Raw genomic sequence first — 115,343 nt, 5'->3', positions numbered from 1 at the left:
CGGGATCACCCCACTGGCAAAGCGCCCGCGAATACAGCGATGCTGTAACAGTTCACCTGGATGCTGTGGGCGGCCGTAGGTGTTGAGATAGTCGGGGGAGGCGGCGACGGCAAAACGCTGTTTTCGAGCGCCAATCGGTAGGGCGATCACGTCCTGCTCCAGGCATTCGTCATAGCGGATACCGGCATCGCAGCCTTCGCGGAAGACATCCTGAACGTTACTTTCGGCAACGATTTCCAGCTGAATATCAGGATAACGTTTTAGAAAGGCAGGAACTATTGACGGCAATACCAGCCGCGCGGCGCTGACGGGAACATTGAGCCGAAGAGTGCCTGAAGGCGTATCGCGAAAGCGATTGACCACGTCGAGCGCCGCGTCTACCTCGTTCATTGCAGGCATCAGGCGCTCCATTAATGCCCGTCCGACCTCGGTAAGCGCCACGGTTCTTGTTGTACGATTAAATAACCTGACTCCCAGCTGCTGCTCAGCGCGGCGCACCGCATCGCTGAGGCGAGAAGGGTTACTGCCGGTGATGCGCGCCGCCTCGCGAAAACCACCCGCTTTTGCCACCGCGACTACAGCATGCAGTAATGCAATATCCAGAGCCATTGTTCGTTATCCCGTACAGTTTGTCGTCATTTACCCAGATAGTTGCACAGTCGGGATGGCTATACAATCAGCAGGTCACTCACTCAGGAGATGTTCCATGTCCCAATTGACTCAAAGTTACCGTTTAGGCGATCGTTCTGTTCCACGTATCGGTTTTGGCGCGATGCAATTGGCCGGACCCGGTGTTTTCGGACCACCGGCCGATGAGGCTCGCGCCATTCAGGTGCTGCACGATGCACTCCAGGCTGGCGTTCGTCATATTGATACCAGTGATTTTTACGGCCCGCACGTTACAAATCAGTTAATCAAAAAGGCGCTTCATCCTTATAAAGACGATCTGGTTATTGTCACCAAAGTAGGCGCATTTCGTGACAGTAAAGGCGGATGGTTACCGGCTTTCAGTGCCGAACAGTTAGAGCGTGCGGTTGAAGATAACTTGCGCAATCTCGGGCTGGATGTGTTGGACGTGGTTAACTTGCGCAGCATGTTTAGCGTGCATGAGCCTGCCGAGGGATCGCTGGAAGCACCGCTTGAAGCTTTAATCAAGTTGAAGGACAGGGGGCTAATTCGTCACATTGGCCTTAGCAACGTTACCGCCAGGCAAATCAGCGATGGCCAAAAAATGACCCCGATAGCCTGTGTGCAAAACCTCTATAATCTGGCGAATCGTCAGGGGGACGAGCTGATTGATAAGTTGGCCGAACAGGAGATTGCCTGGGTGCCGTTCTTCCCGCTGGGCGGTTTTACACCGCTGCAAAATACTCAGCTTACTGAAGTCGCCGCGTCTTTGGAGGCTACGCCGATGCAGGTTGCTCTGGCTTGGTTGCTGCAACGGTCGCCCAATATTTTGCTTATCCCCGGCACCTCATCGCCACAGCATTTGCAGGAAAATCTGGCCGCCGCGCAGTTAACGCTTCCGGCAGATGCGCTGCAAAAACTCAATCAGATAGCCAAAAGCTAGCAGGAGTTTACCCATCCTGACGCTCTTGCCTTCTGGCTCCGAGGGCAAGGCGTTTGATGCCAATAACACGTTATGTTGCTTTACCGCTACTGTGATTTGCTAGGTTAACTACTGTTTATTGAGGTAATCCATTCAGGAAGCCGCCGCAGCAACAGGAGAAAGCAAGTGAAATACAGTTGGCAACATGAAGGCCTGACCGCCGATCAGAAAGCAGAAATTGTACTCAACGAGATGACCGAAGAGGAAAAGTTCTCCTGGCTTTCCGCGCCGATGGCGATCCCGATGGGCGATGAACCGCTGCCCGAGGGCGCGATTGGTTCTGCCGCCTATTATCCCGCCATTCCTCGACTGGGCATTCCGGCTATGCAGCAGAGCGATGCCAGTCTTGGGGTCTCCGCTTTGGGCAATGTTCGCCCCGGAGATAACGCCACCGCGCTGGCTTCAAGCCTGTTACTGGCCTCGACTTTCAACCCGCAAATGGCGCAATTAACCGGTGAATTAGTCGGACGCGAAGCTTTCGCCAAAGGATTCAATGTCCAACTGGCCGGCGGCGCTAATCTCATTCGTGAGCCGAGAGGCGGGCGAAATTTCGAATATCTTTCCGAAGACCCCTTACTGACTGGTGTGATGGCTGGGCATTCGGTGCGCGGTATTCAGTCGCAGCACGTGGTTTCGACCATCAAACATTTTGCTGTCAACGCTCAGGAAACCGGCCGCGTGGTGGTCAGTTCCGATCTGGACGAAGCTGCAATGCGCGAGTCGGATTTACTGGCCTTTGAAATCGCCAATGAGATAGGTCAACCGGGAGCGGTAATGCCCGGCTATAACCTGATTAACGGTGAGTGGGCGTCCGAGAATGATTTTTTGCTCAACAAAGTGCTTAAGGGCGACTGGCAGTATCCCGGCTGGGTGATGTCCGATTGGGGCGCGACTCATTCTGCTGCCAAAGCCGCGCTGGCCGGGCTTGATGTGCAGTCTGGCAGCAATCTTGACTCGCAAGTTTGGTTTGATCAACCGCTGCGCAAGGCGGTTGCCCGCGGTGAGGTTTCACAGGGTCGTATTGATGAAATGGTGCGACGCATTTTGCGCAGTCTGTTCGCGGTGGGTGCAGTCGAGCATCCGGCAACGCCGTTTGGGCCTATTGATTATATGGCCCATCGTTTGACTGCGCAGCGCGAGGCAGAGCAGGGCATTGTGTTATTGAAGAATGAAAATCACAGCCTACCGTTGAAAAAAGGTGCTAAAAAACTGCTGGTAGTCGGTGGCCACGCTGACCACGGCGTGCTGGCCGGTGGCGGCTCGTCGGCGGTCACTCCGGTGGGTAGCCTGCGCTTGCCGGGCATCAATTTTATGGGCATCGAAACTGAAAAAGTATTCCAGCCATCCTCACCGCTGTGGGCAATTCGCGCAGAATCCAACGCAGCGGAGGTGCTTTTTGCCCACGGAAACGATGTTGCCGAAGCCGTGCGTTTAGCTCGTGAAGCCGATGCGGTCATTGTTTTTGCCGATGAATGGCGTTCCGAGGCGTTGGATGCACAGGGGCTTGAATTAGACGCCGAGAAAAATCATCTTATTTCGCGCCTTGCCGCTGAAAATTCGCTTACCATCGTGGTGCTGGAGACCGGTGGTCCCGTTACTCTGCCGTGGCTCGATAAAGTGCCTGCGGTGCTTGAGGCCTGGTATCCCGGATCGGGCGGCGGCGAGGCGATCGCCGGGGTGCTATTTGGCCGCGTTAATCCGTCCGGTAAATTGCCGGTGACTTTCCCGGCCAGCGAGCAACAGTTGCCGCATCCTGAACAGGTTGATCCTACCACCACGACCTCATTACCCGGCAGTCCGGTGAAGGGCGGCATAATTCATGTCGATTATAATGTCGAAGGCTCGGACGTTGGTTATCGCTGGCATGCTCGTACTGGGCAAGCGCCGTTATTTCCCTTCGGTTTTGGGCTGTCTTATACCGAATTTACCTATAACGACCTTCAGGTGCGCGCCGACGGCGAGAGTGTTTATGTCACGTTGACGGTGCAAAACATCGGCGATCGCGCTGGCGCAGAAATTCCTCAGATCTACCTTCATCCGGCCAGCAAAAGCTATGTGCCACGGCTGGCGGCTTTTGAACGGGTCGATTTGCAAGCCGGGGAAAGTAAAACCCTGACATTAAGGCTTGAGCCAAGGGTCATTGCCAACTGGGATAGCGACGAAGGATTGTGGCGGATTGAGGGCGGAAATTATGTGGTTATCGCCGCCAAAAATGCCTGCGCACCGATATTGCAGTCAAATATTGCTATCAAACCACGGCGATTTGGCTATTAGCTTATATTAGATTAGATCGTAAATTATTAAACAATGACACACCCGGCGATGGCCGGGTTTTTATTGTGCGATATTGGTTATCGGTATTCACTTTCACTGCGGATGGACTCCCGCCATCATCAATCAAAGCAACGTTTCTGCACACTATTAAGGTGCACAGATTGAGCATGGATTTTACTCAATCCATATTCTCTGCCGTCATCACCTTGAATTCGACCTTGCCGTCGGAATAAATGTCCGGCTGAAAGTTATCCTCCAGCGCTCTTAACATTAGGCTAAGAGCCAAACGGGCATGCTGGCGCGCGTTTTGATCCAAGGTAAATGACAGGATGTCGCTCTCAAGCAATTTCCGGGTAAGGTCGTAAAGTTCATGGGTGATGTAATGACATTTCCCCTGTAACTTGTGCCTTGCCAGTGCCTCGCTGACCTCGGTATTCACGTCACCGGTGTTATAAATACCAATGATGTTTCGCGACTGTGCCAGATTTTGTTCAAGCAGGCGGCGCAGCGTTTCGCGGTGATCTTCTCCCGCCAACACTTCTCTTAGCTTGATATCAGGGGATTTCTGCTGCAAAACCTGCTTGAATCCCTCGACTCGATGCTGGTGGGCGATAAAGTCAAAACGCCCGCTGACCACCAGTACCTCTCCGGGTTGACGCAACATTTTGGCCATTAACAATCCGGCAGTGCGGCCTGCCTGAAGCTGATTAATGCCTACGTGACACAGGCGTTTAACATCCGGAAGATCAGTGACTAGCGTGATCACCGGCACGCCATTTTTTTTACACCGTGCCAGGGCGTCATAAATAGCCGGATGATTTTGCGCAAATACAATAATGCCATCACGTTGGCCACTGCATTTAATAATATGTTGCGCCAGCTTTTCTGGCTGAGATTCAGAAATTAGCGTGCGATGTAACGTTAAACGCCGATAGCCTAACGAGCTGGCAACCTCGCTGAAATCCACCGCCAGTTTTTGGAAAAAATAAGTATCGTTCGAGCTGAGGATGACCTCAACCTGCCACGGGCTTTTACGTTCCTCGGGCAAGGTACGATTTAACCCTGCTTCTTTTGCCGCCCGTAAGACTTTGCGGGTTGTTTCCGGAGACACACCACCGCGTTCGTTCAACACTCTATCCACTGTGGCTACACCCACTCCGGCCATTTTGGCCAGCGTATCGAGGGTCAGCTTTTTCATCCGAATTCCTTGCGAAGATATGACGATAACACCGCCAGTTTAATCAGCGCTTTGGGTTTGGCAATCATCTTGTGGGTAAAACCGCTTGTTTTTTTATCTTGTCGGTTTAGTGAACAGGGTTGTTAACTTTTGTTGTAATTATGTTGGTATTTGAGGGGAAACCATCAAACCAGCAGTACCAGCACCAATTGAATGGGTTTATCATTCCTTCGTTTTCATTCATGGAAAAAATAATTAAAACAATACGAAACGTTTAATTTAGACCTTCGGAAATTGTTTATTAATCAAAAAACATCGTCGCCCGACTGTGTTATTTAAATATCTAATTCTAATTACTCTCTGGTTATTTGCAGTAAACATATAATTTAAAGCAGGGGACATTTATGAAGCGCAGAGAATTTTTATCCTCTATCGCTGTGCTGGGTGTATCGACGACGATCCCGTTGGCGAAAGCTCAGGAAGTGAAAGGTGGACAGCCGTGGGAACCGGGCAAAGTGGATACCCGTCCTCTTGCCCAGCCACGCCAGGGTGGCCTGCAATACCTGACTCAGCATGAATTCGACACCGTTGGGGCCATAGCAGAACGTTTTATTCCTGCTGACGAGTTGAGTGTCAGTGGTAAAGAAGCAGGTTGTGCCACTTTCGTCGATCGCCAGTTGGCTGGGGATTTTGGTAAGGCATCAAGCACTTATCGTCTTGGTCGCTTTGTTAAAGGCACCGCTGAGCAGGGGCCTCAGGAAGCACAGACTCCAGCAGAGCGCTACCGCGTAGGTTTGGCCGCGCTCGACGCCAGCACGCAAAAACAGTTCAGCAAGAATTTCGCCGAATTAAGTGGCGATCAGCAGGATCAGGTGTTGCACGCCATGGAAGCGGGCAAGTTTGATTTAGGGCCGAATGTTGAAACTAAAGTTTTCTTCGAGCTGTTATTACAGAACGTCCGTGAAGGCTTTTTATCCGACCCAATTTATGGCGGAAATAAAGATATGGCCAGCTGGAAAATGATCGGTTTCCCGGGTGCTCGCTATGACTTCCGCGATCTGATCCCTAAAAAAGGCCAGAAGCTAAATATTATTCCAACCAGCCTGATTGATAACTCACTTTAAGCTGAAATTCTGATTCGATTGAGCAAGAGTCCTTATATGAAAAATGTCCGTCCTAAAGCTGACGTTGTCATCGTTGGTCTGGGCTGGTGTGGGTCTTTAATAGCCGAAGAGCTGACCCGTGCCGGTCTGAATGTGGTTGCCGTCGAGCGCGGCCCGTGGTTTGAAACCGCCACTGATTTTCCACCTTCCATTGATACCGATGAGCTGCGCTGGGATACCCGTCGCAGCATGCTGCTCCCGCCCGCAGTTGAAACCACCACTTTCCGCAATAATATCACCCAGAAAGCGCTGCCATCCCGTGACTGGAACCTTAACGAAATGGGTTACAACGTGGGCGGTTCTGGCACCCACTGGGCGGGCATGGCCTGGCGTTTCACGCCGTTCGACCTGCAACCTTATACTCAAACCGTCGCCCGTTACGGCAAAGAGCAGATTGTAAAAGGGTTGATCCTGCAGGACTGGGGCGTCACCTATGACGAGTTGGAACCTTTCTACGATCGTTTCGAAAAAATCGCCGGTGTTTCTGGTAAAGCCGGCAAGCTGAATGGTCAGGTTGTAGAAGACGGTAACCCGTTTGAAGGCAATCGCAGCAGCGAATATCCGTTGCCACCGCTGGAAGGTATGCGTTTGACTGACCTGTTCCGCGATGCCGCAAAATCTCTGGGCCAGCATCCGTTTATGGTCCCGGCGGGTCAGGCTTCCAAGGCCTATGTTAACCCGCTGGGCGTGCGCATGGGGCCTTGTACCTATTGCGGTTACTGCCTGTATTACGGCTGCGGCAACTTCTCGAAATCCAGCCCGAATGCCTGCGTTATCCCTGCACTGATGCAGCGTGAGAACTTTACCGTTCTGACAGAATCTGCAGTAACGCGCATCAATAAAGCTGAAGATGGCAAAACCGTGACTGGCGTGACCTATATTGACCGTAACGGTCAGGAATGGGAACAACCTGCCGGTATAGTGGTGCTTTCTGCTTTCCAAATGCAGAACGTGCGCATGCTGCTGCTATCGAAAATCGGCAAACCTTACGATCCGGTGAGCAAGACTGGCGTAGTGGGCCGTGCTTACAGCTTCCAGACCGTTTCGGGCGCCACTTTGTTCTTCGAAGACGAATACCTGAACCAGTTTATCGGCGCAGGCGCACTTTCCCAGCAGGTTGATGACTGGAACGGCGATAACTTTGACCACACCGGTAAAGGTTTTATCGGCGGGGCAGGCATTCTGGTGGTCGCGCGCGGTGCTCGTCCAATTGGTAATGCCGATGCGCTGCCGCCGAACACTCCGCGCTGGGGCAAAGACTGGAAAAAAGCCTATACCCACGCTTTCCAGAATGGCACCTTTATCTTTGGTCAGGGCACCAGCTATTCCCACGAAGATTACTACCTCGATCTGGACCCGGAATACAAAGACAGCAATGGCAATCCGCTGCTGCGCGTGACCTACGATTACAACGAAAATGACCGTCGCTCTGCCAAGTTTGTTGAAGACAGAAGCGTCGAGATTGGTAAAGCGATGGGCGCGAAACTGGTTCTGGGGACCAACGCAACCACGACCTCTTACTCGCCTTACAGCTTTGCCAGTGACCACACCATCGGTGGTGCCGTCATGGGTGAAGACCCGAAAACCAGCGTGCTTAACCGTTATCAACAAAGCTGGGATGCCCATAACCTGTTCGTTTTGGGCGCATCGTCATTCCCTAATAATGCCGGGTATAACCCGACCGGAACGATAGGTGCACTGAGTCTGTGGACGGCGAAAGCCATTCTTGAACAGTATCTGAAGAATCCTGGCCCATTGGTAAAGGTATGATATGAAAAAGTTAAAAGTTGTTGGTGGCGTCGTAATTGTTGCCGCCGTTGTAGCAGGCGTTTTACTTTATCAGAATGGCAATACATCAGCGGATGATGTTGCCGACAACTCCACGCAAATGAAGCAGCCGTTGACCGCTGCCGATGCCGATGCGATTACGCGTGGTAAATATGTGGCGATTGCCGGTGACTGTGTGGCTTGTCACACGGCACCGGGAAGCAAAGAGGCTTACTCGGGCGGTTATTCAATCAGCACGCCATTTGGCGGTATTGTAGCCAGCAATATTACCCCGGATGCAGATACCGGTATTGGTAACTGGACCGAACGCCAATTCTTTAACGCGGTCAGACACGGCAAGGGCATTGAGGGTCAAAATCTTTATCCAGCAATGCCTTACAACGATTACGTTAAAGTCAGCGATAAAGATATGCACGACCTGTGGATGTACATGCGTTCGGTAAAACCGGTGAACAATAAAGTCGCCGAAACCAATTTACCGTTCCCGTATAACATCCGTATGGCGATGATGGGTTGGAACCTGCTGTTCTTCAAAAACGAAGGTTTCAAGCCGGATATGGCCAAGTCAGCCGAATACAATCGCGGCGCTTATCTGGTTGAAGGTCTTGAGCACTGTGCAGCCTGTCATACGCCGAAAAATATCATCGGCGGCGACACCAGCGCGTATCTGCAGGGTAGCAATCTTGGTGATTGGTACGCGCCTGAGATTACCAGCAACACTTATACCGGCATCGGTAACTGGTCGGAAGATCAAGTGGTGCAATATCTCAAGCTGGGCAGCAACCACGTAGCCGTTGCATCTGGTCCGATGGCTGAAGCGGTGACTAACTCGACGCAGTATCTGACCGATGCCGATCTGCACGCGATTGCCAGCTATCTGAAGGCACAACCGGGTTCGAACAACAAGAAACCGGCAGCGATTGCTACAGACGATGCACAAATGAAAATGGGTGCCGCGGTTTATGAAGCCAACTGTTCGGCCTGTCATAACAGCAATGGTCAAGGGATCCCGCATCTGGCGGCCAGCCTGGCGGACAACCCGGCAATCATGTCTCCTGATGCTTCATCTATCCTGACGACGGTATTGCAGGGTGGTCGTGGTGCAGTGACTGTCGGCAATCCAACCAGCGGCGCGATGCCAAGCTTTGCCTGGAAACTGTCGGATCAACAGACAGCCGCCGTGGCGACTTATATTCGCAACTCTTGGGGCAACGCGGCGTCTGCCGTGCCAGCGGAAGATGTCACCAAAGCGCGTAAGCTGGTGAAAGCTCAGGCGCAGATCCAACCGCAGTAAGTTTTAAGCCGATAAAAACAAAGCAGGTTGCACCGAATGGGGCAACCTGCTTTTTTTATGAGGCCCTGATAATTTCCTGAGGAACATCTGATACGTTTCTTATTGCCTTAACATCAGGCAATAATTTGTCCGTAACCTTGCTGCTAAATTCAGCCGATATACTTTTCCATATTTTCGCGGCATTCAATGGCAATATCGTAGAGATCAGACTCCCAGCGGTTAGGGCTAAACAGCTCGGCTGACCACAGTCCATCATAACCGGTGGCTTTTACCGCGTCTGACCAAGCCTGAATATCAATTTCACCTTCACCCGGCATGTAATTACGCAGCACTAACTGGTCCCAGGCTTCTCCCGGTTTTGGCAAACGGCCATCGCAGAAATGCACGCCGTAAATCAGGTTTTTGTCCAGTCGGGCAATGTCTTCAGGTTTTGATCCTGAGGCATACAGATGCCAGAAATCGATCACCATGCCGACGTTGTCTTTGCCGACCCGACGAATGACTTCCAGCCCCTGCTCAAGCGTGCGGAATTTGGTGAAAGCAATCACCTCAATCTGGTAACGAACGCCGTAGTCCTGACCGATTTTGGCAATCGCATCAACGTTCTCGGTGATGATGTCCATCACCTGTTCCTCCGGCTTATCGTCGATACCGTCAAGAGCCAGAATTTGCACTGTAGGACAACCCAGTTCCGCCGCCGCCTGAGTTAAACGGGTGGCCTCTTTCAGCATGGTTTTCTTGGCATCGCCCTGATAACGCTCGATTTCCAGCAGAGCATTAACGCAGCCCACGGATAATCCATAACCGTCTGAGGTTTGTTTGAGCTTTTTGGTGGTGCCACCGTTATCCAGATAACGCACCAGTTTACTGCTCAACAGTTCCAGGCTTTCGTAGCCGGTTTCTTTGGCGATTCTGGCATCGGTGAGGATATTGCAATAATTGGTCGATATTCCGTGTAGGGCCTTTTGCATCGGGTACTCCTTGTTTATTTATCTTTTTTATTAAAATCGGGCAAAACGTAGGTAGATAAAGGCTATGCTTTTAAAATAAAAGTTTCAATTAATACAAAATGAAATTTTTGATTGTTTTACATCAAGCCATCATTCGCATGCCGCGCCGATTTTTACTATCGTCATGATACGTATACCCATACCCGTAAGATTAAGGAGCAACAATGAAATTTCATTACACCCTTCCCGAAGCCCGCACGCCTGTAGGTTCAGCCGCACCGGCCCTGCGTTGGGGAGTCATTGGACCTGGTTGGGTTGCTGAACGTTTTGTTGCCGCAGTGCAAAAGAACACTCGCCAGATTTTTCAGGCAGTTGCCGGCAGCTCGTTAGACAAGGCTGAAAGTTTTGGTCGCCGTTTTGCAATCCCCAGCGCCTATGGCTCGGTTGAAGAGCTGGTTGCCGACTCGCAAGTTGACGTGGTTTACATTTCTACACCCCATCCGACCCATTACGCCTGTGCGTTAAAGGCTATTCGCGCCGGGAAACACGTGCTGGTCGAGAAACCGCTGGCGATTAATGCCGAACAGGTTCGCGGCCTGCAAGAGGCCGCGCGGGAGCATCGGGTATTCCTGATGGAGGCAATGTGGACGGCGTTTTTACCAAAATTTGACGTGATTCGCCAAGTTATAGAGCAGGGGACTATCGGCGAAGTACGCACTATTATTGCCGACCATGGAGAGTTTTTCGAGCAGGATCACCGCATCATGCGCCCTGAGCTGGCGGGCGGCACGCTTATGGATCTCGGGTCTTATCCGGTAGCGCTGGCGACCAAGCTATTAGGCAAACCCGAGCAAGTGTTGGCCTCCGGGCAGACTGCGCCAACGGGGGTTAATGGTCAGGCCTCCATTGTTCTTAAGCACTCCGGCGGTAATCAGTCTTCGTTGCACACTACGCTGTTTAGCCACACGCCCGGCACTGCGGTTATCGCCGGTAGTGAAGGTTATATCTTTATTGACGGCATGTTCTACGCGCCGGGCAACTTCCACGTTTACAACAATGACAAGCAGAAAATCACTTACGAACAGCCGAAATATTCCTACGACAGCCTGCATTATCAGGCGGCACATCTGGCAATCTGTGTTGCCGACGGCCTGCTTGAGTCGCCAATTCGCCCGATTGCCGACTCTTTGCTGACAATGGAAACTCTCGACCAAGTGCGCCGAGAGCTTGGCATCGTTTTTAACGACCTTTAACCAAAGGTAAAGGCGTAGGCGTCGACACCGTCATCAAGGAACTGAATTGAGAGCGTGTGTTCGCCGCTTGCGTCCGGCAGGCGAATCAATTGATATAACCGCTGGTCGGAAACTGTGCCTTCGCCATCGGCAGACACGTCGGAACCATGCATATCGCCCGGTGCTTTATCATCTACAGTGACTTTGAAGCGGATCTTTTTACCGGCCTGATGGGGTCCTAGAACCAGATGCAGGTCACGGGCATGGAATCGATAAGTGATGCGGCCACCGCTCTTGTTAAGCGTGATTTTCTCGTCATTAATGGTCCAGTTGCCTGCAAGACCCCAATCATCGAGCGCCAGCTTATCTGGCAGGGAAAAATCTGCTGGCGCGTCGGTGGTTTTGATCTCTGAATCGAAATTTTGCGAGCGCATATAACCGAGATAGGTTTCCGGCGAAATATCGCCCTCGTTTCCAGCCGCCTGTTCAACACCTTTCGCCTGTACCTGGCTAATCGACGTATTAACATTTTTGGCCCCGGCCTCTTTGAGTAACTCCTGAATTACTCGTTCGGACTGCGGATATTCGCCCTCGCCAAAGTGCTCGTAGCGCATCTCTCCTTTGGCATCGATAAAGTAATGCGCGGGCCAATACTGATTATTAAAAGCGCGCCAAATGGTGTAGTTGTTATCAATAGCTATCGGATAATCGACACCCAACTTTTTGGCCTCGCTGGTCACGTTATTGATATCTCGCTCGAAGGCAAACTCTGGCGCATGCACGCCAATCACCACTAATCCCTGACTACGATATTTATCGGCCCAGGCTTTAACGTAAGGCAGCGCGCGCAGGCAGTTGATGCAGGAATAGGTCCAGAAATCGACCAGTACTACTTTTTTGCCTTTTAGCGATTCGGCAGTGAGCGGCGGGGAGTTTAACCATTGCACCGCGCCATTTAACGAAGGCATCGGGCCGAGGTCGGCCAGTGCGGGCAGGCCAGTTTCATCAGATTGTGGAGCCGCTTGGTTTGCTGTTCGACTCAGGCCAAATTTATTGACTAATGTTTGCTCGAAACCGCTGGTGGTTTGGTTGGATAAGCGGGTCAAAATCCCGGTATCCAGGCCCAGCGCGATGGCGACAACGCCGACCAGCATCAGTGCGCCAATCCCTCTGCGGACCCATTCACCGGCTCCAAGCGAGCGTTTCATGGCGGTAAATACTTTGCCGCCGATAAGCAGAGCGAGCATCAAAGAGGTAACGGCACCGGCAGCGTAGGCCAGCAGCAGTAACGAGGACCCGACGTTGGCCCCCTGCAGTGCAGCACCGGTGAGAACCAGACCCAGAATCGGACCGGCACAGGGTGCCCAGAGTAACCCGGTCGCAATGCCGAGCAGGAAAGAGGTGCCCACCTGAGATTTTTGACCACGAGTCGCAGCTTCGCTCATTTTATTACCGGCCGAGACCAGCGGGTGCATCACCCGATCGCCAAAATGCGGAAAGAGCAGCGTGAGGCCGAAAAAGGCCATCAGTACCAGTGCAATCCAGCGGCCATACTGGTTAGCCTGCACGACCCACCCGCCGCCAACGGATGCAAGCGTTGCGACCAGGGTAAATGTTAACGCCATTCCTGCCAGTAAAGGCAGGCCAGAACGCAAAAAAGATTGGTCCGAGCGAGCAAATACGAAAGGCAGAACGGGAAGAATGCACGGGCTGGCAATCGTCAGAATGCCGCCCAGGTAAGCGAGTATCAGGATCAACATGGCAAAACCTCAAAAGAGAAATCGGCTTATTCGTTGTATATAAATATATATAACGATGATCAGACTAGTTCCTTTCGGTCATAAATGCATGAGTTATGACGATTGTTTAAGGTTATAACAATTCTGTTATTTTTTGCCTGCGGCTAACCGAGTCATAAAGGTCGATAACACAATGGCGGCTCTTAAGGCGCGAGCAATCAGGCGCAATATATTGTGCCTTGGCGGTTATTCCTCATCTGCATATTTTCAGTGCGCTACTGCAAAAACTGTAGAGGTTTGGAGTAATGAAGGATTTTTTAGAATAAAAAACCCGCCGCGTGAAGGTTAACGCGGCGGGCTGGATAGCTACTCAATCGAAATTAAACGGCCAAACGTTTGATAATCGCGTCGGTGAATTCTTTAGTCGATGCAGAACCTTTCAGGTCACCGGTACGGACGTTATCTTCGTTCAATACGTCATAAATCGCGGTACGCAGACGAGTGGCTTTATCTTGCAGGCCAACGTGATCCAGCATCATGGCCGCGGCCAACAGCAGGGAAATCGGGTTAGCCAGACCTTTACCGGCGATATCCGGCGCTGTGCCGTGAACCGCTTCGAAGATGGCGACATCTTTACCGATATTCGCGCCTGGAGCCATGCCCAGACCGCCTACCAGACCGGCGATCTGATCCGACAGAATGTCACCAAACAGGTTGGTACACAGCAGCATGTCGAAGCGCCATGGATTCAGAACCAGCTGCATTGCACAGGCATCAACAATCATGTCGTCAACTTCAACGCGACCTTCGTACTCTTTGGCCACTTCACGAGCCGCTTCCAGGAAAATACCGGTCAGGGCTTTCAGAATATTGGCTTTGTGAACGATGGTGATTTTCTTGCGGCCATTCTTGATGGCGTATTCGAAGGCGTAACGTGCGATGCGCTTGCTGCCTTCGCGGGTGTTCATACCGGTAGAAACGGCAACCGCTTTAGGGTCATCGCCTACCGGAATGTAATATTCGTGGGAGACATAGAAACCGCCCAGATTTTCGCGGAACAGCACCAGATCGATATCTTCAAAACGACCCGGAACCAAAGTACGTGCAGGGCGAACGTTGGCATACAGCTCGAACTCTTCGCGCAGACGGACGTTTGAAGAGCGGAAACCACCGCCAATTGGCGTAGCTAAAGGACCTTTCAATGCCAAACGATTTTTGCGGATGCTTTCCAACGTAGCCTGCGGCAGCGGATCACCAGAAGCTTCAACGCCAGCCACGCCAGCCTGCTGCACGTCCCACTCAAACGGCTGACCCAGAGCGTCGAGGATTTTAACTGTAGCTTCAACGACTTCCGGTCCAATGCCATCACCTGGAATGAGCGTGGCGGGAATTTTCTTGTCTTGTTGGGTCATAGTAACTTTCTCTTTTCTGGTAAAGGGGAAACTCTTCAAACAGGGCCAGGTTAGGGCGACTTACCACCTGAATGGATTCAGTGGGCTGCGCTATGCGTTTGCCTTCCAACATATCCGTCTGTCGTCGTGTGAAAACTACCTGGAACCTAAAAAAGCTATTCTAGTCGCTTTTGGCCTTGGATTTCTACCATGTTGTTAATTTGTTAATTTTAAGTTTGCGGATGATGAAATTCTGCCCATTCAAGTTTTTATTCAATCAGATGCTAGGCTTAAGTTAAGTAGAAGGACTTTTTGGGTTTGCTTCAACTTACAGTTTGATACTTAAATTCTTGTCTGAGGGAAAACAGCGTGACCAATCAAAACTATCCGAGTGAACCCCGTGACAGTGGCGGGTTCTGCAGTCTCGGCGATTATGCCGCTGTTGGCGAAGGCCGCACCGTTTCAATGCTGGCACCCGACGGCTCCGCAGACTGGTGGTGTGTGCCCCACCTTGATTCACCGCCATTGTTTGACCGATTGCTGGATGCAGAAAAAGGGGGGTATTTTCAAATAGTCCCCGATAAACCTTATCGTATGTCGCGCCAATATCGTGAGAACAGCAATGTGCTGGAAACAATTTATGAAACCGCCAATGGTCGAATTAGAGTAACTGAATCGATTAACAGCACCTTGGCGGGGCGACTGCCGTGGAACGAATTCGCCCGCCGTATCGAGGGGCTTGAAGGTTCGGTTTCTGTGGCCCTGCATCTGCGAATTGGGACTGCTGCCGACACGCGAACTCCCTGGAGGCTTGACACTTCGCAGGGAAATACCTGGCACGTGGGCAAGCTGATGTTAATGCTGCGTGTGCGCGATGAGGTCGAATTCTCTTCATGTCGTGATGATGGGGCCGATGCCAGCTTTATTGTTAAGGCAGGTGAACGTCATCTGGCCGCTTTACTGGTAACTGAAAACAAACCGCTGGCAGTGCCCTCGCTGGAACGTATCGACAAACATATCGAAACCAGCGATATCGCCTGGAAAGACTGGGTTGATAATCTGCACTATGAAGGCAAATACAAGTCACACGTATTGCGTTCGGCGCTGGCGCTAAAATTTTTGTGGTACTCACCTTCTGGCGCACTTGCCGCGGCGGCAACCAGCAGCCTGCCGGAAGGTATTGGCAGCGGTAAAAATTACGACTACCGGTTTGCCTGGGTGCGCGATGCCTGCATGATCATTAAATCTTTCCTTTACATCGGAGCACTGGATGACTGTCAGGCTGCTTTTTCCTGGTTGGCTGACGCATTAAACGCCAACGGTGGCGAAATGCGCACCTGCTTTAAACTCGATGGAGGAACCGTTCCTGACGAGAAAATGATCCCGGTACAAGGATATCGCGGAGAGCAGCCGGTCAGATTGGGCAACAATGCCGCCACCCAACTTCAACTCAGCAATTACGGTGATTTGCTCGATACTGCCGTGCTGTTTATCGAGGCAGGCCACGTGTTGGATCTTGAAACCTCGCGCCTGCTTGGTCAGTTAGCCAACCACTGCGCCGACAGTTGGCGTCAGGTGGATTCGGGTATCTGGGAACTTCCGGAATCCCAACATTATACGCAGTCTAAGATGGGTTGCTGGCTGGCATTGAATCAGGCCGTAAAGCTGACCAATGGCAAACATATCGAACCCACGTGGGTTGGACGCTGGGAGCGCGAACGAGACCGGATCCGCGACTGGATCGAAACTTACTGCTGGTCCGAAGAACGCCAAAGTTATACTTTCTGGGCCGGTTCTGCGGGTCTTGATGCCTCCGTGGCGCTGATGCATCAGTACGGCAAAGAAGTATCGCCGCAAAGAATGCTCAGTACCCTGCGGGCGATTCAGAAAGAGTTGGGCACCGACAGCAAAATGATTTACCGCTATTCCGGGGTTGATAAAGAGGAAAATACTTTTATCGCCTGTGCTTTCTGGATGGCCTCTGCACTGGCCACCCTGGGTGAACAAGATGAGGCAGAAACGACGCTGGAAACGTTGCTCGAAACGTTAAGTGGTGGCAAAAGCGCCGGGATTATGGGCGAGATGTATAACGTACACACCAAGAAGTGTGTCGGTAACATGCCGCAAGGGCTTAGCCATTTAACGGTGATTTGCGCCGCCCATTTAGTCTCTCAATTACCTTTGCCTGATTAACTAAAATTCCACGTTAAGCTTTAACCAACCTACACGACCCGGCTCATTAATCGGCGTGTTTGATGAATAACCAAAGCTGCTGTTACCGGCAAGATTAAGGTGCTCGCTGTAGGTTCGGTTAAAGATATTATCGATGCCGGCGCTGAATTTTATTTGCCTATCAAACTCGTATGCGCCGTTGATTGAAAAAATTGCAAACCCTGTACTCGATCTAAAATCTTTGCCCACCACATTGCCCTGATTAACCGAGATACGGTGCTGGGGGCTGACCATTCTGATCAGTCCGCTGGTGCTCCATGCACCTTGCTGCCAGACCAGTCCTAACCGTGCATCCAGAGGTGGCATTTGCGGCAGCGCCCTGTGCGTGGATCTGTTTTCTCCCCAGGCATACGCGACGCTAACCTCGGTTGAGAGGTTTTCTGTAAAGCTATAGCGAGCGCCGACCTCACCCCCGGCGATGGCCGCATTAACGTTTTCCGCCTGGCTAACTCGCAGGTTCTTTAGGTCATAGTTAAACAGAATAAAGTCATTAACCTGCCCAACATAGGCTGATATCCAGCCCTCAACCTGCTTGCCCGAAAACATTACCCCAATATCCAGCTGAGTCGTTTTCTCGGTTTTAACGGAATCGAAGGCGCTGGAATGGTCGTTTGCACCATAGGTCGGCGAAAACAGCTCCCAGTAATCGGGGAAACGTTCGGTATAACCGACACCGGCATAGACCATTAATGGCAGCGCTGGCAGCCGATGCTCAAGGCGTATAAAGCCAGCGGGTAATGCCGATTGCCTCCTTGGCTGGCCTTTAGGCGAATGATTGTCTGCCGTCGCGCGATCGTATCTCGCTCCGCTGATGAGCTGGCTTTGCGACGTTGCTGTCCAGGTGAGTTCGCTGAACAGGCCATAGTCATAGAATTTGGCATCAGTCACCCAGCCGGTTTTCTGCTTGCTACGATGAGTGCTGATTTGCGCATCGGCACCGTCCTCAAGTTTGAAATCAGACCATTGCCAGGTTGCCATTCCTCGGCCACCAAGGGTTCGACGATCCAGCTGCATTTTCATTGGCATGTTCATTTTGGGTGACATGGAATGTGGCATAGGGTGGGGCATTGGATGATTAACGGCGGGAGGTGCGGGCCTGCGCAGGCTGTAGTTGTCCATAATGTGATCGGCATAATTTGAGTAAATGCTGGCCTCAAAACGCTGAAAAACTTTGCCGATATTGGTTTTCTCAAAGCGCGCCGAGAGGCTCTCTCGCTTGAACTGCGAGCCATCCATGCCACGGCCAGCGTAACGCGCCTGACCATTGCCTCTGCCTGCCGCTATTTCTAAAAGGGTGTCGCTGTTCGGCGTCCAGCCCACGGTGACATCAGCATTCCATTTGTTCCAGCGCGAGGGAACTCACTCGCCGCTGCCGTCTTTATAATCATTTGAACGTGAAGTGTTGCCGGTCAAGCGTAGATAGCCGCTCTCATTGCCCAGACTAATGTCGGCATTTTTGTCGCTGCGATGAGCTGTACCTGCCAGCACGCTGGCGTTACCCTGAATACCCGCGTTTGAAAACTGCGGCGTTTCTCGTTCGAATCTTAGCGTTCCGGCGGAGTTTCCTGGTCCCCACAGCACGGTTTGCGGCCCCTTTATTAGCTTTAACAGATCAAAATTTTCTGGTGCTATGTAAGAAGTAGGAGCATCCATGCGCGACGGGCAAGCACCAGGCATTTCACTGTCGTTGGTGATAATCCTCAATCGTGAGCCAAACATGCCTCGAAATACCGGATCGCCATTAGTGCCACCATTACGAATTTGAGCGAATCCGGGCACCGTTTTTAAATAGTCGGATCCGTCACTGGCCGGAACTGGCTGGCGTGGCGTCTTGGTTGAGGTGATGATTTTTAATGGAGAGACTAACGGTGACACTACGGTAATTACCTGTTCATCATTATCAATGTCGCGCTCTTTATCCGGCAAATTAATAGCAGCCAAAGACTGAGGTGATAATATCACTGCCGTGCTTATTAATGATAATTTAAATAAATAACTTTTCATTGTTCATCCCTTTTTAAAATGAAAAGAGTCAGCCTTGGTTTTTTTGATAGCAGACAAAAAAAGATCACACCTCTAAAAAGCGTTAGTAACTGATTGATTAATTATCAGAGTGTTAAATCTTTGGGGGCTGGTGCGGATTGTAGCGATAGGCTGTCAGTGGTGCCAACGGTTATTATTTATTATTTGCTATTTTGTACTGTAGATCTCACTTGGCTGAAAATAAATATTATTATTTTACAGGTGTTAAGATTGGAGTATTTATGAGCGTTATAGATATGCAACTCACTCGGTTTAATTAATTTTGGTTAAGAGAGCTGTAAATGATTTTTATAAAATTGATTGGGTTCTGTATTGCGCTATATAAAGGAGGATAAGGTAAACAATCTGGAAGGGCGGCGGTACAAGCTTCCACCGCCGCAAGTTTTAATTTTTGATTCACCGTCGATCTTGAATATCAGAAATTTAAAGCAACGCAAGCTTGGCTACTTTTAAGCCTCATACTTTGCAATATCTTAATACTCCTATCGACTTCGATTTCAAGCAGAGACTAATGCTGCGAGAGCAACGGCGTCGGCACCGGCCGGGATTCGCATAGGGGCAGAGTCGTCGTTGGCCGCTCGCCAAATTGCCTCGGCGACATCAACGGCATGAGTTATTACCTCGGTTTTAAGCATGCTGGCGAAGATATTTTGCGCGTATTCAGCATAATCACCCGGGAAAACATCCTGCATTCGCGATTGCGCATTTTCACCGAATGCGGTTTGCGGGGCCATGCCTGGCAGCACCAGATTAACCCGTACATTAAACGGGGCGAGTTCCAGTGCTAAAGACTCGGTGAAGGCATTTACGGCCGCTTTGCTGGCGGTGTAGACCGAAAGTAACGGCAAAGATTTTAGCGTTACGGTTGAGGTAACATTAATCACCACGCCGGATTTTCGCTGTGTAAATTGGGGAATAAATGCCCGTGTTAGCGCAATGGTGCCAAAGGTATTGGTGTTGAAAATATCAAACACGACATCCATTGACGTACCTTCTAATGCGCTCAAAATCCCTATCCCGGCATTGTTCACCAAAACATCAATCTCACCCGCTTCTTTAACAACATTTTCAATGCTTTGCGCATTAGTTACATCCAGCGGCAAGATACGCAGATTGTCTGAAGAAGGCAGCAAATCTTCACGCGGTGTTCGCATGGTGGCAATGACTTTCCAATCGCGTTCGAGGAAGTAACGTGCTGTTTCCAATCCAAATCCTGATGAACATCCGGTAATTAATACAGTTTTCATAATCACTCCTGGAAAGTAAGTAAGGAGATAACTATAGTCTTCTCAATCTGTACTTAATATAATGCTAAGTCCGGTTATCATTAGCAGGAGTCCAGTTATGAGCGATCCTTTAGCCGAAGTTGTCACCCTCCTTCAACGGCAGGCTTCTTTTTCAAAGCAGGTCAGCGCGGCGGGAACTTGGCGTGCGCATCGTACAGAAACCGGCAGGCCGTTTTACTGTGTGATACTCGAAGGCAGCTGCTGTCTGGAGGTCCTAAACCAACCTTCGCTGATCTTGCAGAAAGGCGATTTCGTGCTGATTCCCGATGCCTGGGATTTCAGTATGTCGAGCTTGCCGCCTTCTGAGTCTATTCATTTCAATACTTTACCAGTAATGATCTCCGAAGGCGTTTTCAGGCTGGGCAGGCAGGAGGGCAAAGCTGAAGTTGAAGTGTTGCTCGGGCACATTCATTTTGCTTCGCCCGACGCCGCGCTACTGGTCTCGCTTTTACCGCAGCTGCTGCTTGCTCGAGGAGAAAACAGGCTGTCTACGCTGGTGCAACTGATTGTGGACGAGACACGCGACAAACGCCCGGCGCGAGAAGTTATTTTGCCGCGACTGCTTGAAGTTATGCTTATCGAGGCGCTGAGATCTTCTAGCGCCATCGCCACGTCTGCAGGATTATTGCGCGGGCTTGCTGATGAGCGTCTTGCCGCCGCCATCAGGCAAATCCATAAAGCTCCAGCAAAAAAATGGACCGTGGAGTTGTTGGCTAAAGAGGCGGCTCTGTCTCGTTCAACCTTCTTCGAGAGATTTAGGATGGCCACCGGGGTAGCGCCGATAGAATACCTTTTGGCCTGGCGAATGGCGCTCGCCAAAAAAATGTTGCAGTACAAAGAGGGCAACGTCGCCGAGGTTGCCGAGCGCGTCGGTTATGGTTCAGCCAGCGCATTCAGCGTGGCGTTTACTCGCTACGTGGGCATTCCTCCGGCCCATTACGCGCAAAGTATTAATCTCTAGCGCCAAACGTAGCGATAGAACAATCCCTCTGTGCGCCTGCTGACATTGGGCATTGAATCATAAAGTCTCAAAGCCTTTTTGTTATTGCTCAGACATGACCACGCAAGATTGAGATTTTGTCTTTCGGCGCTGCTCTTAAGATTGAGCATCAATGCCCTGGCCAGTCCTTTACCCTGAAATTCTTCAAATAAAATAATTAGATAAAGATACATTTCGGTGGGTTTTTGCTGAACACATATCAAGCCGGCCTGTTGTCCATTGACATAAACCCAGCGAAACCATTCTGGTTTTAGTTTCGAGCTAAACTCTTCTTTCTGAAAATCCTCATCCCAACCTACTGAATTTTCGATTATCCCGCGCATGTATTTTTCGAATATAGGAAAGAGTTGGGCCATTTGTTCAGGATTTATTTTCCGATAATCAATTTCCATATCAATTCCTTAATTTGCTGAAGGGCAGTCAGACTGGCATGTTTGCATTATGTCGATAGGCGTCAATAAGTTCTCATTGATAAGCCCTTGATGATGCTTCGATTAGCCTGCCTTATCAATATGTCCATTTAGAGACAATGAAAGTCGAATTCTCGACATAAAGCCAATTGTTTAATCATTAATCTAGACGCATTCTCACTAGCGAGTGCTTTTCATGTCTAACAACACAAGGCTACTGGCAGCCTTAATCCCTTTAATATCTTCTAGTTGTAGCGTAGGCCCTGACCAGCCGCCGCAGGCAACGGTCACACTCAATGCCCTCAGGCCGCCGGTATCTGCCTTGGCGGATCGATGGTGGCAGCTGTATCAAGACTCCAATTTAAATCTGGCGGTAGAGCAGGCTTTAAGCAACAACCGCAGTCTGCGCGTGGCTGCCGCAAAATTGCTTGAGGCTCGCGCAGTGCTTAATGAGACAGATGCTGAGCGATTGCCCGGCACGACGTTTTTTGCCAACGCGGGCTACGGCAGCACAATCAATGACCAAATCGCAGCGGCCCGGCAGCAGAGCGGCATTCGCACCGGCTCGCGTTACGGAATCGGGATTGACCTGCAGTGGGAAGTCGATCTTTTCGGTCGTCTGCACTCCCTGAGCCGGGCCGCCGAGGCGGACGCACAGTCGGCGCAGGCGGCAGAGGATGGCCTCCGCGTGGTGGTGGCTGCCGAGACCTCGCGGGCCTGGCTAGATGCGTGTAGCTACGCGCAGCAAATCGGCATAGCGCAGAGTTCGCTGGAAATGGCCGAGCACGGGCAGCAAATCGCTGAAAGGCTGCGTCAGTCCGGGGCCGGTGTCACCCTCGACGTGGTGCGAGCTCAGGCACAGGTTGAGCAAACCCGAGCCAGTTTGCCGCTTTTGCAGGCTGCGCGACGCAATACGCTGGCGGAGCTGGCAGTGTTAATGGGGCGTTTGCCCGACGATCCCCCACAGGCAGCCACAGACTGTCAATCGCCACCGGAGTTGGCTCACTCTGCGGTGCAGGCAACCAATGGTATGGCGATGTTAAGCCGACGGCCTGACGTCTTACAGGCTCAGCAGCAGCTGATTGCCGCTACAGCAAGAATTGGCGTTGCGACGGCCGACCTTTATCCGCGTATCTCGTTGGGTAGCAGCGTGTTGAGTTCCGCTCCTCAGCCCGATGGTTGGGATAAAAGCGGTGCTTCTGTTTGGAGCATCGGGCCGCTGGTCTCGTGGTCGTTTCCTAATATCAGCCAGGCCAGGGCGCGCATTGCTCAGGCTGGCGCGCGGGAAAGCGCAGCGCTGGCCAACTTCGACGGCACGATGCTTGGCGCTTTAAAAGAGGTGCAGCAGAATCTCTCGAATTACGACGCAATTCAGCAACAGCAGCAGGCGCTAACTCAAGCCGATAAAAACAGTCAGCAGACATTGCAGCTTGCCCAATATTCATGGCAAGCCGGGGCGACCACGGCTTTGGACTATCTAGACGCGCAGCGTAGCGATATCGCCGTGCAAAGCCAGCTGGCGCAGGTTAATGCGCAGGTCATTGATGCTCAGATATCGCTGTTCAAAGCCCTCGGCGGTGGCTGGCAACAGGCTCCTGCCGTGGTATTGCCAATACCGCAACGCGCTAATCCCCAGTTTCCCCTTATTGCCAAACGAGAAAATCTTTGATGACCGTACAACCAACCCCTGTTCAGCAACGGGCCATTTCCCCTTATCGCGCTAATCCGCGCCCTCGAACCATTATCGCCATTGTGTTACTTGCGCTGATTGTGCTGGCGTGGGGCATTTATTGGTGGACCACTGGGCGATGGCTCATCGATACCGATGATGCCTACGTGCGCGCCGATATTGTGACTTTGGCACCGCGTATTTCCGGTTATCTGACTGAAGTTAATGTTGAGGACAATCAGCAGGTAAGGCCCGGTGAAGTGTTGGCACAAATTGATACTCGCGACTATCAGGCCAAGGTCTGTCAGGCCGCCGCCGCTGTCAGGGCCGCAGCAGCAGAACTTAGCGTGCAGCAGGCGCGGATATTCAGCCTTCAGGCTCGTCAAATTCAGCAAAAAAGTCGTATTGACGATGCTCGGGCAGCCGTGCGGGCGGCTGGCGCAGAGTCTGAACGTTCGGCATTGGAAGAGCGTCGCCAAGTACGGCTGATGAGCCAGAATGTCAGTAGTATGCAGCAGCTGGAATCAGCAAAGGCGGAGATGAATAAAACCGCGGCCAATCTTGCTCGGGCGCAGGCACAGGTATTGATGAGCAAACAGGCCCTGATGGTGCTGGCAAGCGACAGGCAGGCGGCGGAGGCCGAGTTGGTTAAAGCCGATGCTTTGCAATCGCAGGCGCAGGCGATGCTGAATCTTGCGCGCATCAATTTAGGCAGTACACAGATTAAGAGCCCGATCGCGGGCACTGCCGGGGAACGAACTTTGCGCGTGGGCCAATATGTAGAAGTCGGCTCGCCGTTGCTGGCCGTGGTGCCTGACAGTGTCTATGTGATTGCTAATTTCAAGGAAACGCAGATTGACCTTATGCGCATCGGGCAAACGGCTGAAGTGACTGTAGATGCTTATGATGGCCAACGTTTCAATGGGACGGTTGAAAGCTTTGCGCCCGCCTCTGGCGCGCAGTTTGCGCTACTTCCTCCAGACAACGCCACCGGCAATTTTACCAAAATAGTCCAACGAATGCCGGTGCGTATTCGATTGAACAAGGGGCAGGCGCGGCTCGGCGAAATTCGCCCCGGCATGTCAGTGATTGTCACGGTGGATACTCACCATGGCTAGGCAAATAGCGGCACCGGCAATTTCATTACGTACCTGGGTGGCGGTTCTGGGTAGCGTAGTTGGCTGCTTTATGGCGGGCATGAACGTACACGTGACCAATGCCTCGCTGCCCAACGTGCGTGGTTCGCTAGGGGCAACGTTTGAAGAAGGGTCGTGGATCACCACCGCCTATCTGGTTGCAGAAATTATCATTATTCCAGTCACCGGCTGGCTGGTTTCAATATTTTCCATGCGTCGGGTACTGATGGTTGGCACTGCCGGATTTGTGTTTTTTTCGATTGCCTGCTCGCTGGCGCCCAACATTCAGAGCATGATTTTTGCTCGCGCATTGCAGGGAGCGTTTGGTGGAGTACTGATCCCGCTGTCGTTCCAGCTGATTGTCGGGGAGCTGCCGAGCAACAAGCATGCACTTGGCATGGCGCTGTTTGCCGTGGCTGATAACGTTGCGCAGGCGGCGGGGCCGTCACTTGGCGGCTGGCTCACCGACGCCTATTCGTGGCGCTGGATTTTCTATTTACAGGTGCCGCCCGGCCTGCTGCTGCTGGCTGCCATTGGCTGGTCGGTTAAACCGCAACCGGTACAACTGGAAAAGCTAAGGCAGGGCGACTGGTGGGGAATTATCACCATGGCGATAGGCCTTTCGGCGCTGCAAATCATGCTGGAAGAGGGAGGGCGCAATGACTGGTTTTCGTCATCATTTATTGTCAACTGTACGCTGCTGGCGGTGCTGGGGCTGGCGGGTTTCGCCTATGTCGAGCTGAAGAGCAAAACGCCATTTATCAATCTGCGGCTGCTTGGTCGCTATAATTTTGGCCTTGCCAGCCTGATGCAGTTTTGTTTTGGTGCCGTGGTGTTTGGTGTGGTTTTTCTGGTGCCAAATTATTTTGCCGAGGTTCACGGCTATAACGCCAGTCAGATTGGCGCGATGATGATCCCTTACGGCATTGTGCAATTTATTATGTCGTTTGCGACCCCACGCCTGATGCGCTGGACCAGCGCGCGCACGGCGATCATTGCCGGATTCGCCATCACCGGCCTCGGCTGTCTGATGAACATTCATCTCAACCCGAACGCGGCCTACAACGTGATTGTGCCTTCGCTGGTGGTGCGCGGTATTGGTCAATCTTTGGTGGTGGTCGCACTCGGCGTGATGGCGATTCAGGGGCTGGAAAAAGAACAGCTGGGTTCTGCCTCAGGCCTGTTTTCGATGGTGCGTAATGTCGGCGGGGCTATCGGCATCGCGCTGTCCAGCCAGATAGTCGTCGAGCGCGAAAAATGGCACGCGCAACGCATTGGCGAATCGGTAACGCTGTTTGCTCAGGCGACGCAACAGCGGCTGGTGGAGTGGGTTAATCTGTTGGCGCATCGCCATCTGGATTACGCCAGCGCATTGTATGGCGCAGGTGCAGGGCAATTGCGACAGCAGGCGTTGGGTTTAATAAATAACACGGTGCGCCGCGATGCGCTGCTGCAGTCATACAGCGACGCTTTTTATATCGCCGGGCTGGCAATGCTGGTCTGCATGCTGGCCGGATTTATTCTCAGGAAAAACGCGGATTAAAGATAAAATTCGGAAGGAGGGAGGCCGAACTGGCGTTTAAAGGCGGCGGCAAAGGCGCTTTGGCTTTCATAGCCGTGCTGCAAGGCAACCTGAACAATAGGCATGCCCTGCGCCAGTGACTCAAGAGACATTAGAAGACGCGCCTGCTGTCGCCAGCGACCAAAAGTTATGCCGGTTTGTCGTTGAAACTGACGATGAAAGGTTTTGTCGCTCATCGCCAGCATGGCGGCCCAGTCACTTGCCGCACGGCCATCGGCAGGTTCCTCGGCCAGCGCCTGGCAAACTCTGATAATCTTTGCATCCTGTGGCCATGGAAGATTAAAGGGCAGTATCGGCAGCGAGCAGAGCTCATCGAGGATAAAGCGCATCAGGCGGCCATCGCGACTTTCCGCCTGATAGTCAGTTTCAACTTTGGTCGCGGCAAGAATAAGCTCGCGCAGCAGGGGCGAAACATCGATAACACAGTCGCTGTCGGGTAATCCCGGGATGGCATCGGGATTAACAAAGATGCTGCGCATCCGAGCCGCGCAGCGCATGCGAACCGTGTGGCTGATACCGGCTTTCAGCCATACGCCACGGCTGGGTGGAACGACCCAGCGGCCGAGCTCGGTTTCAATGACCAGCACGCCTTCAATAGCGTAAAGCAGCTGCGCGCGCTGGTGTGAGTGGGCAGGAATAATATGACCGCTGGCGTAATCGGCGGCGACCCCGATAACCGGAATCGCGGTGGAATCATTTTTAAAAGACAGTGCCACTGTTGTTCATCCTTGAAGCGAAAAATATGACCATCAAGCTGCAATAATATGCTAATTATCGCTATTTAAACACCTTGCGTGCCGCGAAATTCACGCAATAAATCGATAAATACCCGCAGGTTGGCAGGCATATGACGGTTCTGCGGAAAATAAAGGCACAGGCCGGGAATGGGTGGAGACCAGTCCTCCAACACGGCTGTCAGGCGGCCGTGCTGCAGGTCTTCTCGCATATAACTGTCTGGCAAATAGGCAATACCCAGCCCGTCAATTGCCGCTTCGAGCATCAGCTGAATATTATCGAGTGTCAACATGCCCGGAACGTCGAGGGCGATTTCCTGACCCTCTTTGGAAAACTCCCACCGATAGCGCTTGCCGCTGGGCAGCCGCTGACGAATGCAACGATGCTGTGTAAGCTCTTCTGGCACCCTGGGCGTGCCGTGGCTGGTGAGATAATCAGGCGAAGCTACGGCAAGAAAACGCACCTCGCGCTCAAGGCGCACCGCCACCATGTCTTTAGGCACTGCCTCGGCCAGTCTTATGCCCGCATCAAACCCCTGTTCAACCACGTCGACCAGTGATCCTTCCGCCACCAGATCCAGCTCAATGGCCGGGTAGCGGCGCATAAACTCAGGGACGATTGTGCGCAGCAGAAAACGGACTCCCCCCTCGTTGCCATTAATACGCAGCCGCCCCATCAGGTGACCCGGCGTACCGGCCACATTCTCGAATGCGGCATCTAGCCCACTTATTACCGGCTCAAGGTTTTTAAGAAACCGTTCGCCCGCCTCGGTGAGAGAGACACTGCGAGTGGTGCGATGCAGCAGACGTGCGCCCAGTGTGGTCTCAAGGGTTCTTATTACGTGACTTAACGAGGAACGCGTTACGCCCAGCAAGTCGGCCGCGCGGCGAAAACTGAGATGTTCCGCCACACAAATAAAGGCCCGCAGCTCATTCAAAGTCGGTTTATTGATTGGTGACATTCTTTCACCTATTAATCCAATTTATAGGTCATTAACGTAACAGTAAACAGCGGGTAGGCTCTATTACTTAACGATGATTTATTTACGTCATAACCTCCAATAGGTGAAAAAGATGAGCAAAACCTGGTTTATAAGCGGAACCTCTACCGGCCTTGGCCGCCTTCTTACCGAGAGTTTACTTAAGCGCGGCGACCGCGTGGTAGCGACATTGCGCAAGCCGAACATGCTGAATAATTTGCGCGAAACGTTTGGCGATCGACTGCACATCCTCAAACTTGACGTGACCGATACCTCTGCAATCCGGGAAAGTGTCGCAGAGGCGTTTAACCATTTTGGCCGTATTGATCTGGTGGTTAGCAATGCAGGTTACGGGCTTTTTGGCGCGGCGTAAGAGGTGAGTGATGATCAACTTGAACGGCAGATTGCCACCAATCTCACCGGTTCAATTCAGCTTATCCGCGCAGTGCTCCCTTACCTGCGTCAGCAGGGAGGAGGCCGTGTGGTGCAAGTTTCTTCCGAGGGCGGGCAAATCGCTTACCCCAATTTCAGCCTTTACCATGCGACAAAATGGGGAATTGAAGGCTTCGTCGAGTCGGTGGCTCAGGAGGTTGCGCCGTGGGGGATCGATTTTATGCTGGTTGAGCCTGGCCCGACCGGAACAAATTTTGCCGAAGGATTAGATCGCGCTCAAACCCTGCGTTGCTACGACGAAACTCCGGCTGGAGAGGTTAGAAGAGCGGTGGATAATGGCGACTTTATTATTAGCGGTGACGCGGTAAAGGCCGTCGCCGCGATGATAGCGGCGGCTGATGCGCCCGTTATGCCTTTCCGACTGGCATTGGGCAGCACAAGCTATACCTCGATTCATGAAGCGTTAAGTCGGCGATTACAACAACTGGAAGCACATAAGGCGGTGACGTTGTCTACTGATAAATAGTTTATTGAGTCAAAGCATCAACCTAAAGTAATTTTTACTATTATGTATCCTTTAAGTTGCCGGCAAAAAGAATACATTAATATATTTAACTTGAGATATTTACTATATGTCTTAACATCAAAAAGCTGCTATCAAACGAGTATTATTATTCATCGCGCTCAACCTGATATTACTAGGGGGGTTAATTTTTGCTGTTTTTACGGCTAACAGGTGATGAACTATGCACATGAAATCTAATGCATTACATGATAACTGTTTTGATGTGCTCAGGCATTTAGCTGCTTTGATGGTTATTTTTGACCACCACCATTCTTTGAGTGGAGGAGTTGAGCCGGAGTTTTTCGGTTTAACTTCATTAGGCTCTATTGCGGTATATATGTTCTTTTCAATCTCTGGGTATCTTATTACTCAAAGTTTTGAACGGAGAAAGTCTAATATTGAATATGCCAAGAAAAGGTTTTTTAGGATTTATCCCGGCTTAGTGATTTGCCTGATTTTCACTGTTTATATATGTTGTGGCATGTTTGGCCGACTAGGGTTTAGCGATTGGGCAACCTCCTTAGAACCGGTTAAGACCTTCTTTAAGGTTTTATGCATTACAGGCTACGGGACTGTTTATCTAAGCTCTCACGGCATGAACTACTTCACCACAGATTATATTTTTAAAGACACCATGAATGGCAGTCTCTGGACACTGTTTTTTGAAATTTTGGAATATATTATGATTGCCTTGTTTTTGTCGGTATTTCGTAATAAAAGTCTGGCTATTGCTATACCATTGTTCCTCGCGATCGCGCTTTTGATTTACTGCAATGCAGTAAGCGTCGCACACATGAAGTTAATAAGTCTGGGGTTTTTAACGATTCCATTTTGCATGGGTGCGCTTTTATATCTAAACAGGGACAAATGGCTTAGCAGTCGATCTATGAAATTAATGATGTTCATCTTCCCCTGGATAATGTTTTATCTGTCTAGCTTTTCTCCTTTGTTCAGCGATGCCCTTATATCGATGGCGGTTTGTTTGCTGACCATCGTTATTGGGTTAACTTTTAAAGATCCTCTGATCAAAGGGCGTTTTGACTTTTCCTACGGTATCTATATTTATGCATTTCCGGTTCAACAAATTGTTATTAATGAACTGGGGATGGGGTTTTATACCTCAATGTTATTATCCATATCAATCACTTTTGTCCTCGCTGTTATATCCTGGTTTTTTATTGAAAAACCGGCGATTGAGTGGTCGCGACGTGTAATAAAACGGCCCGAAAGCGTGATACCAGCAGACCGCACTTTGGATTAATGAGCTACAGACGCCGGCAGTTTCTGGCGAGCGTCTGTCTGTTTCTTTGGTCATAAGCCCGCATTTCGCTATGAAAGTTATAGGGCCACATTGAACGTCAAATGTTGACAAAATAAACCTTTCACCACGATCTCATGGGTAAAACAGCGTTTTTATTCGCAATATTTAAGCTTATTAATTCAATGTTGAGATTATGTTAATTCTTGCACTCGGGTGCAAATAATAAAAAAGGGTGTTTCAGAGAAAATTTAAACCATGCATCAAAACGGGATGGGAATTTTATTAGCGCTCAACCCGCGGCAGGTTAAGCGCCTGAAGATGCCGACTGAAGGGAGATTAACGTTTGGCTTTGTCGTGACGCGGTCTGACACTGACGTCAGTAATCTGGGTATCTTCAGTGGCGTTCACCACCAGTCGCACCGCGCTGGCAACTGATTCTGGCGTGCTGTACTCCAGCGGATTAATGGCCTCAAAGTTCCCGGCGCGTTCGCGGCTTTTTCTGTTCATCGGCGTATCGGTAGGGCCGGGCGAGACGGTAGAAACGCGAACGCCGTTGTCACTTTCTTCACCACGCAGAGCATGGGCAAGGGCATTGAGGGCAAATTTGCTGGCGGAGTAAACGGTATGTCCCGGCAATGCCAGCGTGCCTGATCCCGAGTTGATAAACACAATCTGACCGCGTTGTTCGCGCAGAGTAGGCAGTGCAAGGCGGGTCAGTTCTGCGGGGGCAAAAACGTTAACCGAAAACTGCTTTTGCCAGATATCCGGCGTGGCTTTCTCAACGGTGGTTTGCTCGGAGATCGCAGCCGCGTGAACCAGCACGTCAATTTTTGCCAGAGAGGCAACCAGCTTTTGCTGGGCAGTGAAATCGAGCAGGTCAATTTCTACTGCCTCAACATTTTGCAGCAGCCGTAACGCCACCAGGCTGTCTTTATTGCGGCCCAATGCATAGACGTGGTGATCTTTTGCCAAGTCATGGACGATTGCCAAACCAATACCGCTAGTGCCTCCGGTGACCACTGCCACCGGTAAAGCCGATGTATGACTCATGGGTTATCTCCATATATTAATATCTTGCCAAATTATCAGCGGGCAGAACGAATGACGACGACAATTTAATTCTAAGCTTAGATAACTCATGCAAAACACCTCTTCTCATCTCTCTACGTTATGCATTTTACTGAGATCCTAAACATTTTTTCTTGGTAGTGCCCTTAATGGGCTTATGCAATGCTCAGCGCTGGCGTATTTTGCCGACCGATCCGACCGACCAAGGGTCCTCACGCAAGGCGGGGACCCATGGTCAGGCCGTAATCACGCTGGCGAGCAACGACTGAGTATAAGGGTGCTTCGGCGAGCCGATAATCTCTTCGGTGGTGCCGGTTTCTATAATCTTGCCGTCTTTCATTACTGCAATCCGATGACTCATGTGTTCCACCACGCCTAAATCATGTGAGATAAACAGCATCGCCAATCCGAGCTTGCGTTGTAGGGCGGTGAGCAAATCGAGGACTTGCGCTTGAGTAGTGACATCCAGCGCGGAAACCGGCTCATCGCAAACCAGAATTTCAGGCTCCGACGCCAACGCCTGGGCAATCGAAACACGCTGCCGTTGACCACCCGACAAAGCCTGCGGGCGGCGTTTTAATAGTTCAGGATTTAATCCAACCCCTTTTACCAGCTCCAGCGTTCGAGCTCGCAATGCCGAGGAAGACAGCTTGCCGCGCAGCTTCAACGGCTGCTGGATAATCTGCTCTACGGTGTACTGGGGGTCAAACGAGCCTAGCGGATCTTGGGTAATGGTCTGAATACGCCCGCGTGAAGGTCGTCGTTCAGATTCGCGCAACCGACTCCAGGGTTTGCCAGCCAGCCAGACTTCACCGCGCTGAGCAGTCTGTAAGGCCAGCACCACTTTGCCGAGGGTGGTTTTGCCCGAGCCGGACTCACCCACCAGGCCTAGCGTTTCGCCCCATGCCAACTGAAGAGAAACCTCGCTGACCGCGTTGTGCCTGACGCCGTCAGGGCGGCTAAAATCTACCGATACTTCACGTACGTCCAGCGCGGCAACGTTTTTATCGCGGCGTTGCTGATTGGCATTTTGTTGGGCAGAAAGCGGCGCATCGGGCAACGGAGGTTCGCCGCCGAGCCAGCGACCGCGAGTTTTGGCACCAGGAATCGCTGCCAGCAAACGTTGGGTATAAGGATGAGACGGGGCCGCCAGCACTTGCGCCGCCGGACCGCTTTCTACCCCTTCGCCGTGCTGCATGACCACCACGCGGTCGGCAACTTGAGCAACCACCGACAGATCATGCGTGATGAGCAACACGCCATGACCGGCCTCGGCCAGCTTCTTGAATACTTCTAAAACACGCTGTTGCACGGTGACGTCGAGGGCGGTGGTCGGTTCATCGGCAATTAACAGCTGCGGCCCTCCCGCCAGCGCAGAGGCAATTAGCGCGCGCTGGCGCAATCCGCCGGACAGTTCGTGCGGATATTGATTAATCCGGTGATGCGGATCGGGAATACCCACCTGTAGCAGCAGCGACGCTACCTGAGCGGAAACTTTGCTACGTGGAAGAAGGCGGTGAATCAATATCGGCTCTGCGACTTCGCGGCCAATGGTGCGCAACGGGTCGAGAGAAACCAGCGCATCCTGCAACACAAAACCTATCTCGCGGCCGCGAATCTTCTGCCATTCGGCTGCGCTTTGTTGCAGCAGATTGATCGATTTGCCGTCGTGCCCACACAATGACAGCGTCTTGGCCTGCACGCGGGCGTTGGATCCGGCCAGGCCGACCAGCGTGCGGGCGGTGACTGATTTACCCGAACCCGATTCGCCCACCAGCGCAACAATTTCACCGGGATTGACCTGAAAAGAGATATTTTTAACCGCCTCCACGCTGCCATCGACCTGCATGAAATCGACCTTGAGATTTTTGACTGTCAGCAGCGGAGTCGGGACAGTATTTTCATTAACAGTCATCGCTTTAGGCCCCTTTGGCCAGAATGGTTTGCAAACGACGGCCCAGCAGGGTAATCGCAATGACTGACACCGCCACCACCGTAGCCGGAAGCAGGCTTATCCAGGGCGCAACATCGAGATAGTCGCGACCATCTGCCAGTAGCGCGCCCCATTCGGCGGTCGGTGGCACCACGCCAAGCCCGAGGAAGCTTAGCGAAGAGGCGGTCAGCACTGACTGACCCACACCGATAGTGGCGAGGATCAGCAATGGGCGCAGCGTATTCGGCAGAATATGGCGAAAGATAATACTTGGCGGCGCTTCACCCAGCGCCACCGCGTGCTCAACGTAGCCAGAAAGTTTAACCTGCAACACTTGCGAACGCAGCAGGCGGGCATAGCTGGCAATGCCGGATAAACCTACCGCAATCAGCGTGTTGGTCGGTCCACGACCTAAAACGGCGATCACCAGCAGCGCCAGCAGCAGCTCCGGGAAGGCCAGCAGGATATCCAGGATCCGCACCAGCACGCGGCGAAGTGCCACCGGTGCCAGCGCCGAGAGCAGGCCCAGTGCCATTCCGCCCGCGCAGGCAATCAGTGTTGCCCCAACGCCAATACTTAGCGACAGCGCCGAACCGTAAATGACGCGGGAAAACACGTCGCGACCCAGTGAATCGGTCCCAAACAAGTGATGCAAGGTCGGCGTAGCAAGAACCGCATCCATATCCATGTCATCGGGCTTTAACGGTGTAAACCATTGCGGAGCAATAACAGTAATAATCAGCAGCAGTACAAAGGCAGCCGGGATCAGGGTTTTGGATAATAACCACGGATTGCCGCTGCGGGACCTGCGAGGCTGGTCAGAGGTTACCAGCAAAGGATTACTGCTCATGATTAAGACGTCCTTTTGCGCAAGCGAGGATCAACCACCAGATATGCGGCGTCGACCAGTAGATTGATAATGACGAACAGCAAGGCGGAAAGCATGACAATGCCCAGCACTAATGGCATATCACGGCTGGCTATGGCTTGTAGGGTAATTTTGCCGATACCGGCACGACCAAACACGGTTTCAGTCAATATTGAGCCGCTGAGTACATTGGCCAGCATGGTGCCAGTCAAGGTTGAAGCAGCCAGCGAAGCATGACGCAGTGCGTGACGCACCCGCAGACGCGTTTCACCGGCTCCGCGACTGCGCACAGTCAGCGCGAAAGGCTGCGACAGCGCCTCTTCCAGGCCATCGCGTAAAATTTGGCTGAGGATCGCCGCCAGCGGCAGGCTGAGAGTGATTACCGGCAATACCAACGAGCGCCAGCCGTCATTACCCATTACCGGGAACCAGTGCATCTGGAAGCTGAAAACGCTAAGCAGAATGATACCTAACCAGTAAACCGGGGTACTCAGCAGGCAAAGTTCGAAGCCTGCAAAGAAAGCTCTCAGATAGCGCCAGCGGCCTGCGGTCGCTAATGCATTGAGAACAGCCAGTGCCAAAGCCAGCACTAAAGCGCTAACCGCTAAAACCAGCGTTTGTTTTAAAGCATCGACGATAACGTCTACCACGGGTTGGCGGTACTGATAACTCTGCCCGAAATTACCCACCAAAGCATGACCAATGTAGTGCAAATATTGCAGCCACAACGGTTGGTCCAAGCCAAATTCATGGAGCAGCTGGGCGCGAAAAGCATCGTCCACCACGTTGGCACCGCCACTCAAAATTGATACCGGATCGCCCGGTATCAGTTTGAGCGCAATAAACGTGAGGGTGGCCGCGCCCCAAAGCACGGCCAAAATGGTCAACAGACGTTTTATTGCGGTGTAAACCATATTAATGACTCAGCCAGGCATCATAGAAATTAGGCTTGGCGTTGGTTGCCCAACTGACGCCGTGAAGCTGTTTGGTGATCCCCAGCTGATAGGCGGGTACGTACAGCGGCACGACGTAAGCCTGACTGATAAGCTGATGTTGAATCTCGGAATAAAGCTGCTTGCGCTGCGCGTCCGGAGCCCCCTGAGCCTGAATCAGCTTGTCATCCAGAGAGCTGACGTGGCTGTAATCAGCGCCTTTGGGTGGTGTATAGCTTGAATGGAACACAGTGCGCAGAATGTCTGGCTCGGCGCGAACATAGTAGTTCGAAACGGCATCGTACTGATTGTTATTGGTACGATCGGTAAAGCCGCCTGAGTCAACCGGGTCCAGCTTGAAGTCAATCCCGGCTTTCTTGACCTGAAACTGGATTGCCTGAAACAGAGTCACGTCGGCGGTTTCCAGCGTGCTCGGGTCATAAACGAAATCTACCGTCAACGGCTTGCCGTCTTTGGTACGCACTCCATCGGCGTTCTTGCTGGTCCAACCGGCCTCATCCAGCAATGTATTCGCCTTGGCGAGGTCATAACCCAGCAGTTTGGCCACGGACGGATCGTAATACTGCGTTTGCGGACCCAACACATTGTTAGCCGCTTTCAGCGTGCCAAAGAAGGCGACTTTAACCGCCGAGGCCGGGTCAGTGGCGCTGAGGAAGGCCTGACGCACTTTCAGGTCGCTAAATATCCCCCTGGAAGTGTTCAAATACACGACGCGCACAATCCCCGGATTCTCTTTGGTTTTTACTTCCAGCGCCGGATTGCTTTTCACCGATTTGGCGTTGACTGGTGGAACCGCGTCAATCGCCTGGATCTGGCCGCTGGTCAGCGCACCCAAACGCACGGAAGATTCCGGCAGATATTTGAAGTTAATCTCTGACAAATACGCCGGACCTTGGTGGGTAGCGTAGCCCGGCCCCCAGTTGTAGTCGGCACGACGGGTCAGCTGGCTGCCGCTGCCTTTAACGAAGGATTTGAGAATAAACGGCCCGGACCCTACGACGGTGTTGTTGGTATTTTGCGTTTTCTTTAAATAGGTTGGCGACTGAATGCCTAAATACGGCAGGCTCAGCCCGGAAAGCAGCGGGGCGAACGGCGTATCGTAATGAATTGCCACCGTGTAGTCATCTGGGGTGGTAATGGTTTTAATCGGCCCCAACAGTGATTTGGAATAGCTGGAGGTGGTTTTGGGATCGAGAATGCGGTCCAGATTATATTTCACCGCGGCGGCGTCGAGTTTGGTGCCATCGCTGAACGTTACGTCTTTGCGCAGATGGAAAACGTAGTCAGTGTGCTTGTCGTTCACTTCCCAGCTTGAGGCCAGCCAAGGGGTGAAGCGATTGTCTTCTGCCTGGCCAACCAGTGAGTCGACCACGTTGCGGTCAATCAGCGCGGTGATTGACTGGCCAGTAATTGATGGGTCAATCGTTGGCGTATCACTGCCTAGCCCGACGTTGAGTGTTCCACCCTGAATCGGCGTTTGCGCGGCGTTAGCCAAAAACGGTTGCCCCGCGGCCATCACCAGCAATGATGCCGACACGGCATTGGCAACATTCTTGATCTTCACGCGCAGCCTGTTGTGGTTCAAATTGTTTGTATTCATCTAATACGCCCTAAATAATGGAAAATTCTGTTTTTTTTATGATCGATAAGACGTTAAAACGCATTGTTACTGCTCGAACGGCTCGCCCAGCGTCAGCATCAAACGGTTGGCCCAGGCAAAGAAGGCGGTAGACTGCACCAGATCCAGCAGTTCGAGGTCGCTGAGACCTAGCTCGCGCAGGCCACTGATTTGTTGCTGATTGGCCGTTGGCGGAGTGGCAGACAGCGATGCGGAAAAATCGATCTCTGCCTGCCATCTTGGTTCTTGACCAAGGCTCAAAATGTCGCCTGCAGGAGTATCGAGTAAGCGCTGCACGGCTTCAGGCTGTTTGGATAGTTGTGCCGCCTTGCGTGCGTGAACGGAGGCGCAGTAAATGCAGCCGTTGATTTTGCTGGCTACCGCGGCTGCCAGTTCACGCTCTTTACGCGGCAGGCCGCCCGAGGTGAAGAAGATGCCTTTGTCGGTTAGCGTGCGCTGCTCGAGCACGGTCAGGTTACGGCCAAGCAGTCGGAAATAATCGGAATCGCTATGGCCAAAACGGGCCAGCGTTTCCTGCTGCTGCGGATCAAAATCCTTCAATGGTTTAGAGGCGATCCAAGGCTCCCAGCCCAGCTCGTCCTGAGTGAAGGCTACCGGCGCATTTTTACCTGTATGCGTTGCAGCTTGGCTGTTCCAGAACGCGGCACCAACCGAAGCGCTGCCATTGTCCTCCACAGATTTACCGCTGATCAGGCGGTATCCGCGCAGTAGGCGACTCTGGAAACTGACGAAAGCGACTAATTGTGACAGTGTCACTATGGCGTCGGCAGACCAACCCGCGTCTTGCAACTCGGCAAGGTGTTCGGCCGTGGCGTTGGCCGGTTTAAAGCTTAAGCGTTCGGCGTGGGCCAACGCAGTTTGATATTTTTGCTTTGAGGTCGAAGTATCATCGCTCAAAGCCTTCAGGCGTTCGGCATAGTGGGCGCCAAGCTGGACGTCGTTGTGCCAGCGGGCAACTTGCTGAGCCAGCGCCAAACGGTCGGCCAGGGGGAATTCAGCCAGATTTTCATTGCTGTTAAACAATGCATCGTAGCTGCCCTGAGTGTGCAGCGTGGCTGCATCACGGGTTTCTCGTGCCTGAGCCAACGTCGAACCCGGCTCAATTTCTGCCAGTGTTGCCAGTAAATCGGTGGCTTGCTGTTGTGCAACGGTCATAGGGTTTCCTTAGAAAGTTCTAAATGCAAAGGTTGAGGTTTAGCAATGTTTTTTGGCGTTTGGCGAACCCAGCCCAGCGCCGGTGCGACTTTTTTGGCGATCAGTTCAATCGAGCGCAGGATGTAAGGGTGTGGCGGGTCGATCGAGTGCACCTGGAAGGCTAAATCAGTCACGCGTGCCAGTGCGGTATCGCGCTGCAACGATTTAATGACCTGCTCTGCGGTGCCAATGTGTGCGTCGAAGGCAGCGATATGTTGGTCGAGCGTAGTGCCAGTATGAAGATGCCCGGCCGCGCGAGCGCTATCCGCCTGTCGCTTGAGACCCATGCTGGCCAGTCGTCTTGCCTCGTCGCCGTCGTCGCTGACAAAAGCGGTTCGCGATCCCAAAATACGTGGCTCGACGCCCGCTGGCAGAGCCTCGAGATAGGCATCGATAATCCTGTTTTGGAGCACATCCAGCGGCAAATCCGGCTGTCCTTGCGGGCGAGGCTGGGTGCGTGACAGCATCAGTCCATCGCCTGCTGCACCGGCTCTGGTACCGCCTTCAGGGGAAAATGTCGCCTGCCATAAACGTTGATTTAGCTGCGGAGCGGGCGGATAAAGCGTATTACCCTCACCCCCCAGCGCTTGACCTCGCCAGGCGCGACGCAGGGTTTCGAGATTATGGGCAAACGCCTCGCCGCGAGTTTCGAGCGTTAGGCCGAACGGAACAAACGATGACGCGGTACCGCCGGAACCGAGACCCATTTCCAGCCGACCACCGGACAGTAAGTCCAATACAGAAGCGTCTTCCGCCACGCGCAGCGCGTTTTCCATCGCCAGTGTGATAACCCCGGTGCCGAGACGAATGTGGCGGGTATTGGCGGCAACATAGGCCAGAAATACCAGCGGCGCAGGCAGGCCCCCTTCGTCGCGATGGAAATGGTGCTGCGCTATCCACGCCGAATCAAATCCCAATTGTTCGGCGTGAGCGATTTGTTCCGCTGCCAGGCGATAGCGCTCCTGAGGGCTGGTATCGTCCAGAAGACGGGTAAAAAAGCCGAGTCGTTTAGGACTGCTATAAAAGGCCGCTTGGCTCATACAAACTCCTTGATTGCCGTCAATGGCGGAATAGATAAAGGCGAAATACCGGGGATCGCACTGAGTAATTCCTGGGTATAAGAGCTGGTTGGTCGGGAGAACAGAGACTCAACGTCGCCGTTATCAACCTGTTTGCCCTGATTCAGCACCGAGACGCTGTGCGATATCTGGCGCACTGTGGCCAGGTCATGCGAAATAAACAGGTAGGTCAGCCCCAACTCTTGCTGAAGTTGCACCAGCAAACGCAAAATCTGTGCTTGCACCGTGACGTCCAGCGCGGAAGTGGCCTCGTCCAGCACCAACACTTGCGGTTCGAGGATCAGCGCGCGGGCCAGAGCTACGCGCTGGCGTTGCCCACCGGAAAGCTCGTGCGGTTTGCGCTGCAACAAATTCAGCGGCAGTGCGACGCGCTCGGCAATCTCGAAAACGCGGGACTGGCGCTGTTCGCGGCTGAGCTTATAAAAGTTTAGCAGCGGTTCTTCGATCACCTTAAATAGCGTCTGCGAGGGGTCCAGAGAGGCAAAGGGGTTTTGGTAAACCAGCTGAATTTTCTTGCGTGCCTGACGCAGCGCCTCACCGGATAACCGGGCGATATCCACGCCGTCGATAAACAGCTGCCCGCTGTCAGGCTGTTGGAAACCCAGCAGCAGGCGCGCCAGTGTAGTTTTACCTGAACCTGATTCGCCTACCAGAGAGTGAGTCGTGCCACGCGCGACTTCAAACGATATGTCGTCCAATGCCTTGAAAGTTCGCTCATTTTTACCACCGAGTGAAAATTGCTTCGACACATTGCGCACTTCAATCGCATTGCCGCGAGGGTGCGCTGCCTGCGAAATCGCAGACCGCGCACGGGGCGTCAGGGCTGGAGCATCGCTAAACAGTTGGCGGGTATAGTCGTTTTTTGGCGCGCGCAGCACCTCGGCGGTAATGCCTTGCTCCTGAACCTGACCTTTGCGAAACACCAGCAGGCGATCGGCGCGTGCCGCAGCCAGCGCCAAATCGTGAGTGACAAACAGCACCGCGGTGCCAAATTCCTGTCGCAACTCGTCAATCAAATCGAGGATGCGTTTCTGCACTCGCACGTCCAATGCGCTGGTGGGTTCATCGGCAATAATTAAAGCCGGTTGCAGCGCAATGGCGATAGCAATCAGCACCCGCTGTTTCATCCCCCCGGAAAGCTGGTGCGGGAACTGTTTGGCGCGCTGTTGCGGATGGCTCAGACCCACGCGGGTCAGCAGTTCGACCACGCGGGCATCGCGTGCTTTTCGCGGCATCTTTCTACGATGAATTTGCAGTACTTCGGCTACCTGATCGCCTATGGCTTTCACTGGATTCAGCGAGCTGGTTGGGTCTTGAGGGATCAAACTGATGCTGGAACCGCGCAGGCTATCGAGGCGGCGAGCGGACCAGCGGCTGATATCAGTACCATTGAGCAAAATACTGCCGGATTCGATATGACCGTTTTCCGCCAGCAGGCCAATAATCGACTGCGCGGTGGTGGTTTTACCGGAACCCGACTCGCCAACCAGCGCGACCACTTCGCCGGGCAATATCGAGAATGAAACCTGCTCCACGACACGGATGGACTGATGCCCGCTGCGGTAAGCAATAGAAACGTCTTTAAGCTCCAGCACCGGTTTTACTCGTTCATCAAAGTTAGGCTGGTTCATTAGCGTTTTCTCCGCAATGACTGGCTGATGCGGTTAGCAGACAAAACGGTCAGGATCACCACGAAGCCAGGGAAAGTGGTTAGCCACCAGGCGGTCGAAATATAGTTACGGCCTTCGGCAATCAGCAGGCCCCATTCAGGCGTCGGCGGTGGGGTGCCGTAACCGAGAAAGCTCAGGGTGGAAATCGACAGGATCGCGTTACCGAATTGCAACGCGGAAAAAGCCATTACCGAGGTCAGTGAGTTCGGCACAATATGACGCCACAGCACCGAGAAGAAAGTGCCGCCACTGCCGTAGGCCGCCTCTACGTAATCGCTTTGACGCACTAATACTGCTTCGGAGCGCGCCAAACGCGCAAAGTTGGCAACAGAGGTTACGCCGACGGCGATTGCCGCATGCACGGTGCCAAATCCCAGCAGAATAATCACACTCAGCGACAGCAACAGGCTTGGAATTGAGAGCAGCACATCAACGATACGCATGATCACGGTATCGGTAATACCACCAACCGATGCGGCCGCGAGGCCCAGCGCGCTGCCAAACAGCAGGCCGAGAAACACCGCCACCAGCGCACCGGACAGCGAGTGCGATGCGCCATAAACGATGCGGGCATAAAGGTCTCGACCCAGCTGATCGGTACCCAGCCAGTGCCCCGGCCCCGGAGCCAGACGCTGCGCCCCGGCAATCCCCTCGGTTCCGCTGTATTGAGTAAACAGCTGCGGAGCGATGGCCCAGAGGATAACCACCAGCATGACCACCCAGGCCAGGATCAGCGTCGGTTGCAGGCGCGAAAAGCGTTTGGATGCAGCGGGGGGAAACGTCGCAAGCTGGGCATTTTCGGCGCTGTTGTTTTTACTTAAGGGCAAGCTGCTCATGAGCGGACTCCCACAGACGGTTTGAGGCGCGGGTCAAGCAAGGGATAAATCAAATCCACCAGCAGATTGATGGCCACGTAGGCCGCAGCTGAAATCACCACGATGGCCTGTAGCACGGATAAATCCTGATTATTTACGGCCTGCTGCGTCAGTTGACCAATACCATTGAGGCCAAATACCGTCTCAGTGACCAGTGCGCCGGCAATCAACTCTCCCAACAGCAGACCGGCGATGGTCAGCGCGGGCAGAGTGGCGTTGCGGGCGATATGGCGCAACAGCACGCGGCTGCGGCTGGCACCTTTGGCGCGGGCAACGGACACAAAAGGCTGTGTCTGCACCTGGTCGATACTGCGGATTAATATTTGCGCCAGCGGGGCGCTGATAGGCACCGCCAAGGTGATAACCGGCAGAATCAGCCCGACCCATTCGCCGGGATTAATGACCGGGATCCAGCCCAGATGGAAAGAGAACATTTGGATAAGCGCGATCCCCAGCCAAAAGGTCGGCACCGAGATAAACAGGGCAGGCAGCGCCAGCAGCGCCGATTTCAACCCGCGCAGCGGCACCAGATTAGAGACGAAGGCAATGAAAAGCGCCAACACCAGCGCCAGAGTAAAACCAAGCACCGCAAGGCGCAGGGTCGGCGGCAAATTGCCTGCCAGCAGCTCGGTTACCGGTACTCCGGCCTGAATTGAAAAGCCAAAATCGCCGTGCAGAAAACTGCCGAGCGTGTGCAGATACTGCTGCCATAACGGGAGGTCAGCACCGTAGGCGGCACGCATTTCAGCAATCTGCGCCGGGCTTAACCCCATTGACGGGTCCTGAAACTTGATTAAAACGGCGTCGCCGGGCAGGGCTTGCAATAGTACAAACGACAGGGTAAACGCCGCCCAAAGCACTAACAGGGCCTGAGCAACGCGTCCGCTTAAATATTGGCTCATCATTGACTCCGGGGATTAATGTTTGGCCAGCCAGGCGCTATAGAAGCTTGGGCGACCCACGGCTTCAAAACTAACGTCATGCAGGTAAGGCGCACCGGCAAACACTTGCGGTTCCTCGAAAATCGGGATTTCGTAGGCCTGATCCAGCAGGTAACGTTGAGCATCACCCGCCAGCGCCAGACGTTTTTGCGGATCGATTTCGGCAGAAATATCTACCAGCAGCGCGTTCAGCTTGTCGTCTTTGAAACTTTTGACTTTGCTGCTCAGGCCACCGAGTTGTAGCAAGGCGTCGCGGTTAGTGGGGTAGAATTCGCTTTTGATGACATCAGGATCGGCGCGGCCAACCTCCACCACATTAACCGGCGTTTTTTGCGGGTCGAGGCTGTCTGCCACGCGGCTACCGGCATCACCGGCTAAAATAGTCAGCTTGACGCCGAGCTGGTTCCACTGTTGCGCCACCAGCTGCAAGACTTCTTTGTTCTGCGGTTGCGGCAGGGATTCATAAATGGTCAGCGCTAGCGGCTGGCCATCTTTTTGGCGAATACCGTTCGGGCCTGGTTTCCAGCCAGCCTCGTCCAGCAGTTTTTTCGACAGCTCAGGATCGTATTTCAGCTTATCGCCGAGATTGACATAACCGGCGGCAGAAGCGGCAATCACCGAGGTGGCAACCGGATAATTTGGCGAGAATAGGGTGGCAACGATTTGTTTACTGTCAACGCCGTGCAGCAAGGCCTGACGAACTTTTAGACTGGCCACCAGTGGGTTATCCGGGCGGAAGGAAATGCCGTCGTTCACCCCGCGAGTGGAAGGCGCGTAGATCGGGAACTTCTTCGCCTCGGCCTGTTTTTCATCATAAGCCTGAACCTGACGAATAAAGTCGGCCTGACCGGCAAGCAGCGCACCAATCCTTACGCTGTCTTCGCCGGTGACGATGATTTTAATGCCATCCAGATTGGCGCGGCCCTGCTGTTTGAGATCCTTCGGACCCCAGTTGTAATCCTTGCGCGCGGTTAAATCGACCTCGCGACCCAGTGTTTCTGAACTTACGACAAACGGGCCGGAGCCAATAATATGGCGAGCGTCGCCCAGCGCATTGAAATCTCGCGCCAAGGTGCTCAACGAAACCAGTCCAGAACCAATAGTTGCCGTGCCCTGCAAGAATCCCGGCGATGGTTTTTTGAAGTAGAACTTCACCGTTAGCGGGTCAATCACCTCACTATGGTCATAGTTATTAATCACTTCTGAGACAGGTAGATGGTGTTCTTTATTACCCAGACCGTAGGTATCGAAGTTTTTAGCCACCGCGTTGGCGTCCAACGGTGTGCCATCAGAGAAAGTCACGCCCGGATGCAGCTTGAAGGTGTATTGGGTTTTGTCAGCGTTGGTAGTCCAGGATTCGGCGATCCACGGCTCAATCTGCAAGGTTTGTGGATTTTGGTAGGTCAGCTTATCGGTTATCTGATTCAGTATGCCGCCGTTAGGATAAAATCCACCGGCCGGAGGATAAAGGTTGGTGTGAGCCTGTTGCTCGAGATAAATCAGAGTCCCACCTTTAACGGCAGCATCGGCTGCCCACGCGGAAGAACTGCCAGCTAACAGGGCAAATGAAAGCCCTAACGCCACGGTGCTAATTCGGCGAGATTTGTACATTCTTGATTCCTTTTTTATTTTTGGTTTGAAGCACGAAAATGACCCTGAGGCGCATGAGTAAAGCTGCGCATGGGTTCATAACAAACCAAATCAAAAGGAAGATGAAATAATGAATTTAGCTATGGATAGCAATAAATGGTCATAGCCTGACAGGCCGATTTTCAGTGGCTTAAAATCGACCATTTTATTGATTAGTAATGAAAATAAACGCCTCGTCAGACGTCCTCTCTGCTACCTGATGGTTTACGGTCAAGTTTGGCGCAAAAATTTGCCCCATCGAAACTGTGACCCATGACGCTTATGGTTTTTTGTAAAAACAAAATGCTTTTTTCTTCGTAGCTTAAAAACGCCTGAGCTCTATTTTTAGACTTACTTTTAGTGCTTTTAAAGGCAATTTATCGAAAGAAAGGAGTTCAGTTTGACTAACCAAACTCGCAGGCGTCTCAAGACTCTGGTTGGGGCAGGGAGCGTTATTTACGCATCTAATGATGCAAAGCCCGATTTCGGCATTACCCGTGCCGCATCGCTGGCTAAAATCGCTGAAAAAGAAAAAATCACCGGGCTATTTACCGCGGATTTGCTGCAAGCTGACCCGGATGGGCTCGCGGGTTCGACAGGGAGTCAGGATCCGATTGTTGCTCTGGCTGCCTTGAGTCAGGTGACGTCGCACATTGGCCTGATTGCTACCGTTTCGACGACCTATCACCATCCTTATAATCTTGCCAGACTGATAGGCACGTTAGATCATGTAAGCGGCGGTCGTGCCGGTTGGAATGCGGTGACTTCTTCCGTGGGTGAAGAAAATTTTGGTGATATCACGCTACCAGACCCGGCGACTCGTTATGCCCGTGCCACTGAATTTATTGAGGTGATTAATGCACTGTTCGACGCTAACGAGCCTGCGGCGGTGCGTCGCGCCGCTAGCGGTTCTGTAAGTATTGATCCGCGTAAACTTCATCCGATAGACCACATCGGTGATTTTTTTCGTGTAAAGGGCCCACTTAATATACCGCCGCCACCGCAAGTGCGCCCGGTGCAGTTCCAGGCTGGTCAGTCTGATGAGGGGCTTATTCTTGGCGCTAAATACGCCGAAATTATTTACACCTCTCAGCCAACGCTAAATGATGCGCTGACATTTGTAGAGCGTGTTCACCAGCATGCCAACGCTTTTGGACGCCACGAAAATAAGCCGCTGATCATGAATTCATTCCACTCGGTAATCGGTGATAGCGCCACAGATGTTTCACGAAGGCTGCGCGAAAAACATGAACGGATCGATTATCAGCAAGGCAGATTAAAAGTGGCAGATATGTTGGGTGGAGAGATTGACCTGCGAGATTTTGCTCTCGACCAACCCATTCCAGCAAAATTTCTGCCTGAGGTTGGCTTGATTAACCGTCGTCGTGGCCGAGCTGATATCTTCAAACGCTTTGCTTTACAGGGGTTAACGCTGCGTGAGCTTATCATTCAGGCGCAGGAGACTGGACACTGGTACGTAGCAGGTACACCAGAGACTTTGGCCGATGCGATTGAAGAGCGGTTTAAAGCCGGTGTGTTGGATGTTATTTCACTGCATGGTTTAGGCCAGCCGGATCAGGAAGATCTGCTGTTAAATGGCTTACTGCCCGAATTGCGTAAACGTCAGCTGATTGATGAGGATTATTTGGGGGACGATTTCAGATCTAATCTGGAGTTATCGCCAATCAGAAAGACCAGTCTGGTCTATTAAGCTATGTAGAATAACTTCGTGTATTAACAGCAATACCTCAAAAATAATGTTACGAAAATGTTATAAAGCAGTGGCTGTTATTTGCCACTGCTTAAACCGCTTAAAGTTACATATTAATGCCACCTCATTACCAACCAGATACTAGACCGTGGTTAATAGACATGGATGCATTGATATTATGGGTAAGCAGTTTTTCCAAATCATTTTCTTTGCTACCAATAAGTCCGCTAACGTTATAGATAATACCCGCGCAGTTCACCAGGAATTCAAGGCTACCAAAAATCCCACTAGCGTATTTAACTAGCATTTCTACTTGTGATTTAACGGTAATATCTACGGCGACGGCTATGGCTTTACTGCCTAATGCGCGAATATCTTCTGCTGTCTGCTCGGCGCTTTCCAATTCGCTGTCTGCAATGATCACTGATGCTCCGCGTGAAGCTAAGTGCAATGCCAACTCTCTTCCCCTGCCTCTGCCGCCCATGCTGACTAAAGCCACTTTGCCATCGAGACTCTCTCCATCTTCCACAATGGTCAAGGCATCCCCGGGAATGCTTGAAACGGATGAATGTTCACTAATCATTTAGAGTTCCTATGAAATTTCAAACAAAAAACGCTGCTTCAACAGCGCAAAAGGCAGAAAAAGTAATATCGTGACGGTGTTAAAATAACAAAACTGTACATCTCGGTATAGTTTTAATTTTAAATTTAATTTATCTTTAATTGCAGTCAAAATATTAAGGATAAAGCTGATGTTTACGACAAAATTCGGCGCATTTGAGGTTAGGTGACACTTTGTAGAGTACCACTTAATTAGTAGAGTAACGTAAGGTTTAAGGTTATTAACAACCAATGCGAGTTTGTAATGCAGCAGGATGGCGTTCATCGACTGCGCAAATAGTTTCTAATGCTTTATTAATCTTCTTATGAATTTTGAAAGAGGCGATAATGCAGTGGCTACCGGGTTCACCCCCAATGAGCTCTTGCTATGGCTCAAGGCCGACGGAGAAATACCTAATTTAACTGCCGCTTTTGTATAAGGCCGCTGCGCCAGGCTTTATGCTTGTTCCACAGTTGCGCAGACGGCAAAGGCTAGCCAAACACTGCGCGACCCTTTTATTTAATAATGATTAAATTTTTCGCTTATTTTTATCCTGATTGCATTGTGGCAGGATTAAATCAGGCTTTGTAAGGAGAGAGAAAATGAAAATTATGATAATTGGCGCTAACGGCACTATTGGACGTGCAGTGGCTCAAAACCTTGAGGTAGACCACGAGATCATTCGGGTTGGCAAAACCCACGGTGACCTGCGGGTTGATTTAACCAATGAGGCCAGTGTGAAAGCACTTTTCGAAAGTAGCGGTAAGGTCGATGCCATTATTGCTACCACTGGCAGTGTTTATTAAGGCGAGTTCTCCACTATGACCGCCGAACATTTTGACCTTGGATTGCAGAATAAATTACTTGGGCAGGTGCGCTTAGTGTTGATGGGTAAAGAATTTCTGAATCCAGGCGGTTCTTTTACTTTGACTACCGGCATATTAAGCCAGCATCCTATCCGGACCGGAGCCAATGCTACGGCGGTAAATGCAGCGATAGAGGGGTTTGCTCTAGCAGCCGGTAATGAGCTAAAAGGTCTGAGAATCAATGTAGTTAGTCCAAGTGTACTCACTGAGGCTCTCGATAAGTATGCATCATTTTTCCCTGGATTCGAAAGTGTACCCGCCAACCGTGTTGCGCTCGCCTATCGCCGAAGCGTTGAGGGAATAGACAACGGAAAAGTTTACCGCGTTTGGTAGTCTCAGGGATTGCCTTGCTTAACATGATAAGTAAGGCTCCTTCGTCCGGAGCCTTAATTTCCTATCCTTCAACGTAACCTGTGGCAGTTTGGGTTAGTTTTTCAGTAAATAGATATATTTCATCAAGTGAAGCTATAGGGTGACGTGTTTCAATTTTATTTTGGTCGAAGAGACCAATGTACATTTGGCTGCGATTCAAATGGAGCCGGCAAATCGGTTTTCGATTATTATTATCGATCAAAATACCAAAGTAGCTTTTAGTATCTCGGTAAGTCACTCTTTCGGGAGGAACCGTTGTTCTTATGATTGACTTCACAATATGGTAACCCTCAATTTCCTCAGGTGTAGTCTCAACACCACTTTCTTCCTTTAAAACGTTTTGTTTTTCATCACTAGCTTCAGATGATGTCTCAACACTGGAATTAAGTTGAGCATTAGCGCTAATTGCAGACTTAAGCCTCTCATTTACTTGGTCATTTAACCATTGAGTTAAAGATTTTTTGGTTAATGTTAAGAAAAGTTCTCTGACCTTTTGAGTTATTATTCCGTCATAAACTCTTGATGCGATGAGTTTTACGAAGTCATCCTCAGGATTTTGAAACTGTGATGAGATAACTTTTTTAATTTGGCTTACATATTTTAGCTCGCCGGCTGCGTTAACTATGGATTCTACATCAAATGAACTTTTGGTTAATTTTAATAACTCTGGTGCAACATTATGATCAATATCAAGAAGATCCAACTCAAGGAAAGGCTTTTCATCCATTTTATTTGGGGCATCAAGGTCAGTAAAAAATTTGTATACTTGACCGTTGGTGAGAATTGATATCCTTGCACTTGTTACGTGGAAATAACGAAATAATTGGGAGGCATGATTAACATTAAGGGGTTCACCAATCTTTTTGTACTCAATAAGTATTTGTATCTCTTTGTTTTTTAATATGGCGTAGTCAATTTTTTCCCCTTTTTTCGTTCCAACATCGCAAACAAACTCTGGAATAACCTCAAAAGGATCGAAAACGTCATAGCCAAGAATCTGATTAATGAAGGGCATTACGAATGCGCTTTTTGTTGCTTCTTCGGTTTGGATTAAGGAGGATTGCTGTTTCACTTTGTCAGAAAGTGAGTTTAACTTTTCTAAGATTTCCATTATTCACCATTTTTTAAGTTATTTAAGAGTGCTGTACGAAGGTGATTTAGATTGATTACAGGTAAGGCAAAGATTACGGTTAAAGCGAAAATCAGCAGTTCTTGCTACGAGTTACTAATAGGGTGGCTTCTTATAAAAAGATCTATGAAACACTTTGTGTTGTCAAATAAGTAGGGAGTTTGTACTGTCTCAACTCTATGTTTACAGTTTATTGATATACATAACAACCCTTGTTATGGTTTTTTTTGAATATTAATCAGGTGTTTATATGTCAGGTGGCCTGGTTTTATTGTTTTGATTTTTGGATTAAAACAATGCAAAACATCTTGTAATGTTAAGTTTCCTATCTAATTAAATTTAAAGGATATTCTTTTTTTAACCCCAAAATCGTTTAAATCTAACTAATCCCTTGATCTTTTATAAGAATCTCCCCCTCTCAGTTTGGTTGTTACTATTTGAATCTCAATTATAAAAATCAAGAACTATAGGTAGGCTTTTTACTGAGGTAAAACCGATAGTCGTTAATTATTTTTATAAAGATTCACTCCTTCATCCGCATTAAATAGCTAATCCAAATCTGATATCACAAGCCGATTTAAACCTCGATATCGTCAAAAATGAGCAACGCTCAGATTCAAAAGATCTAAATTTCAGTTGTGTGGAATTCCACCAAAAAGCCCACCCCTTGGCGGGTAGCCTGGTAAATTGCAAACCTCAATGTCTGCAGCGGGAGTGATCGTACTCTTTGCCATTGATTCGACTAAATTTTGTTAAGTGGTCTAGTATTAAACCGTTTTGCAAAGCCCTGATCATCATAGGGTGACCAAACTCTACACCGAGGGATTAAAACTCAAATCTGTGTGGGGGTCGCGAACAGTGCTTTCAGCAATTAAGTTATCGATTTATGATTATAAATAACATCCGACTGTCATGGGAGACTGGATGAGGACACTGACCAACGAACGTCGACAAGCCATTATTGATGCCGCCGCCGACCTGTTTCAGGAAATGGGTTACGAGAGAACATCAATGAACGAAGTGGCGAAGAGAGTCGGGGGATCAAAAGCTACGCTTTACAATTACTTCGCTTCGAAAGAAGCGCTTTTCGAAATGGTGGTGAGGACCTACAGCACTCACTTTCTTAACGCGGCAGCTTCTGAATTATCGAGCTATCACGATGGGGTAATGACTTTTGAACAAAATCTCACACGGTTTGGTGAGCGAATGATGGAGGTTCTGTTAACTGATAATCAAGCACTGCGCATTTATCGATGCGTGGTGGCAGAGGCGGGTAAATCCAATATTGGAGAACTTTTTCGCGCCGCCGGTCCGCAGGAAAGCATCGCGAAACTCGCCGAGTTAATGTCACTCGCAATGCACAAAGGGGAATTGGCGCAAGGGGATTCAACGATAAGGGCTTTGCAATTTACCGCTTTATTGAAAGCTGAAGTTGATAGCAGGCTGTTAGAGCGCGAACCCGTACCCTGGTCGGTAGCGCAGGTTAAAAATATTGTCGCGCGGGGCGTGCAGCTGTTTCTTTATGGAGCGGTGGCTCAAGTCGCGACCCAGGCTTAATCCGCTGGTTTACCTTCTGTGATCTTTTTCAGAAGGCCCTTTCTAGATAAACACACGCTAAGATATTCTATAACAAGTTGGCTGCCTCCCTCATTGAGGAAGCAGCTAATTCAGACCAGATAATTAAATCTGATCATTAAGGTTGCATCATTAATTTGGATCTCAGCTCGCACTTTCGGCATCTAGCTCGCCGTATTTATCGCGCATATGGATTTCAATCTCTTCAAGCGTTTTGCCTCGCGTTTCCGGCAGCAGCATCATGACAAATACCAGCGAACCTACGTTTATCACGGCGAAGATAAAGAAGGTCTCATTGCCCGCCACGCTAAGCACCAGCGGGAATGCAAAAGCCACGATAGCGTTGCAGATCCATTGAAATGCCACGGCAGCGCCGGTGAGCACGCCGCGCAGTTTCATCGGGAACAGCTCCGACATTAGCAACCAGTAAACTGGTGCAATAAACATCTGCATGAAGAATAAAAATACCAAAATACAGGCCAGCGCAAGATAGCTTTGGGTCATATTTTGCGGTAACAAGGTCATTATCAATCCGAGACAGACCTGTGCCGCAATCACTACCAGTAATCCGACAATCAGCAATTGGCGGCGGCCAAAACGACTCACTCCCCACAACGCGCAGAGCGCAGCCAGCACCGACACAATTCCATTACCAATAGTGGCTGCAATCGAGGCGTTAGTGCCCAGGCCGGTAGTTTTTAAAATAATCGGGGTGTAATACATAAAGGCGTTAACGCCGGTAAATTGCAGCACAAAGCCCAGCCCGGCACCCAGCAGCAGCAGTCGAATCACCCACTTTTCACGGATTAACTCGCTGACGGAAGGCCCTTTATCGGCCTCTGCCGACTGCCGCTTCATCTCGGCCAGTTCTTTGCGCACTTCTTTTGGCGTTTCACGTAGATGCTTGAGTATTCTTTTAGCTTCTTTAAAACGACCTTCGGCGACCAGCCAGTGCGGCGATGCCGGAACAAAGAAAGTGCCAATAAACAGCAGTACGCCCGGCACCATGGCGATTGACAGCATATAGCGCCAGAGATGTTCGTCATGCAGCAAATAGCTCATTAAGGTGCTGGTGACATAGGCAATCAATTGCCCAGAAACAATCATCAGTTCATTGCGGCTGACCAATGGGGCGCGGCGTTTCGGGCCGGCAATTTCCGCGATAAACACCGGCACGGTGGATGAACCACCCCCCACCGCGATGCCCAGAAGAAAGCGCATGGCAATCATGATATTGACATCAGGTGCGATGGCCGTGCCCAGTGAGCCTAAAACAAACAGTACCGCCAGGCTGCGCAGGGTGATACGGCGTCCAAAACGGTCAGAGAAATAGCCGCTTAAAAATGCTCCCAAAGCTGCGCCAAAAATCAGCGATGAAGAAACCAGTCCTTGGGTAAACGGACTCAGGCCAAGCCCACCTTGAGCGGCGGGTAAGGTCATAAAAGGTAAAGCGCCGGAGATGATGCCGGTGTCGTATCCAAAGGCCAGTGCGCCCATGGTAGCGACCAGCACAATCAGAAAAAGTCGTTGCTTGATGGTATCCGGCGTATGCGGTTGTTGATTTTCCGCAGAGGTGTCTGGCGTAGCAGCCATGAGTATTGCCCCTAAAATGATTCAATGAGAACGTTGCCAAAAAGCTTGGCAGGTCAGAAAGTGACGTTAAGCAAAAAAGTCTTATTATGGTTAATGTGATGCAGAGCACAGTTAACTCAGCAAAATCTTAGTTCATAAATCAGGATTTGCTCGAAACTTGCAAAATTATCATCAGGGGTGATTTACTTTTTGGCGCGGATAGGGGAAACCTCCTCCGCCAGAGGGTGGCGGAGGAGGGCGTAGAAAGAGTTATTAGATGTTAATGACAATCTGCGTCAGCAGGTTCCAGGCATCATCTTCTTTTGGCGTAACTGAAGGATGATGGGTCCATGCCAACTGATTGGTCCAATAAATTCCGTTGGTGATCCTCAGCGTGTAAGCCGTAGACGCAGTGGTACTGAAGCCCTCCGCGCTGTTGCCGTGCCTTTCGTTATAGCGCTTGGCGTCATTGCTGAACTTGTTGTAAGCCAATCCAAATGACAGCATATCGTCTGGTCGTGAGTTAAACGGACCAATGCTGAACAATGTCAACGAGGCGTCAGCGGTAAACACGTTACGGTTCTGAGGCGCATAGTTGGTTTTGCCATCGATATACCAGCCGCGGAAAGGCTGCGTGCTATCTGGCTGCGTCAACTGCCGCGTGGCAGCCAGATAGTGCGACCAGGTATTGTGCTGATCCTGTTCGGTGTTGTAATTGAAATAAGGCGTTTTGTTATAGACCGAGCCACCGCGTACCCAGGTCATGGGCACTCCCAGCTCTGAATTTACGCGATATCCGATTTCGTTGATGACCAGCGTACCCGCGTCGGGAACTTTCCAGCGAAGTCCGTAGGTATTGTATTTCGAGTCGGCGCGCAATCCGTCAGAGCTTTGGCTGCGTGAAACGCCGATATGGTCGTACCAGCGTTTATTTTCCGATAAAAAGCGAATATCCATACCTGGGCTAGGTTTAAGGCTAGTTAAACCGGCCTGATTGAGCATCACGCTGGTGGGGCCAAGCGCCGATGACGCGGTACTGCTGCCGAGATACAGGCCGTAGAAATAGCTGAGCCACGCAGAATAACCGTAATGCAGAATGACGCGATTATTAAACAGCGGCTGAAAAACTGACAGATCGCTGACAGCCACGTGGCCGTCCTGACCGTTGCCCTTATAGTTGTTATAGGCGTACATGACGCCTAAATGCAGTTGGGAATCGTCACTGAAGCCAAGGCGTGACAGGTCATAGGTGATATCGGTACTGACGACGTTCCCGCTGGTTGGCCGCTGGCCCACATAGTTCTGGTGTTTTTGTCTGTTCCCTGCGACGTCATAAGTCATGTTGGTCAGCAACTGGGCCTGAGCGAAAAAGCCGTAGTCGGCCATATCGCTGCGCAGCCCGCCCCATTCCGGGAAAATAGTATCGCAAACCGAGCCGATACTTGGCGTTTCAGGACCTTTTGGCAGCAGTTTGTCATAACGAGAACAGTCTTCGGCGGCCTGCGCCAGACCACTGGTCGCCATCAGCATCGCGGTCAGCAGCATGGGCTTACTGATCATTTTTCCCACCTCGCACCAACGCCTCGCCGCGACTGGCAATCACCTGCTGATACCAGGCGAAACTCTTTTTGCGACTGCGTTGCAGGGTACCTTCGCCGTGGTCATCGCGGTCGACATAGATAAAGCCATAACGTTTTGACATCTCACTGGTTGAAGCACTAATGATGTCGATAGGTCCCCAGGCGGTGTAGCCCAACACGTTGACGCCGTCGGCGATCGCTTCATGCACCTGTACCAGATGGTCGTTGAGGTAAGCAATACGGTAATCGTCCTTAATGCTGCCGTCTGCTTCGATTTTGTCTTTGGCACCCAGCCCGTTCTCGACAATAAACAACGGTTTTTGATAGCGATCCTACAGTTGGTTCAGCAGGTGGCGCAGTCCGGCCGGGTCAATCTGCCAGCCCCATTCGGAAGCTTTGAGATAAGGGTTGGAAATCATCTTGAGGATATTGCCCGTTGTCTGCTGCTGGTGCGGATCAGCACTGGCGCAGCTGCTCATGTAATAGCTGAAAGACAGGAAATCCACCGTTTCACGCAGATCTTCCCTGTCTTGTGGTGTGATTTCCAGCTGCACATTTTTCTCTTTAAAACGACGCTGGATATGACTCGGATATTCACCCCGCGCCTGAACGTCAAAGAAGAACAACCACTCGCGCTCTTTGCGCTGTGCCTCGATTAAATCATCAGGGTTGCAGGTCAGCGGATAGTAGGGCATTGCGGCCACCATATTGCCGATTTTTGCTCCCGGAATGATGCGATGGCAGGCCTTGACCACTCGCGCGCTGGCGACTAGCTGATGGTGAATCGCCTGATAACGCTGTTGCCAGCTCAGCCCATCGGCAATTCCTAGGCCGGTAAAGCTTGAAAACAGTGAAACGTTAATCTCGTTGAAAGTAAGCCAGTACTTGACCTTATGCTGATAGCGATTAAATACCGTGGTTGCATAGCGTTCGAAAAACTCGATGACTCGACGATCGCCCCAGCCGCCATACTCTTTCGTCAGGTTGTAGGGCATTTCATAGTGTGAAAGGGTAATCAGTGGCTCGATGCCATATTTCAGCATCTCGTCAAATAGCGCATCGTAGAATGCCAGACCGGCTTCGTTTGGCGTTTCTTCATCTCCATTAGGATAAATACGTGTCCAGGCAATGGAAGTGCGCAGCGTTTTAAAGCCCATCTCGGCAAACAGGGCAATATCTTCTGAATAACGATGATAGAAATCGATCGCGACATCCTTGAGATTGAATTCCCCCTCCGCCCGCTCTGAAGGCGGGAACATCAGGCCATGTGGCTGATAATCCGAGGTAGAAAGGCCTTTGCCTTCCACGTTATAAGCGCCTTCTACCTGATTGGCAGCCAGCGCGCCGCCCCAGAGAAAATCAGTAGGGAATGTTGTCTTCATGTTCAATTCCTTCTTATTGATTATTGAATGTCGCCACGGGCGACTTGGTTTGTCGGGCTAGCATTGACCCGGTAAAAAAAGGGCGTAACTGTCCTGCATGAGTCAGGCCCACGAATTTTTTTGTCTTGAAAAAGGGTTAGATCAGGTAGATGAAACTGATCGCAGTTTATCTGGCGTGACTGGCTTTTCCTGTGGAATGCCATACAGCCAGCTGCTTATAAACGAGAACAGGAAAGCAACAACCGAGCCGGCGACAATGCCCCAGAACCCGCTGTCGATGCCATTTGGCGATATAAATGAAGGGAAGCCGAAAATGCCGAGTGCGCCAAAGGCATAGGACGTCCCGTGATAATAGCCGGTGATGGCTCCACCTAGCGCGCCACCGATACAGCCAAAGATAAACGGGCGTTTTAACGGCAGATTGACGCCATAAATTGCCGGTTCGGTAATGCCGAAGATGCTAGAGATAAACGATGGACCCGCGAGGCTTTTAAGCTTTGCATCACGAGTGCGTAACAGTACCCCTAAGGTCGCACCGGACTGAGCCCACACCGCAGGCTGCACTAGTGGTGAAATCGTGTCGATACCGCGAGTCATCAGATTGTTGATCATCAATGGGGCCAGTCCCCAATGCAGGCCAAAGATGACGCAGATTTGCCACATCGCACCAAAAAAAGCCCCGGCAATCATCGGGTTGAGCTGCCAGACCCACATGTAACCCTCACCAATTCCACGGCTGAGATCGGTCGCCAGCGGGCCAATAACCAAAAACGTTGCGGGCAGGGTGATGACCAGACACAGAAACGGGGTGCTGAACGCTTTGATCGAGGCATGCAGCCATTGGTTAAAGCGTTTTTCCAGCCAGCAGCTGAACCAGGCGGCTAGAATTACCGGAATTACCGTTGAGCTGTAATTAATAAAGGTAATGGGAATGCCCATAAAACGATAGTGCAGGTCTGGATGAGCCTGAGTATTATTAAAAATATCAATCATTGACGGATGAACCAGCGCAGCGCCAATTAATAGTGTCACCAGCGGATTACCGCCAAATTTCTTGCCTGCGGTATAACCCAATAAAATCGGCATAAAAAAGAAGGCCGCATCGCTGGCAGCGAAGATGATTTTATAGGTGCCACTTTCTTTGCTCAGCCAGTGGAATAATACACTTAGTATTAACATTCCTTTTATAAGGCCTGCTGCGACTAATATCCCAAGCAGCGGCGCAAATATGCTGGATATAATATCTACTGCGCTATTTAGGAGACGTTTGAAACTGAAGGGAGTCCGTTCTTCTGGCAAAGTCCCTTCAGTCTTTTGCTGCGGGTCGGTTTCCGGAAAATAAAGTGAAGTCAGTGTATTATAAACTTCCCCTACGTGGCTGCCAATGACCACTTGATACTGGCCGCCGCTTTCAACAACCGTTATTATTCCTGCTGTCTCTTTAAGCTGCTCATTGTTTGCACGACTGTTGTCTTTCAGTCTAAATCGCAAACGAGTCGCGCAATGAATGACGCTAATAATATTATCACGGCCGCCAATGCCGGATATAATCTCATCACACAGAATGGCATAGCCCATAACTAACCTCTTGTCAGATAACTGAGTGCGCGAATTTGAAGCAAAAAAAAACCTAACTTTGCCGTCACCGGGACATACAGTTCCGGGAGGTTTAGTTAGGTTTTGCTCAACATGTTTAACACGACATGAAGATAACAATCCTGCTGTTGGTAATATTTATAAATGTAATGATTCAGCAGCTCAAGCGTTGTTTTATGAATGTTTCCGAATTGTGAGATGCTTCACAGAGCTTTATTCTCTTTCAACGAGCTGTGCGCCATGACTGTTTCTTAGCTGTTCAATATGGATGGTCAAAAACATTACTTCATCATCTGTGAGTACATGGTCATGATGTAATTCTATGTATTTGTTGATTTTAGTCGAGCACTGGTGCGAGATGGCATATTTTTGCCTGACCAGCAGTGAGAGAGGAGGATCGTCAACATTACTTTCATGACTCTTATCGTAAAGGCTTTGATGACGCTCGCCTTTATTGTTTAAAATTCGTTGAGCGAAAAACTTTAAATGAGTGATAAAGCGCTGATAGCTTAATGCCTCTTCATTGTATTCAAAGTTAAAATGATATTGCACCATGCTAAGAATATCCTGCATAAACCGGGTGATTTTCATCGTATTCTGCATATTGTCATTAAGCTGGGCATTTACCAGATGTAAAGCAATATAGCCTGCCTCATCTTCGGGAAGAAATACGCCGGTGTGATGGAAAATGATTTCGAGAGAGGCTTTGCCGATAGCAAATTCTTGTGTGTAGAGTTTTTTTATTTCCCATAAAAGTGCATTGGGTATCACAACGTTATCAGCAAAACGTTCAAGAGCATAATGGAGATGATCGACCAAAGAAATCAAAATACTGGCATGTAACGTTGACGTTAGACTGGATTTAGCCAACGCGATAATTTCCTCCGTTGCACTAATACAGTTTGCCGGTACTTTTTCGAGCAACGCTTTAAAATGGTCACTGTAGGGGTTATTTAAGGAGAATATTTTTTCAACTTTCTCGCTTTCAATAAGGTCACCTGGCTTTTTATTAAAACCAATTCCTTTTCCCATGACGATAGTTTCCTGCTGCTGATCGCCCAGGATGATCACTACGTTATTATTCAAAATGCGATCTATTTTCATGCGGATATTTGTCATTGCAGCCGCCTCCATTCCCTGAAATAAAGCAAAAAGTTCGGCAAGGAAAGTATTGCAGTACTCAATGACCTGTCAATTACCAATAATGCTAAGTAGAAAAACAGGAGGTATTTTTTGCGAAATTGCAGGATCAATCACAAAGCGAGGTAAGATTATTGTTAGCTTGCGCGTTGAAATTAGCCTCCCGCCGCAAGCCTATATAAATAAGTCGCGGCGGGAAGTGATAGGCGAATCAGTTGTCGCGCGGTGATGGCAGGCGTTTTACAGCTTGCAGTAAAGGCTCGGTTTTTCCTGCGACACAGATACGGATCCATCCTTCTCCCGCAGGGCCAAAGGCAACGCCCGGGGCGACGGCGACACGCTCGGTTAGCAGGAAATGCTCCGCCCAGCTGGCGACATCGCCATTGCTGACATGTGAAACGTCAATCCAGATATAGAACGCACCCTGAGGACGCTGATAGAGAATGCCCCGCTGGTCGAGTACTGCACTGGCCGCTTCAAGGTTTTTGCCATAGTGCGCTCTTGCTTCGACGAGGTAATCCTGCGGGCCTTCAAGGGCGGCGAGTACGGCGAGCTGAGCGGGGGCGTTAACGCAACTGACAGTGGCTTCCTGCGCCGCGCGGAAGGTAGATGCAACGCCCGGCGGAGTCACCAGATAGCCCACGCGTCCGCCGGTCAGACCGTAGGTTTTGGAAACTGAATAGACACTGAACACTCGACCGTCATTATCCAGCGACGCAACGCTGGTAAACGCGCGGCTGAAGGTAAAGTATTCATAAACCTCGTCGCTGATTACCCATAGGTCGTGTCTAGCGGCAAACTGCAACAGTTCGGCGATTTTTTCGGCGCTATAAACTACGCCTAATGGGTTAGAAGGGCTGTTAATCAGTAACACTTTGGTACGCGATGTTACGGATTGCTCCAGATTTTCTAATGAAGGCTGGAACTCATCTTCCGCTTTCAAATGATAAGGCACAGGAACCGCACCGAGCAGTTTCGGTACCATGGCAAAAGTCGCATATCCCGGGTCGGGGATCAAAATCTCATCCCCGGCGGTCAGGGTGAGTGACATCGCCATGTGCAGCGCCTGTGAACCGCCAGCAGTGACATGGATTTGATCGTCATCGACGCGATAATGGTTGTCGCGCTCAAGCTTGTTGGCAATCGCCAGCCGCAGCAGTGCCATTCCGCTGTTCGGCGTGTAGTGGGTGACGTCGGCATTCCAGGCACTGGCACCAGCATCAAGGATGTGTCGGGCCACCGGTCTTTCAGGCTCACCAATGCTTAACTGGATAACATCATCGAGTTCCGAGGCCAACTCATAAATACGGCGAATACCTGATGCAGGGATTGCCTTTGCGTTGGCAGAAAGTTGCGGCATAAAATCTCCAAAGTATTGGCCAGAAAGAAAATCAATCGACTCTAAAGTTGTACTGAAGATTAAAAAATAAGTAAAGCGATGAGGTTAAAACGCAAGATTAAGCGGTGTAAACAGCGTTTTTAGAAAGGAAGGTAATAAAAAAGCCCCCGCAGCGGCGCTGAGAGGGCTTGATAGTAGAGAGTCGGAATCAGTTAACCTGAGTCGGCATCCCTGAGCGCAGAGTGATGGCTTTGTCCAACACTTGCTGATTGACACTTGGATCCGCCATCAGAGTGGCATTGCTACCGGAAAGGCTGATTGGCAGCGGTTGCTGAGAATCAAACTCTTCCTGGTTGGCAGACAGTGGGTTATGAACTTCGACATAACGCGCGCCGTTTGGCTCAACGGTGGTTTTAACCGGCTCGTTGATGAACTGCACACGAGTACCCACCGGCACGTTTTCGAACAACCATTTGATGTCGGCATCACGCAGGCGCACACAGCCGTGGCTCACACGCAAACCGATACCAAAGTTGGCATTGGTGCCGTGTACCGCATACAAACGACCCACGTACAGCGCATAAAGACCCATCGGGTTATCAGGACCGGCAGGGAAGGTCGCTGGCAGCCATTGGCCTTGCGCGGCGTATTCTTCATGCATTTTCGCCGTTGGTGTCCAGGTCGGACCGGCTTTCTTATGCTGCACGGTAGTGACCCAGTTCAGCGGAGTATCTTTACCCAGCTCGCCGATACCGATAGGCAGAACGACGACGGTATGAGTCCCTTTCGGATAGTAATAAATGCGCATTTCGGCGCTATTGATAACCAGGCCTTCGTGTGGCGTATCCGGCAGGATCAATTGCTGAGGAATAGTCAGCACAGTGCCAGAAGTTGGCAGGTAGGTATCGACACCTGGGTTGGCTTCCAGCATGTTCGACAGACCCATTTGATACTGAGCAGCGAAATGCTCCAGCGGCATTTTGTTGTTTTGCGGAACGACAACGGTGACGTTTTCACCAATCAATCGACCATTGTTTGCCGGCAGAGGATAGACAACTGCGAAAGCAGCCTGACTATACGCAGCAACAGCTAGAACCAAAGTAAAGATCGCGCGAATGCTCATTTTCATATTTTCTATGGTTATTCTTGCCACACAGGCACTAGTTTATGGGATTTTACCCGGCATCATGCTAACCGGGATGACCCTTATATTGTATGTACACAGTGGCTTGAAGGTGAATCAAGATGTGTAACCAATCACTTTTCAGGGCCGCTAATTATAAAGAAATATTTCAAACAGGCCAAAACTTTCTCAATAAACAGGTGAAGTTTACCTTTTAGCGTTTTTAAGGATAGACGATGGGGAGGGAAAATGCCGCTTGCGTGGTGTTGTTCCCAAAGGCAGGGACACGCAAGCGGCTGAGGGGATTAGAAGTCGTAACCGACGGTGGCAACCACGGTACGTTCCTGACCCCAGTAGCAATAACTGGTGCCGTAACAGGCCGCAACATACTTCTTGTTGGCCAGGTTGTTGGCGTTAAGCTGAACGTAAGCGCCTTTCAGCGATGGGTTAAACGCGGCCAGATTCACGCGCACAGAGGCGTCGATCAGCGTGGCGGCGGAAATACGCTGGGTATCTTCATTATCCGCCCACTGTTTGCCGATGTAACGTACACCGCCTCCAAAATTGACACCGAAGTTAGCGCGGTATTCTGCCCACAGTGATGCCATCTGGTTTGGTGATACGTATGGCGTATTGCCATCGGTGCCGTCTGTGGTGTCTTTTGATCTCACGTGGCTATAAGTATATCCCGCAATGACACTCAGACGATCGGTAACGTTGGTGCGCGCCTCAAGCTCTAGCCCTTTCGAATGAACCTTACCGGCTGGCACATAATAGCTGCCCACGACCACGCGATTACCCACATGGTTCTGCGTCAGATCATAGATTGCCGCGGTAAAGAGATTGCTGGTGCCGACCGGCTGGTACTTGATACCGGCTTCATACTGCTTGCTGGTCATCGGCTTCAACAGCGTGCCATCTTGACCTGCCAGTGCAGAAGGGGTGATAGCCGAGCTGTAGCTGATGTAAGGCGAAATTCCGTTATCAAAGGCGTAGAGCAGAGAAGCGCGGCCACTGAAATGCCTGGCTTCGCGTTCGCTGTCGGTTTGAACGCCGTAGATGCTTTCATACTGACTGCTTTTGATTTTTAAATCGTCATAACGGCCAGACAGCGTTGAATGCCACTTGTTCCAGCTCATGTCGTCCTGCAAATAAACGCCTGCCTGGCGATACTGACGCTTGCCGACGGTATTGCTGTAAAGATCGATATTGTCTTCGCCGTTGATGCCAGAAATACCGGTATACGGGTTGAGGTCGCTGGCGTAACCGCCCTGATCTTTAAGATTGTTTACGTAATGCTGGAAATCAAAGCCCAGCACCACTTTATGCTGCAACGCCGCAGTGGCGAAATCCGCCTCCAGCTGGTTATCAATCGCAAATGAGTTCAGTGAAGACTGCTCGCCAGAGTAATAACGGCTCATCAGACTGCGATCGGCATTCCATCCCGCTTGATACACTTGCTCAAGCTCGGTATTGGAGTGGGTATAGTTGGCATTTTGGCGGAAAGACCAAACATTGTTGAAGCTGTGTTGGAACTCGTAGCTGTAGATTTGCTCCCAGCGCTTGAAGACGTTGTGGTTGGAATCGCCATCAAAGAAGCCGCGGCTCAGTTTATCGCCATAAATACTGCCGTCTGCCGGCACTGCCGAGTGATAACCGCCGGAAGGATCTTTTTGCAGGTAAGCGCGTAACAGCAGCGAGGTGTTTTCATCCGGCTGCCAAAGCAGCTGTGGCGAAATGGCATAGCGTTCTTCGCGCGTGTGATCGTATTGCGTGTCGCTGGAGCGAGTCATGCCGGTAATTCGGTAAGCCCACTGGTCGTTGATTGCGCCGGTGTAGTCGAATGCGCCGCCTTTGGTATTGAAATTACCGCCGGAAAGCTGCACGTGACCTTCGCTGGCAAACTGCGGTCGCTTGCTGGTTTCCATGACCAGTCCACCCGGCACGCTTTGGCCGTAAAGCGCGGAAGACGGGCCTTTGACGACATCGATTCGCTCAAGGAACCACGGATCGACCTGAATAGCATTATAGCTGCCGCCGTCGGTGGCCAAACGCAGGCCATCGAGGAACACGTTATCGACATCACCGCCGTGGAAACCGCGCAGGGAAACCGTGTCATAGCGGGTCGCGCCGCCTGCGAAGTTAGTGAAGACGCCAGGCGTGTAGTTCAATGCCGAGTTAACCGTGGTCGCGTTCTGGTCATCCATTTGTTGACGGGTGATAACAGAAACCGATTGCCCGGTGGTGATAAGCGGCGTGTCGGTTTTGGTCGCCGCCCTGCTGGTTTTAGCCGTGTAGCCTTGCGTTGGCGCTTCAGCGTTGTCCGCCGGTTTAGCCGTAACCACTACCGTATCGTCGGCAAAAGCTGACAGGGGGAGAAAGATTGCCATCGCGCAAAGGATTGAAGATCGTTTAAAAGGAAAAGCCAACATCGTCATCTGAATTCCCTATAAAAATTTTGTTTTAATCGTCACTTTTTGCGTTGCAATCAATGCACAGGATCTTGCGGCCATGTCAGTATTGCTACGTAAAAGCGTGAGCATGATAAACCAAATGATAAAGACTATCATTATTATTTACATCTTTGGGCTAACATTATATTCATAGGGATCGCTATGTTTGTCAGACAGCTGCGAATAAATGGGTACCGCTCGATCCGCAACATCGAGCTGGAACTGGGGCAGTTAAACGTCATTTGCGGGCCTAACGGCTGCGGGAAATCCAATCTTTATAAAGCCGTAAAGTTATTGCATGAGGCGTCACAGGGTCAGCTTGCAGCGGCGCTTGCCGAAGAGGGCGGGATTCAGAAAACGCTGTGGGCCGGGAAAAAACGTAGCGGTGAGAGTCGGATGAATTTGTCTGCTACGCTGGAAGATTTTGATTATGAATTGCAGGTGGGATTTGAAAATTCTCCTGGACCAGGAAGTAGTATTTTCACTCTTGATCCTTGGGTGAAAGCCGAATCGCTGTGGATGACAGGGCACCAGCGTCGCCCTTCGAGCCGCCTGGTCGAGCGAATAAATCAAACGGCCAAACTGACCAATTTCTCGGGCGAACAGGTGCGCTATCCGTTAAGCATCAGCCCGCACGAATCTGTGTTTGGTCAACTGGCGGAACCGCACCTTTATCCTGAAGTTTCACCACTGCGTGAGGTATTTAAAGGCTGGCGTTTTTATCACGAGTTTGCCGTCTGGCCCGGCTCGCCGCTCAGGCTGCCACAGGTGGGGATTCGCTCGCCGGTGTTGGCACATGATGGCAGTAATCTGGCTGCGGCTTTTGAAACCATCAATGAAATCGGCAATCGCGAGCTGCTGCACAAAGTTTTAAAAGAGGCTTTTCCGGATAGCGAATTTTTTGTCGATGCTTCGTTGGGGCGTTTTCAGATGATGATGCAGCGCGAAGGCATTTACCGCCCGCTGGAGGCTAGCGAGCTTTCAGACGGCACGCTGCGATTTGTCTGTCTGGCCGTTGCGATGCTTAGCCCTCGGCCGCCTTCTTTTATGGCATTCAATGAGCCTGAAAACAGCCTGCACCCGGACTTGATCCCGGCGCTGGCGATGCTGCTGGCGGAAACCAGCCGCTACAGCCAGCTGTGGATAACCAGCCATTCCCCTGAGTTGGCCGAGCTGATTCGACAGCACGCCGTGGTGCAGTATTTTGAGCTGGCGCAGAGGCAAGGTGAAACGCAGTTAGCATAAAATTTATTTTTTTCTAAAAGTCACCCTTCGAATCAATATCTTGAAGCCATTGAATTGTCCTCAATCTATAACGCTACGCTGGAAAAATGCGCCGGATATTCCAGCATATCGGCTACCACGATCAGGTTCTCCTCGCAGAGAATGCGGCTGTTGCTGCCGCCTAAACATAATCGCAGAGCATCGGGCGGATTGTTGTCGGTGCTAAAGGCGGCGCTGGATACCGCGCTAACACCCTGTTCGCGCAATTTCACTGCCACGTCAGACGGGTTCCAGCCGTACTGTCTGGGCAGGATCAGCCAAAGATGAAAACCGTCGGCGTCGGCTCGATAGCTGAATTTATGCAAATGTTGGGCGGCCAGACGTTGGCGGACCTGTGCCTCGCTGCGAATCGACTGCAGTACCTTATCGGCGGTGCCGTCGCTTATCCATTGTGTCGCCAGCGCGTTGGTAATCGGGCTGGACATCACCGTCAACGCCCGCAGCGCACCGGCCAATAGCTGAACCGAACGTTTACCCGGTCCTTTGATGTAGGCGATACGCAGGCCGGCGCCAAAACATTTCGACAACCCGGTGAGATACCAGGTCAGCTCGGGGATCAGTTCGGCGAAAGTGGGTATCGGGTGTTGATAGGCAGTGAGCTGCGGCAGGGCGGCATAAGCATCATCTTCGATAATTGGAATGCTGTAACGCAAGGCAACATCGGCCAGTGACTCACGGCGGCGCAGCGGCATAGTCAGAGTCGTTGGATTATGAATGGTTGGGTTAAGATACAGCGCGCTGACGCTGCCCGCCTGGCATTGGTTTTCAAATGAGCGCGGCGTCGGACCATCATTGTCACAATCGAGCGCGTGTAGCGGCACACCCAGTTGAGTGGCAATCGCCTTGAGCCCGGGATAAACCAGATTGCCCACACAAATGCTGCCACCTTTGCGGCCTAATAAAGTCAGTAATCCTACCAGTGCGCTATGGATGCCCGGACACACCAACACTTCATCGGAATTCATCGGCGGCAGTCGTTTGCCAAGCCACTGCATTGCCGCGTCTTTATCGGCTGTGCCGCCGCCAAAATCCTGATAGCGCAGAAGCGGAAACGGATCGTTTTGAGTGAAAAGGCTTATTGCTCCCTGACGGAGCATCTCCGCGATATCGGGCATTTCCGGCTCGATAGGCGAATTCATGGTCATTTCGTAACTGCTGCCGCCATTTAAAGGGATTGCGGGAACTTTACCGCGAATAAAGCTGCCCATGCCGGGCCGCGAGTCAATCAGGCCGCGCTTCCTGGCCTCCGCGTAGCCTCGTGTAACGGTGGTGTAATTCAGTTCCAGCGCGACGGCTAAATCTCGCAGCGGTGGCAGGCGGTCACGAGCCTGAAATTCGCCAGTATTGATGCCGTCGCCTATCAAATCGGCAATCATTAAATAGGCCGGTCGCTGCGGATGTTGACGCAGGGACTGCAACCAGCGCTCGTAAATACGTTGAACCATAAGCAGTTAACGGCCCGTGCCGCCCCTCCCGAATTGCATCAAAAATACACTATAGCTTCTGCTGATTGAAAAATGCAATCGCGAGCTAAATTGATTGCATCAATGATTGCATATTGATTTTGTGCGTGTGCCTTTTTAGTGCAAATAAGCATCGATTTGGTGCGTTTTATGTCTTGCGTCCCTAACTCTTCGCGGACATTTCCTCTCTCGACAGCAAAAAGATAATTTTTTTGAGCAGAAAAGCAGCGCTTGATTTAGCAATGATTGCATCTGCGTTTTTTTGAGTGGCACAGGCTTTGCAATTTACTTTTTGCACCCGCTGCCCATGCACGCTGCCCATGCACGCTGCCTGGTGCATCACTGGCGTCAGCGGATTCTCACCCTGACCAAGACAACTTAAGAAAACTGGAGCCAACCATGCCTAAAGTCACACTGCCTGCCCACAAAACCGGTGATTTCCTGGTCGATTACGAAGAGAAAGTTTTTGAGGATGTGAAAGCGGAGCCGGGTCAAAAAGCGCTGGTCACTTTCCATACTGTGGCGTTCGAAGGATCGATTGGTTTCGTCAATATGTTGCAGGCCACGCGATTGCAGAGAAAAGGATTCGAAACGTCGATTCTGCTTTACGGACCTGGCGTTACGCTGGGGGTGCAACGCGGTTTCCCCACGCTTGGCGACGAGGCTTTTCCGGGGCATCAAAACTACAACAAACAGCTGGCGAAATTTATGGCCGAAGGCGGCAAAGTCTATGCCTGTCGCTTTGCATTACAGGCGCTGTACGGCCACGGCGAGCCCTCACTTATAGAGGGGATCCGCGCCATTAATCCTCTGGACGTACTGGATCTCAAGCTTATCCACACCCGTGAAAATGCGGTGATTATCGACACCTGGACCATGTAAGGGAGGGTGCGAAATGGCCTCACCACGTACTGTTCGTGCCGCAGCCGTGCAAATCGCGCCAGATCTCGACGAGGCCAGCAAAACGCTGGCCAAGGTTCTGGACGCCATTGACGAAGCGGCAAGTAAAGGCGCCGAGATTATCGTTTTCCCGGAAACTTTTGTGCCTTATTACCCGTACTTTTCGTTTATCACTCCTGCGATAACCGCAGGCGCTGCGCATTTGCGCTTATACGAGCAGGCGGTACAGGTTCCGGGACCGATTACTCATGCAGTAGCCGAGCGCGCCAGATTGCGTGACATCGTCGTTGTGCTCGGCGTTAACGAACGCGATTACGGCACGCTCTATAACACCCAGCTGGTGTTTGACGCCTCCGGGGAACTGGTGCTCAAACGTCGCAAGATTACGCCGACTTACCATGAACGGATGATTTGGGGGCAAGGCGACGCCAGCGGTTTACAGGTGGTGGAAACTCGAGTCGGGCGAGTCGGCGCACTGGCGTGCTGGGAGCATTACAACCCGCTGGCTCGCTATGCGCTGATGACCCAGCACGAAGAGATCCACTGTAGCCAGTTTCCCGGATCGCTGGTGGGGCCGATTTTCGCCGAGCAAATGGACGTCACCATTCGCCATCACGCGTTGGAATCGGGCTGCTTTGTCATCAACTCTACCGGTTGGTTGACCGACGACCAGATTGAACAGCTGACCTCCGATCCTGCCTTGCAAAAGGGCCTGCGCGGAGGTTGCAACACCGCTATCGTCTCGCCGGAAGGGCATCATCTGGTGCCACCGCTCACTGAGGGCGAAGGGATTTTGATCGCCGATATGGATATGAATCTGATCATCAAACGCAAGCGGATGATGGACTCGGTCGGCCATTACGCGCGGCCGGAACTGCTGAGTTTGTTGATCAACAAGCAGCCTGCGGGCTATAGCCATAGTTTCAAAGACGGCGCGCAGACGGATTTCACTATCGCAGGCAATAAGCATTCAGGGGGTGAATATGACTATCCAGACTCTATCGAAACAGCGTCTGATCACTGAGCTGCAAAGCCAGGGAATCCGCGTGCTCAATCCTCAGACTGAGCACGTATCGCGCAAGGGCGGTGCCGGTCCTTCTGACCATCAGGCGATGATCATAGAGGGCAGCACGGTGATGGTGCCGGTGTACAGCAATTCGGCGCAATTCTCGCCGTTCAGCGTGCAACACACCTCCGACGGTGTAGCGCGCCTGATGCGCGACAGCATTCCGCTACGTGATATCACCTTTGCCAGCAAGCCGCGATTTTATGACCTGCAAACCGCCGACGGCGTGCCTTATTCCCACATTGCGACGCTGCACAGCACCGATGTGCTGGCGACGACAGTGCTGCAAACCTGTATTCGCTACGAAAATCGACGCAAGGCCTGCAAGTTCTGTTCGATTGGCCAGTCGCTGGCCGCCGGGCGAACCGTGGCACACAAAACGCCGCAACAACTGGCCGAAGTTGCCAAAGCAGCGGTAGAGCTGGACGGTGTGAAACATATGGTGATGACCACCGGCACGCCCTCTGGCAGCGATCGCGGAGCGAAAGTGCTGTGCGAAAGCGCGCTGGCTATTAAAGCAGCGGTGGATATTCCGATTCAGGGCCAGTGCGAACCTCCCGCCGATCCGCTCTGGTATCAGCGAATGAAAGACGCCGGAATCGATGCACTTGGAATGCATCTTGAAGTCGTCACCGAAAGCGTGCGCGAGGTCATCATGCCGGGCAAGGCGCAGGTCAGCGTGGAGCAATATATGACCGCGTTTGTCGAGGCGGTGAAGGTCTTTGGCAAAGGCCAGGTCAGCACCTACATTCTGGCCGGACTGGGCGATACACAACAGGCGATTTTGGATATTTGCCAGCGTCTGGTGGCGATCGGCGTTTACCCTTTTGTGGTGCCGTTTGTCCCGATTCGCGGCACGCCGCTGGAAGATCATCCCGCGCCCGATGCCAACTTTATGGAAGGTATTTTGCGACCGCTGGCGGGCATGCTGCGGGAAAATACTCTGCGTTCAACGGAAATCAAGGCCGGATGCGGGCGCTGCGGTGCCTGCTCCTCATTGGCCACCTACGAGAGCGAATAGGCGGGAGAATACGATGATAAGCCAACCTCAGTATTCCGATTACACGGTGAAATGGGTCACGTTGCCGTGGGAGCGCGAGCAGGCCTACGCGCTGCGCCAAAAGGTTTTTTGCCAGGAACAGAGACTGTTTGTGGGCGACGATCTTGACGCCATCGACGAGCACGCTCAGTTGCTGGTAGTGATTGGCAGCTATGGCGGCTGGCACGAGCAAGTCGTTGGCACGGTGCGCATTCATCAGGACCAACCGGGTGAATGGTGCGGCTCGCGGCTGGCGGTAGACCCTGATTTTCGCCGTCAGGGGCAACTGGGCGCGACCTTGATCCGTTTGGCGGTGTCCAGCGCCTGCGCTCTGGGGTGTCAGCGTTTTTATGCCCACGTTCAGCAGCAAAATGAAGGACTGTTTCAGCGACTGCACTGGCAAACTCTGCAACGTGAGGTGCTGCGCGAGCGCGCTCACGTATTTATGCGCGCCGAATTGGAACACTACCCCGCTTGCCACAATCCGAACAGTGGCTTCGTCGTGCGCGGACGTTTATCGCGCAGCCCGCAAGAGTTGGCTCCTGCCTGGCTTGGTGCTTTGAAACTCGAGAAGGAACCCGCCGATGCTTACGCTTGAATCTCCTGCCACCCTGTGTGAGTTACTGACCCGGATTCGCCACTACAGCGGTATTGCCCATAAACGTGACATTCAACTCGTGCCGCAGCAGCTCAAGGCCGCCAGTCTGTTTGATTACTATCCCAACGGTGACGATTGTGCAGTGCTGCCAAATGGCGAAGGCTACAGCCTGTTGGCGATAGAAGGTTTTATCAATCGTTTTGTCGAGGAGGACCCGTGGTTTGCTGGCTGGTGCGGCGTAATGGTCAATGTCAGCGATATTGCGGCGATGGGCGGTCGGCCGCAGGCGGTAGTCAACGCGCTGTGGAGCGCGGGAGAAGATAAAGCCGCGCAGGTATTGGCAGGAATGGCCGCCGCCTCAGCCGCGTTCGGCGTGCCGATTGTTGGCGGTCACACCAATCTGCGCAGCCAGCAAACTCAGCTTTCGGTAGCGATTTTAGGTCAGGCCAAAGCCTTGCTCAGCGGATTTGCTGCCCGTCCCGGACAGGCAGTCGTCGCGGCTATTGACCTGCGCGGAAGCTGGCGCGCGCCAAATCTTAACTGGAACGCAGCGACCACCGCCGATCCTGCAATGCTGCGCCGCTGTATTGACCTGTTACCGCAAATCGCCGAGTGCGGGCTGGCCGTAGCGGCCAAGGATATCAGCCAGGCTGGACTGCTGGGGACGCTGACCATGCTGCTGGAAAGTTCGCAGGTCGGCGCGAAAATTACCCTTGAATCAATCCCTAAACCTCCGGATGAGAGTTGGCAGGATTGGCTTTGCGCCTTTCCAAGCTTTGGGTATCTGCTGACCACGCCAACGACGAAAACGGCGGATCTTATCGAGCAGTTCAACCAGTGCGGCATTGCGGCGGCAGTTATCGGCGAAGTGACCGACAGTTTGCGGCTCGATGTGATGACAAATAATCAGTGTGAATGTTTCTGGGATCTCGCCGAGTCGGCATTAACCGGCTTCGCACCTTCAACGTCTTGACGATTTTCATCTGAACAGGAGAGACAAATCATACCTGCGATGCATTTTCACGTGTGCTGGCCGGACGGTAGCACTGAAGCGTGCTATTCACCCTCGACGGTGATTGGCGAATATCTGACCGCCGGAGAAACCTACAGTCTGACGGAATTCACCCGTCGCTGTTCCTCGGCATTAAACGAAGCCAGTCAGCGAGTCGAGCAGAAATATGGTTTTGCCTGCTCCAGCGCCATGGACCAGTTGACGCGCATCAATGAAAAGTCGGCGCTGTATCAAGGTCGTCAGCACGCAAAGGTCAGCGTCACGGCCATCGCGCCGGTTGGCCCGTTACCGTAGTCGTTGATGTGATTGCAGTTGTTACGGTTGAAGTTTTTACGGTTAAAAGCACTGTGCTAAATATTCAGGAATAATTGCCATGAAAGATAATCAAATCCCCACCGCCGCGAAGCAATCTCAGCACGTTCACACACTGATCATCGGTGGTGGCCAGGCGGGTTTGTCGATGAGTTATGTGCTGAAACAGCAGGGAGTCGAACATCTGATCCTCGAACGCCATCGTCTGGGATGGGCGTGGCGTGAACAACGCTGGGACACTTTTTGCCTGGTGACGCCGAACTGGCAGTGTCGATTGCCGGGGTTCCACTATGCCGGTAAAGATCCAGAAGGTTTTATGGTCAAGAGTCAGATAGTCGATTATCTCGAGAGCTATGCGGCCCATTTTTCGCCGCCAATCCGCGAGGGCGTTAATGTCATCGGCATTAGCCGCAGTAATCCGTCCAGTCAGAACGGGCGTTTTTGTGTGACCACCAGCGAGGGGGAGTTTACTGCCGAACAAGTGGTGGTCGCGGTCGGCAACTATCATCGTGAGCGATTCCCGGCGATTTCAAGCCAACTGCCTGCGCGCATCACCCAGCTGCATTCTGCGCAATATCGCAATGCCGAAAGTTTGCCGGAGGGAGAGGTGCTGGTCGTTGGATCGGCGCAGTCGGGGGCTCAAATTGCCGAAGACTTGCATCTGGCCGGACGTAAAGTTCATCTTTGTGTCGGCAATGCGCCTCGGGTGGCGCGTTTTTATCGCGGTCGCGACGTAGTGGCCTGGCTTGATGATATGGGGCATTACCAGCTGAATGTCGATAACCATCCTCTGGGAGAAGATGCGCGTCAAAAGACCAACCACTATGTTACCGGTCGCGATGGAGGCAGAGATATCGATCTGCGCGCCTTTGCGCGGCAGGGTATGCAGCTGCACGGACGCATGCAGTCTTATCAGGCGGAGGAAAACGGCGACGGCTGGCTGGTGATGGATGACGGGTTGACGAAATATCTGGATGCCGCCGACGCAACCTCGGAAAAAATTAAAGACAGTATTGATGCCTGGATTGCCGAGCAGGGTATTTCTGCTCCGATTGAGGCGCGATACGTGCCGGTCTGGCAGCCGTCGGAAAGTGACAATCGACTGGATCTGTCAAAGATTTCTGCCATTGTCTGGGCCGTGGGTTTTCATACCGATTTTAGCTGGATTGATGTGCCAGCTTTTAATCATCGCGGCTATCCGATTCATCGACGCGGTGTTTGTGACATTGCCGGGCTGTATTTCCTCGGCTTACCGTGGCTATGGACCTGGGGTTCCGGGCGTTTTGAAGGCGTCGGGCAAGACGCGATTTATCTCGGCGAACAAATGTTGGCAGCCGGATTTTTCGGGCAAGTCGCAGCGATGGGAGGGATGGAAAATGCGTTTCGCTGACCGGCAAACCGTGGCACAGGCCAGCCACAAGACGCAATTTTCATCAGCCAAAGATCATAACCAGTTGGTTGACAAAGAGTTTTGGCAACGGCAGGCGAGCCTGATTGATTGGCAACAGTTGCCGCAGTCAACAGTGTCTCAGGTGCAAGACTCGCCCCGTCAGCGTTGGTTTGAAGACGGAACGACCAATCTGTGCCATAACGCGGTGGATCGCCATTTGGCTCAACGTGGTGCTCATACAGCAATCATTCAACTTGATGCTCGAGGTCAGGAGCGGCGGCTAAGCTATGTTGAACTGCATGTCGAAATCTCGGCCATGAGCGAAACGTTGCGCCAGCTCGGCGTGACAACCGGCGATCGGGTGTTGATTTATCTGCCGATGATCGCAGAAGCGCATATTGCCATGCTGGCCTGCGCGCGAATCGGTGCTATCCATGTGGTGGTGTTCGCCGGTTTACCCGCACCGGCTCTGGCAGAGCGGCTCCGCGCCAGTTCCCCGAAACTCGTCATCAGCGCGTCAGCCGGTTTAGAACACGGAAAATTCGTCTCTTATCGACCCGTATTGCAGGCGGCATTGGGGCTGAATCAGCAACCTATAACCCCGATATTGATGGTCGATCGTGATATTGACGTTGGATACCATCCGCCGCTGGCGCATGAAACTGACTATGCTGCCGCTCGTAAACGGTTGCTCGGCAAGTTTTCAGCTTGCGTGTGGCTGTCAGCTGCCGCGACCTCGCACTTGCTTTATACCTCGGGCACTAGCGGAGAGCCGAAAGGTATTCTGCGTGATACCGGCGGTTATGCAGTCGCGCTGCTGACTACCCTACGTGACATTTATGGTATCACCGGCAGCGATGAAATCATCTTTACGACTGCCGACGTCGGCTGGGTGGTCGGCCACAGCTATGGGGTGTATGCCCCGCTGTTGGCGGGTATGACGACATTAATTGTTGAGGGGGGGCCGTTGCACGGCGGCAGCGATTATTGGTGGCAGCTGGTTGCGCGCTATGACGTGACTCGCATGCTGACTTCCCCTGGCGCCATGCGGCTGTTGCGCCAGTTTGGCAAACAGGGCATTAACGCGTATAGCGCAAGTCTGCGCGGCATCTATCTGGCGGGGGAGGCTAATGATCCACTGACTGCCGATTGGCTGAGTGAAACGTTGCGCATTCCTGTCGCTGAACATTACTGGCAAACAGAAACCGGCTGGCCGATTTTAGCCGGTAGTCACAATCTGTTGCGAAGTGTGCTGGGGCGGCAGGTGTTGGTTGTGCAAAGACATAGCGGAGATGTTTGCGCACCCGGTGAACCGGGCGTGATTGTCTTGCAAGACAGTCTTGCGCCGGGTGGAATGCAGAGCCTTTGGCAAAATGATGCCGGGCACGACCAGCTCTATTGGCAGCACCAACAGGGGCAATGGCGCTACCTGACTCTGGACTGGGGCGTTACTGATTTACAAGGGCGGGTAAGCGTGTTGGGGCGCGCCGATGACGTGATTAACGTCGGAGGTCAGCGGCTTTCGACCTGCGAAATTGAAAATATTGTGCTGCTTGATAGCCGGGTTTTAGAAACCGCCGTGGTGCCGGTAGCACATCCACTTTTGGGCCAGTTGCCGCTGCTTTATGTGGTGATTGCTATTCGTGGCGATAAAAATGCCGACAAACAGCTGAAACGGCAGCTTTGCAATCAGATTGTTGCTGCACTGGGACGCAGCGCCAAACCGCGGCGAGTGATAATTGTCGACTCCTTGCCGAGAACCCGTTCGGGAAAAGTGGTGCGACGGGCATTAGCCGCCTAAGCCTGATAAACATAATCGCTTTCTAAAGCTACGTCGTGGATAAGCGCGGCCATCAGTTTGACCGAACGATTAATAATGCCCTTGTTGTGGGCAATAAAGACGTCCTGCGGCGGTAGCGAAAAAGAGTCGGAAGACAACATTTCAAGCAATCCGCCCGCCAATTCTTGCTGAGCAATGCGCTCAGGCAAAAGGCTAATCCCCAGCCCTTCTTTAACCAGCGTCAGAATCAATGCCAGACTGCTGCATTCATTGACGTGAAGGTTCAATGCTGGGTCTTTGCCTAAACTGCCGAGGATCAGATAGTGCAGATTCGACGGTGCCGGAGTCGAGAAAATACGCAGTTGGCTAAACCGCTCTGCCGAAAGCCGCTGCTGGCCTAATCCCAGTGCCGGGCTGGCAACCCAGCTGATACTTTGCTTGCCCAAAGAGGTCAGTTCGACACCGGGCAGTTGCGGAGGGGTCGATAGAATTGCTAAATCAATGCTGCCATTTGACAGTTTGGCCGCCAGCGCGTGGCTGTTTTCGGTAGTGATTGATACACGCAGGTTGGGATGCAGTTTATCGATACGTTTCAATAACGTGGGCAGGCAAATAATGGCAAAACTGTCGATGATGCCCAGCCGGATAGGTTGAGTCTGATGGCGGCGTACCGACACATTGGCCTCGATATCGCTGGCTATCGACATCATGCGCTCAACGTATGCACAAAGCGCGTGCCCGTCGCTGGTCAGTTCAACGCCGCGCCCTTGGCGATCAAACAGTGAAATCCCCAGTGAAGCTTCCAACTCCTTGATGCGATAAGAGATGGTCGGCTGGCTGACATTAAGCAGCTCCGCAGCAGCGCGAAAGCTGGAGAGTTGCGCTGCCCAAAAGAAAGATTCAATCGCGGAAAAATTCGAAATCATCGCCTGATCCCTATCGGGGAAAGATAAACGTAAGTACTCATTATTACTATTTAGTTTGCGGGATTAATCCTCTTGGTTCAATGTGATTAAAAAATTAAATGAGTGCTATTAATATTCCGTCTGGACCTGTAATCCTTTACTCGCTAATTATGACTCATCGCCAAAAGCATTCGGCTTATCTATAAGCAAAACCTTTCTTTCCATAAGAAAATAATATGAGGTGGTAATGAGTAAATTAATTTCACGGGAACATATTTTAGAAGATCTGCCGGAAATAGCGTGGATTAAGTCTGATGAATTAAGGGAAAAAACAATTGATGCGTGGGAGTGGGCGTTAAGCCGTTCGAGCTTCAATCGGGTTATTGATATCCCAGGGGAAGGCAGTCCAAACGTATTTACCATGCACACCCGAATGCAGGATGCACATTTGCGTGGCGTAACGCGACTGGCACTGAAATTTGCTGAAGAGTTTGAAACTACTTTTCCGCAAGTGCGAATCGATCACGACATTTTGATTGCCGGTGGCCTGATCCACGACATTGGCAAAACCTGGGAGTTTGACCCGGTGAATCAGCAGCGCTGGCGTGAGCAGGGCGATCGCTACGGGGAGCCGTCTTACCGCCATTCTACCTACGGCGTTCATGTACTGTTGAGTGTCGGTATGCCGGAAGAGATTGCACATATTTCAATTGGCCACGCATTAGAGGGCAAATTTATTGGCCTAAGTACCGAGTGCTGGATTATCCAGCAGGCAGACCATGCTTACTGGCACGTCGCGGCGGCACTGGGATTATGTAAAGAGGACACGGTGGCGTTTGCTGGGCCAAGCCTGCGGATGCGCAAAACCGTTAACTCCTGACGGGAAATTTTAGTGGCTGCTTTCAGTTTCCGAGAGCAGCTCTGGTGGCTAATTTGCAGGGGGAAATATGACCTATCACCTTCAGTTTGGCGTTTTGCTGCAATACCTGCCGACGCTGCTTGACGGTTTGTGGATAACACTCTGGCTGGCGGTGTTGGGAATATTTCTAGGCTTTGCCCTAGGAGTATTAGGCGCTGTGGCTTCAGTTTCTTCCATTAAAACTTACCGCATTGTTTGCCGTGTGTACGTTGAGTTTTTCCGCAATACGCCAATGCTCATTCAGCTCCTGGTACTGTTTTTCGGCTTACCGGCGCTTGGGATTCGGTTGTCGCCTCTGATAGCGGCGTCGCTGGCGCTTATTTTGAATAACACAGCCTACATTATGGAAATTGTACGCGGCGGTATTTTATCAACAGATAAAGGACAATACGAGGCTGCCGAATCATTAGGGCTAACGCGCGGGCAGGCATTACGTTTTGTTGTATTACCTCCGGCGATAGAAAAGGTGTTCTTACCGATCGTAAGTCAGTCCGTATTATTAATGTTATCAACCAGTATTGTTTCTACCATTGGCGTCCCGGAATTAACCGGCGCGGCGATGCAAATTAGTTCTGATACTTTCCGCGCGCTGGAGCTTTATTTATCGCTGGCGATTATTTATGTGCTGCTAAATTACATTTTTCGCGCTGCTCTAACAATACTGTGGCAGGCGATATTTAAAAAAACTGGCCAGAAGAGATTATTTCAACGCGTTGCCAAGCCGATAGTGATTACTGAATTAGATGTCGGGAGCGGTAATAATGCGTAGTTTTGGACTTCCTGAATTGCTTTATGTCGTCGAAGCGCTGCGCTGGACTTTGGCTCTTTCAGCAATCGGCTTTATCGGTGGTGGATTAGTAGGGGCGTTAATTGCCGTTTTGCGTTTTGCAGATAATAGGCTGATCAACGGAGTTATCATTATTTATACCCAATTTTTCCAGGGTATTCCGCTGTTGCTGTTGATGCTGCTTTGCTATTACGGCATCAGTCTGATTGGCATCCAGCTTTCTCCGTTACAGGCCGCCGCAACGGCATTAACGATTAACGCCAGCGCATTTCTCGGCGTGATTTGGGAGAGCGCACTGCGGTCGATTCCCAGGACCCAGTGGGAAAGCGGTGAGTCTTTGGCCCTGCGTCCGTGGCAAACTCTGCATTATATCATCGCGCCACAGGCGATACGTCTGGCATTGCCATCCACGGTGGGATTTTTGGTACAGCTAGTAAAAGAAAGCTCGCTGGCATCGGTGATTGGTTTTGTTGAAATCACCCGAGCTGGGCAGCTGGTTACCAATATTACCTTTGCGCCGCTTGAGGTCTTCGGCGTAGTCGCGGTGTTGTATTTTATTATTTGCGGCCTGCTTTCCTGGTTAAGCCGACGTCTAGAGCTTTCTCTGCGCCAAGCGATGTAATTCAATTTCATTTTTACTCTTTTATTTAATGGGACATTCAGCCATGACTCGTCGTTTGTATTTACTTTGTGCCACGCTGTTTATTGTCTGCATAGGTCTGATTAATACCGCCAGAGCCGAAACCCCGGATGATATTATTTCCCGTGGCGAAGTGCGTATCGGTGTCGATCTCAGTACTGCGCCTTTTGGCTCGCTGGATGAGAAAATGCAGCCTGCCGGATTAGATGTTGATATGGCCAACCTGCTGGCAAAAGATCTTGGCGTAAAGCTGGTGCTGGTGCCGATTACCGGGCAGAACCGTATTCCTTCACTCTTGACCGATAAAGTCGACTTTATTGTCGCCAGTTTTGGAATTTATACCGAAAGGGCGCGCACGATTGCCTTTTCGAATCCTTACGGCGGACATCAGTCTGTCATCGTAGCCGGTCCAACGCATATTATTCATGCACTCGACGATCTCAAAGGGCTGAAAGTTGGCGTAACGCGTGGAACCGCACATGAAAAGGTGCTTGCCGCCGCGCATATTCCCGGCATGCAACTGATTCGTTTTGAAGATGACAGCACCACTCTGAATGCGCTGGCAACCGGACAGGTTGACGCAATTGGCACGGTTAACTATTTGGCTGCGGAACTGAATCTGCGCTATCCCGATAAGCATTTCGAAAACAAGCTGACGTACCTGAAAAGTTTTTACGGCGTAGGACTGCGCTACGGGCAACCGGATCTGCTGCACTGGATTAATACCGTGATTTTTGTTCACGATCAGGCCGGTGATTTGGCGCGCATCTATGAAAAATGGATGAAAACGCCGTTGCCATCGTTGCCGACCTTTTAATTAGCCTGTTGAACAGCAATCCGTTGAGGTAAGTAATGGAAATGATTTCGGTGCAAGATATTCATAAAAGTTTTGGCAGTCTCGCCGTGCTAAAAGGCGTGTCGTTAAAGGTTGAGCAGGGCGAAGTGGTGGCGCTAATTGGTCGCAGCGGTTCGGGCAAGAGCACTTTACTGCGCTGTCTGAACGGCCTTGAGAAGGCCGACAGCGGTTATATTGCGGTAGCGGGTCACGAGCTGGGAGAAGATAAACTTCGGCTGCGCGCCATGCGACAGGATGTTGGCATGGTGTTTCAAAGCTATAACCTTTTCCCGCACCTGACGGTGGAGGAAAATATCATGCTGGCACCCATGCGGGTGAAAAAAGTCAGCCGTAGCGAGGCCAGAGCCACGGCGCAGGAGATGCTGCAGATGGTTGGGCTGGCGGACAAGGCCGAAAGTTATGCCAGTCAGCTATCTGGCGGCCAGCAGCAGCGGGTTGCAATCGCGCGGTCGCTGGCAATGAAACCCAAGGTCATGCTGTTTGATGAGGTGACCTCGGCGCTGGACCCCGAGCTCACTGCCGAGGTGCTTGCTGTAATGGCCATGCTGGCAAAAGGTGGGATGACTATGGTGCTGGTGACTCATGAAATGGCATTTGCTCGCCAGATGGCAGGCAGGATTATCTTTATGCACAATGGCAAAATTGGCGAACAGGGACGAGCCGAAACCTTCTTCGAGCAGGCATCATCGGCAGAGCTTAAAGCTTTTATCGGCTCGGATATTGAAATGCAGAACTGAAAATCAAGAAACGGATCGGCTCAGTCGAGAGACCGATCCTGGTTATTATGATGCAGAGGCATCGTTTGGCTGGGACAGAGGCGGGGATTGGCGTTTCATCGCCATAATTTGTTGCAGTATCTGCCTTAGACTGATGGTGCGCAAAATATCCCGCGTCATGGCGCAGTCAGCTTTAATGCCGCGCAGCCAGCCCATTTTTTGTGCTTTATACGGACTAATAACGTCGGGCCAATGGACCACTGCGATGCGGTAATTTTCTGCAATCCACAGTCGGTTAAGCCAAACCTCCAGACCAAAGTTTGCCAATGCGCGAATCTCGGCCAGTCGTGAAGCCACCAGACTGCGAGGAAACACGCGTTCGCCGGAAATATAGTCCAGACCAATCAGGTGCCAAAGCCGCGGGCTGTTACGCCGCAGGCTCAAGGTGACATCCACCTGCTGTGAAAGAACCGGCTGCAGCAAGGCATTGATATCGTTGGCCGTCAATCCTACCAAGTCAGCATCCAGCAGCAGCAAATGGCTGCCCGAGGCGGCCGCAATACCGCTTGCAACCGCACCACTTTTGCCGAGATTCTTTGGCAAAGGAATAAGCATGACGCCATCACGCTGTGCCTGTGCGGCGGTATCGTCAGAAGAGCAATCATCAACGACAATAATTTCGCCAATCAGTGGATGACCAACGACGGCGTCCAAAACTTTACCGATGCGCCGAGCCTCATTGTGAGCCGGAATAATGCAGCTCACGCTTATCCTTTCTGGGTTTTTATCCATACGACGCCTCCTGCGATCAACAGCAGCAACATACCTACTGAAAGATAGGCAATCCAGTGATCGACCTGCCCAATCACGTGTCCAAATGACCAACCAATGGCGACAAAAAACAGGCTTTTAGGCACCTGCGCCACGGCATTATAGAAAATAAAATGACTAAAGCGCATACGCGCCATTCCAGAGGCCACGAGCACTACAGCGCCCGCTGAATGGGTGAGTTTTCCTATTACCAACAAACGGCCGCCGTGCTTATCAAAGCTGGTCACCACGGTGGCCAGTCTCGCCTTGTTCAGACCCAGGAAACTCAACCATTTAGGCGGTTCACCGTTGGACTGTATCGCCCAGCGACCCAGACAATAATATCCGGCATCGCCGATCAGGTCGGCAAGAATAACGATGATACACACCGCCGGTAAGCTAAAGTAGCCCAACCTGGCAGCATAGGCAGCAATCACAGTAACAATTGGCCCCTCGATAACTGCCAAGGGGGCAAGTAACAGTAAACCATACTCTCTTACTAACTCATCAATCGACTGCAGATCGAACATGCCGAAATTTATCCTTATTACTTCCCGTGTTGCTCGTTGACTGTGGCAGATGTCTCGTTTTTCAGCATCGTTCCACGCCAGACAAAACTGCGTCCGGCCCAGCACCAAATCCATAACGCCGGCAGCATGATATCGCGAATTACCATGGCGAGCACGTCGCGCCACTTATGTGGCCAGCCTAAAGTGCGAGCGAAAATCCATTCGGCAGCATACCAAAGTACGGTCAGGGCAGGGGGGAAGTACCAGGAAACGTTGCCGCTGGCCGACAAATAAATAGCCGCAATCAGTGCCGGTAACAGCCCTTGCGTGATTTCAGGCAGGAACAGCCAGAAGACGCCCGAACGCCTGATACGTGCCCAGCGCAGCTGTCGTCCCCAAACTGCGGACAAACTCCGCTTGCCAATCGGATGTGCAAACGGCTGAGGAGCCAATCGTACTTTCAAACCTGCGCGGCGAACGACCTTGGTCGCTGCCAAATCCTCTGCGATCTCACGCCCTAGCGCAGGCATGCCACCGCCGTTATTGAGCACATCGCAGCGCCAAAACATGGTTTTACCCTGGGCAAATCCAGCACCGGCCCAGTCAGAAAGGAACTGCCAGCGGGCTTGATAGGTGTTAAGCGTGGCGGCTTCGAGTGCCCCCCAGATATTCTTGGGACGCACGCCGATAGCCGGAGAACTGACCATTCCGGCCTCTTCGTCATAAGAGGAAAGCAGCATTTGCAGGTAATTGGCAGGCAACAGCAGATTGCTATCAGCCATCACTGCCCATTTTGCGGAGGTTTGGAACCAGGCCTTGTTTAGATTATTTAACTTAGGATTGGCGGAAATTTTATCGTCGCCGATCAATAGTCTCGCTCGCTGGCGGGGATATTCAGCCATCAGCTGTTCTACCAACCCGACGACCGGGTCAGATTGCGAGGCGACACAAAACAGTATTTCATAATCTGGATAATCGAGCAGGAAACTAGACCGCAAGGTTTCCTCTTCGTAGGTATCTTTGCCGCAAAGAGGTCTCATGACTGCAATAAAAGGCAGCGTTTCCGGCAGGGCATCCTGATTCATTTTACGGGTGATCCGCCATAAAGAGACGGCGAGAGACGCAAACTGCATGAAAACGAGAACGCTGCATATAATCGCAGCCACCAAAGCGGTTATTATCATAAGGGCACTCCTCTGCTTTGCACTAAATAGGCGACATAACCCAACATGGTTCCTCCGTGCAACTATTCCTGATAACCAACATCCATCAACGTTTGACTAAGTGTAGACAATTAAAATACTAAATTTCCACATAGCTTATAAAGCACAACATTTATGACAATAAAGTGAAAATGAAGCTGCATCCAGCGAATGTTACTGCTATACTGTATATAATTACAGTATAGGAGATTAATCATGGCTGTTGAAACAAAATTTGTGGTAGTCAGAAAAGGTGAAGAGAAAATGACATTTGCCAGCAAGAAAGAAGCCGATGCCTATGACAAAATGCTTGATATGGCTGAGGTTTTCACTGACTGGCTGTTACAGAGCGGGCTTGAACTTGATGATGCTCAGGCTGAAAATACCGGCTTGTTCCTTGCCGAGCAAAAAGAAGCTGTCCAGCATATTCTGCGTACCAGCAAACTGCCTGAATTAGAGGCAAAAGAGCAGCAGTTTGAACCAGTTATTGAAAATGCAGAAACATCCGAAACTGTTTCTATAGAGGCGGAGGAGGGTAAGAAGATTCGTGCGATAAAAGCGGCATAATTATTTGAGATTTAAAGTGTTACAGAGTTTTAGATTATTTGCTGACTGTCGAGTTTTGCCTACAAACGCCTCCGTTCTGTCGGGAGCGTTTTTGCTGGTCGAGCCGAGCAGGGAGGCGCGGTGATGCCAAGAATGTTAACAACTGTATTGCTGCGAGCAAAATAAACACCCGAGTGCCAAGCAGTGCCAAAAGCGTGCCCGTGGCTGAGACCTTACGAATTCCACAGTGCTGGGTGAGCGCGTCCGATGGACTTGGCGAGTTGCTGTCGGCAGCACAGTTTTCTTCTGGCGTGAGTTTGTTATCGGATACGGCCCCTCCACTGCTCAATATCGCAGTTAACGGGCAAAGCGCCTGTAGAGAGGGCAAAGAATCTAGCAATGGGGTCAACCGACAAGAGCTTCTTCCTTGAGGCTACCTGTCGATTGTCGCAACGCGGTGATGGCGGTTTTATCGAGATTTAACATCCGGCTTTTAGGTGCCGTGTTAAACCGCCATTGGGAAAAATTAAATATTATCAGGCAAGGATCAGGCCCAGCACGGCGCCAACGGCCAATACCCACAGTGGGTGGATCTTTTTATTCATTGCCAGCAGCGTGCAGAGCACTATCACGCCGCCCAGCGCCACGCTGGTGGCCGAAGCCTCGGCGATCAGCAGTCCGCTGGACACTACCAGGCCGACAGTCACTGGCACCAGCCCGCTTTGTACAATGCGACGCCACGGTTTGTCTTTGTAACGTTTCCAGCCGCCCATCACGATTAAGGTGATAATTGACGACGGCCCGAATTTTGCCAGCGATGACACCAGTAAACCGGCCCAACCGGCGACTTGCCAGCCAACTAAAGGCACGATCATCATATTTGGGCCTGGTGCCGCCTGGGCTAAAGCAAACAGAGCACTGAATTCCTGGGCGCTCATCCAATGATGGTTCTGCACGACTTCACGCTGCATCTCGGGCAGGATGGTATTGCCACCGCCAAAGGCCATCACTGAAAGCAGGGTAAACAGCAGCCCCAAGGTGATCAAAACGCCGATCATTGCTGTCTTCTCCAGAACAGAAAGATGCTGACAGGTGCCAGTATCAGCATCACCAGCAGCATGGGTAGCCTGAGGCCTGCGATAGCGATAATCCCAACAATGACTATCGCCAACTGTAACCATTTGCCTTTCAATGGCAGCAGCATTTTAATGCCGGTCGATAAAAGCAGGCCCGCCGCGCCAGCTGCCAGACCGGCAAACAGGTGTTCGACAATCGGATCGTTTTGGTAGCGGGCATAGACTACTCCCAGGCAGACCACAATCGCCGTAGGCGCGAGAATTAGACCGAAAATAGCGGCCAAAGCCCCGCGCAGTCCCTGAAACTCATTGCCGAGTGCTACTGATAAATTTATGATATTGCCGCCCGGCAGAAACTGGCACAGTCCCAGCAGCTCGGTAAACTCATCACCATTCAGCCAATTTTTCTTTTCGACTATCATCCGCCGCGCCATTGGCAGAACGCCGCCGAAACCGGTCAATCCTAAAATAAAAAAGCCCATAAAAAGTTCACGACATCCCGGTTGTACAGGGTGATGCTCGATAATCTGCTCACTGCTGGCATTGCTATTTATAGGTGCTGACATGAAGCGCTCAGTGATAATAAAAGTTAATTGAGGTATGGTTTTTAAGTATGATGCCAGTTGCTGTGCTGCGATGTCTAATGCATTTGAAGAACATAAAGGATACCTAAAAGGTATGGCAGAGATTGAATTACGCCGACTAAGGGCATTTGTAACCGTGGTCGAAGAAGGCAACATTACCCGTGCAGCGCAGCGATTGTTTATCCAGCAACCGCCGTTGACCCGTCTTTTACAGGCCCTTGAAGAGGAGTTTAATGTCAAGCTACTGCAGCGTTATCCGCGCGGCGTTGAGCCCACAGAGGTGGGTAAAGTGCTGTATCAAGAGGCTAAAGCCTTGCTCGAGCGGTCAGAAACACTGTTGGCCACCATGCAACGGGCGACCGAAGGTAAGCAGGGGAATATTCGCATCGGTTTTACCAGTTCTGCGGCGCTGCACGCTTTTGTACCCAACGTGCTGCGCCGCTATCGTGAAGTTTATCCAATGGTTACCACCCAGTTGGAAGAGTCTGGCAGTACCGAGTTGTTACAGGGATTGGTGAACCGCACGCTGGACGTGGCTTTTGTGCGCACCCCGGTGCTGGGCATGCCTGAACTTAAAATCGAGCGAATATTGCAAGAGCCGATGATGGTTGCCTTGCCGGTGGGACACCCGTTGGCGCAGGGGGCCAGCAATGCCGTCGCCTTGAAAACGTTGCTAAATGAAGGATTTATACTTTATCGACGTCCAGCCGGACAGGGGCTGTACGACGCTATTCTTGCGGCCTGCTATCGGGCGGGATTTAGCCCACGTATTGTTCAGGAAGCGCCGCGTCTTACCTCGTGTTTAAGTTTGGTAGGCGCGGGATTAGGCGTTTCTATCGTTCCTGCCTGTATGGTCAGGCTGGGCGGTGACGGCGTGGTTTACCTGCCACTGGCGGCGGATGCCGAATTACACGCGCCACTTTATCTGGCACAAAGAAAAGAGCCAACGCCGCGTAAAGATCTTACTCAGCGCAAGGAAACACAGGCTTCGGCGATGGTTAACACTTTTTGTGAACTGGTGAAAAATCAGCTTGAGGAGTCGCGTTGAGTTTTATTCTTCGTCGTCATTCTCGCCACGCAGGTGACGGGAGGTTGATTCTAGCGTAATGGTGTCGTTTTCAGCCGCGTGCAGCAGAGAGTCGAGCAGCCCCGGGAAGCGCGCGTCTAAATCCTCGCGGCGCAGAGACAACAAGTTGGCGCGCCCGTCGGGCCGTTGCCAAATCACACCGCTATCACGCAACACTCGCCAGTGATGGGTCAGGGTCGATTTCGACAGTCCCTGCAAAAGTGTGCCGCAGGGGTGTTCGCCACCCCCGGCCAGCTTTTGTACCACCGCCAGGCGCAGCGGGTTTCCCATGGCCATCAGGACATTTTCCAGGCGGATCTGCTCACGTTCTGGGTGATTGGCAATCATATCTTTCCTGTTCAATACTCATTAAAACGGTTTAATGGCCTTCCAACAGGCTTTTGAGCCGCGAATGATAGCTCAGACGTTCTCACCGTTGCAACGGCGCATTTCTAAGCCTAACGCTATGACACTGATAGCCATTAACGATTGTTCGTATATACTCGTACAATTGTAGTATGCTAACGCTTTACAACAAGATGTTAACGCCGACGGGGAAGAAATCCTCGCCTGATTAATTAGCCATCCTCACTAAGGATATTATATGGCTCGCAAAACTCCCATTGAGCGCTACCGCAATATCGGTATCTCAGCACACATCGACGCCGGTAAAACGACCACCACCGAGCGCATCCTGTTCTACACCGGCATGAACCATAAATTAGGCGAAGTGCATGACGGTGGAGCAACTACGGACTGGATGGAGCAGGAGCAAGAGCGTGGCATCACTATTACCTCGGCGGCGGTGACCTGTTTCTGGCGCGGAATGGACCACTCTCTTGAAGAGCACCGCATTAATATTATCGACACACCGGGGCACGTCGATTTCACCATTGAAGTGGAACGTTCGATGCGCGTTCTTGATGGTGCGGTGATGGTTTATGACTCGGTCGGTGGCGTACAGCCGCAGTCCGAAACGGTGTGGCGTCAGGCGAATAAATATAAAGTGCCGCGTCTGGCGTTCGTCAACAAGATGGACCGTCCTGGCGCAGATTTCTTCCGCGTGCGGCAGATGATGATCGACCGTCTCAAGGCTAATCCGGTGCCGATCGTTATTCCAATCGGCAGTGAAGAGCATTTCACCGGCGTGGTGGATCTGCGCAAAATGCGCGCCATTCTATGGGATGATGCCACACAGGGCATGACCTTCAGCTACGCACCGATCCCGGCCGAGCTGCAGTCGCTTGCCGAAGAGTGGCGTGGCAAGATGGTTGAAGCCGCGGCTGAGGTTTCCGACGAGCTGATGACCAAGTATCTCGAAGGAGGAGAATTAAGTGAGGAAGAGATCACTTACGGTCTGCGTCAGCGCACCATTGCCGGCGAGATCCAGCCGATGCTGTGCGGCAGTGCCTTTAAGAATAAAGGCGTGCAGCGGATGCTCGACGCGGTGGTCGAACTGATGCCTTCGCCGCTGGATATTCCGCCCGTCGTGGGAACAGATGAAGACGGCAATGAGGTGCATCGCGAGGCCGATGACGGCGAGAAATTCTCGGCGCTGGCTTTCAAACTGATGACTGACCCCTATGTTGGCCAGCTGACTTTCGTTCGAGTGTATTCGGGCGTGCTGTCCAAGGGTGACAGCGTGTATAACCCGATTCGTGGCAAGAAAGAACGCATCGGGCGTATCGTGCAGATGCATGCCAATCAGCGCCACGAGGTGGACGAGATCCGGGCCGGTGATATTGCCGCCTGCGTCGGACTTAAGGAAGTCACTACCGGCGAGACGTTGTCTGATCCGAACGCGGTGATAACGCTGGTACGCATGGAATTTCCCGAGCCGGTGATATCGCAGGCTATCGAGCCGAAAACCAAGGCCGATCAGGAAAAAATGGGTATCGCACTACAGCGGCTGGCGTCGGAAGATCCGTCGTTCCGCATCCGCACTGACGAAGAGTCCGGGCAAACCATTATTTCCGGGATGGGCGAGCTGCATCTGGAGATCATTGTTGACCGTATGAAACGTGAGTTTGGCGTTGAGGCGAATATCGGTAAACCTCAGGTCACCTATCGAGAGACGGTGCGCAAGAAAGTTGACGACGTAGATGGGAAATTTGTGCGTCAGTCTGGGGGTAAAGGCCAGTATGGTCACGTGGTGTTTACGCTGGAGCCGCAGGAATCCGGTAAAGGATTTGCGTTTGTAGATGCCACCAAGGGCGGTGTCGTGCCGCGCGAGTTTATTCCGGCAGTGGAGAAAGGGGTTGTTGAAGCCCTTGGTAGCGGGATTCTGGCCGGATATCCGGTGGTTGACGTAAAAGTCACGCTGACTTTCGGTTCTTATCACGAAGTGGATTCATCGGAAATGGCATTCAAGATGGCGGCGATTTTTGGCTTCAAGGAAGCCGCCAGATTAGCCAGCCCGGTTATCCTCGAACCGATGATGCGCGTTGAGGTGGAAACACCGGAAGACTACGCGGGCAGCGTGATGGGCGATCTGTCTTCACGGCGCGGAACGGTGCAGGGTATGGAGGAGATTCTCGGCGGAGGCGGCAAACTGATTAAAGCCGAAGTACCGCTGTCGGAAATGTTTGGTTATTCCACCGTGTTGCGGTCAATGTCACAGGGCCGTGCAACTTACACCATGGAATTCCATCATTACGCAGAAGCACCCCGTAACGTCGCCGATGACATCATCGCGGCACGCGCCAATAAATAATGTAATGCAGGCCCCGCAGCAATTCGGGGCTTTTTTACAAGGCTTTGTCACCCTTCGGCTCGAGATAATCCTTGATTAGAAAATCCCCATTCCCTATATTCAGCCTATGAATGAAAACACTGTTACTCACCTAAAAAATAATGTTACCCGATCTCGCGGCAGGCCGCGCGAATTCGACATGGATCAGGCACTGGACAAGGCGATTCTGGTGTTCTCCGAGCGGGGATATCACGCCAGCTCAATTAATGATCTGACTCAGGCAATGGAACTGGCCGCGGGCAGCGTGTATAAAGCTTTCAAAGACAAACGAGCGATTTTCATTGCCGCGTTTGACCGATATAAATTGGTGCGTAACGCCCAGTTAGCTCAGGCTATCTCATCAGCGGTAACCGGACGCGCGCAGCTTGAGGCCGCGCTGATGTTTTATGCCGAATCGGCGCAGGGTGCTCAGGGTATTTTGGGTTGTCTGGTCGTTAACGGCGCGACCGAATTGGCGACCTTTGACGAAGAGATTGCCCAAAAGGTGCGGGTTAGTTTGGCCAACAGTGAGAAAATGTTGAGCGGACTCATCGCGGCAGGCAAGCAAGATGGCTCAATTATGGCCACGGCCGACGAGCAAGTGTTGGGCAGGGCGTTGCTCAGCGTGACACAGGGTATGCGCGTCATTGGCAAGACTGGCCGCAGCCGCGAAGATATGCAGGCGGTGGTATCAGCGGCGCTAAAAATGCTCGAATAGGCCGCGGCAGTGGGTATCAATGCGAAATAATATATTGATCCTGCTGCCACCGATATCCTCGGTTTTGTACTTTTTATAACAGCGTATACGATTGAGTTCTTGAGACATTAAATTATTTCTGCACCCTCGGCAATCTTCACGAATCTGTTTCAAAAATGGCGCTCAGCCAATAAAATAATCGAATTCTGAAATAATATGTTTCCCCCGCCGCGCATACTGCTTTGTTGCCCAATAGAGATCAGCAGATAAAAATCTGACCTCGCCAAATACAAGGATAGTGAAGCATTATGTTAGCCCCTTCTCGTCAACTTAATAATCAAATATCTCCTCAAGGATCTGCGCTTGAATGTTTTCAGGCCGAGTGTTCTTCGAAAGCCAAAAACTGCAAAACTATGCTGGATTATTCTGCAGTATGGAAAGAGTGGGGCAAGAATGCTTTAGGTGGCAGCGGAGAGCATCGGGAATTAGCCATTCGCAGGTTGGAAGATTGTATGCAGAGAGGATCGATTGAACTGGACTTAAGCGCGCTTGGCCTGTCTGAACTTCCACCAATATTGCCTCCCAAGATCGTCAAGCTCTTTGCCAATAATAATAAAATCGAGACTTTGCCTCAAACCTGGCCACCAAAATTAAATTATCTAAAAATCAGCAATAACCGCCTGACAATGCTGACGAGTTTACCCTCAGATTTAAAAACATTACTGGCTAAATTTAATCAGATTCACACGCTGCCCGCTATTTTGCCTTTGCAGTTACGGCATATAGATTTGAGTAACAATAATATTAATCAACTGCCCGATAAGCTGCCGGAAAGTCTGCGGTCTTTATTGGTAAGTCATAACCTTTTGCGTTCATTGCCGGAGCAATTTCCCGAGTCGTTGACGGTTATTAAAGCCAACAATAATCGTCTGGTAAATATTCAGGCCGTCTATCCTGTTATGTTGCAGATGCTCAATTGTAACGACAACCAGTTATCTAACCTGCCGGAGAATCTGGGTTTTTTGCCGTCAAGCTGCTTTATTTTTTTACGAAAAAACCCTCTTACCTATCAAAGTTATCAACTATTGCGAAATCTGGAGCAAGATCCCGCGTATCAAGGCGCGACACTGAATTACGATACTGTTGTCTATCCCACGCCTGCGCTCAGAACGCTATATGATGAAATTGGCTGCTGGTTACCTGAGGTTGCACGGCACGGACGTTTTAGAATATGGGAAAGCTTTGAAAAAGAAGATAATGCAAAAGCTTTTAAACAATTCCTACGCCGTTTAGGCAGAACGGAAAGCGCCAGAAACAATGCAGATTTTAAATGCCACGTTATGACATGGCTTGCCGAGTTGGCTGAAAACCCTTATCTACGCAGCATGACTTTTGTCATTGCGAAAGAGGCCACCGAAAGTTGCGAGGATCGCGTTGCGTTGAGCTACAGCCAAATGTGTCGGGCACTGGCGATGGATAATGTCAGCTCGGGGAAACTGGACAATAATTTGCCTGCCGTGGTTTCGTTGGGGCGTGAGATGTTTCGACTTGATAAACTTGAACAGATTGCAGCAGAAAAACTGCAACAATTACGCCGCGACAATTTTCCGCACATTGATGAGGTTGAAATTTTTTTGGCCTATCAAGTGAAGCTGAAAGAGATGTTGCAACTGAGCACGGTAACTTATGACATGTTATTTTTTGCCTGCGCTCGTGTCAGTCATAACGAACTGTTGGTTGCGGTAAACCAGGTAAAAAAGGAAGAAAATACTGAGTTTGCTCGTTGGTTCGCACAATGGTCAGCGTGGCAGGAAGTGGCTCGGCGGATAGACCCAATGAAATTTTCCTCGGCGGATGCGAAAAAATACCAGATGCTAAACAGCGACTATGATGAAAGAGTGAGTGCTCGGCTGACTGCACTCGGCCTTGAAGGGGACGAAGATGGATTACGCATGGTGGGTAAATGGATCATGGACCAGATAACGGGTGATATTGATTTGTCACTGACGCAGGATATTCTTGTAGAACGAAATATTTTTAATCTTCTCGATCCTGTCTGGGCTTAGTGATCGCCATAATAATCACTTAATCGGCCCTGATTATTGCCATCTCATTTCTACAATTATACTATACCCCCATATAGTATGGAGGGCGCCTTAAATGCCAAACTCAGCAGAAGACAAGAAAAAAGTCTTAACCCGAATCCGACGCATTGCCGGGCAAGTTGAGGCGCTGGAGAGAGCGTTGGGCAGCGATGTTCCTTGCGTGGCAATGCTGCAACAAATTGCCGCTATTCGCGGGGCAGCAAACGGCCTGATGGCCGAAATGATGGAAATCCATATGAAGGACATCCTGTTAGCCGATGAACCTTCGCTCAAGGACCGAGCCCAGTGTACCGATGATATCTCAGGATTCATCCGCTCATATTTAAAATAGTCTTGACCGTCGTCAGACGGCAATGCCACCTGTTATCTACCGATTAGGAAGCGTTATGAAATCTCGTGCAGCTGTAGCCTTTGGTCCCGGCAAGCCTCTTGAAATTGTCGAAATCGATGTTGCACCACCTAAAAAGGGTGAAGTACTGGTAAAAATCACCCATACCGGGGTTTGCCATACTGATGCTTTTACCCTTTCCGGCGATGATCCCGAAGGCGTGTTCCCTGCGGTACTGGGTCATGAAGGCGGCGGTATTGTGGTTGAAGTGGGCGAGGGCGTGACTACACTGCAACCGGGCGATCACGTTATTCCTCTCTACACCGCAGAATGTGGCGAATGCAAATTCTGTAAATCAGGTAAAACCAACCTCTGCCAGGCCGTGCGTGCCACGCAGGGTAAAGGCCTGATGCCAGACGGCACCACGCGTTTTTCTTACAACGGCGAGCCAATTTATCACTACATGGGCACCAGTACTTTCAGCGAGTACACCGTGGTCGCCGAAATTTCATTGGCCAAAGTCAATCCTGAAGCGCCATTGGAAAAAGTTTGCCTGCTGGGCTGCGGCGTGACAACGGGGATCGGCGCTGTTCACAACACTGCAAAAGTGAAAGAGGGCGACAACGTCGCTATTTTTGGGCTGGGTGGTATTGGTTTGGCGGCTATTCAGGGCGCAGTGCAGGCGAAAGCGGGCCGTATTATTGCCATCGACACTAACTCAGGCAAATTTGCACTGGCGCGTGAAATGGGCGCAACCGACTGCATCAACCCTAACGATTTCGACAAACCGATTCAGGACATGATTGTTGAGATGACTGACGGCGGCGTGGAGTTCAGCTTCGAATGCATCGGCAATGTTAACGTGATGCGTGCCGCGCTGGAGTGTTGCCATAAAGGCTGGGGCGAGAGCGTAATCATCGGCGTTGCAGGTGCGGGTCAGGAAATCAAAACCCGTCCATTCCAGCTGGTGACCGGTCGCGTATGGCGAGGTTCGGCGTTTGGTGGCGTTAAAGGTCGCTCCCAGTTGCCGGGGATGGTAGAGGATGCAATGGCGGGTAAAATTAAACTCGATCCCTTCATCACTCACAAGCTGCCGCTGGAAAGCATCAACGAAGCCTTTGACCTGATGCATGAAGGCAAATCAATCCGTACTGTGATCCATTTCGGCGACAAATAACCTTTCGCTGCAACACGTTATGCTAAAAAAAAGCAGGTTGGCGAATGAATCGGCAACCTGCTTTTTTACTTTTTAAGCTGAATAAATCAGTGACAGCAATTATTCACTCAGCGGTGTTTCAACTGCGGGTTTGATTATTCGGTGACGTTTCAACTCTCGGCGATACAGCATGTAACGCATGGTATGCAGCACCACCAGTCCTAGCGCGACGCGAATGTTCCACGCAATAGCCGCACCAAGAATGCCGTAATGATGTGTCATCCAAGGCAGATAAATCACATACAAAATCAAATCGACAATCATGCTGACGGCCATAATCCACGGCTTGCCGCAGGCCTGAATCCAGATAAACGCCGGTTGCACCAAACCGTGCATCAGATAGCCAATCAGGAACAGCGAGAAGATAACCCAAGAATGTGCGGCGAAATCAGGGCTTATCCAAACGCTCAGGAACCATTTTGAAAGGAATATCCCGGCTATTGCAGGCCCTACCAGTACGACAAAAATCCCCAGTACCACTTTATTAAAGTAACTGTTTGCGGCGCGAACGTCGGTAGCGATTTTAGAAACCAGTACCGGGAACAGCACACCGCAGGCACTGACCGTTACAATAGCAACACGCGAAACCACATCGTAAGGCGTGGTGTAGTAGGCAAATATGGTGGCGCCGACAATCGAGGCAACAAAGAAACGGTCAATATAGAGAATAATTGGCGCAATAATATTGCCCACTGATATCCAGCCGCCATATTTGACCAGCTCGGTGGTAATCGCTTTATTCAGCCTTACGCTCAGGAGTTTAATTGATGTGATTTTTCGAATTTCACTGGTCATCATCATATAAAACACCACCGCCATGATGCAGCGCAGCAGGCACAGGGATAGTGTGAGGTAAAACAGACTCGGCGTGTAGAACGAAATAATAACCGGTGCTAAATACATCAATATTGAGAAAGGAGCTTTCCCGATACTGATTTTTTTGAAAGCGCCAAACGCCTCCATCACACCAACAAAAACGGTTTGAGCAATAACGAAAGGTAAACTGATAGCGATAATACGCATGCTGCCAGCGGTTTCCTGACGAATCTCATCGGTTGATACGTGGAACAAATGGACTGCAATCCACTGGCTTTCAACCCAAAAAAGTACGGAGATAATCAGGATAACCCCGGTGATGATGTACCAGCCGGTTTTAATCACCGTTAAGATTGCCACGTCATTCTTCTCGTCGAGATATTTTCTTACCGAGTTGGTAACGGAGCGGGTAATACCAAAGTCAAAAATGGTGACTGAGCCGATGATGACAATTATCAGCGAAAGAACCCCAAAGCGCTCAAGGCCGGTATGCCTCAGTAACACCGGGATCATGACTATAGCGACAAGCACCGGCAGAGCATAACCCAGGAAGTTCCAAGATATATTTCTTAAAAAAGCGCTGCTGAACAATTTCGCTATGTATCGTTTCATCGTTAACGTTCAATCTGTGTGGTCTAGCTATTAAACAAAAAAGCAGTGCCAATGAGCACTGCAAGCTTGTCGCCCCACCCTGAAGTGGGGGGACAGGAGGCGAGGAGTTAACCTTCGAACTTATTACAGGCATCGATAATGAGTTGAACATCCGCCTCTGACAGCGAAGGGTCGGCAGGTAAACTTAAAATCTCATTGTGAATGGCTTCGTTGAGCGGGAAACTCAAATGGTTCATCTCTGCATATGCCGGCTGTTTGTATGGCGGCAAAGGATAGTGAATCAACGATTCAATCCCTTGGTCATGCAGATATTTCTTCAGCGCGTCACGGTGTTTGCTACGAACCACAAACAGATGCCAGGTATGCTGCTCACGGCTGGCAACCAGAGGAAGAGCAATCAGCGGATTTTTAATTCCTGCGAGATAACGCTCTGCAACGGAACGACGGCATTCGACTTCAGGCCAGAAATGCTTGAGTTTGACGCTTAACAATGCGGCCTGCATCTCGCTCAGACGGCTGTTAACCCCTTGATAAAGATTGTAATAACGTTCTTTCGAACCATAATTACGCAAAGCGCGCAGAGCGGCGTCCAGTTCTTCGTCATTGGTGGTTGCAGCACCGGAATCGCCTAATGCACCCAGGTTTTTGCTCGGATAGAAGCTAAATGCCGAAGCATCGCCCCAATAGCCGACGCGCTTGCCATCGATACTGGCACCGTGTGACTGGGAGCAGTCTTCCAAAACCAACAGATTATTTTCACCAGCGATTTGCATGATTTCTGGCATCGGCGAAGCATAACCGTATAAATGAACCGGCATGATAACGCGCGTTGCGGGTGTAATAGCATCACGAATTCTGCTTACGTCAATGTTATAGCTCTCTGCATCCGGCTCGACAAACACCGGCTTGAGATTGTTTTCAGTAATCGCAAGCACGCAGGCAATATAAGCATTGGCCTGAATGATCACTTCATCACCGTCTTTCAACTTTCCTAATAATTTCCACGCACGTAGAATTAGAACCAGCGCGTCCAGACCGGATGCCAAGCCAATACACGATTTTACCCCGCAAAACTCGGCAAACTGTTGCTCAAAACTGCGAACTTCCGGTCCAAGTATGTAGTAACCGGAATCAATGACGCGTGCAGCGGCTTCTTTTAACTCACCAGCGTAAGGCGTATTAATTTGCTTGAGATTGAGGAAATTAATCATTTACGCATCCTTTTGAAGGGCAACATGCGAAATATAGTGTGCATTGTCTTTGTAGAAAGTTGCACGCATTACTGCGACATCAATGACATAGAATTCATTGGTTTCGTCTTCGCTGTGAAAGCGTTGAGATATCTTTTTAATAAAACGCAGGGCCGGTTTGTTGTCTTTGCGAGCATCAATAATGATGCTTTTGAACCCCATGTCGTTCAAAAGATCGACCATTAACAGAATGCTTTCGATAGCCGAAGTCAGCGTTTTGTTGTCATTCAGGATCCAGCTGCCAGCATTGACGACACTGGCTTCGTGGTCCATGTTGTAAGCACGAAGAGACCCTACAGGCTGCTCATTATCCAGTCGTTGAATAATGCAGTAAAATTCAGTACCGGCGGCTTCACGCTTTTTATATTCTTGCAGCCAGGCTTTCTGTTGCAGCGGATCGTTATCCACCGGGGTAAGAAACTGAACGCTCTTTGGAGCTACCCGTAAACTATGAACAAACTCATAGTCACTGACTTCAACAGGCCTAAGTAGAATGGTTTTACCGTAGTAAACTTCACTCATTGTAAGCATTCGCCTCCGTAGTGAACAACTCGAGGTCGTGAATGTAGTCTGATTTATCGTATTTCTCGCTGGCCAGCACGATCAAGGCACAATCTTTACTAAAATCATGCATTTCGATCCAGGTCATGTTGTTAACCAGTAAGCCTTTTGACGGACTGTCCAACCAGTGATCGCTGATTTTTTTGCCATCATTTAAACGAACTCGCAGCTTGCCAACCAGGCAAATCAGGAATTGCTTATCATTACGGTGTGCGTGAAATCCACGATTTTGATTCGTGTTAGTGTTGAAAATGTAAAACAGTCTTTTAATATCGAAAGGAACCTGATTCATAGACTCCACGCTGACTAAACAGCCGCGATCGTCGGTGAAGGTTACCAGATCAATCACCGAATGCTGTGGCGGTTGCAAAGATTCTGTTTCATCAATGTGTGTAAATAAATTCATAATAACGCCTCTAACCTTATGATTAGTTATGTTTGTAGGCTCCGGAGCGAACCGCATCAGCCAATTTTAGAACCATCGATTAAACAATGTGTTCTCTCATCGTATCCATTATGAAAACGGGTACGCTTCGACAGACATCCCTGGTTAAGAGAAATTTAGCGCTCGCGGGCTGCTGATTCTGTAACTGTCACGAATTCACCAGGACACCGCATAACTTATCGATAAAGTTTTTATTTTAATATAATAACATATTGAGATATTTAATAGCCCTTAGCGCAAGCTTGAGCACAATTAGGATATCTTCGATTTTCTAAATATAACTACTTATTGAACTATTTATTCAAATTAAATCTCTTTTATTTTTTCTTGAAAAATCTCACAACTTTTACTACTAATGCCTTGCATGTATTCAGGGTGAAATAGGTTTTATTGAAAAGTGAGAATCTCAAATATATGCCCCAAAATAGTTTTCGATGATGATGGTACACATATCTCATCACCAAAGGGTATACCGGCATAAATATGCTTTTACGTACTTTGAGATAGTCAGTGTCACCGGTCCATGGAACCAGATTCTCCATATCAAGCGAACTTCTTTCACCAGCATAAACACAGGCAAGATAACGCGCTTTTACTTCATTGTAGCCGTTAACCATGAGGATTTCTTCATAAGCCCCTTCATCATCATAGTTCTTGATGCTATTTACGACCTCTTCTACACTTTGTCGTTTTAACTTATCTGCCGGTGAATAACCCTGAACATTTGAAGTTAATCCGATCCCGCGCTTGCCTGATAACACCTGCTCGGCAAACGCCGTTCCGCCCGGGAAAGGATAGCTGTCAACATAGAAATCTGCCTCGCGAGACCGGGCAATAAATTGATCATACGGAAGCAGACGTAATATTTGCAGGCGTTTTCCAAAGCGTAATTTTAGCGGCCATAGCCAAACATTTCCCGCAAAATTAATGCCAACCAGAGTAAAGATACCCTCTGGCCACGCAGTTAATAGTCGGTTAATCAACGGGCTCATATTTGCACCACGAAAAGGCCGGAATTTCATGGCAGAACCGGAGCTAAAGAAGTGTAGCGAAGGCTTGCCGCTTTCCACCGGTGGCTGCGATTCTGGTTTGATGTCCGCCACTGGAATGCCGAGGAAAGAAGTTTGGCCTGCAATCGTTTTAGTTAGATCAAGACGTGCACCATAGCTACTGAGCTGGAAATAAAAATCAGCGATCGAACTTCCATAGGTGAAAGCGTGATCGGCATGATTGACAAAGTAAACGCTCAATGGCCGGACTTTCTTAATCAGCCCACAGGCAACGACGGTCGCAATATCGTCGAAATGAATATGCAATACGATGCGTTGATACCGATTGCAAATATCTCGAATTTTAACCACCGCATCGAGAGGGCTCTCGGGAGCAATTTCATATACTTGCGAAAAGACATCGTTCAATCTTGTCCGCGCTTTGGCATCGGCGCGTCGAGTAATGAGCAAGTCAGGTCGAAGGTCATGCATATTTCCGAGTTTTTCCATCAGTCGGGTATGACCACCGATGATAAAAGCTTCCGAGATAATATGCAGACAGTCTTTGGTAGTCTCTGGTTCAATGATGGCTGGCAGCGTATCGTTAGCGCGATTAGTCAGCGTTATTTCAATTTGCGGATCGTCATATTGACCGATATCGATCATATGCAGCAAGGAACCATAAATCTCTGCAGCTTTCAGACTTTCATTAAAGTCTTGCCCGGTAAGTACTTTTTCTCTCAGAGGTTGAAGAAGTGTCTTCATATTAATCCCTAATTACCCGGCAGAAATTCATCTTTGAAATACTGAATAACTGCATTTTTTGCTTAGTTCGCAAAATGTCTCAAATACAGCCGGAATTAAATACCCACGACATAAAAAACGAAGAAGGAAACATTACGAAGCCACCCTGTCTTATGTACACCGCGCGTACTGTAAAGTTTAAAACGGGTGAAAAATCCTTTTTCGAATGACTCGACATAGTCAGACAATAGTTGTCTGTCTTCCGGTTTTAATGCCGGGCTAAAATCTTCCAGGAATAACTTAGCCTGAATTCGAGTTTGCCTGATAATAGCGCGCGCCTTGACTAAACGCGTTTTGAAAGAAACATTTAAAACTGCACTCAGTGATGCTGATTGCGCACCAAGCACGTTATTACCATGCTGACGATATAGGATCAGTGAGTTTTCAATAAAGCCGACACGACCTATGGCCTGAGCCAGCATCGCCATATACCAGTCATGCATTATCGACTCGCCGATGCGGCTATTGCGCGCCTTGCTGAACAACTCATGGTTGCAGGCCATTACGCAGCCGGTGACTGAATTATTGACCATCAGGCGGGCTAAGTCGGGAGCGCGATTTAAGTTCTGGTAATCAAACATTGAGACATGCATCGGCGACAGGTTTTTGTCTGCTACGCACAGGTCAGAATGTAATAAAATGGGGCCTTGCTGCTGTTGCTCAAGTTCGACAAAACGATCCATAAACAGGCGCATTTTGTTAGGCAACCAAAGGTCATCCTGATCGCTGAAGAAAGTATAATCAGCCTCAGTATGCATAATCAGATAATTAAAGTTCTCGCGTACTCCGCCTTTTTTGCCATTATCCAACAGCTCTATTCGCGGGTCCTGCTGGTTAAAATGGTTAATAATTGCGGTGGTTTCATCTGATGAATTATCATCGGAGACCAGAAGACGGCATTGATACTCGGGTAAATGAGTAAAGTTGAGCAAAATGGATTGAATCTGCTCTGTTACATATTTTGCGCCATTATATGTAGCCAGAATAACGTTTATTTTTTTCATGATGTCTCAACGCTAGAAGGTTATTTAGCGCGCTGGCGAAAATTTATTCATCAGCACGCTGTTTGACCTTTAGGCTGAGTTCCTTAATTACAGTGGAATCAGTAAATTTATGCAATTAATAATGGAACTCAGGCTAAATTAAAACTTGCGAATAATATCCTGTAACGCTGCATCCCAATCAGACAACGCAACGCCTAAAGATTTTATTTTTTCCCCATCAAGCACTGAATAAGCTGGACGCTTTGCCGTAGTAGGGTATTGTTCTGTTGTCATCGCGGTGAGCGCAGGCTTTTTCTCAAGTCTTCCTTCAGCGACAGCGACATCAAAAATCTTATCGGCAAACTCGAACCACGAAACCTCACGATTGCCACCATAGTGATAAATCCCACCTGATGCTTCAACTTTAAGCAGAGTAATCAGCGCATTGGCTAAATCACCTGCATAAGTTGGACAACCGCGCTGGTCGCTGACAATGCCAAGGGCATCACGCGATTCTGCAAGTTTGACCATCGTTTTGACGAAGTTATTGCCGTATTCGCTGAACACCCAGGCAGTACGGACAACGGCTGCCTCTGGAAGCGCGGCCAAAGCAGCATTTTCACCGTCAAGTTTAGTTTTACCGTAAACGCCCAGTGGATTTGTTGCGTCGGTTTCAAGATAAGGGTGGTTGCCCTGACCATCAAATACATAGTCGGTAGAAACGTGGACGAGTTTTGCACCCACAGCACGAGCGGCCAGAGCCAGATTTTGCGGGCCTTGAGTGTTAACTTTTGCGGCCTGTTCTGGTTCGCTTTCTGCTTTGTCGACTGCGGTATAAGCGGCTGCGTTAACAATTGCATCAGGTTTCAGAGAGGAGACAATCTCTTCAACCTGTGATTTGTTGCTGATATCAAGCTCAGCTGATCCGAAGGCGTGCAGCTGCCAGCCTTCAGGTAAGCGATCCTGAAAACAGCGGCCTAATTGGCCGCTTGCTCCGGTGAGTAAAATTTTCATTTCACCAGTTCCTGCAAAGTCTTACCTAGCTTGTCTTTTGCCGACAGCAGAGGGTCTTCAATTGGCCATTCGATACCCACTTGCGGATCGTTCCAAAGCAGGCAACCTTCAAGCTCTGGAGCATAATAATCCGTGCATTTGTATTCGAAATCGGCCACATCAGACAACACAACAAAACCGTGTGCCAGACCTGGCGGCACCCAGAACTGGGTTTTGTTTTCTTCCGACAGCAGTACACCGTACCATTGACCGTAAGATGCTGAATCCGGTCGAATATCCACGGCAACGTCGTAGACTTCGCCGCGAACTACCCGCACCAGTTTGCCCTGTGGGCGCTCGGTCTGGAAGTGCAGGCCACGCAATACGCCTTTGGACGAGCGTGAATGGTTATCCTGAACAAAATCCAAATCGATATTTAGCATCTCCTGGTAGCGTTTTTTCTCAAACGTTTCCAGAAAGAAGCCACGGCTGTCACCAAAAACTTTAGGCTGAATTATTTTGACACCAACAAGGGGAGTATCAATGATTTCCATCTTAGATTTCCTTGGTTTCAATCAGCTGAGACAGGTATTTGCCATATCCGGTTTTAGCCAGAATCTTCGCCTGTTCTGCTACTTGCTCACGCGAAATCCAACCTTTACGGAAAGCAATTTCTTCGAGACAGGCCACTTTAAAGCCTTGGCGTTTCTCAATAGTGTGAATGAACTGGGAAGCCTCAAGCAGGCTGTCGTGCGTGCCGGTGTCTAACCAGGCAAAGCCGCGACCCAACTGCTCGACTTTAAGTTTACCCGCATCCATATACATCTGGTTCAGCGTAGTAATTTCCAGCTCGCCGCGATGAGATGGCTTGATTTGCTTAGCCATTTCAACAACGTGATGATCGTAGAAGTAAAGACCGGTCACCGCCCAGTTAGAACGAGGCTCGGTTGGCTTTTCTTCGATAGAAATAGCACGATTTTCTTTATCGAACTCCACCACGCCAAAGCGTTCCGGGTCCAGAACCTGGTAGCCAAACACGGTTGCGCCTTCACCGTTGTTTTGCACCGCGTGCTCGAGCTTACGACCAAAGCTTTCACCGAAGAAGATGTTATCACCGAGGACCAGCGCACAGGCTTCACCGTCAATAAACTCTTCACCGATGATAAATGCCTGAGCCAGGCCGTCTGGGCTTGGTTGGATAGCATAAGACAAGTTAATGCCGAATTGCGAACCATCGCCCAACAGGCGCACGAAACCTTCGTTATCTTCTGGCGTTGTAATAATCAGAATGTCTTTGATACCCGCCAGCATCAATACGGAAATTGGATAATAAACCATTGGTTTATCATAAATTGGGAGCAGTTGTTTCGACACACCGCGGGTAAGTGGGTATAAGCGTGTGCCAGAGCCGCCCGCCAGAATGATACCTTTCATTATGCTGTCACCTTAAATTTTTTACTTAGAAAGACCAAGACGCTCTGTCCAGGTGCCTGCTTTAATGGTATTTACCCACTCGAAGTTGCTCAGATACCATTCAACCGTTTTACGGATACCTGTTTCGAATGTTTCTTCCGGCTTCCAACCCAATTCGCGGTCGATTTTGCTGGCATCGATAGCATAACGCTTATCATGCCCAGGACGATCGGCAACCCAGGTAATCAAATCACGGTATTGCTTAACTCCCTCTGGTTTCTCGGGAGCCAGCTCTTCAAGTAAGTCGCAAATAGTGTTGACCACGTCAATATTCTGACGTTCGTTGTGACCACCGATGTTGTAGGTCTCACCGACTTCGCCTTCGGTAACAACTTTGTACAATGCACGAGCGTGGTCTTCAACATACAGCCAGTCGCGGATCTGATCGCCTTTGCCGTATACAGGCAGAGCTTTACCAGACAGTGCGTTCAGAATAATTAACGGGATCAGCTTCTCGGGGAAGTGATATGGGCCGTAGTTGTTTGAACAGTTGGTCACCAATGTTGGCAAGCCATAGGTACGTTTCCAGGCTCTGACCAAATGGTCGCTGGCAGCTTTGGTGGCTGAATACGGGCTGCTCGGAGAATATGGCGTTTCTTCGGTGAACAAGTCGTCAACACCGTGCAAATCGCCATACACTTCATCGGTAGAAATATGATGGAAGCGGAAAGCGGCTTTTTTGTCTTCAGACAGCGGTGTCCAATAGGCGCGAGCTGCTTCGAGCAGGGTATAGGTGCCTACAACGTTGGTCTGCACAAAGGCCGCCGGGCCGTCGATTGAACGGTCAACGTGGCTTTCTGCTGCCAGATGCATCATTGCATCAGGTTGGAATTCGGTGAAAACTTTGTTTACCGCTTCCGCATCACAAATATCAACCTGGGCAAAGTGATAGCGCGCGTCGTCGCTTACTGGCGCCAGTGAGGCGAGGTTACCCGCATAGCCAAGGTTATCAATAACCAGCACTTCATCCTTCGTGTGCTGAATAATGTGTCTTACGACGGCCGAACCAATAAAGCCGGCACCACCTGTTACGATAATTTTCATTGTGTCCTCAATAAATACGGTAATAGCAGCGGGGGGGGGGATTATTTCCAATATCGCTTGTGCATACTCAATCTTTGATTCAAACCGAATGGCAGAGTTTTATAATTCTTCCCTAACTTATATCCGATAATCTTCATTGCATTGTTTATGCACGCTCGAGGTATTGAAATAATTCCATGTTTGAGCAGAAAGCGCAGCTCAGAAATAATAAACTTCTTACCTTCACCTCCAGCACCACCAAACTTCTCAAAAATCCACTTCTCTTTGCCATGGAATACGCCAATATCAAAGTAGCGTTTAAACTCCTCGACAGGTGAGTAGTTATGAGAATGTCGGGCTTTCGCATCAGCGACATAAGCCACCTTGTAGCCGGCTAAAACTGCTCTGGCGCAGAAATACATATCTTCGCAGAGGATAGTATTAGACGGAAAACCACCGAGTTCCCTAAATACGGAAATACGGTATGCCGCGAATGAGTTAGAGATAAATACTGTTTTAAGACCAACACGATCAGCATCAGCCAAGCTATAAACTTGACTTTGCGCACGATAATTAAAACTGCGGGCATGTCTGGCTATTGGCGTTGCATCATGGTGCGGCAACTGTCGGCCATAGGCACAGGCAACTTGCGGATCTTCAAAAGCCGCCACTAACTGATCTAGACTACCTTCTTCAAGGATGGCATCTTGAGTTAAAAAGACCACTATGTCGCTGTCCTGTGGCCCTAATCCAGCTAATACATTGCGTGTACCGCCATGATTAAACTCTTGAGAGGAAATTCGAGTAACCTTGAACCCAGCCTGTTCGGCTAATAAATCAGTACTATCTTTACTACCGGAGTCAATAACCTGAACATAAAGATCCGCAGGGGAAAATTTCTTTATGCTGTTTATCGACTCCTTCCATACTTCACCACCGTTATAGGTGGGTATCGCCACAAAGTATTTCATCATCTATCCAGGTTGAGCCAGAGATGAGTAACAACCCCCACTCTGAACGGATGTCTTGCGGGGGATTAATATTAATCCCATGTGCGAATATATAACGCACTCTCAGCCATGCTGTTAATGCCATTGATTGTTGGCAGGATGCCGCTGATTACGTTATTCCAACGCACAATTGGAGCTGTCGTAACATAGACGACATCATATGGCTGCAATTGGAAATTGGTGCTCAGTAACATGGCTGAAGCATCTTTGGCTTTAAGCTGATAGACATCGGCAATTTTGCCTCTGTCCTTGCCTTGGCCATTTTGAATACCGCGAATGACAAATACGCCCTGCGCATCGGCAAGATCCTGTGAAAGTCCGCCAGCATCGCCCAGCGCTTCGGCCAGTGTCATGCCGCTACGGTCCATCTTGAGAGTGCTTTGAACACCGACTTGTCCCATAACAAAGACTTTGAGATCGTCATTACGAGGAACGTAAAGAATATCCCCCGGGTAGAGCAGGCGGTTTTGGGTTAGATCACCTCTTTGCATAAGCGCTTGCAATGATAAACGCTCGTCATGACCGTTATGTGTAAGCACCACATCACGCCAGTCTGCATCTTTGTCCAATCCTCCCGCGGCGTTAATTGCATCAACCACGGTAAGGGGAATATTGGTGATAGCCTGTTGGCCTGATGTAACCACTTGGCCAGTGACATAAACTTTTTGAGATCGGAAAGAAGCAATGCTTACATCAATTTGTGGGCTTTCAACATATGTTGATAGACGTTTTTTAATGTCGGCGCGTATTTCTTCCAGAGTCAGGCCTGCAACATGAACTTTGCCGATATAAGGGTAAAATATCGTTCCGTCCGCGCCAACCCAGTTACCTGTGTCACTTGCACTACGGTAGCCACCGGCCGGAGTGGTTAATTCTGGATGATCATAAATGGTGATGGTTAAAATATCACCGATACCAACATGGTATTGATAGTCTTTGAGAAGATTATTTAATTCAGGATTAGGACGAGAGATTACCTGAGGTGCCTGCATCCTATCAACCAAAGTTGGAGTAATAGGGTAAACGTTTACCAGCTTGTCCAGGTCGTAATCACTGTCTGGCACCTTAACGACATTCTTGCCGCCTGTCGATAAGCTCTGCCCAGGTATTACTGTACAACCGCCTAAAATACTCACAGCAAAGAATAGCGCAGAAAATTTAAACAGATTTTTGTGCATAGGTTCCAGACCATTTAGTTTTAAGAATTACTGTCTACATCATTTTTGGTTAGGTAAGCATAAATCTCAAAGAGGAAGTACCAATACTTTATAACCAGAAAATTGTAAGAAATAGCGCGTTATGCTGAAGTACCAGACCATTGCCGAGAAAAAGATATGCTACCGCCCTTGGCTCGTAGCTACCAATGCACTAAAAATGATGTATATAATCTCAGTAAAACTTCAGCCAACAGACAATAACAGCCCTTGATCTGCAAAGAAAATAACTTTGCTAAATTATTTCATCAGTCATGAAAGTCTAATGCCGCGAGGAAAGTATTATTACTTGTCCAGCTTGATGTTTTGACATTTCTAGACTAAGGAAACAATCATTGCTTGGTCAGAGGATGAATCCGAAATCCTAATACAAAGTTTTCCGGTTATCACACCTCTTCCGTTAAAGTGAACTTTACTGTCAAATTCGCTTTAGCGGAAGCAGGGTACTGTAAAACCAATGTCTTAGGGGGTTTAAAACCCGCTTTTAAGACTTTACCTATAAGCAACATCCGACTATTTCCAAACAAATACTCTGGAAAGCTTAAGTTCATCGCTGCTGTACGTATATTTATTACTCGAAATATGAAGCTCATGCATCATTAAAAATTAAATAAGGAGCGTTATAAAATTCGACGGCAACTGATGGTGATCTAAAATAACACTTTTGTTATTTTTTACAGATGAGAATAGAGCGATGGATTTTAACGTGCCGTCCGCACGAGCGCAGGTTACTTGCCCAGGCGATAAACGATTTAAGGTAATCTCACTTTCTACAGGTTTAAGCAACGTTGTATCAGCCTCGTGACTATGTGAAGGGGCGCTTAACTAAGCACCGTCATATCGTGCCATGATAGCAAGTTGATAATGGCACAGCCAGAGCATTTTTTTTACGAAAGATTATAATTTTCAAGGTTTTTTGATTGCAATTTTGTGAAACTCAACGCTAGACAGCACATTTAGAATATATAATACGATTAAGCCTGTCGCGCAACACCTCAATGAGGTTAAAGTCGGAGTTTTTTTGAATAAACCAAACAAAATTTTGTCTGGTCATCGCCGAGCTATAGTAGTGGCTTATGTTTGAACATCGCTTCAAAAGTTATTCCTCATCCTGAAATAACTGTCGATAGTGATGCAATAGTTCTAATTAGAAACAACCTTACGATTTCTTAACCTTATTATTAGACAATCGGTCAAAAAGAATTCGAATAATACTCAGCGATTGACACTGCGATTAATTTAACTGCAATTCGAGTCTATTTAGCACGGGGCTCTGCAAAATCTACTGCAAAAAATTCGGTCAAACTTGTCGCCAGGAAGTTAGGTATTACCCGCTGGCTGAGTTCCGCTTAGCTGCGGCATGACTTTTCGTATCAGCTCCAGGAACTTCAATAGCCTTGCCGGATAATAGCTGGCATAGGGGTAAATCAAGTATACCGGCAGCGGCTTTGCTCCCCATTGCGGCAGAATATGCAGCAAACTGCCATCGGCAATATTGTCACTGACAATCCAGGCTGATACCAAAACCGCACCCAGCCCATTTTCAGCAGCCTTGCGAGCGGCATACAGGCTGTCGGTACTCATTCTTGGAGCAATATCGAATTGGTAACTTTGTCCGCTATCTTTATGTTGAAGAGTCACCTCGTTACGGTAATAAGTGCTTAATGCAACCCAGGGCAGCACGGCCAAGTCTTCAATTCGTTGAATTTCAGGATATCGCGCCAGCAGCGCGGGGGAAGCTACGGCAATGCGCGGCACTTCAGCCAGCAGCACCGCTACCATGGAAGGGTCGGTGATTTCGCCCACCTGGATCATGCAGTCAATGTGTTCAGCAATAAAATCCGGCGTTCGGTCGTTAAGCATCCAATCAACCGACATATTACTGTAGCGTTGCAAGTATTCGGTGAGTGGGGCAATTAACTGATCCTGCCCAAAAGCGTGCGGGGCACGAACGCGTAAAGTTCCTTCCGGCTCATCGACAGTGCCGCGCAGCTCATCTTCCAGCGCACTCCACTTTTCAATCAGCATTTTGGCGTGGCGATAGCAGCGCTGGCCGTCATCGGTTAGCTTCATGGCGTGAGTCGTTCGCAGGATAAGTTTAGCGCCCAGCATGCGCTCCAGCGTTTGTAACCGTCTGCTCACGGTCGGTTGGCTGGTTTGCATTTGCTGTGCCGCAGCCGAAAGACTGCCGCTTTCCACGATGCGTATAAAGGTATGCATCAGGTCTATGCGGTCAATGCCGCCAAATGAAGATATGCTCATGCGTATAACGTATAACAGTTTTACCCGCAAGCTGGCTACCACTATCAGGCACGTTAGATCAAAATGCCCCTAATAAATAAAACCACCACCAAATATTATCGGGGCACATCAACTATGTCTGAATTGCAGGGCACACCCAATATCGCTATCGAGGACGAAACTATGCTTCCCGGGAAAATGGTTTTCACGCTGGCGGCGGGCGCAGGCCTGAGTGTCGCTTCTATCTATTATTGCCAGCCGATGCTGAGCATCATGGGGCCGAGCCTCAACGCGACCCTGACGGAAACCGGCATGGTGCCAACGCTAACGCAGATTGGCTATGCGCTGGGGATCCTGCTGCTTGTCCCTTTGGGTGACCGTTTCGACCGTCGGCGCATTATTTTGCTCAAAAGCCTGTTGCTGGCGGTTGCACTGTTGATCTGTGGTTTTGCTCCCAACATTCACAGTTTGCTGCTGACCAGCCTGCTGATTGGCGCGACCGCCACGCTGGCGCAGGATATCGTGCCCGCTTCGGCCGCACTGGCTCCCGTCGCCGTGCGAGGCAAAACCGTCGGCACGGTGATGACCGGTCTGCTGGTCGGTATTCTGCTTTCCCGCGTCGTCAGTGGCGTAGTGGCAGAGTATTTTGGCTGGCGGGCGATGTATCAGCTGGCGGCGGTCAGTGTTGCACTAATCGGTATTGCGCTGTGGCGGGTATTGCCGAAGTTTACTCCCGGCACCGGCATGAGCTATCCGGCCTTGCTGCTATCCATGCGCCACCTGTGGCTGCAATATAAAACGCTGCGCCGCGCCGCGCTGGCACAAGGGCTGTTGTCTGTGGCTTTCAGCGCCTTCTGGTCTACCTTGGCAATCATGTTGAGCGATACTTATCATCTGGGCAGCGGCGTTGCCGGGGCTTTTGGACTGGCAGGCGCTGCGGGGGCACTGGCTGCACCGCTGGCGGGGAAACTGGCCGATAAGCAAGGGCCAGGCACCGTGACACAAATCGGATCGGCGCTGGTGATGGTTTCCTTCGCCGCCATGTTCCTGCTGCCGTTGCTGACCCCTCACGCCCAGCTGGTATTAATCGTGTTGAGCGCCATCGGTTTTGACCTTGGCGTGCAGGCTACGCTGGTCTCGCATCAGACGCTGGTTTATGGTTTAGAACCTGCGGCGCGGGGTCGACTGAACGCTTTATTGTTTACCGTGGTGTTTATCGGCATGGCGGCCGGTTCTGCGCTGGGCAGTAAAGCGCTGGAACTGGGAGGATGGTCAGGAGTAGTGGCGCTGGCTACCGTCGCCGGAGCCGCCAGCCTGCTGGTGCGCTTTTTGAGCCGTAAGATTTAACCTGGAGCGCCGTTGGGCAGAGTTTGCTGCAACGGTGCCTTTTTTAAGCGACCCGACGCTATTTTAGCCGGTGTCGCAAGCTTATTCACTCCTCACGGCACATAGTGCTCACCAGCCCACTAGTTCAAATTACTTTAAAAGTGTAGCCTGTGGGCAGGGTGTAAACACCACCGAGTTTTAGCAGAGGAAAAAAACAATGACTATTGAATATGCAATTGTAGCTGGCGGCTGTTTCTGGTGTACCGAAGCGGTATTTAAAGACGTTATCGGCGTTGAAACGGTTGAGAGTGGCTACATTGGCGGCACTACGCCCAATCCGACCTACGAACAGGTGTGCAGCGGCGAAACTGGCCATGCCGAAGCGATCCGTATAGGTTTCGATCCGGATAAGCTTAAATACGGCGACCTGCTGGATATCAGCTTCGCCACCCACGATCCTACCCAGCTGAATCGTCAGGGTAATGACATCGGCACTCAGTACCGTTCGGCTATTTTCCCGCTGAACGAAGAGCAAAACGCCGAAGCCGTTGCATCGATTGAACGCGCACAGCAGGATCACAATGTGCCGGTTGTGACCGCTATTGAACCTATTTCAACCTGGTATTCTGCCGAGAACTATCATCAGGATTACTGGGACGGTGCGGGCCAGCGCAATGGCTACTGCATGGCGGTGATCCCACCAAAATTGCAAAAGCTGCGTAAAAGTTTTGCCAACCGCACCAAGTCACTGCAAGACAAGTAATTATCGTCGACTCTCTTCCTCCTGAAATGGGAGGAAGAGCTTTTGCCCCTCAGCACCTGTGCAGACCCAACGCGATGAGCAACGACTGGATTGATGTCCGCCATTCGCCCGAATATCAGATTGAAACTATTCAGGCGCATTTCGAAGGTCATGCCTATGATCCGCACTGGCACGACAGCTATCTGGTGGGCGTTACGCATCAGGGAACGCAACAGTTTCACTGTCGTCGCAATAAAATCACCAGCACGCCCGGCGATATCTTTTTGCTGGAGCCCGGCGAAATTCACGATGGCGATGCCCCAACCGAGGGCGGCTTTACCTATCAGACCTTTTATCTCCGCCCGGCGTGGCTCGACCGCGAAATTCGCCATCTTTTTCACCAGACTCCCAGCAGTTACGCACTGTCATTTGCCAAAACATTGCACAGCGATCCCCGGCTGGCGCAGAGTATTGCCCATACTTTTCAGCTTTTGCACTTTGGTGAATTGAAGATTGTGCAGCAAAGCGCGTTAGATAACCTGTTGGCGCATCTGGCGCCGCATATTCACTGGCGAGCAGAGCTGGCGACGGTGCAGCAGGCCGTTTCCTGTGCCCATCAGGCGCGCGAATATATGCACAGTCACGTCAATGAAGATCTGTCTCTGCAAGATTTGGCGCTGCTGACTCAAACCGATCGATTCACTCTGACGCGAGCTTTCAAGAAAGCGTTTGGCATGGCTCCGCACGCCTATCTGGTGCAGCTAAGGCTGGCCGAGGCGCGCATCCGACTGTCGCAGGGCGAGAAACCTGCACAGGTTGCCGCCGAGCTGGGTTTTGCCGATCAAAGCCATCTTGGCCGCTGGTTCCGCCGCGCATACCGACTTTCGCCAGCGCAATATCGGCAAATCTGCACAAATCTTCCAGACTAAGCCTGGGGCATCAAAGACAATCAGTGTCTAATTCGTTAAACGGAGTAAAACTGAATGTCTGCCGAACTGCTAAACCCGAGCGCCCCCGAAAATCTAAACACGCCCGAGAATCAGACTGCTATCACGCAGCCAGAACGTCTGGTGATCGTGCTCAATCAGGACTTGCCGAGCGGAAAAGCCGCCAATGCCGCTGCCGTGCTGGCAATGACGCTTGGCCAGCGCCACCCAGAGCTGATTGGCGAGCCGCTAGACATTGCTGACGGTAAAAGTTACCCAGGACTTATCCCGCTTGGTATTAGCGTGCTCAGCGCCTCTGAGCAGGAGCTCACAAATTTAATGATTGATGGGGGAGCAAAAGGCTGCGATGTCACGATTTTTCCCGCCGATGGGCAGCAAACTACTCACTATCTCGAATTTCGGCAGGCGGTGGCTATTCAGACAGAACAACAGCTTGTCTTGTTGGGCGTGGCCATTGCCGGCGATAAAAAAGTGGTCAGAAAGCTGGTCGGCAAGCTCAAGCTTTTTGCCTGAATTTTGAAATTGATCACAAGCATCCCCAACAGTGATGGGGATGTTTCGTTCAATAAGTGCGCTGAATGGCAAAATATCGTACTGAGAAGACGAATAATAGCGATTTAAAATGAGGTTTTTTTTGCCACACTCCAAGATAATAGGGTAGCATCTTCCGCCGTTGCCCATGTTAACCCCAGGTTAACCTCGGTAAGTCAGAATAATACAGTGGTGAAAAGCCACGATAGGCGTCAGCAATTGCAATCGTTTGCTCATGTTGAAGGCCGGGCGTGAAAGAATTCTTTTGGAGAACAGGTAAGAAATGAAACGACATAAAAAAACTGCGGAAGAAAAACACGCAGCCAAAAGGCGTTGGCTGGATTCTCATGAGGAAGGTTATCACAAGAGCATGGGCAATCGTCAGGTACAGATGATTGCTATCGGTGGTTCCATTGGTACAGGCCTGTTTTTAGGCGCCGGTGCGCGTCTGCAAATGGCCGGTCCAGCGCTGGCATTGGTCTATCTGGTTTGTGGTATTTTCTCGTTCTTTATCCTTCGCGCATTGGGTGAACTGGTCCTGCACCGTCCAACCAGCGGCAGCTTTGTTTCCTATGCCCGCGAATTCCTCGGCGAAAAAGCCTCTTACGTTGCCGGTTGGATGTATTTCCTCAACTGGGCGATGACCGGTATCGTCGATATCACCGCCGTCGCGCTGTATATGCACTACTGGGGTACTTTTGGCGATGTGCCACAGTGGATGTTTGCGCTGGCCGCGTTGGCGATTGTTGCCACCATGAACATGATTGGCGTTAAGTGGTTCGCCGAAATGGAGTTCTGGTTTGCCCTGATCAAAGTTGCCGCAATTGCCGTGTTTTTGGTGGTTGGCGTGGTGTTCCTTGGAACGGGCAAAGAGCTGGCGGGTCAACCTACCGGTTTGCACCTGATAACCGATAACGGCGGCATCTTCCCGCACGGTCTTTTACCGGCGCTGGTATTGGTGCAAGGCGTGGTATTTGCTTTTGCCGCCATCGAGCTGGTGGGTACCGCAGCGGGCGAAACCAAAAATCCTGAAAAAATTCTGCCGAAAGCGATTAACAGTGTTATCTGGCGTATCGCGCTGTTCTACGTCGGTTCTGTGGTGCTGCTGGTGCTGCTGTTGCCGTGGAATGCCTATCAGGCCGGTCAAAGCCCGTTCGTAACTTTCTTCAGCAAGCTGGGCGTGCCTTACATCGGCACTATCATGAATATTGTGGTGCTGTCTGCGGCGCTGTCGAGCCTGAACTCTGGCCTGTATTCCACCGGTCGTATTCTGCGTTCACTGTCGATGGGCGGTTCTGCGCCTAAGTTCATGTCACGCATGAGCAAACAGCAGGTGCCATACGCCGGTATTCTGGTCACTGTCGCTATCTACATCGTTGGCGTGGTGCTGAACTACTACGTGCCGTCGCAGGTGTTTGAGATCGTTCTGAATATCGCATCACTGGGCATTCTTAGCTCTTGGGCCTTTATCGTGGTTTGCCAGATGAAACTGCGTAAAGCCATCAAGGAAGGTAAAGCTAAAGACGTTTCCTTCAAGATGCCTGGCGCGCCGTTTACTTCCTGGCTGACCCTGCTGTTTCTGGCAAGCGTATTGGTACTGATGGCGTTTGACTATCCAAACGGCACCTACACCGTGGCGACCATTCCTTTGCTGGTAGTGTTGCTGGTATTTGGCTGGTTTGGCCTGCGCAACCGCGCGAAAGAAGTCAAAGCGCTGGAACAAGAACACGCAGAGAATTTTGACGCGAAATAAGGTCTAAAATTCTCGGCATCATCAGCCCCTGATCCTGTATAGGTTCGGGGGCTTTTTTATGTGCGTTGGCGAGCAGTTGGAAGGGGATAAAGATGGTTGATAAAATTCTCGCGATCCAGCCAGATAGCAAAAAAAGCCCAACTATCGGCATTGTCAGTCAACAAAGCACTTCTTTGAGCCTGGTTTCTTAATTTACCCTTTTCTTGAAGGCGAACTGTCTCTTCTTGCGACACAAGATGATGAGGAACTCTGCGTCCGGAGCCAATTAATAAAGCTTCGTGATGGTTTAGTGTAATTGATTGATTAAGTGTGGCGGCAGACACACTCGGATGACTGACATGATAAAAGTGATCGTGAACGTGGTTTAAATGCATAACTTCGTGAATCAGTATATGAACCAGCTTGGCTTTACTGTTTTGCGACAGTAATTTTCGCCCTAAAAATATACGCTTGTGCATATCAATGGCAGTGACAAACGCCATCGGGTCAGTGCGTTCATTGAACACTACGACTTGATTCTGACGAATACCGTTTTGCCTATATTTGCTTAACGTCGTTGATGCTGACGGCAATTTATTTCTGATTGTTGATAGATCAAAAGCAGGCATGCTTTCGCTGTTAAAACCGAGTCGTAATTTAACGGCCGCCAAATTGGCCGGGGTAATACTTACTCCCAGAGCAGCAACGGCGTGGTCAAGAGTCTGTTTAGAGAACAGTAAAGCGGCATCCATTTTTTCGAGCAGTTGGTGAGGAACGTGGCTGCGGCCGCGATACTGAATAACCCCCAATCCCGGCTCGACGGTATTTTCAACATGATCGTCAATGCCTTTATAATGAGGAGCCGTTCTTTTTTTCACGTTGAATTGCCGATGCTGCGCAGCGGTATTGGCGCGCCAACCCTGTACTTCCGGATGATATCTCAGGGTAATGTTTATCGGCGGGCCACTGGCCTGATTGACCGCTACCTGCCACGGAGCCCTCCTGCTTGTTCGGGTCAGGCGATACCAGCCGTACTCCCCGACCAGATAGACAATATTGCTGATTTTAATCAGGCCATGATGATTAGGAATATAGCGTCGGCGGGTTGGAGCAGTGACCACGGCATCTTTAATCAAATCTTCATTGGCAATACCGGGCGACAGACGAAGAGGCGTAGTCCCTTTGGGCAGCCATTTTTGCAGTGGTTGATTATAGATGACAGGTATTGGTGGCGACTCGGCGTGGCCCTGACTGCCTATTAGTGTTTCGCCCTGAAAATTGGTGAAACGGGGACTGTAATATGAGTCTGATTGACCTGAATCGTGATGCACTCGATGCCATTAATTAGCGTCTGCTTGCCATTTTGTTCTGTGGAGACTGCCCAGTCTGATTCTGAAGGATTAGTTTTAAGCTGATATCTTTCATCAATGAACGACCATTTACTGCTTATGGTATTCCAGTGTGCCAGTCGGTGACCGTCCATGCTGACAATCTCGCTTGGCTGTAAAATTGCAGGCTGGGTTGTGTCCTGCGCGCCAACACCCGGAAGTATCGCTTGAAACGGATAGTTCAGCGTTTTCGACAGTAACCTGTCGAAAGTGTTCCCCATATCCAGCAAAGACTCGGCAATGTCTGTTCCCCCGTCGTTTGCTGCTGTGGGTTGCGCTAATGAGAGTGCCGCTGAAGGGCTTTGCTGTTGGCGGAGATCATCACTCTGGTGTTTTGTAGCATATTTGCCCCTGCCAGAATTTTCCACTCTGCTTTTTTCAGCAGTTCCCGACATGGCAGCATTTAATGCAAGGGCGAACAGTAAGCTGTGAAGGGGGTTGATTAACCTGAACTCCATTTCAGGAGTCATGCCCGTATAAAGGGCGGAATCCTTCTCTCTTTTACTGTGGTAAATCTCAGGCTGATGGTTCTTCTCAGCGAATTTTCGCGTCATGATTCATACCTAAGTGAATAGCCCTCGATCCTGTAAAAGATCGGGGGTTTTTTATCAAGATACATGAACCAGATCCGTAGCAACCCTCCATGGTTTTCTACGCCAGTGTATTGCAATGCCATATTTCCCACTCCTCAATTGATGAAAGGCCACGCTCTTTAAGCAGAAATACGGCGTCTGATCGCTGGTCTTTGTCTTTCAACCCAATTATCTATTTCGTGCCGGTTGTACATAATAGCGCTGTTTTGTTTAGGATTGAGGTCTGGGGCAACATGACGATATTCTCGGCCCTCCATCCAATAAGTGCGTCGTGCATGCTGGATCATGTGCTTGGTCATGCTTGTTAGCGACATTAAAAGATCTTCCGAAACCCACTTGCTAGGGTTCATTTGAATGATGTTTTCCATAAATCCCTCTTCTATTTACCTTCCACTACTCTATGCACGATGACGCATAACCAGAGCCAAGGCTCATGCTTTTTAGGGCAGAACGGCTTAGCCTGGCTGGCGTATTTATGGAGTAGTTGGCGGAAGGTGAGTTTGTTTGATTTGCTGTTGAGTTCGGTGATGATTTTCTTTGCTATGGCGCGGGCGGCGTTGTCGGTCTCTTCGGGTGTCATTGGCTCATCTCTTTATGCAGCCCTAATTTGGTTGATGTAGCGGTTCATCTCATTGCCAATCCACATCCCCACATGGCGTGAAACTCCGTTTCCAATCTGCCGATATGCCGCTGTCGAAGAAACTGGGAAAATGAAATCATCCTTTAGTCCCTGTAAGCGAGCATACTCCCTGACCGAGTACGGCCTGACGCCCATAGGGAAACGGCTATCAGCGAGAAGGCGCGTTGATTTATCTTTCGCGTAATGAGCAACGCAAGTTGGCGCGATAACGTTAAATCAGATTCTTGAACCAAGTGACCACCACATACAATCCTTTCGCCAAAATGCTGGATATGTCCGCCTCTGACGCGGTTGATGCCAGGGGTAAGGCCCAAATCGTTAATCGGCCCTATGTTGATTTCCCCATCATCTGTTTTATTGGTCATGATTTATTCCTTACTTGAGAGGGTTAGGCGGCAAGCTTTCACCTGAGTGAATGCTTCATGAATAATTAGTTTCATTAAGGTACTAATTGGGTTTCGCTGGATATTGCAGGAGTAAAGCTCAATAACACATGGCCAAGCGTCATTTCATTAACGTATTCCAGGCGTAAAAAAATCCGCTCGCGGCGGTCGTTGGCAGGGTGCTATTTAATCGGCTAACTGCTGAAGCAACCTATGTGTTCGTAATACTTAACAAGATGTTTCATGAATGCTATTGTGGAGGCGGGAGGATTCTTAACCAACCTGGTTGTGATTTGCTCCTTTCGGGAGTAACGTCATGCGAGATACCAACGTTTCCTGTAAAAAATGCCAATCAACAATTTTCACTATTTCTGCTGCTACAACTAGTAGTAAAATCGTCAATTCAATGGTTTGCAAACTTTGCGGCCATGCAGCATTAATAAATGAAATAATCGATTTTTCTGTCTATCCCTACACTCCTCATACTTCTAAAAAGCCATGAAAATACCTTGCACAATTGAGGAATTATTAAAATTTTGATTTTAATTAGCAAACTTTCCGAGCTTCCTTTCAAAAATCGGCTTTTTCTCATATGTGCCTTATTTTGATACTTTGCCTTTTAATCAATTAGTAAGGTGTTATGTTCGAACACCTTACATATTCATTAGGACTTATTTTGAGAGCAAAAGACGAAGTTGCCGTATTTCCAATCACAGGTTGGAATATTGGCCCATTGCCAGAGCAGGGGGCAATACTCATGCAATTTGATTTCATTATTTCCACGCTTGACTCGGTAGAAGAGTCTCTGGAGACAAATTTATTTTGCATGACCCCTGAAATGACCCGTGCCTTGATAGACCAACTGTCAGAAAGTCTAAGACTTCTCGAGACAATGCATGAAAACACAACTTTTATTTATAAGCACTAAACATCATCAAGTTAAACAAATTTGATTGGCCGCAGGTTTAAAATGTGTGATAAACCAGTTAAGAAAATAAACTCGATGGAAAAAAGTCCCTTTGATTTAGTTATCGATTACATCTGTTCGGAAAGGGATGATCTGCTTGTGCCAGATTTTCGCAAGGTAATTGAAATTTATGCAGAAGCAACCAAACCAACTAAAAAAGATAGCAAATAAAGTATGCACGCCATGTTATCTGCTACGTAAGTGCTGAGGCTTTGGTCATGATGTTTAGACAGCAATCTTTTGGCGGAGCTGATTCAGTTTCTGCCATGCAGCGTTGTAAGTTCTGCCGGTTAGCTTGGCGACTTGAGAGGCGGTGTGAGTCGGCGTGGAAACTGCTGGGATAATAGTCCAATGGAACGCTTCTTCCGGAGTCTGAAGAACGAATGGGTGTCAGCGACAGGTTACGTAAGCTTCAGCGATGCAGCCTACGCAATAACAGACTATATCGTGGGATATTACAGCATACTCAGACCGCACGAATATAACGGTGGGTTGCCATCAAACGAATCAGAAAATAGATACTGGAAAAAATCTAAAGTGGTGGCCAGTTTTTGTTGACCACTACACTCGCCAGATAAATTATGCCGCTGGGGCGGAAATCCGGCTTTGTATATGGCGCGGTCTACTTGTACAAGTTGGAGGGAGGGTATTAAACAGGGCGCGGTGCTTATCATCGATAAGTCCAGAACGCCAGTGGTTGGCAGTCTATTTGTCACAGTCGACACGGGAGAGTTTGAAGTTAAGCGCCTCAGGCTTTTCCCGACCGCTTGCCTGGAGTCGCTAGACAGGCCTGATGAGATAAGGCTGATTGAGGGTGGTGACTGGGGAGGGGACGAAACGATGGTGTGGGGGGTGGTGACATACATCATTAATGAGGCGACGACAGGGGGAGTTTGATGATTGTCCTTTGATTTAAAAATAGCTTGGGGCATATACGGGACAAAAAT

The 115,343-nt window shown here is 50.5% G+C and carries 99 protein-coding genes and 5 pseudogenes (1 of these 104 running past the window's edge); 46 read left to right on the top strand and 58 right to left on the bottom strand.

The window, feature by feature from the left end:
* On the bottom strand, positions 1-609 hold the 5' portion of the coding sequence (locus tag SPM24T3_RS02215) for a LysR family transcriptional regulator (protein ID WP_009635058.1). It extends 324 nt beyond the left edge of the window; the window shows 609 of its 933 coding nt (coding positions 1-609); the start codon lies at positions 607-609; the stop codon falls past the left edge of the window.
* A 97-nt stretch (positions 610-706) separates the two neighbouring features.
* Between SPM24T3_RS02215 and SPM24T3_RS02210 the strand changes: the two genes are divergently transcribed.
* The gene (locus SPM24T3_RS02210; RefSeq protein ID WP_009635057.1) at positions 707-1,570 is read left to right on the top strand and encodes an oxidoreductase; all 864 of its coding nucleotides are present in this window, start codon (positions 707-709) and stop codon (positions 1,568-1,570) included.
* 165 nt (positions 1,571-1,735) lie between these two features.
* Entirely contained in the window at positions 1,736-3,883 is a 2,148-nt protein-coding gene (locus tag SPM24T3_RS02205; protein WP_009635056.1) for a glycoside hydrolase family 3 C-terminal domain-containing protein, read from the top strand.
* A 178-nt stretch (positions 3,884-4,061) separates the two neighbouring features.
* Here the strand turns inward: SPM24T3_RS02205 and SPM24T3_RS02200 are convergent, their stop codons facing one another.
* Positions 4,062-5,081, bottom strand: coding sequence for a LacI family DNA-binding transcriptional regulator (locus SPM24T3_RS02200; RefSeq protein WP_009635055.1), 1,020 nt, complete (start codon positions 5,079-5,081; stop codon positions 4,062-4,064).
* Between the two features lie 383 nt (positions 5,082-5,464).
* Here SPM24T3_RS02200 and SPM24T3_RS02195 point away from each other — a divergent pair, with 383 nt between their 5' ends.
* The 3 genes from SPM24T3_RS02195 to SPM24T3_RS02185 are packed head-to-tail and all read left to right on the top strand — an operon-like array spanning position 5,465 to position 9,305.
* On the top strand, positions 5,465-6,184 hold the full coding sequence (locus SPM24T3_RS02195) for a gluconate 2-dehydrogenase subunit 3 family protein (RefSeq protein WP_009635054.1): 720 nt from the start codon (positions 5,465-5,467) through the stop codon (positions 6,182-6,184).
* 36 nt (positions 6,185-6,220) lie between these two features.
* On the top strand, positions 6,221-7,993 hold the full coding sequence (locus SPM24T3_RS02190; protein WP_009635053.1) for a GMC family oxidoreductase: 1,773 nt from the start codon (positions 6,221-6,223) through the stop codon (positions 7,991-7,993).
* Between the two features lies 1 nt (position 7,994).
* A complete protein-coding gene (locus SPM24T3_RS02185; RefSeq protein ID WP_009635052.1) occupies positions 7,995-9,305 on the top strand; it encodes a c-type cytochrome in 1,311 nt (436 codons plus the stop codon).
* A 149-nt stretch (positions 9,306-9,454) separates the two neighbouring features.
* Here the strand turns inward: SPM24T3_RS02185 and SPM24T3_RS02180 are convergent, their stop codons facing one another.
* Positions 9,455-10,276: a sugar phosphate isomerase/epimerase gene (locus SPM24T3_RS02180; RefSeq protein WP_009635051.1), complete on the bottom strand. Its 822-nt coding sequence runs from the start codon at positions 10,274-10,276 to the stop codon at positions 9,455-9,457.
* Positions 10,277-10,479: 203 nt separating this feature from the next.
* Between SPM24T3_RS02180 and SPM24T3_RS02175 the strand changes: the two genes are divergently transcribed.
* On the top strand, positions 10,480-11,508 hold the full coding sequence (locus tag SPM24T3_RS02175; protein ID WP_009635050.1) for a Gfo/Idh/MocA family protein: 1,029 nt from the start codon (positions 10,480-10,482) through the stop codon (positions 11,506-11,508).
* Here the strand turns inward: SPM24T3_RS02175 and SPM24T3_RS02170 are convergent.
* Together SPM24T3_RS02170 and SPM24T3_RS02165 are read right to left on the bottom strand one after the other, a co-directional pair.
* Positions 11,505-13,247, bottom strand: a complete 1,743-nt coding sequence (locus SPM24T3_RS02170; protein WP_009635049.1) for a cytochrome c biogenesis protein DipZ — start codon at positions 13,245-13,247, stop codon at positions 11,505-11,507. The genes SPM24T3_RS02175 and SPM24T3_RS02170 overlap by 4 nt on opposite strands.
* 359 nt (positions 13,248-13,606) lie before the next feature.
* Positions 13,607-14,638 carry an isocitrate/isopropylmalate dehydrogenase family protein gene (locus tag SPM24T3_RS02165; protein WP_009635048.1) on the bottom strand — a complete coding sequence of 344 codons (1,032 nt, stop codon included), beginning with the start codon at positions 14,636-14,638 and terminating at the stop codon, positions 13,607-13,609.
* Between the two features lie 348 nt (positions 14,639-14,986).
* On the opposite strand from SPM24T3_RS02165, the gene SPM24T3_RS02160 reads away from it, so the two are divergent.
* Positions 14,987-16,810, top strand: a complete 1,824-nt coding sequence (locus SPM24T3_RS02160; RefSeq protein WP_009635047.1) for a glycoside hydrolase family 15 protein — start codon at positions 14,987-14,989, stop codon at positions 16,808-16,810.
* Here the strand turns inward: SPM24T3_RS02160 and SPM24T3_RS02155 are convergent.
* Together SPM24T3_RS02155 and SPM24T3_RS02150 are read right to left on the bottom strand one after the other, a co-directional pair.
* Positions 16,811-18,853 (bottom strand): annotated as a pseudogene (locus SPM24T3_RS02155) (TonB-dependent copper receptor). It lies immediately after the preceding gene.
* A 536-nt stretch (positions 18,854-19,389) separates the two neighbouring features.
* Positions 19,390-20,139: an SDR family oxidoreductase gene (locus SPM24T3_RS02150; protein WP_009635046.1), complete on the bottom strand. Its 750-nt coding sequence runs from the start codon at positions 20,137-20,139 to the stop codon at positions 19,390-19,392.
* A 97-nt stretch (positions 20,140-20,236) separates the two neighbouring features.
* Between SPM24T3_RS02150 and SPM24T3_RS02145 the strand changes: the two genes are divergently transcribed.
* On the top strand, positions 20,237-21,139 hold the full coding sequence (locus SPM24T3_RS02145; RefSeq protein WP_009635045.1) for an AraC family transcriptional regulator: 903 nt from the start codon (positions 20,237-20,239) through the stop codon (positions 21,137-21,139).
* Here the strand turns inward: SPM24T3_RS02145 and SPM24T3_RS02140 are convergent.
* Positions 21,136-21,570 carry an N-acetyltransferase gene (locus SPM24T3_RS02140; protein WP_009635044.1) on the bottom strand — a complete coding sequence of 145 codons (435 nt, stop codon included), beginning with the start codon at positions 21,568-21,570 and terminating at the stop codon, positions 21,136-21,138. The genes SPM24T3_RS02145 and SPM24T3_RS02140 overlap by 4 nt on opposite strands.
* 214 nt (positions 21,571-21,784) lie before the next feature.
* On the opposite strand from SPM24T3_RS02140, the gene SPM24T3_RS02135 reads away from it, so the two are divergent.
* The 3 genes from SPM24T3_RS02135 to SPM24T3_RS02125 are packed head-to-tail and all read left to right on the top strand — an operon-like array spanning position 21,785 to position 25,936.
* Positions 21,785-23,257, top strand: a complete 1,473-nt coding sequence (locus tag SPM24T3_RS02135; RefSeq protein ID WP_037377345.1) for a TolC family protein — start codon at positions 21,785-21,787, stop codon at positions 23,255-23,257.
* Positions 23,257-24,375 carry an HlyD family secretion protein gene (locus SPM24T3_RS02130; RefSeq protein WP_009635042.1) on the top strand — a complete coding sequence of 373 codons (1,119 nt, stop codon included), beginning with the start codon at positions 23,257-23,259 and terminating at the stop codon, positions 24,373-24,375. The genes SPM24T3_RS02135 and SPM24T3_RS02130 overlap by 1 nt, the downstream gene beginning before the upstream one ends.
* A complete protein-coding gene (locus tag SPM24T3_RS02125; protein ID WP_009635041.1) occupies positions 24,368-25,936 on the top strand; it encodes an MDR family MFS transporter in 1,569 nt (522 codons plus the stop codon). Before SPM24T3_RS02130 ends, SPM24T3_RS02125 begins: the two co-directional genes overlap by 8 nt.
* Here the strand turns inward: SPM24T3_RS02125 and SPM24T3_RS02120 are convergent.
* Positions 25,933-26,691: a helix-turn-helix domain-containing protein gene (locus SPM24T3_RS02120; protein ID WP_009635040.1), complete on the bottom strand. Its 759-nt coding sequence runs from the start codon at positions 26,689-26,691 to the stop codon at positions 25,933-25,935. The two genes, SPM24T3_RS02125 and SPM24T3_RS02120, sit on opposite strands and share 4 nt — an antisense overlap.
* A 65-nt stretch (positions 26,692-26,756) precedes the next feature.
* Entirely contained in the window at positions 26,757-27,671 is a 915-nt protein-coding gene (locus SPM24T3_RS02115) for a LysR family transcriptional regulator (RefSeq protein ID WP_009635039.1), read from the bottom strand.
* 112 nt (positions 27,672-27,783) lie between these two features.
* Here SPM24T3_RS02115 and SPM24T3_RS02110 point away from each other — a divergent pair.
* Both SPM24T3_RS02110 and SPM24T3_RS02105 read left to right on the top strand, forming a co-directional pair.
* Positions 27,784-28,608 (top strand): annotated as a pseudogene (locus SPM24T3_RS02110) (SDR family oxidoreductase).
* A gap of 226 nt (positions 28,609-28,834) precedes the next feature.
* Complete coding sequence (locus SPM24T3_RS02105; RefSeq protein ID WP_237712957.1) at positions 28,835-29,908, top strand: acyltransferase; 1,074 nt, start codon at positions 28,835-28,837, stop codon at positions 29,906-29,908.
* A 336-nt stretch (positions 29,909-30,244) separates the two neighbouring features.
* Here SPM24T3_RS02105 and SPM24T3_RS02100 read toward each other — a convergent pair whose 3' ends face one another.
* The 11 genes from SPM24T3_RS02100 to SPM24T3_RS02050 all read right to left on the bottom strand — a co-directional run bounded on the left by SPM24T3_RS02100 (position 30,245) and on the right by SPM24T3_RS02050 (position 43,739).
* A complete protein-coding gene (locus tag SPM24T3_RS02100) occupies positions 30,245-30,958 on the bottom strand; it encodes an SDR family oxidoreductase (RefSeq protein ID WP_009635037.1) in 714 nt (237 codons plus the stop codon).
* 253 nt (positions 30,959-31,211) lie between these two features.
* Entirely contained in the window at positions 31,212-32,891 is a 1,680-nt protein-coding gene (locus SPM24T3_RS02095; protein WP_009635036.1) for an ABC transporter ATP-binding protein, read from the bottom strand.
* A gap of 4 nt (positions 32,892-32,895) precedes the next feature.
* Entirely contained in the window at positions 32,896-33,759 is an 864-nt protein-coding gene (locus SPM24T3_RS02090; protein ID WP_009635035.1) for an ABC transporter permease, read from the bottom strand.
* 2 nt (positions 33,760-33,761) lie between these two features.
* The gene (locus SPM24T3_RS02085; protein ID WP_009635034.1) at positions 33,762-34,691 is read right to left on the bottom strand and encodes an ABC transporter permease; all 930 of its coding nucleotides are present in this window, start codon (positions 34,689-34,691) and stop codon (positions 33,762-33,764) included.
* 1 nt (position 34,692) lies between these two features.
* Positions 34,693-36,246 carry an ABC transporter substrate-binding protein gene (locus SPM24T3_RS02080; RefSeq protein WP_157135232.1) on the bottom strand — a complete coding sequence of 518 codons (1,554 nt, stop codon included), beginning with the start codon at positions 36,244-36,246 and terminating at the stop codon, positions 34,693-34,695.
* 150 nt (positions 36,247-36,396) lie between these two features.
* Positions 36,397-37,524 carry an alkylhydroperoxidase domain protein gene (locus SPM24T3_RS02075; RefSeq protein WP_009635032.1) on the bottom strand — a complete coding sequence of 376 codons (1,128 nt, stop codon included), beginning with the start codon at positions 37,522-37,524 and terminating at the stop codon, positions 36,397-36,399.
* Positions 37,521-38,603 (bottom strand): putative FMN-dependent luciferase-like monooxygenase, encoded by a 1,083-nt coding sequence (locus SPM24T3_RS02070; RefSeq protein WP_009635030.1) that lies wholly within the window; start codon positions 38,601-38,603, stop codon positions 37,521-37,523. Before SPM24T3_RS02070 ends, SPM24T3_RS02075 begins: the two co-directional genes overlap by 4 nt.
* The gene (locus SPM24T3_RS02065; protein WP_009635029.1) at positions 38,600-40,273 is read right to left on the bottom strand and encodes an ABC transporter ATP-binding protein; all 1,674 of its coding nucleotides are present in this window, start codon (positions 40,271-40,273) and stop codon (positions 38,600-38,602) included. The genes SPM24T3_RS02070 and SPM24T3_RS02065 overlap by 4 nt, the downstream gene beginning before the upstream one ends.
* The gene (locus SPM24T3_RS02060) at positions 40,273-41,148 is read right to left on the bottom strand and encodes an ABC transporter permease (RefSeq protein WP_009635028.1); all 876 of its coding nucleotides are present in this window, start codon (positions 41,146-41,148) and stop codon (positions 40,273-40,275) included. The genes SPM24T3_RS02065 and SPM24T3_RS02060 overlap by 1 nt, the downstream gene beginning before the upstream one ends.
* Positions 41,145-42,089: an ABC transporter permease gene (locus SPM24T3_RS02055; RefSeq protein ID WP_009635027.1), complete on the bottom strand. Its 945-nt coding sequence runs from the start codon at positions 42,087-42,089 to the stop codon at positions 41,145-41,147. Before SPM24T3_RS02055 ends, SPM24T3_RS02060 begins: the two co-directional genes overlap by 4 nt.
* A 15-nt stretch (positions 42,090-42,104) precedes the next feature.
* Entirely contained in the window at positions 42,105-43,739 is a 1,635-nt protein-coding gene (locus SPM24T3_RS02050; protein ID WP_009635026.1) for a TIGR04028 family ABC transporter substrate-binding protein, read from the bottom strand.
* Between the two features lie 418 nt (positions 43,740-44,157).
* On the opposite strand from SPM24T3_RS02050, the gene SPM24T3_RS02045 reads away from it, so the two are divergent.
* A complete protein-coding gene (locus tag SPM24T3_RS02045; protein WP_009635025.1) occupies positions 44,158-45,468 on the top strand; it encodes an NtaA/DmoA family FMN-dependent monooxygenase in 1,311 nt (436 codons plus the stop codon).
* Between the two features lie 127 nt (positions 45,469-45,595).
* Here the strand turns inward: SPM24T3_RS02045 and SPM24T3_RS02040 are convergent, their stop codons facing one another.
* A complete protein-coding gene (locus tag SPM24T3_RS02040) occupies positions 45,596-46,051 on the bottom strand; it encodes an SDR family NAD(P)-dependent oxidoreductase (protein ID WP_009635024.1) in 456 nt (151 codons plus the stop codon).
* A gap of 620 nt (positions 46,052-46,671) precedes the next feature.
* Here SPM24T3_RS02040 and SPM24T3_RS02030 point away from each other — a divergent pair.
* Positions 46,672-47,268: pseudogene (locus SPM24T3_RS02030) on the top strand (short chain dehydrogenase).
* A gap of 61 nt (positions 47,269-47,329) precedes the next feature.
* Here the strand turns inward: SPM24T3_RS02030 and SPM24T3_RS02025 are convergent.
* Entirely contained in the window at positions 47,330-48,418 is a 1,089-nt protein-coding gene (locus SPM24T3_RS02025; RefSeq protein WP_009635020.1) for a type I restriction endonuclease, read from the bottom strand.
* Between the two features lie 942 nt (positions 48,419-49,360).
* Between SPM24T3_RS02025 and SPM24T3_RS02020 the strand changes: the two genes are divergently transcribed.
* Entirely contained in the window at positions 49,361-49,993 is a 633-nt protein-coding gene (locus SPM24T3_RS02020; RefSeq protein WP_009635019.1) for a TetR/AcrR family transcriptional regulator, read from the top strand.
* Between the two features lie 162 nt (positions 49,994-50,155).
* On the opposite strand, the gene SPM24T3_RS02015 is transcribed toward SPM24T3_RS02020, so the two are convergent.
* From SPM24T3_RS02015 to SPM24T3_RS01980, 8 genes and pseudogenes are all read right to left on the bottom strand, one after another.
* Entirely contained in the window at positions 50,156-51,604 is a 1,449-nt protein-coding gene (locus SPM24T3_RS02015; protein ID WP_009635018.1) for a sugar porter family MFS transporter, read from the bottom strand.
* A gap of 252 nt (positions 51,605-51,856) precedes the next feature.
* Positions 51,857-53,143 carry a carbohydrate porin gene (locus tag SPM24T3_RS02010; protein ID WP_009635017.1) on the bottom strand — a complete coding sequence of 429 codons (1,287 nt, stop codon included), beginning with the start codon at positions 53,141-53,143 and terminating at the stop codon, positions 51,857-51,859.
* Positions 53,133-54,545, bottom strand: a pseudogene (locus SPM24T3_RS02005) (glycoside hydrolase family 1 protein). Before SPM24T3_RS02005 ends, SPM24T3_RS02010 begins: the two are co-directional and overlap by 11 nt.
* A gap of 141 nt (positions 54,546-54,686) precedes the next feature.
* The gene (locus tag SPM24T3_RS02000; RefSeq protein ID WP_009635014.1) at positions 54,687-56,123 is read right to left on the bottom strand and encodes a PTS transporter subunit EIIC; all 1,437 of its coding nucleotides are present in this window, start codon (positions 56,121-56,123) and stop codon (positions 54,687-54,689) included.
* Between the two features lie 231 nt (positions 56,124-56,354).
* On the bottom strand, positions 56,355-57,245 hold the full coding sequence (gene licT / locus SPM24T3_RS01995; protein ID WP_037377405.1) for a BglG family transcription antiterminator LicT: 891 nt from the start codon (positions 57,243-57,245) through the stop codon (positions 56,355-56,357).
* Between the two features lie 247 nt (positions 57,246-57,492).
* Entirely contained in the window at positions 57,493-58,641 is a 1,149-nt protein-coding gene (locus tag SPM24T3_RS01990) for a pyridoxal phosphate-dependent aminotransferase (protein WP_009635012.1), read from the bottom strand.
* Between the two features lie 187 nt (positions 58,642-58,828).
* Positions 58,829-59,749, bottom strand: a complete 921-nt coding sequence (locus SPM24T3_RS01985; protein WP_009635011.1) for a L,D-transpeptidase family protein — start codon at positions 59,747-59,749, stop codon at positions 58,829-58,831.
* Positions 59,750-60,048: 299 nt separating this feature from the next.
* Positions 60,049-62,181 carry a TonB-dependent siderophore receptor gene (locus SPM24T3_RS01980; RefSeq protein ID WP_009635010.1) on the bottom strand — a complete coding sequence of 711 codons (2,133 nt, stop codon included), beginning with the start codon at positions 62,179-62,181 and terminating at the stop codon, positions 60,049-60,051.
* Between the two features lie 177 nt (positions 62,182-62,358).
* Here SPM24T3_RS01980 and SPM24T3_RS01975 point away from each other — a divergent pair, with 177 nt between their 5' ends.
* Positions 62,359-63,441 (top strand): AAA family ATPase, encoded by a 1,083-nt coding sequence (locus SPM24T3_RS01975; protein WP_009635009.1) that lies wholly within the window; start codon positions 62,359-62,361, stop codon positions 63,439-63,441.
* Between the two features lie 65 nt (positions 63,442-63,506).
* Here SPM24T3_RS01975 and SPM24T3_RS01970 read toward each other — a convergent pair whose 3' ends face one another.
* Entirely contained in the window at positions 63,507-64,925 is a 1,419-nt protein-coding gene (locus tag SPM24T3_RS01970) for a PLP-dependent aminotransferase family protein (RefSeq protein WP_009635008.1), read from the bottom strand.
* A gap of 417 nt (positions 64,926-65,342) precedes the next feature.
* Between SPM24T3_RS01970 and SPM24T3_RS01965 the strand changes: the two genes are divergently transcribed.
* The 8 genes from SPM24T3_RS01965 to SPM24T3_RS01930 all read left to right on the top strand — a co-directional run bounded on the left by SPM24T3_RS01965 (position 65,343) and on the right by SPM24T3_RS01930 (position 73,061).
* On the top strand, positions 65,343-65,825 hold the full coding sequence (locus SPM24T3_RS01965; RefSeq protein WP_009635007.1) for an MSMEG_0572/Sll0783 family nitrogen starvation response protein: 483 nt from the start codon (positions 65,343-65,345) through the stop codon (positions 65,823-65,825).
* Positions 65,826-65,838: 13 nt separating this feature from the next.
* A complete protein-coding gene (locus SPM24T3_RS01960) occupies positions 65,839-66,867 on the top strand; it encodes a Nit6803 family nitrilase (protein WP_009635006.1) in 1,029 nt (342 codons plus the stop codon).
* Positions 66,827-67,930 carry an MSMEG_0568 family radical SAM protein gene (locus SPM24T3_RS01955; RefSeq protein ID WP_009635005.1) on the top strand — a complete coding sequence of 368 codons (1,104 nt, stop codon included), beginning with the start codon at positions 66,827-66,829 and terminating at the stop codon, positions 67,928-67,930. The genes SPM24T3_RS01960 and SPM24T3_RS01955 overlap by 41 nt, the downstream gene beginning before the upstream one ends.
* Before the next feature lie 13 nt (positions 67,931-67,943).
* Entirely contained in the window at positions 67,944-68,546 is a 603-nt protein-coding gene (locus tag SPM24T3_RS01950) for an MSMEG_0567/Sll0786 family nitrogen starvation N-acetyltransferase (protein WP_009635004.1), read from the top strand.
* Positions 68,533-69,519, top strand: a complete 987-nt coding sequence (locus SPM24T3_RS01945; RefSeq protein WP_009635003.1) for a sll0787 family AIR synthase-like protein — start codon at positions 68,533-68,535, stop codon at positions 69,517-69,519. The genes SPM24T3_RS01950 and SPM24T3_RS01945 overlap by 14 nt, the downstream gene beginning before the upstream one ends.
* A 39-nt stretch (positions 69,520-69,558) precedes the next feature.
* A complete protein-coding gene (locus SPM24T3_RS01940) occupies positions 69,559-69,852 on the top strand; it encodes an MSMEG_0570 family nitrogen starvation response protein (protein ID WP_009635002.1) in 294 nt (97 codons plus the stop codon).
* 79 nt (positions 69,853-69,931) lie between these two features.
* Entirely contained in the window at positions 69,932-71,260 is a 1,329-nt protein-coding gene (locus tag SPM24T3_RS01935; protein WP_009635001.1) for an MSMEG_0569 family flavin-dependent oxidoreductase, read from the top strand.
* Positions 71,247-73,061: an AMP-binding protein gene (locus SPM24T3_RS01930; protein WP_009635000.1), complete on the top strand. Its 1,815-nt coding sequence runs from the start codon at positions 71,247-71,249 to the stop codon at positions 73,059-73,061. The genes SPM24T3_RS01935 and SPM24T3_RS01930 overlap by 14 nt, the downstream gene beginning before the upstream one ends.
* Here the strand turns inward: SPM24T3_RS01930 and SPM24T3_RS01925 are convergent.
* A complete protein-coding gene (locus tag SPM24T3_RS01925) occupies positions 73,058-73,966 on the bottom strand; it encodes a LysR family transcriptional regulator (RefSeq protein ID WP_009634999.1) in 909 nt (302 codons plus the stop codon). The genes SPM24T3_RS01930 and SPM24T3_RS01925 overlap by 4 nt on opposite strands.
* A 226-nt stretch (positions 73,967-74,192) precedes the next feature.
* Here SPM24T3_RS01925 and SPM24T3_RS01920 point away from each other — a divergent pair, with 226 nt between their 5' ends.
* The 5 genes from SPM24T3_RS01920 to SPM24T3_RS01900 all read left to right on the top strand — a co-directional run bounded on the left by SPM24T3_RS01920 (position 74,193) and on the right by SPM24T3_RS01900 (position 77,884).
* Entirely contained in the window at positions 74,193-74,825 is a 633-nt protein-coding gene (locus tag SPM24T3_RS01920; protein WP_009634998.1) for an HD domain-containing protein, read from the top strand.
* Between the two features lie 67 nt (positions 74,826-74,892).
* Positions 74,893-75,633: an amino acid ABC transporter permease gene (locus tag SPM24T3_RS01915; protein WP_009634997.1), complete on the top strand. Its 741-nt coding sequence runs from the start codon at positions 74,893-74,895 to the stop codon at positions 75,631-75,633.
* Positions 75,626-76,273, top strand: coding sequence for an amino acid ABC transporter permease (locus SPM24T3_RS01910; protein ID WP_009634996.1), 648 nt, complete (start codon positions 75,626-75,628; stop codon positions 76,271-76,273). The genes SPM24T3_RS01915 and SPM24T3_RS01910 overlap by 8 nt, the downstream gene beginning before the upstream one ends.
* 43 nt (positions 76,274-76,316) lie before the next feature.
* The gene (locus tag SPM24T3_RS01905) at positions 76,317-77,108 is read left to right on the top strand and encodes a transporter substrate-binding domain-containing protein (RefSeq protein WP_009634995.1); all 792 of its coding nucleotides are present in this window, start codon (positions 76,317-76,319) and stop codon (positions 77,106-77,108) included.
* A 35-nt stretch (positions 77,109-77,143) separates the two neighbouring features.
* A complete protein-coding gene (locus tag SPM24T3_RS01900) occupies positions 77,144-77,884 on the top strand; it encodes an amino acid ABC transporter ATP-binding protein (RefSeq protein ID WP_009634994.1) in 741 nt (246 codons plus the stop codon).
* A 45-nt stretch (positions 77,885-77,929) separates the two neighbouring features.
* On the opposite strand, the gene SPM24T3_RS01895 is transcribed toward SPM24T3_RS01900, so the two are convergent.
* The 3 genes from SPM24T3_RS01895 to SPM24T3_RS01885 are packed head-to-tail and all read right to left on the bottom strand — an operon-like array spanning position 77,930 to position 80,315.
* Complete coding sequence (locus SPM24T3_RS01895; RefSeq protein WP_009634993.1) at positions 77,930-78,655, bottom strand: glycosyltransferase family 2 protein; 726 nt, start codon at positions 78,653-78,655, stop codon at positions 77,930-77,932.
* Entirely contained in the window at positions 78,631-79,203 is a 573-nt protein-coding gene (locus SPM24T3_RS01890; protein ID WP_009634992.1) for a DedA family protein, read from the bottom strand. Before SPM24T3_RS01890 ends, SPM24T3_RS01895 begins: the two co-directional genes overlap by 25 nt.
* 17 nt (positions 79,204-79,220) lie before the next feature.
* Entirely contained in the window at positions 79,221-80,315 is a 1,095-nt protein-coding gene (locus tag SPM24T3_RS01885; protein WP_237712956.1) for a ceramide glucosyltransferase, read from the bottom strand.
* A 285-nt stretch (positions 80,316-80,600) separates the two neighbouring features.
* Between SPM24T3_RS01885 and SPM24T3_RS01880 the strand changes: the two genes are divergently transcribed.
* The gene (locus SPM24T3_RS01880) at positions 80,601-80,951 is read left to right on the top strand and encodes a YebG family protein (RefSeq protein WP_009634990.1); all 351 of its coding nucleotides are present in this window, start codon (positions 80,601-80,603) and stop codon (positions 80,949-80,951) included.
* Between the two features lie 200 nt (positions 80,952-81,151).
* Positions 81,152-81,361 carry a hypothetical protein gene (locus SPM24T3_RS25365; RefSeq protein ID WP_157135226.1) on the top strand — a complete coding sequence of 70 codons (210 nt, stop codon included), beginning with the start codon at positions 81,152-81,154 and terminating at the stop codon, positions 81,359-81,361.
* 105 nt (positions 81,362-81,466) lie between these two features.
* On the opposite strand, the gene SPM24T3_RS01875 is transcribed toward SPM24T3_RS25365, so the two are convergent.
* Together SPM24T3_RS01875 and SPM24T3_RS01870 are read right to left on the bottom strand one after the other, a co-directional pair.
* Positions 81,467-81,988 carry a chromate transporter gene (locus SPM24T3_RS01875; protein ID WP_009634989.1) on the bottom strand — a complete coding sequence of 174 codons (522 nt, stop codon included), beginning with the start codon at positions 81,986-81,988 and terminating at the stop codon, positions 81,467-81,469.
* Positions 81,985-82,572 carry a chromate transporter gene (locus SPM24T3_RS01870; protein WP_009634988.1) on the bottom strand — a complete coding sequence of 196 codons (588 nt, stop codon included), beginning with the start codon at positions 82,570-82,572 and terminating at the stop codon, positions 81,985-81,987. The genes SPM24T3_RS01875 and SPM24T3_RS01870 overlap by 4 nt, the downstream gene beginning before the upstream one ends.
* A 112-nt stretch (positions 82,573-82,684) precedes the next feature.
* Here SPM24T3_RS01870 and SPM24T3_RS01865 point away from each other — a divergent pair, with 112 nt between their 5' ends.
* Complete coding sequence (locus SPM24T3_RS01865; RefSeq protein WP_009634987.1) at positions 82,685-83,638, top strand: LysR family transcriptional regulator; 954 nt, start codon at positions 82,685-82,687, stop codon at positions 83,636-83,638.
* A 3-nt stretch (positions 83,639-83,641) separates the two neighbouring features.
* Here SPM24T3_RS01865 and SPM24T3_RS01860 read toward each other — a convergent pair whose 3' ends face one another.
* On the bottom strand, positions 83,642-84,004 hold the full coding sequence (locus SPM24T3_RS01860; protein ID WP_009634986.1) for a helix-turn-helix transcriptional regulator: 363 nt from the start codon (positions 84,002-84,004) through the stop codon (positions 83,642-83,644).
* A 256-nt stretch (positions 84,005-84,260) separates the two neighbouring features.
* Between SPM24T3_RS01860 and fusA the strand changes: the two genes are divergently transcribed.
* From fusA to SPM24T3_RS01835, 5 genes are all read left to right on the top strand, one after another.
* Positions 84,261-86,369 carry an elongation factor G gene (gene fusA / locus SPM24T3_RS01855; protein ID WP_009634985.1) on the top strand — a complete coding sequence of 703 codons (2,109 nt, stop codon included), beginning with the start codon at positions 84,261-84,263 and terminating at the stop codon, positions 86,367-86,369.
* 178 nt (positions 86,370-86,547) lie between these two features.
* A complete protein-coding gene (locus tag SPM24T3_RS01850; protein ID WP_009634984.1) occupies positions 86,548-87,105 on the top strand; it encodes a TetR/AcrR family transcriptional regulator in 558 nt (185 codons plus the stop codon).
* Positions 87,106-87,392: 287 nt separating this feature from the next.
* Complete coding sequence (locus tag SPM24T3_RS01845) at positions 87,393-89,150, top strand: NEL-type E3 ubiquitin ligase domain-containing protein (RefSeq protein ID WP_009634983.1); 1,758 nt, start codon at positions 87,393-87,395, stop codon at positions 89,148-89,150.
* Positions 89,151-89,244: 94 nt separating this feature from the next.
* Entirely contained in the window at positions 89,245-89,520 is a 276-nt protein-coding gene (locus SPM24T3_RS01840; RefSeq protein WP_009634982.1) for a metal/formaldehyde-sensitive transcriptional repressor, read from the top strand.
* A 55-nt stretch (positions 89,521-89,575) separates the two neighbouring features.
* A complete protein-coding gene (locus tag SPM24T3_RS01835; RefSeq protein WP_009634981.1) occupies positions 89,576-90,694 on the top strand; it encodes an S-(hydroxymethyl)glutathione dehydrogenase/class III alcohol dehydrogenase in 1,119 nt (372 codons plus the stop codon).
* A 99-nt stretch (positions 90,695-90,793) separates the two neighbouring features.
* On the opposite strand, the gene SPM24T3_RS01830 is transcribed toward SPM24T3_RS01835, so the two are convergent.
* The 13 genes from SPM24T3_RS01830 to SPM24T3_RS01770 form a co-directional block, all read right to left on the bottom strand.
* Positions 90,794-92,161: an oligosaccharide flippase family protein gene (locus SPM24T3_RS01830; protein WP_009634980.1), complete on the bottom strand. Its 1,368-nt coding sequence runs from the start codon at positions 92,159-92,161 to the stop codon at positions 90,794-90,796.
* A 107-nt stretch (positions 92,162-92,268) separates the two neighbouring features.
* Positions 92,269-93,372 (bottom strand): DegT/DnrJ/EryC1/StrS aminotransferase family protein, encoded by a 1,104-nt coding sequence (locus SPM24T3_RS01825; RefSeq protein ID WP_009634979.1) that lies wholly within the window; start codon positions 93,370-93,372, stop codon positions 92,269-92,271.
* Positions 93,373-93,933 carry a GNAT family N-acetyltransferase gene (locus SPM24T3_RS01820; protein WP_009634978.1) on the bottom strand — a complete coding sequence of 187 codons (561 nt, stop codon included), beginning with the start codon at positions 93,931-93,933 and terminating at the stop codon, positions 93,373-93,375. It abuts the gene before it with no gap.
* Entirely contained in the window at positions 93,926-94,378 is a 453-nt protein-coding gene (locus tag SPM24T3_RS01815; RefSeq protein WP_009634977.1) for an FdtA/QdtA family cupin domain-containing protein, read from the bottom strand. Before SPM24T3_RS01815 ends, SPM24T3_RS01820 begins: the two co-directional genes overlap by 8 nt.
* A gap of 356 nt (positions 94,379-94,734) precedes the next feature.
* A complete protein-coding gene (locus SPM24T3_RS01810) occupies positions 94,735-96,171 on the bottom strand; it encodes a hypothetical protein (RefSeq protein WP_009634976.1) in 1,437 nt (478 codons plus the stop codon).
* Between the two features lie 95 nt (positions 96,172-96,266).
* Positions 96,267-97,214 carry a glycosyltransferase family 2 protein gene (locus SPM24T3_RS01805; protein WP_009634975.1) on the bottom strand — a complete coding sequence of 316 codons (948 nt, stop codon included), beginning with the start codon at positions 97,212-97,214 and terminating at the stop codon, positions 96,267-96,269.
* Positions 97,215-97,352: 138 nt separating this feature from the next.
* On the bottom strand, positions 97,353-98,207 hold the full coding sequence (gene rfbD, locus SPM24T3_RS01800; protein WP_009634974.1) for a dTDP-4-dehydrorhamnose reductase: 855 nt from the start codon (positions 98,205-98,207) through the stop codon (positions 97,353-97,355).
* Positions 98,204-98,740, bottom strand: a complete 537-nt coding sequence (gene rfbC, locus SPM24T3_RS01795; RefSeq protein ID WP_009634973.1) for a dTDP-4-dehydrorhamnose 3,5-epimerase — start codon at positions 98,738-98,740, stop codon at positions 98,204-98,206. Before rfbC ends, rfbD begins: the two co-directional genes overlap by 4 nt.
* 1 nt (position 98,741) lies before the next feature.
* Positions 98,742-99,620, bottom strand: coding sequence for a glucose-1-phosphate thymidylyltransferase RfbA (gene rfbA, locus SPM24T3_RS01790; RefSeq protein ID WP_009634972.1), 879 nt, complete (start codon positions 99,618-99,620; stop codon positions 98,742-98,744).
* A 21-nt stretch (positions 99,621-99,641) separates the two neighbouring features.
* The gene (rfbB, locus tag SPM24T3_RS01785) at positions 99,642-100,703 is read right to left on the bottom strand and encodes a dTDP-glucose 4,6-dehydratase (RefSeq protein ID WP_009634971.1); all 1,062 of its coding nucleotides are present in this window, start codon (positions 100,701-100,703) and stop codon (positions 99,642-99,644) included.
* 41 nt (positions 100,704-100,744) lie between these two features.
* A complete protein-coding gene (locus SPM24T3_RS01780) occupies positions 100,745-101,653 on the bottom strand; it encodes a glycosyltransferase family 2 protein (RefSeq protein WP_009634970.1) in 909 nt (302 codons plus the stop codon).
* Positions 101,654-101,724: 71 nt separating this feature from the next.
* Positions 101,725-102,870, bottom strand: coding sequence for a polysaccharide export protein (locus SPM24T3_RS01775; RefSeq protein ID WP_009634969.1), 1,146 nt, complete (start codon positions 102,868-102,870; stop codon positions 101,725-101,727).
* A 1,356-nt stretch (positions 102,871-104,226) separates the two neighbouring features.
* On the bottom strand, positions 104,227-105,168 hold the full coding sequence (locus SPM24T3_RS01770) for a LysR family transcriptional regulator (RefSeq protein WP_009634968.1): 942 nt from the start codon (positions 105,166-105,168) through the stop codon (positions 104,227-104,229).
* Positions 105,169-105,282: 114 nt separating this feature from the next.
* Between SPM24T3_RS01770 and SPM24T3_RS01765 the strand changes: the two genes are divergently transcribed.
* The 5 genes from SPM24T3_RS01765 (at position 105,283) to ansP (ending at position 110,446) form a co-directional block, all read left to right on the top strand.
* Positions 105,283-106,494: an MFS transporter gene (locus SPM24T3_RS01765; protein WP_009634967.1), complete on the top strand. Its 1,212-nt coding sequence runs from the start codon at positions 105,283-105,285 to the stop codon at positions 106,492-106,494.
* Positions 106,495-106,690: 196 nt separating this feature from the next.
* Positions 106,691-107,236, top strand: coding sequence for a peptide-methionine (S)-S-oxide reductase MsrA (gene msrA / locus SPM24T3_RS01760; RefSeq protein WP_009634966.1), 546 nt, complete (start codon positions 106,691-106,693; stop codon positions 107,234-107,236).
* A 74-nt stretch (positions 107,237-107,310) separates the two neighbouring features.
* A complete protein-coding gene (locus SPM24T3_RS01755; RefSeq protein ID WP_009634965.1) occupies positions 107,311-108,144 on the top strand; it encodes an AraC family transcriptional regulator in 834 nt (277 codons plus the stop codon).
* Between the two features lie 54 nt (positions 108,145-108,198).
* Positions 108,199-108,675: a DUF2000 domain-containing protein gene (locus tag SPM24T3_RS01750; protein ID WP_009634964.1), complete on the top strand. Its 477-nt coding sequence runs from the start codon at positions 108,199-108,201 to the stop codon at positions 108,673-108,675.
* Between the two features lie 301 nt (positions 108,676-108,976).
* Positions 108,977-110,446 (top strand): L-asparagine permease, encoded by a 1,470-nt coding sequence (gene ansP, locus SPM24T3_RS01745; protein ID WP_009634963.1) that lies wholly within the window; start codon positions 108,977-108,979, stop codon positions 110,444-110,446.
* A 56-nt stretch (positions 110,447-110,502) separates the two neighbouring features.
* Here ansP and SPM24T3_RS01740 read toward each other — a convergent pair whose 3' ends face one another.
* The 6 genes from SPM24T3_RS01740 to SPM24T3_RS25690 form a co-directional block, all read right to left on the bottom strand.
* Complete coding sequence (locus SPM24T3_RS01740) at positions 110,503-111,756, bottom strand: M48 family metalloprotease (RefSeq protein WP_157135225.1); 1,254 nt, start codon at positions 111,754-111,756, stop codon at positions 110,503-110,505.
* Positions 111,684-112,367, bottom strand: a complete 684-nt coding sequence (locus SPM24T3_RS01735) for a hypothetical protein (protein ID WP_009634961.1) — start codon at positions 112,365-112,367, stop codon at positions 111,684-111,686. Before SPM24T3_RS01735 ends, SPM24T3_RS01740 begins: the two co-directional genes overlap by 73 nt.
* Positions 112,368-112,525: 158 nt before the next feature.
* The gene (locus SPM24T3_RS01730) at positions 112,526-112,774 is read right to left on the bottom strand and encodes an excisionase family protein (protein WP_009634959.1); all 249 of its coding nucleotides are present in this window, start codon (positions 112,772-112,774) and stop codon (positions 112,526-112,528) included.
* Between the two features lie 11 nt (positions 112,775-112,785).
* Positions 112,786-112,986 (bottom strand): hypothetical protein, encoded by a 201-nt coding sequence (locus tag SPM24T3_RS01725; protein ID WP_009634958.1) that lies wholly within the window; start codon positions 112,984-112,986, stop codon positions 112,786-112,788.
* Between the two features lie 12 nt (positions 112,987-112,998).
* A complete protein-coding gene (locus SPM24T3_RS24465; RefSeq protein WP_083836164.1) occupies positions 112,999-113,181 on the bottom strand; it encodes a DNA cytosine methyltransferase in 183 nt (60 codons plus the stop codon).
* Positions 113,130-113,411 (bottom strand): hypothetical protein, encoded by a 282-nt coding sequence (locus tag SPM24T3_RS25690; protein ID WP_009634957.1) that lies wholly within the window; start codon positions 113,409-113,411, stop codon positions 113,130-113,132. The genes SPM24T3_RS24465 and SPM24T3_RS25690 overlap by 52 nt, the downstream gene beginning before the upstream one ends.
* A gap of 658 nt (positions 113,412-114,069) precedes the next feature.
* On the opposite strand from SPM24T3_RS25690, the gene SPM24T3_RS01715 reads away from it, so the two are divergent.
* From SPM24T3_RS01715 to SPM24T3_RS24460, 3 genes and pseudogenes are all read left to right on the top strand, one after another.
* Positions 114,070-114,357, top strand: a complete 288-nt coding sequence (locus SPM24T3_RS01715) for a phage protein (protein ID WP_009634956.1) — start codon at positions 114,070-114,072, stop codon at positions 114,355-114,357.
* Positions 114,358-114,399: 42 nt separating this feature from the next.
* Positions 114,400-114,567 carry a hypothetical protein gene (locus tag SPM24T3_RS25360; protein WP_157135224.1) on the top strand — a complete coding sequence of 56 codons (168 nt, stop codon included), beginning with the start codon at positions 114,400-114,402 and terminating at the stop codon, positions 114,565-114,567.
* A gap of 144 nt (positions 114,568-114,711) precedes the next feature.
* Positions 114,712-114,954: pseudogene (locus SPM24T3_RS24460) on the top strand (integrase core domain-containing protein); the annotation flags it as partial.
* Between the last annotated feature and the right edge of the window lie 389 nt (positions 114,955-115,343).

This window comes from Serratia sp. M24T3, from assembly GCF_000257645.1.
In the GTDB taxonomy this organism is placed as follows: Bacteria; Pseudomonadota; Gammaproteobacteria; order Enterobacterales; family Enterobacteriaceae; genus Rouxiella.
Note: the sequence above shows the minus strand (reverse complement) of the source record. Positions and strands in the feature narration are given on the sequence as shown.

Excerpts from the sequence above, each read along its gene's own strand:
- SPM24T3_RS02210 (WP_009635057.1), top strand. The coding sequence starts at position 707 with ATGTCCCAATTGACTCAAAGTTACCGTTTAGGCGATCGTTCTGTTCCA.
- SPM24T3_RS02200 (WP_009635055.1), bottom strand. The coding sequence starts at position 5,081 with ATGAAAAAGCTGACCCTCGATACGCTGGCCAAAATGGCCGGAGTGGGT.
- SPM24T3_RS02195 (WP_009635054.1), top strand. The coding sequence starts at position 5,465 with ATGAAGCGCAGAGAATTTTTATCCTCTATCGCTGTGCTGGGTGTATCG.
- SPM24T3_RS02190 (WP_009635053.1), top strand. The coding sequence starts at position 6,221 with ATGAAAAATGTCCGTCCTAAAGCTGACGTTGTCATCGTTGGTCTGGGC.
- SPM24T3_RS02185 (WP_009635052.1), top strand. The coding sequence starts at position 7,995 with ATGAAAAAGTTAAAAGTTGTTGGTGGCGTCGTAATTGTTGCCGCCGTT.
- SPM24T3_RS02180 (WP_009635051.1), bottom strand. The coding sequence starts at position 10,276 with ATGCAAAAGGCCCTACACGGAATATCGACCAATTATTGCAATATCCTC.
- SPM24T3_RS02175 (WP_009635050.1), top strand. The coding sequence starts at position 10,480 with ATGAAATTTCATTACACCCTTCCCGAAGCCCGCACGCCTGTAGGTTCA.
- SPM24T3_RS02170 (WP_009635049.1), bottom strand. The coding sequence starts at position 13,247 with ATGTTGATCCTGATACTCGCTTACCTGGGCGGCATTCTGACGATTGCC.
- SPM24T3_RS02165 (WP_009635048.1), bottom strand. The coding sequence starts at position 14,638 with ATGACCCAACAAGACAAGAAAATTCCCGCCACGCTCATTCCAGGTGAT.
- SPM24T3_RS02150 (WP_009635046.1), bottom strand. The coding sequence starts at position 20,139 with ATGAAAACTGTATTAATTACCGGATGTTCATCAGGATTTGGATTGGAA.
- SPM24T3_RS02145 (WP_009635045.1), top strand. The coding sequence starts at position 20,237 with ATGAGCGATCCTTTAGCCGAAGTTGTCACCCTCCTTCAACGGCAGGCT.
- SPM24T3_RS02140 (WP_009635044.1), bottom strand. The coding sequence starts at position 21,570 with ATGGAAATTGATTATCGGAAAATAAATCCTGAACAAATGGCCCAACTC.
- SPM24T3_RS02135 (WP_037377345.1), top strand. The coding sequence starts at position 21,785 with ATGTCTAACAACACAAGGCTACTGGCAGCCTTAATCCCTTTAATATCT.
- SPM24T3_RS02130 (WP_009635042.1), top strand. The coding sequence starts at position 23,257 with ATGACCGTACAACCAACCCCTGTTCAGCAACGGGCCATTTCCCCTTAT.
- SPM24T3_RS02125 (WP_009635041.1), top strand. The coding sequence starts at position 24,368 with ATGGCTAGGCAAATAGCGGCACCGGCAATTTCATTACGTACCTGGGTG.
- SPM24T3_RS02115 (WP_009635039.1), bottom strand. The coding sequence starts at position 27,671 with ATGTCACCAATCAATAAACCGACTTTGAATGAGCTGCGGGCCTTTATT.
- SPM24T3_RS02105 (WP_237712957.1), top strand. The coding sequence starts at position 28,835 with ATGAAATCTAATGCATTACATGATAACTGTTTTGATGTGCTCAGGCAT.
- SPM24T3_RS02100 (WP_009635037.1), bottom strand. The coding sequence starts at position 30,958 with ATGAGTCATACATCGGCTTTACCGGTGGCAGTGGTCACCGGAGGCACT.
- SPM24T3_RS02095 (WP_009635036.1), bottom strand. The coding sequence starts at position 32,891 with ATGACTGTTAATGAAAATACTGTCCCGACTCCGCTGCTGACAGTCAAA.
- SPM24T3_RS02090 (WP_009635035.1), bottom strand. The coding sequence starts at position 33,759 with ATGAGCAGTAATCCTTTGCTGGTAACCTCTGACCAGCCTCGCAGGTCC.
- SPM24T3_RS02085 (WP_009635034.1), bottom strand. The coding sequence starts at position 34,691 with ATGGTTTACACCGCAATAAAACGTCTGTTGACCATTTTGGCCGTGCTT.
- SPM24T3_RS02080 (WP_157135232.1), bottom strand. The coding sequence starts at position 36,246 with ATGGCCGCGGGGCAACCGTTTTTGGCTAACGCCGCGCAAACGCCGATT.
- SPM24T3_RS02075 (WP_009635032.1), bottom strand. The coding sequence starts at position 37,524 with ATGACCGTTGCACAACAGCAAGCCACCGATTTACTGGCAACACTGGCA.
- SPM24T3_RS02070 (WP_009635030.1), bottom strand. The coding sequence starts at position 38,603 with ATGAGCCAAGCGGCCTTTTATAGCAGTCCTAAACGACTCGGCTTTTTT.
- SPM24T3_RS02065 (WP_009635029.1), bottom strand. The coding sequence starts at position 40,273 with ATGAACCAGCCTAACTTTGATGAACGAGTAAAACCGGTGCTGGAGCTT.
- SPM24T3_RS02060 (WP_009635028.1), bottom strand. The coding sequence starts at position 41,148 with ATGAGCAGCTTGCCCTTAAGTAAAAACAACAGCGCCGAAAATGCCCAG.
- SPM24T3_RS02055 (WP_009635027.1), bottom strand. The coding sequence starts at position 42,089 with ATGAGCCAATATTTAAGCGGACGCGTTGCTCAGGCCCTGTTAGTGCTT.
- SPM24T3_RS02050 (WP_009635026.1), bottom strand. The coding sequence starts at position 43,739 with ATGTACAAATCTCGCCGAATTAGCACCGTGGCGTTAGGGCTTTCATTT.
- SPM24T3_RS02040 (WP_009635024.1), bottom strand. The coding sequence starts at position 46,051 with ATGATTAGTGAACATTCATCCGTTTCAAGCATTCCCGGGGATGCCTTG.
- SPM24T3_RS02025 (WP_009635020.1), bottom strand. The coding sequence starts at position 48,418 with ATGGAAATCTTAGAAAAGTTAAACTCACTTTCTGACAAAGTGAAACAG.
- SPM24T3_RS02020 (WP_009635019.1), top strand. The coding sequence starts at position 49,361 with ATGAGGACACTGACCAACGAACGTCGACAAGCCATTATTGATGCCGCC.
- SPM24T3_RS02015 (WP_009635018.1), bottom strand. The coding sequence starts at position 51,604 with ATGGCTGCTACGCCAGACACCTCTGCGGAAAATCAACAACCGCATACG.
- SPM24T3_RS02010 (WP_009635017.1), bottom strand. The coding sequence starts at position 53,143 with ATGATCAGTAAGCCCATGCTGCTGACCGCGATGCTGATGGCGACCAGT.
- SPM24T3_RS02000 (WP_009635014.1), bottom strand. The coding sequence starts at position 56,123 with ATGGGCTATGCCATTCTGTGTGATGAGATTATATCCGGCATTGGCGGC.
- licT (WP_037377405.1), bottom strand. The coding sequence starts at position 57,245 with ATGAAAATAGATCGCATTTTGAATAATAACGTAGTGATCATCCTGGGC.
- SPM24T3_RS01990 (WP_009635012.1), bottom strand. The coding sequence starts at position 58,641 with ATGCCGCAACTTTCTGCCAACGCAAAGGCAATCCCTGCATCAGGTATT.
- SPM24T3_RS01985 (WP_009635011.1), bottom strand. The coding sequence starts at position 59,749 with ATGAAAATGAGCATTCGCGCGATCTTTACTTTGGTTCTAGCTGTTGCT.
- SPM24T3_RS01980 (WP_009635010.1), bottom strand. The coding sequence starts at position 62,181 with ATGACGATGTTGGCTTTTCCTTTTAAACGATCTTCAATCCTTTGCGCG.
- SPM24T3_RS01975 (WP_009635009.1), top strand. The coding sequence starts at position 62,359 with ATGTTTGTCAGACAGCTGCGAATAAATGGGTACCGCTCGATCCGCAAC.
- SPM24T3_RS01970 (WP_009635008.1), bottom strand. The coding sequence starts at position 64,925 with ATGGTTCAACGTATTTACGAGCGCTGGTTGCAGTCCCTGCGTCAACAT.
- SPM24T3_RS01965 (WP_009635007.1), top strand. The coding sequence starts at position 65,343 with ATGCCTAAAGTCACACTGCCTGCCCACAAAACCGGTGATTTCCTGGTC.
- SPM24T3_RS01960 (WP_009635006.1), top strand. The coding sequence starts at position 65,839 with ATGGCCTCACCACGTACTGTTCGTGCCGCAGCCGTGCAAATCGCGCCA.
- SPM24T3_RS01955 (WP_009635005.1), top strand. The coding sequence starts at position 66,827 with ATGACTATCCAGACTCTATCGAAACAGCGTCTGATCACTGAGCTGCAA.
- SPM24T3_RS01950 (WP_009635004.1), top strand. The coding sequence starts at position 67,944 with ATGATAAGCCAACCTCAGTATTCCGATTACACGGTGAAATGGGTCACG.
- SPM24T3_RS01945 (WP_009635003.1), top strand. The coding sequence starts at position 68,533 with ATGCTTACGCTTGAATCTCCTGCCACCCTGTGTGAGTTACTGACCCGG.
- SPM24T3_RS01940 (WP_009635002.1), top strand. The coding sequence starts at position 69,559 with ATGCATTTTCACGTGTGCTGGCCGGACGGTAGCACTGAAGCGTGCTAT.
- SPM24T3_RS01935 (WP_009635001.1), top strand. The coding sequence starts at position 69,932 with ATGAAAGATAATCAAATCCCCACCGCCGCGAAGCAATCTCAGCACGTT.
- SPM24T3_RS01930 (WP_009635000.1), top strand. The coding sequence starts at position 71,247 with ATGCGTTTCGCTGACCGGCAAACCGTGGCACAGGCCAGCCACAAGACG.
- SPM24T3_RS01925 (WP_009634999.1), bottom strand. The coding sequence starts at position 73,966 with ATGATTTCGAATTTTTCCGCGATTGAATCTTTCTTTTGGGCAGCGCAA.
- SPM24T3_RS01920 (WP_009634998.1), top strand. The coding sequence starts at position 74,193 with ATGAGTAAATTAATTTCACGGGAACATATTTTAGAAGATCTGCCGGAA.
- SPM24T3_RS01915 (WP_009634997.1), top strand. The coding sequence starts at position 74,893 with ATGACCTATCACCTTCAGTTTGGCGTTTTGCTGCAATACCTGCCGACG.
- SPM24T3_RS01910 (WP_009634996.1), top strand. The coding sequence starts at position 75,626 with ATGCGTAGTTTTGGACTTCCTGAATTGCTTTATGTCGTCGAAGCGCTG.
- SPM24T3_RS01905 (WP_009634995.1), top strand. The coding sequence starts at position 76,317 with ATGACTCGTCGTTTGTATTTACTTTGTGCCACGCTGTTTATTGTCTGC.
- SPM24T3_RS01900 (WP_009634994.1), top strand. The coding sequence starts at position 77,144 with ATGGAAATGATTTCGGTGCAAGATATTCATAAAAGTTTTGGCAGTCTC.
- SPM24T3_RS01895 (WP_009634993.1), bottom strand. The coding sequence starts at position 78,655 with ATGGATAAAAACCCAGAAAGGATAAGCGTGAGCTGCATTATTCCGGCT.
- SPM24T3_RS01890 (WP_009634992.1), bottom strand. The coding sequence starts at position 79,203 with ATGTTCGATCTGCAGTCGATTGATGAGTTAGTAAGAGAGTATGGTTTA.
- SPM24T3_RS01885 (WP_237712956.1), bottom strand. The coding sequence starts at position 80,315 with ATGCAGTTTGCGTCTCTCGCCGTCTCTTTATGGCGGATCACCCGTAAA.
- SPM24T3_RS01880 (WP_009634990.1), top strand. The coding sequence starts at position 80,601 with ATGGCTGTTGAAACAAAATTTGTGGTAGTCAGAAAAGGTGAAGAGAAA.
- SPM24T3_RS01875 (WP_009634989.1), bottom strand. The coding sequence starts at position 81,988 with ATGATCGGCGTTTTGATCACCTTGGGGCTGCTGTTTACCCTGCTTTCA.
- SPM24T3_RS01870 (WP_009634988.1), bottom strand. The coding sequence starts at position 82,572 with ATGTCAGCACCTATAAATAGCAATGCCAGCAGTGAGCAGATTATCGAG.
- SPM24T3_RS01865 (WP_009634987.1), top strand. The coding sequence starts at position 82,685 with ATGGCAGAGATTGAATTACGCCGACTAAGGGCATTTGTAACCGTGGTC.
- SPM24T3_RS01860 (WP_009634986.1), bottom strand. The coding sequence starts at position 84,004 with ATGATTGCCAATCACCCAGAACGTGAGCAGATCCGCCTGGAAAATGTC.
- fusA (WP_009634985.1), top strand. The coding sequence starts at position 84,261 with ATGGCTCGCAAAACTCCCATTGAGCGCTACCGCAATATCGGTATCTCA.
- SPM24T3_RS01850 (WP_009634984.1), top strand. The coding sequence starts at position 86,548 with ATGGATCAGGCACTGGACAAGGCGATTCTGGTGTTCTCCGAGCGGGGA.
- SPM24T3_RS01845 (WP_009634983.1), top strand. The coding sequence starts at position 87,393 with ATGTTAGCCCCTTCTCGTCAACTTAATAATCAAATATCTCCTCAAGGA.
- SPM24T3_RS01840 (WP_009634982.1), top strand. The coding sequence starts at position 89,245 with ATGCCAAACTCAGCAGAAGACAAGAAAAAAGTCTTAACCCGAATCCGA.
- SPM24T3_RS01835 (WP_009634981.1), top strand. The coding sequence starts at position 89,576 with ATGAAATCTCGTGCAGCTGTAGCCTTTGGTCCCGGCAAGCCTCTTGAA.
- SPM24T3_RS01830 (WP_009634980.1), bottom strand. The coding sequence starts at position 92,161 with ATGAAACGATACATAGCGAAATTGTTCAGCAGCGCTTTTTTAAGAAAT.
- SPM24T3_RS01825 (WP_009634979.1), bottom strand. The coding sequence starts at position 93,372 with ATGATTAATTTCCTCAATCTCAAGCAAATTAATACGCCTTACGCTGGT.
- SPM24T3_RS01820 (WP_009634978.1), bottom strand. The coding sequence starts at position 93,933 with ATGAGTGAAGTTTACTACGGTAAAACCATTCTACTTAGGCCTGTTGAA.
- SPM24T3_RS01815 (WP_009634977.1), bottom strand. The coding sequence starts at position 94,378 with ATGAATTTATTTACACACATTGATGAAACAGAATCTTTGCAACCGCCA.
- SPM24T3_RS01810 (WP_009634976.1), bottom strand. The coding sequence starts at position 96,171 with ATGAAGACACTTCTTCAACCTCTGAGAGAAAAAGTACTTACCGGGCAA.
- SPM24T3_RS01805 (WP_009634975.1), bottom strand. The coding sequence starts at position 97,214 with ATGAAAAAAATAAACGTTATTCTGGCTACATATAATGGCGCAAAATAT.
- rfbD (WP_009634974.1), bottom strand. The coding sequence starts at position 98,207 with ATGAAAATTTTACTCACCGGAGCAAGCGGCCAATTAGGCCGCTGTTTT.
- rfbC (WP_009634973.1), bottom strand. The coding sequence starts at position 98,740 with ATGGAAATCATTGATACTCCCCTTGTTGGTGTCAAAATAATTCAGCCT.
- rfbA (WP_009634972.1), bottom strand. The coding sequence starts at position 99,620 with ATGAAAGGTATCATTCTGGCGGGCGGCTCTGGCACACGCTTATACCCA.
- rfbB (WP_009634971.1), bottom strand. The coding sequence starts at position 100,703 with ATGAAAATTATCGTAACAGGTGGTGCCGGCTTTATTGGTTCGGCCGTC.
- SPM24T3_RS01780 (WP_009634970.1), bottom strand. The coding sequence starts at position 101,653 with ATGAAATACTTTGTGGCGATACCCACCTATAACGGTGGTGAAGTATGG.
- SPM24T3_RS01775 (WP_009634969.1), bottom strand. The coding sequence starts at position 102,870 with ATGCACAAAAATCTGTTTAAATTTTCTGCGCTATTCTTTGCTGTGAGT.
- SPM24T3_RS01770 (WP_009634968.1), bottom strand. The coding sequence starts at position 105,168 with ATGAGCATATCTTCATTTGGCGGCATTGACCGCATAGACCTGATGCAT.
- SPM24T3_RS01765 (WP_009634967.1), top strand. The coding sequence starts at position 105,283 with ATGTCTGAATTGCAGGGCACACCCAATATCGCTATCGAGGACGAAACT.
- msrA (WP_009634966.1), top strand. The coding sequence starts at position 106,691 with ATGACTATTGAATATGCAATTGTAGCTGGCGGCTGTTTCTGGTGTACC.
- SPM24T3_RS01755 (WP_009634965.1), top strand. The coding sequence starts at position 107,311 with ATGAGCAACGACTGGATTGATGTCCGCCATTCGCCCGAATATCAGATT.
- SPM24T3_RS01750 (WP_009634964.1), top strand. The coding sequence starts at position 108,199 with ATGTCTGCCGAACTGCTAAACCCGAGCGCCCCCGAAAATCTAAACACG.
- ansP (WP_009634963.1), top strand. The coding sequence starts at position 108,977 with ATGAAACGACATAAAAAAACTGCGGAAGAAAAACACGCAGCCAAAAGG.
- SPM24T3_RS01735 (WP_009634961.1), bottom strand. The coding sequence starts at position 112,367 with ATGACGCGAAAATTCGCTGAGAAGAACCATCAGCCTGAGATTTACCAC.
- SPM24T3_RS01730 (WP_009634959.1), bottom strand. The coding sequence starts at position 112,774 with ATGGAAAACATCATTCAAATGAACCCTAGCAAGTGGGTTTCGGAAGAT.
- SPM24T3_RS01725 (WP_009634958.1), bottom strand. The coding sequence starts at position 112,986 with ATGACACCCGAAGAGACCGACAACGCCGCCCGCGCCATAGCAAAGAAA.
- SPM24T3_RS24465 (WP_083836164.1), bottom strand. The coding sequence starts at position 113,181 with ATGGGCGTCAGGCCGTACTCGGTCAGGGAGTATGCTCGCTTACAGGGA.
- SPM24T3_RS25690 (WP_009634957.1), bottom strand. The coding sequence starts at position 113,411 with ATGACCAATAAAACAGATGATGGGGAAATCAACATAGGGCCGATTAAC.
- SPM24T3_RS01715 (WP_009634956.1), top strand. The coding sequence starts at position 114,070 with ATGTTCGAACACCTTACATATTCATTAGGACTTATTTTGAGAGCAAAA.
- SPM24T3_RS25360 (WP_157135224.1), top strand. The coding sequence starts at position 114,400 with ATGTGTGATAAACCAGTTAAGAAAATAAACTCGATGGAAAAAAGTCCC.